Raw genomic sequence first — 112,613 nt, 5'->3', positions numbered from 1 at the left:
GCGGTGCACCAGCTCGTCGAGTTGTTCATCGTCATCGCTGCTGGCGAGGCTGGCGGCCAGTTCGGGCAGGGTGTCGGTCAGGTAGCCGTCGTCGTTGAGCGATTCGATCAAAAAGCGCAGTGCCGCCCGGTCGATCTCGGACAGGCGCAGGGACAAAGCCTGTCGGTGCAAAAAATCGGTGAGCGAGCCCATGCTGCGGGCCAGCTCGACGGCGTCGGCAGTGTCTTCTTCGTTGTTCTGGCGTGCGCCAGCTTCACCGCCCCATTCGCTGTCATCGGGGCGCATCTCCACGCTGCCGTCGCCGTCCCAGCTCTCGGCCACGCCGGTGACGGCTTCGTCTCGGGTTTCGCTGGCCCCATCGTCGTTGCCCGCTGATTCGCTGGCGCTTTCGCTGACCCGGTCGCCCAGGCTCACATGCGTGTCGCTTTGTGCCAAACCAAAGGCTTCCTGGGGCGCTTCTTCTTCGGTGCGTTCCAGGAAAGGGTTGTCGTCGAGCATCTGGTCGACTTCTTGCGACAGCTCCAGCGTGGACAGTTGCAGGAGTCGGATCGATTGTTGCAACTGGGGCGTGAGCGCCAAGTGCTGGGACATGCGCAGCGACAAACTGGGCTTCATGCCGGGGCTTTCATGTCAGAACACATCAGGGGGTGCATCACATCCGGAAGTGTTCGCCCAGGTACACCCGGCGCACATCGGCGTTGGCCACGATCTCGTCTGGGGTGCCTTCGGCCAGCACCCGGCCTTCGCTGATGATGTAGGCGTGGTCACAAATGCCCAGCGTCTCGCGCACGTTGTGGTCGGTGATCAGCACGCCAATGCCGCGCTGCTTGAGGAAGGCGATGATGCGCTGGATCTCGATCACGGCAATCGGGTCAATGCCGGCAAAGGGTTCGTCCAGCAGGATGAAGCGCGGGTCAGTGGCCAGCGCCCGGGCAATTTCGACCCGGCGGCGCTCACCGCCGGACAAAGCCACCGCAGCTGAGTCGCGCAAATGGTCCACCCGCAAATCGGCCAGCAGTTCGCTCAGGCGCTTTTCCACGGCGGCACTGGGCAGGGGGCGGTCCTGGGCGTCGGTTTGCAACTCGAGGATGGCGCGAACGTTGTCGGCCACGGACAGCTTGCGAAAAATCGAGGCTTCTTGGGGCAGATAAGACAGTCCCATGCGCGCGCGCTTGTGGATGGGCAGGTGCGTCACGTCCTTCCCGTCGATCAGGATCTGGCCGCCATCGGCGCGCACCAGCCCCACGATCATGTAAAACGACGTGGTCTTGCCCGCCCCGTTGGGGCCGAGCAAGCCAACCACTTCACCTTTGGCCACTTGCAGCGACACGTCATGGACCACCTTGCGGCTGCCATAGGCTTTTTTCAGGTGGCGAGCTTCCAGGCGGCTGGTGGAAACGGTGTCGCTCATGGTTTTTTGCTTTCGCCAATGTTCGGGCTGGTGCGCAGTGTGGGGGCGGCAGGCGCGACAGGCGAGGCCTGAGGGGCGACGGCATTCTGACGCGGGGTCAGCACCGCGCGTACACGCTGATTACGCTCAGGGGCGCTGCCGTTGGCTGGGCGGCCCTGAATCTGGCCGTCCACGGTCATCACCTCGGTGGTGTTGTTGAAGACGATTTTCTGGCCGGTGATCTGGTCGGCCATCTGGGTGCCGCGCAAAATCCGCACTTCGGCGCGCTGGATCAGGGTCACGACATCGGCCTGGTTGTCATAAATGGCCATTTCGGCCTCACCTTCGGTGAACTCGTCCAGGCCTTCGCGTTTTTGCCGGAAAAACACCCGCTCATTGGGGGCGGCCCAGAGTTTCGCCACTTGTTTGCCCTGGGCGTCTTGCTGCACTTCCATGCGGGCTGCGCGCAGCACCAAGGTGCCCTTGACGCCCACCACGCCGCCATTGAACTGGGTCAGCTGCTTGGCTTCGTCGTGGCGCATGGTGTCCGCCTCGATCTGCATGGGCTTGTCCCGGTCGGCTTTTTCGGCCCAGGCGGGCAAGCTCAGCAGGCCAAAGGCTGAGAGCGCAAGGCCAAGACGGTGGAGGAGGGGCATGGAGGGCATGAATCTTGCTGCTGACAATTTTTTGATTGTAGGCGCAAGGGTCTGAATATCCGGCCATCCGTAAAACTGAAGTCGAAAAAAAGCCCGCCAGATGGCGGGCGGTGCGTGCGGGTGGCGCCAGGCGGCGCGCTCTGCACCCGACTTCAGCGCCCCTGGCGGGTCTGCGCGATCAGCGATTCAGCCACTTTGACCGCGCGCTCCATGCTGCCAGCGAGGGTGCCGTCCACATAGTAGCGACCGGCCACACCCAGCGAGGGTACGCCTTCGATCTTGAAATCGTTTTGCAGCTGCACGGCCCGTTTGAGCTTGCTGGCCACGCCAAAGGATTTGTAAATTTCGCTGAACTTGGCTTTGTCAACGCCTTGCTTTTCGGCCCATGCCAGGACGCTGGCGTCCGTATTCAAGGCTTGCTTTTCGACGTGCACGGCTGCAAACACTTTGGCGTGCAGGCTATCGAGCAGGTTCATGGCTTCGAGGGTGAAGAACAGCCGCTGCTGGGGCGCAAAGTCATCGCGGAAGGCCACGGGGATGCGGCGCACCACCACGTCCTTGGGGGCGTTTTTGACCCATTGGGCAAAGCTGGGCTCAAACGCGTTGCAGTGAGGGCAGCTGTACCAGAAGAACTCGATCACTTCGATCTTGCCATTGCCCACCTCTGTGGGCAGGGGGCGCTCCAGGACCATGTAATCCTTGCCAGCTTTGAACAAGGCGGCTTGCGCCCACGCGGTGGAGGTGCTGAACCAGGCGCTGGCCGTGGCCAGGGCAGAAGAAAAGAGACGGCGTTTCATGGAGACTCCAAAAAATGAAGGGGACGGCGTGGGAGGTTCAGCGTTGCACGCGCACGAGAGTGTTTTCGATGTCACTGCTCTCGAGCTGCTTGCGCACACGCTCGGCGGCGGCTTTGTCGGTGTAGGCGCCCAGGCGAACACGGTAAACGGTGCGCCCGGCCTGGTCACGCTCGGAGACTTTGGCGTCCAGCCCCATCAAAGCCAGTTTGGCCTTTTGGGCATCGGCGTCTGCGCTGGTGCGGTAGGCGCCCACTTGCACGAAATAGTCAAAAGGCTCGCCAGCAGGTGCGTTGCCGGTAGCAGGCGTGGCCATGCCCTTTGACTTGGCCAGGTCACCAATCGGGTCGGCGGTGACCGCCGGGCGGGGCTCGCCTTTGGCCGTGTCGCTGTGGGCTTTGTCGGTGGCTTTGTCTGCCGCTTTCTCAGAGGTTTTGTCAGCAGGTTTGTCGCTGGCCTTGTCTTCGGCGCGCGGGGCCACGGTGCCCGGGGCGGCAGGCACTTCAGCCGGGGCCTTGGGTTGCAGCACGCTGTTGGGGTTCCAGTCCTTGTTTTTCTGGGTTTCGGCGTTGTCTTGCTCGGTGGTCCGAGGCTGGTTCTTGCTGGAAAACGGTGTGGGCACCTTGGTGACATAAACGGCCACGGCCAGGGCCACGCCCAGACCCAGCACCAAACCCAGAATGAAACCTAAAAAAGTACCGCCGCGTTGAGAGTGAGTTGTCATGGTGAATTACATCTTGGAGGGCGCAGACACGCCCAAAACTTTCAGACCATTGTGCAGCACTTGCGCAGTGGCCGCGACCAGCGCCAAGCGGGCTTTCTTGACCGCCTCGTCGTCCACCAGAATGCGCTCGGCATCGTAGTAGCTGTGGTAGAGCGAGGCCAGATCGCGCAGGTAAAAAGTCACGTCGTGCGGGGCGAAGTCGTTGGCGGCTGACGTCAACATCTCGGGGTACTTGGCCAGGGCCAGCATCAGAGCCTGAGCCTGCGGGCTTTGCAGGGCGCTCAAGTCGGCATGCGTCAGGCTCGCCTTGTCGCCCCCCCAGGCCGCCAGCACCGAGCAGATGCGTGCGTGGGCGTACTGAACGTAGTACACCGGGTTGTCGTTGTTTTGCGCCAGCGCCAGGTCGATGTCGAAGATGTATTCGGTGTCGGGTTTGCGGCTGAGCAAGAAGAAACGCACCGCGTCCTTGCTGGTCCACTCGATCAGGTCGCGCAGCGTGACGTAGCTGCCCGCTCGCTTGGAGATTTTGACCTCTTCACCGCCCCGCATCACGCGCACCATGGTGTGCAGCACGTAGTCGGGGTAGCCTTCTGGGATGCCCACATTCGCCGCTTGCAGGCCCGCACGCACGCGGGCAATCGTGCCGTGGTGGTCGGTGCCCTGAATGTTCACCACACGGGTGAAGCCGCGCTCCCACTTGGTGATGTGGTAGGCCACATCGGGCACAAAGTAGGTGTAGGTGCCGTCGCCCTTGCGCATGACGCGGTCCTTGTCGTCACCGTAGTCGGTGGACTTGAGCCACAGTGCGCCGTCTTGCTCGTAGGTCTTGCCTGCGTCCTTGAGCTTTTGCACGGCGGCGTCGACCTTGCCGCTGGTGTACAGGCTCGACTCCAGGTAGTAGTTGTCGAATTTGACGTCAAAAGCCTTCAGGTCCAGGTCTTGTTCGTGGCGCAAATAGGCCACGGCAAACTGGCGCATGCCGTCGAGGTCATTCACATCGCCGCTGGCGGTGAACTCGCGGTCATCGGACTTGACGGTTTTCTTGGCCAAAAAGTCGTTGGCGATGTCCTGGATATAGTCGCCGTTGTAAAAAGCCTTGCTTTCGGGGTTCTCGGGGTCGGTTGGCCAGCTCTCGTCGCCGGGCTTGACGCCCATGGCCCGCATGTGTGTGCTCTTGGCCAGGGTGCCGATCTGCACACCCGCGTCGTTGTAATAGAACTCGCGGTAGACCTGCTGCCCTTGTGTGGCCAGCAGGTTGCAAATCGCATCACCCAGGGCGGCCTGGCGGCCGTGGCCCACATGCAGCGGGCCGGTGGGGTTGGCCGAGACGAACTCGACCAGCACCTTGTTGGCTTTGGCCGCTTGCGTGCCAAAGTCATCGCCCGCCAGCAGCACTTCGTGCACCACGGCTTGTTTGGCCGTGTCCTTGAGGCGGATGTTGATGAAGCCCGGACCCGCCAGCTCGATGGCGTCGACCCAGCGCTCGAAGGCGGGGGTGGTCAGCAAGGCGACACGCAGGGATTCACCCAGTTGCCTGGGATTTTGTTTGAGGGCTTTGGCCAACTGCATCGCCGCAGTGCAGGCCAGGTCGCCATGGGCAGCTACCTTCGGCGATTCAAAGGCGGCACGCGAACCGGCGCCGGGCTGGAGTTTTTCAAGTTCAGCCGACAAGGCGGCAAGCAGATGTTGTTTGGCAGAAAGCATAGACGGCCATTTTACGGGGCACGGAAAAGCCCCAACTCAGCCTTGCTTCAAGCCTCAGCGCAGCTACCTATTGATCCGGCCCTGTGAAGTTTGAAGTCAACGGCTTTTCTTGGGCACAGCGATCAGTGTGGGAGCCCCGCCCTCGGGGCGATGGGTGGTGGTCTGCGAGGCTCAATCGCGGCGAGGGCGCCGCTCCCGCAAAAAAGCGTTCTTGCAAACTTCATCGGGCCGGATCAATACCTGCGGGCGGTATTCGTATGTCGGTGGTCGAAGACCCCGACGTTGGCAGCGGCGTTCTGGGGTTATGCTTCGCGGCGTTCAATGGGGGTTTGTTTCCGGTGTGGAAACGGGCGCCTTTCGTGCTTTTGTCAATTCTGGAGAAATGTGGCATGTCCCGTCTGGCCCGTACCCAAGATTCGCTGACGCTGTCCTGCGTCATGCCCGCCTACAACGAGGCCCGCAACCTGCCCCAGGTGGTGCCTGCCGTGCTGCAGGTGCTCAAGACCCTGGCCGCGCGGGTCGAAATCATCCTCATCAACGACGGCAGCCGAGACAACACCGCCCAAGTGGCGCGTGAGCTGTGCGCCCAGTGGCCCGAGGTGGTCTTGCTCGATTTGTCGCGCAATTTTGGCAAGGAAGCCGCCCTGACCGCCGGGCTGGAAGCGGCGCGGGGCGATGTGGTGGTGCTGATGGACGCCGACGGCCAGCACCCGGTGGAGCTGGTGCCCCAGATGCTGCAAAAGTGGCGTGAAGGCCTGGATGTGGTCTATGCCGTGCGCCGCACCCGCTCGGACCAGTCGGCTTTGCATGGCTGGTTGACCGGCTGGTTTTACCGCCTGATCAACTGGGGCAACCGGGTCGAGATTCCGGCCAATGCGGGCGATTTTCGGCTCATGGACCAGCGGGTGGTGCAGGCGCTCAATGCCTTGCCCGAGCGCAACCGCTTCATGAAAGGGCTGTACGCCTGGGTGGGTTTCCCGAGTGTGGCGGTCGATTACGAGCCGCTGCCGCGCCAGGCGGGGCAAAGCAGCTTTGGCCTGCGCGGGGCGTTTTCGCTGGCGCTCACGGGCATGCTGGCGTTTTCCACCGTGCCCTTGCGCTTGTTGACCATGATGGGTTTGTTTTTGGCACTCACAGCCATGGGCTATGGCGCCTGGGTGGTGGCCGAGTACTTTTTCTGGGGCATCCAGGTGCCAGGCTACGCCACGATTGTGGTCAGCGTCATGTTCTTCAGCGGTATCCAGCTGTTTTCGCTGGGCCTGATGGCCGAGTACGTGGGGCGCATTTATGACGAGGTCAAGCGCCGCCCGACCTATTTGCTCAAGGACCGCACGGGCGCTGGCTTGCAGGCCACCCCCGTACAGGACGCGGCGTGAAGCGCGTCTGGCTGCACTCCGGCGTCTGGTTTGGCCTGGTGGGGGCCAGCGCCGCGCTGACCCACATGGGCGTGTTTGCACTCTTGCGCCATCACTGGTGGCCCGAGCTGGCCAATGTGGCGGGCTTTGTGGTGGCGTTTGGCCTGAGCTTTGTCGGCCACCGCTGGCTCAGCTTTGCTGACAGCGCCACTGCCCTGGGGCAAAGCTTTCGCCGCTTTGCGGTCACGGCCCTGGCGGGCTTTGCCTGCAATGAAGCCGCCTTCGTGCTGTTTTACCGCCTGCTGAACTGGCCCTCACTGCTGGCGCTGTTTCTGGCCATGGTGATCGCGGCAGGACAGACCTTTGTTTTCAGCCGCTTTTGGGCTTTTCGACGCTGAAGGTTCGGTCGTTTGTTGCCAGAGGCTCCAGGCGCGGCCTTGGTAAACCTTTTGCCAGCGGCTCAGATCGCCCAGCTGGCTGGCGTCGTTCGGGGTGACGAGCCATCGCGCATCGGCACCTGGCAGCAGCAGGGCTTCTGGGCCTTGCAGGACTTGGGCGGCCTGGGCATCAAAGTCTGCGCCTTCAAACAGTTCGCGCTGCCAGTTGTCGCCCGCGTTTTGCCGGGCTGCGGTCCAGTCGTCGACCACCACCACCGGGGTTTTCAGGTTGGCTTCAAACGGCAGGTCGTAGGGGTAGCCGCCCGCCACGGTCACGCGGTCGCGGGTGTCCATGCGGCAGGCCAACTCGTGCGCCACATCGCGGCTGCTGTGGCGCAGGCTGTATTGCCCTGCGTAATGGGTGAAGGCCGCACCCAGTGCCAGGTTGAGGGCGCACAGCAGGCCAAACACTTTGGCGCCATGGGTTTTGGGGGCGAAGTAGTGTTCCCAGGCCAGCGCGGCCAGCAGGCTGAGCGGCGGCATGACGGGCAGGATGTAACCCACCAGCTTGGACTTGGGCAGGCTGAAAAACAGTGTGATGGCGACCAACCAGACCCACAGCAAGGCGGTCCAGGCCGATGCCGGTTTCAGCACCGTCAGCTTGTGGCGCAGCAGGCCAGATGCGCCTTGCCAGACCACCAAAAAAGCCCATGGAAAGAGCAGGGCCAGCAAGATCACCGGGTAGAACCACAGGGGCCATTGGTTGTTGAAGGTGCTGCCGGTGTAGCGGCCAAAGTGCTGCCCGATGATCAGGTAATCGAACAGGCCCGGGAATTTTTGCTGACCCAGCACAAACCAGGGCAGCGCGATGAGGGAGAACACCAACGCACCACTCAGCCAGGGCATGCGCAGCGCACGGGGCCACTGGCGTGTGAGTGTGACCCACACCACCATCACCAAACCTGGCAGGGCCAGGCCAATCAGGCCTTTGCTCAGCACGCCCAGGGCACAAGCTGCAAAGCCCGCCAGTGCCCAGGCCTTGTGTGGGCGTTCGCCCGGGTGTTGCATGGCAGCGGCCAGGCACCAGATGGCGATGCTGATCCAGGCGCCCACCAGCATGTCGTGGTTGATGTATTGACCGCCGATCAGAAAAGCCACGCTGGAGCCGAGCATCCACACGCTGCGCCGCGCGGTACGTTCACCGGCGATGTGGCGTGCGCCCAGGTAGAGCGCCAGCAGCATCAAGCCAGCGTGCAGCGCAGGCACCAGGCGCGAACTCCAGGCGTGCACGCCTGCCGCCCACAGGCTGATGGCCTGCAGCCAATGCAGCAAGGGCGGTTTGTGAAAAAACGGGATGCCGTCCAGCCGAGGGGCCAGCCAGTCGCCCGAAACCAGCATCCAGCGGCCGACATCGCCGTAGCGGCCTTCGTCGGGCAGCGCCAGGGGGCGCCATGACGCCAGCACCAGCAGGGTCAGCCACAGGCCCAGAAGGCTCAGCCAGGATTTTCGGGTCTCGGTCATGCGTGCGTGTCTCTTGGGTTCAGGGGGCTGATGGGGTGTCGATGGGGTGTGCTGGCCAGGCCTGACGCCCGCGCACCAGTTGCAGGTCGTGGCGCTGCATCAGCGTGGGCAAGAGGGGGCTTTCAAGCTCTTGCAGCTCTTGCGTGCGGGCGTGGGCAATCGGGTCGTCGGCGTCATCACTGCTCAGCCCCGGGTGGCACATCATCACCATGCCCGGATGGGCGGCGGCGTCTTGCAGCCAATCCGCCAGGCGCAGGCCATAGGCGCTGGCATCGCCATCAAAGCTGTAAATGCCGCTCAGCCACTGCGAATGCGGTAAACCGGCGTGGCGTGCCAGGCGCTGCAAGGCTTGCGCGCCCATGGCGCCGATCACCCAGGCCTTGATGTCGTAGCGCGGCACCAGCGGCCGCGAAATCCTGATCCAGGGTCGAGGCCCGGTGGGGTAGCGCCGGGTCAGCACTTCCACCAGCGCCTCGCGGATGACCGGAAATTGCTGCACATGCTGGTGCCCATCCACATGGTCGGGCGGGGCTTGCCAATGCGACTCAAACAGGTCGAGCTGGCGTTCCATCACGTCGCGGGCTTGCTGGCGGTCCAGTAGCCGCAGCTGGGTTTGCAGCATCAGGCGCCCCAGTGGGCGGCCGTGGCCTGCGGCCATGGCAAAGGGGCTGGTCCAGTCCAGGTGCAGGCCCACATCCAATTGCTGGCGCAGGGGGCGCAGCAAAGCGACATCGGTGGGCCAGCCGGGGGCCAGCGTCATGGCGCTGGTGGCGCTCAGGCGCGCTTGCGCGGCCAGTTGCGCGATGCCTTGCGACACCGCCGGGTTCATGCCGAAATCGTCGGCGCAGATCACAAGTTGAGCGCTCATCAGGGGGCTGATTCTAAAGGGGGCAAGGTGCTTGTTGAGGGGGCCGCCGTGGCGGGCCAAAAGCTGGGTAAACCGTAATGGTGCTTGAGAAAGTCGATCCACAGCCGCACCCGCAGGGGCAAGTGTTTGCGCTGGGGAAAGACCACATAAATGCCATTGGGCGGGGCGGCAAACTGCTCCAGCACGGCTACCAGCCGTCCTGCCTGGATTTCGGACTCCACCTCCCAAGTGCTGCGCCAGGCGATGCCATAGCCCGCCAGGCACCAGTCGTGCAGCACCTGCCCGTCCGAGCAGTCGAGCGGCCCGCCCGGGCGCAGGTGAATCACCTCGTGGCCTTGTTCACTGGGCACCTGAAAGGCCCAGCCCCTGGTTTGCGAGGCGTCACTCGACAAGGTCAAGCAGTCGTGGTGCAGCAAATCGGCCGGTTGCAGGGGCGTGCCGCGTTGCGCCAGGTAGTCGGGGGTGGCCACGCACAAGCGCCGGTTGTCCGCCATGCGCACGCTCACCAGCGATGAGTCGGGCAGGTCGCCCACGCGCACAGCGCAGTCAAAGCCCTCCGCGGCCAGGTCCACCACCCGGTCGCTCAGGTTGAGTGAAATCGTCACATCGGGGTGTAGTTGGCGAAAGCGCGGCACCAGCGGCGCCACATGGCGGCGCCCAAACCCGGCCGGGGCGGTGATGCGCAAATGGCCGCTGGCCTTGACGCCCCCCGCCGACACGCTGGCCTCGGCATTGGCGACGTCCGACAGCAGGCGCTGGCAGTCTTCCAGAAAGGCGCTGCCCTCGTGCGTGAGGGTGATGCGCCGTGTGGTGCGCACCAGCAACTTGACGCCCAGGTGTTCTTCGAGCGCATCGAGCCTGCGCCCGATGATGGCCGGTGCCACACCTTCACCCCGGGCGGCGGCGGTCAGGCTGCCTTTGGTGGCGACCGAAACAAAGGTGTCAAAGGCTTTGAGCTTGTCCATGCCCGGTGATTATGAGGGCGCCGCAGGGCCTGCCTACCCCACAGGTCGGCAGCTTCAGCGCCGACAAAGCTGTCGCTGGCACATGCCCCTTCAGCTGCGCCAGCCTTTGGGCAGACCGGCTTCGGGCGTCATGCCGTACAGGGTTTCGCCGGGCAGGCCTGCTTTCAGGGGCTCGCGTGCGGCCATGAGCCGAGGCAGGTCGATGCCGGTGGTCACGCCCATGGCTTCGAACATGAAGACCAGGTCTTCGGTGACCACATTGCCTGAAGCACCCGGTGCGTAAGGACAGCCGCCCAGCCCGCCCAGCGAGCTGTCAAAGGTGCGCACTCCCGCCTCGTAGGCGGCCAGGCAATTGGCCAGGCCCAGGCCCCGGGTGTTGTGCATGTGGGCGGCGCCAGTGCGTGCGCCGATTTCTTGGAAAAGTCGTTTGAACAGCCGCGTGGTCTGGGCCGGGTTGCCCATGCCGGTGGTGTCGGACAGGCCCACATCGCTGGCCCCGGCTTCGGCGCAGGCCACGGCCAGGCGCAACACTACGTCTTCGGGCACCAGGCCTTGCAAGGTGCAGCCAAAGGCGGTGGAGATGGCCGCTTCCACCGGCACGCCGGGCGCGATGGCATCGCGCAGTGCCACCACCGCACGCAACTCGGCCACCATGTCTTCGCGGGTTTTGCGCACATTGGCCACGCTGTGAGCCTCGCTGGCCGAGATGGGCAGCGTGAGTTTGCGAGCGCCCGCGCGCAAAGCGGTTTCTGCCCCGCGCAGATTGGGCACCAGCGCCATGACGGTGATGTGCGTGTGCCGCAAGGCGTGCTGCACCACCTGGGCGGCATCGGCCATCTGGGGCAAGAGTTTGGGCGGCACAAACGAGGCGACTTCGATCTCGCGCAGCCCCGCAGCGGCCAAGGCATCGATCCACAGGCATTTTGCGGCGGTGGGCATGGTGCCGCTCACCGATTGCAGGCCGTCTCGGGGGCCAACTTCGCTGATGAGGACGTCAGGGGCGTGAATGCTGGTCATGGCAGGATTAGACAACAGCGGTTTTGGAGGGCGTGATTCGTGCGTAAAAGTCATGGGTTTATGGCTTTTTCGCGTGTTTATCCGCATCAAAACTTAGAATAAAGTCTTTTCCAAGCTGTCCGCACGCACGCGTGCCGCGAGGGGCGGGCACTCAGTACCCGTTCAAGCACCTGTTTTTCAACATCCGACCGAGGCTCTCTCATGACCGAACGCACCGCGATCCACAACCTGCAAGTGGCCAACCCCCTGCTGAGTTTCATCAACGACCAGATGCTGCCCGCCACCGGCGTGGACAAAGACGTGTTCTGGAAAGGCTTCAACGACATCGTGGCCGACCTGGCCCCGAAAAACATCGCCTTGCTGGCCGAGCGTGACCGCATCCAGACCGCCATGGACGAGTGGCACACGGCCAACCCCGGCCCGGTCGGTGAAGGTAAGGCCATGAAGGCCTACCGCAAATACCTGAGCCAAATCGGCTACCTGGTGCCCGAGCCCCGCAACGCCCAAGCCACCACCGCCAACGTGGACGCTGAACTGGCCAAGCTGGCGGGTCCTCAGTTGGTGGTGCCGATCTTGAACGCCCGCTACGCCCTGAACGCGGCCAACGCCCGTTGGGGCAGTTTGTATGACGCGCTCTACGGCACCGATGCGATCAGTGAAGCCGACGGCTGCGAAAAAGGCACAGGCTACAACCCCAAGCGCGGCGCCAAAGTCATCGATTACTGCCGCAACGTGCTCGACCGCACAGCCCCCCTGAAAACCGGGTCGCACGTCGGCAGCAAGGGCTACATCGTCAAAGCCGGCAAGCTGGTCGTGACTCTGGCCAACGGCAAAAACTCCACCTTGGCCGATGCCAAGCAATTCGTGGGCTACACCGGCGATGCCAAAGCGCCGGCATCCGTGCTGTTTGTGCACAACGGCATCCACCTCGATTTGCAAATCAACAAGTCCACCCCCATCGGCAAGACCGACCCGGCTGGCGTGTCCGATCTGATCGCTGAAAGCGCGTTGTCCACCATCCTCGACCTGGAAGATTCCGTGGCCGCTGTGGACGCCGACGACAAAGTGCTGGCCTATGCCAACTGGCTGGGCATCTTGCAAGGCACTCTGAGCGAAGAAGTGCAAAAGGGCGGCAAAACCTTCACCCGCACCATGAACGGTGACCGCGAGTACACCAAGCCCGCAGGTAAAGGGACCGTGAAATTGCATGGCCGCTCGCTCATGTTTGTGCGCAACGTCGGCCACCTGATGACCAACCCCGCCATCCTCTACAAAGCCGCTGACGGCAGCACCAAAGAGATTCCTGAAGGCATTCTGGACGCCATGGTCACCGTGACCTGCGCCCTGGTGGATTTGCAGAAAAAGTCTTCGCACCCCCTGCGCAACAGCCGCACCGGCAGCGTCTACATCGTCAAGCCCAAGATGCACGGCCCCGCCGAAGTGGCCTTTGCCGACGAGCTGTTTGGCCGCGTGGAAAAAGTCATCGGCATGAAACCTTCCACCGTCAAGCTGGGCATCATGGACGAAGAGCGCCGCACCAGCGCCAACTTGAAAGCCTGTATCGCCGCCGCCAAAAGCCGCGTGGCCTTCATCAACACTGGCTTCCTGGACCGCACGGGCGACGAAATGCACACCTGCATGTTGGCCGGCCCTGTCATGCGCAAGGGCGACATCAAGAACAGCACCTGGTTGGGTGCGTATGAGAAGAACAACGTCAACGTGGGCCTGGCCTGCGGCCTGCGCGGCCGTGCCCAGATTGGCAAAGGCATGTGGGCCATGCCCGACCTGATGGCCGACATGCTGAAAGCCAAGATCGGTCACCCCCTGGCCGGTGCCAACACCGCCTGGGTGCCCAGCCCGACTGCCGCTACGCTGCACGCCATGCACTACCACCAAGTGGACGTGCCTGCGCTGCAAAAGCAAATGGAAAAAGCCGTGGCCAAGCAAGACCCGAAACAACTGCGCGAAGACACCCTCAACGCCTTGCTGCAGTTCCCCGTGGTGGCCAAGGACGCCGCCAACTGGTCTGCCGAAGACAAGCAAAAGGAACTCGACAACAACGCCCAAGGCATTTTGGGTTACGTGGTGCGCTGGGTGGACCAGGGCGTGGGTTGCTCCAAGGTGCCCGACATCAACGGCGTGGGCCTGATGGAAGACCGCGCCACGCTGCGCATCAGCAGCCAGCATATGGCCAACTGGTTGCACCACGGTGTCGTGACCGAGGCGCAAATCAAGGAAACCATGGAGCGCATGGCCGCTGTGGTGGACGGCCAGAACGCGGGTGACCCTGAGTACAAAAAAATGTCCGGTAACTTCGCCAAGTCGGCCGCCTACCAAGCCGCCTGCGATCTGGTCTTTAAAGGCAAAGAGCAACCCAGCGGTTACACCGAGCCGCTGCTGCACGCTTGGCGTCTGAAGGTCAAAGCGGCCTGAAACGTGTGATGCCGGACTGTGACCGGCACCTGTGAAAACGGCTCCTGCGGGAGCCGTTTTGCATAGTGCTGGTCAAATGATCAGGACGGCACATGTTTGTCGGGGTCTTCGACCACCGACCTAAACGGAGCCCGCTGCCAATGTTTTTGAGTATTGGCGCGAGAGCGGGTCATTTGCCGACACCTTCGACCATTAACCAGGGTCTTCGTAGGTCGGCGCTCGAAGAGTCCGACGTTTTCGTTAGGCACGGGGGCTCCTTGGGCTGGCATTTCCCCTAGACTGGCAGCTTGGGAAGACAAGCGCTCAAGCGCAAGAAGGAGACGACCCATGACCTGGCAGACCCACGAGATCACGAACCAGTTCGACGAACTGCAAAACTACAACCTGCTGGCCACCGACACGCCTTTGCGTGAAGCGCTGGCCCGGGCCGGGGCTGATGGTTTTGTGCCGCAACTCGGCAGCTATGGCGCCACCTTGGGCCAGGCCGAGACCTACGCGTTGGCCGATCAGGCCAACCGCTATACGCCCGAGCTCAAAAATTTCGACGCCCGGGGCCGCCGGATGGACCAAGTGCAGTTTCATCCCAGCTGGCACCAGCTGATGGCCCTCTACCGGGGGCAAGGCCTGATCGCCATGCCGTTTGCCGATGAGCGCCCGGGGCGTTGGTCGGCCTGGGCTGCAGGCTTTTACCTGCATGGGCAGGTGGAGGCGGGCACGCTGTGCCCCGCCACCATGACGCAGGCGGCCATTCCGCTGATTCAACGTGAGCCCGACCTGTGGGCGGCCATGAAGGACCAGCTGCTCAGCCCCGATTACGACGAGCGCGATGTGCCGCTGGCCGACAAAAAGTCCATGTGGGTCGGCATGGGCATGACCGAAAAACAAGGCGGCTCGGATGTGCGTGCCAACACCACGACGGCCACACCCACAGGGCAGGGCGAACGCGAGTTCACATTGCGCGGGCACAAGTGGTTTTTCTCAGCCCCCATGTGCGACGCCCATTTGGTGGTTGCGCGCACGGCTGACGGTGGCCCCAGCTGCTTTTTTGTGCCGCGCTGGCGCCCCGATGGCAGCAAGAACCCGATTGAAATCCAGCGGCTCAAAGCCAAAGTGGGCAACCGCAGCAATTCCAGCAGCGAAGTCGAGTTCAAGGACGCCCACGGCATTCTGATGGGCGAGCCCGGGCGTGGCATCCCCACCATCATCGAGATGGCCACCTACACCCGCCTGAACTGCGTGGTGGGCAGCGCGGCCATGGTGCGCCAGGGGCTGGTGCAAGGCCTGGCCTATGCCCGTCAGCGCAAGGCCTTTGGCCGCTTGCTCATCGACCAGCCGCTGATGCGCGCCGTGCTGACCGACCTGGCGCTGGAAAACGAAGCCAATATGGTCTTGATGATGCGGCTGGCGCAGGCTTACGAGCGCGATGACAGCCCCGTCGAAAAAGCCTGGAAGCGCGTGATGACGCCTGCTGCCAAGTTCTGGATCTGCAAGCGTGCGGTCGAACTGACCGGCGAGACCATGGAGATTTTTGGCGGCAACGGCTATGTGGACGAGGGCGTCATGGGTCGCCTGTTCCGCGAGGCCCCCGTCAACTCGATCTGGGAAGGCTCGGGCAACGTGATGTGCCTGGACGTGATGCGGGCCATCGGCAAGGAGCCCGATCTGGCCCACGCCCTGCTGCAAGACCTGGGGCAGGGCTTGGGCGATGACGTGCGCTTGCGTGAGGCGCAGCAAAGCCTGCAGGCCATGCTGCGCGAGCCCCCCGACCAGCTCGAAGCCCTGGGGCGCCGTTTTGCCGAGCGCTTGGTGCTGCTGGCCCAGGCCAGCTTGTTGCTCCGACATGCGCCCACTGCGGTGGCCGACGCCTTCATCCAGACGCGTCTCGATCCGCAATGGGGCCGCGTGGTGGGCAGCATCGACACCCGTTTGCTGCCGGTGGATGCCATCTTGCAACGCGCTTACCCGGGCTGAGGCAACACACATGCCCATCACCTCCACCGAAGTTCAGGTCACCCGGCAAGGACCGGTTACTGTCGTCACGATTCACCGTGCCCAGGCGCGCAATGCGGTTGACCGCGTGACGGCGCAGCAACTGGCCGATGCCTTTCGCGACTTTGAGGCCGACCCGGATGCCGCCGTGGCCGTCTTGCAGGGCGAGCACGGCACATTTTGCGCCGGGGCCGACCTCAAAGCGTTGCACGACGAGGCCCGGCGCAACCGTCTGGAGCCTTTAGGCGACGGGCCGATGGGCCCGTCGCGCATGCTGCTGTCCAAGCCGGTGATCGCGGCCATCAGCGGCCACGCGGTGGCTGGTGGGCTGGAGTTGGCGCTGTGGTGCGATCTGCGCGTGGTCGAGCGCTCGGCTGTGCTGGGCGTGTTTTGCCGTCGCTTTGGCGTGCCCCTGATCGATGGCGGCACAGTGCGTCTGCCACGGCTGATCGGCTTGTCGCGTGCACTGGACCTGATCCTCACTGGTCGCGCCGTGGGGGCCGATGAAGCACTGGCCATGGGCCTGGCCAACCGCGTGGTGGATGACGGTCAGGCCTTGCGGGCGGCTGTGGAACTGGCTCAGCAACTGGCGGCATTGCCCCAGACCTGCCTGCGCAACGACCGCCGGTCGGCATATGAGCAATTCGGTAGGGGCCAGGATGAAGCGCTCGCCAAAGAATTTGCGTTGGGCCTGCAAACCCTGGCCAGCGGCGAGGCGTCTCGCGGTGCCCGGCTGTTCGAGTCGGGTGTCGGGCGAAGCGGTCAGCGGCTGGACGGGGCAGGCCCTGAATCGTAAAGCGTGGCCATGGTCAGACCCATGTCGGGGTCTTCGACCACCGACCTACGATGGCGCTGCGTTTTGTAGGTCGGCACTCGAAGAGCCCGATATGTGCCCGTTGACCTGCAACGGCAAAACCAAGCGACACAAGTCCATCAACCCGATGTCCAAGCGACACAGGTCCATCAACCCGATGTCGGGGTCTTCGACCACCGACCTACGATGGCGCTGCGTTTTGTAGGTCGGCACTCGAAGAGCCCGACAGGTGCCCGTTGACCTGCAACGGCAAAACCAAGCGACACAGATCAATCAACCCGATGTCCAAGCGACACAGGTCCATCAACCCGATGTCGGGGTCTTCGACCACCGACCTACGACGGCGCTGCGTTTTGTAGGTCGGTACTCGAAGAGCCCGACAGGTGCCCGTTGACCTGCAACGGCAAAACCAAGCGCCACAGGTCCATCAACCCGATGTCGGGGTCTTCGACCACCGACCTACAATGGCGCTGCGTTTTGTAGGTCGGTACTCGAAGAGTCCGACATGTGCCCGTTGACCTGCAACGGCAAAACCAAGCGCCACAGGTCCATCAACCCGATGTTGGGGTCTTCGACCACCGACCTGCGACGGCGCTGCGTTTTGTAGGTCGGTACTCGAAGAGTCCGACATGTGCCCGTTGACCTGCAACGGCAAAACCAAGCGCCACAGGTCCATCAACCCGATGTCGGGGTCTTCGACCACCGACCTGCGACGGCGCTGCGTTTTGTAGGTCGGCACTCGCAGAGTCCGATGTTTGACTGCTGAGGCTCTAAACTCGGGGCTTGACCGACTTTGTTTTGCCATGAACGCCTCCACCCCTGTTGACCCTTGCCTGTGCCCTCTGTGCGGACAAGTCAACGCCTGCGCCATGGCGGCTTCACCCGCGCAAGTTTCAGAGCCTTGCTGGTGCACGCGTGTGCACTTCAGCACTGAATTGCTGAACAAGTTGCCCGATGCTGCACGGGGCAAGGCCTGCATTTGCCAGGCTTGCGCACAACAAGCCGCACAACGTACATGACCGCTGCCCACGACCCCCACAGCCTGCAAGGCTTGCGTGCGCGCTATGGGGTGCGTCACCGCTGGTTTTTGCTGTACACGCTGATGCTCGGCTCCATGGCCGCCGTGATGTCGTCCACCATCATGAACGTGGCCATTCCCGACATGAGCCACCACTTCACACTGGGCCAAAGCCGGGTGCAGTGGGTCACCTCGGGTTTCATGGTGGCCATGACGGTGTCGATGTTGACCACGCCCTGGTTGCTGGCCCGCTTTGGCTACCGCAGGGTGTATGAGGTCTGCATGTGGCTGCTGCTGGGCGGTGGCGTGGTGGGCGGTTTTGCTGGCGATTTCACGCTGGTCATGGCGGCGCGGGTGGCCGAGGGCCTGGCGGCCGGTGTGGTGCAGCCGATCCCGGCCATCATCATCTTGCGGGCGTTTGACTCGAATGAGCAGGGCCGCGCCAGTGGCCTGTTTGGCATGGGCGTGGTGCTTGCACCGGCCATTGGCCCGAGCATTGGCGGTGTGCTGGTCGATGTGTTTGGCTGGAGGTCCATCTTTTTCATGGTGGTGCCCCTGGCCTTGGTGGCTTTGTGGCTGTCGCGCCGGTTTGTGCCGACCACGGCCCCGGGCGGCGTGGCGGCCAATGCCGAGGGCGATGGCTTGGACTGGATTGGCCTGGCACTGGCCAGTGCCTCGACCCTGATGCTGCTCAACGGGCTGGTGCAGTTGCGCGGTGACGACGACACGGTGGCAGTGATTTTGCTGGCGCTGGCGGCCAGCGGCATGGGCCTGTTTGTGGCGTGGCAGCGGCATTTGCTCAAAGCCCGGCGGCATGGCAAACGCAGGCCCCTCATGAACCTGCAGGTCTTCTCGCACCGCAGCTTTGCCATGGGCGCTTTGGTGGCGTTCACCTACGGCATTGCGCTGTTTGGCTCTACCTATTTGCTGCCGGTGTACATGCAGATGGGCCTGGGCCTGTCACCGTCTTACATCGGTGCGGCCTTGCTGCCCTCGGGCATTTTGCTGGCGGTCACCATTGCGGTGGTGGGCCGTCTGTCTGACCGTTACCGGCCCGCTGTGCTGGTCAGCCTGGGCCTGGCGCTTTTGGCCTCGTCGTTTGCGCTCATGCCCACGGTGCACCCGGCGTCGGGCCTGGCCTTGCTTTGGGCCTGGGTGATTTTGGGGCGCATCGGGCTGGGCTTTATCCTGCCGTCGCTCAATCTGGGCTCCATGCGTGGCATGCCCAAGGCGCTCATTCCGCAAGCGTCAAGCGTGATCGGCTTTGTGCGCATGCTGGGCGGTGCGGCCGGGGTGAGCGTGTGCGCCATTGTGCTGGAGTGGCGCCTGAGCGCTGCGGGCGTGTCTTTGCTGGGGGCGGGGCATCCTGCGGCCAGCTTGCGCGCTTTCAATGAAACCTTTTTGGGGCTGGCGGCCATCACGGCTCTGGCCCTGTTGGCGGCCTGGCGCATGGCCGGAACGCCTGCCGTGCATACGAAAGACTGACGCTATGTGCCAACTGCTCGGCATGAATGCCAACACCCCCACCGATGTGACTTTCAGCTTCAGCGGTTTCGCGCAGCGGGGTGGGGCCACGGACCACCACGCCGATGGCTGGGGCATCGCTTTTTTTGAGGGCAAGGGCGTGCGCCACATGGTGGACCACCAAAGCGCCAGCACCTCACCGGTGGCCGAGCTGGTGCGCCGTTACCCCATCAAGAGTCAAAACGTCATCGCCCACATCCGCAAGGCCACGCAAGGCGTGGTGAGCCTGGAAAACTGCCACCCTTTTGTGCGCGAGTTGTGGGGCCGCTATTGGGTGTTTGCACACAACGGCAACTTGGTGGACTTTGCGCCCAAGCTGCATGGCAACTTCAGGCCGGTGGGGCAGACCGACAGCGAACGGGCGTTTTGCTGGCTCATGCAAGAGCTGGCCAAATCGCATGCCGGGGTGCCCAGCGTGCAGGAGTTGACCCGCACCCTGCGTGAACTGGTGCCCCAGATTGCCCGGCACGGGACCTTCAATTTTTTGCTGTCTAACGGCGAAGCCTTGTGGGCGCATGCCAGTACCCACTTGCATTACGTGCTGCGCCAGCACCCATTCAACCAAGCCACGCTGAGCGACGAAGACCTGAGCGTGAATTTTGCCGAGCACACCCGGGAAACTGATCGCGTGGCGGTGGTGGTGACCGCACCGCTCACGCTGGACGAGAACTGGGTGCCCTTGGCGTCCGGCGAGCTGGCCGTGTTTGTGGACGGTACGCGTCTGGCCGTTTGAGCGAAGCTGCTCAAAACTCGGCGTGCAGGCGCAGGGCGTAGACGTTCACCGGGCCGCGCAGGGCGTTGTAGGCCGGGTTCTGGATGCGCTGGTAGTCGGCTGTGAGCCACAGCTGTTTGCTGATGCCCAGGTTGTAGAACAGCTCAACGCCGCGTTCCGGGCGGTAGCGGAAGTTGCCCGCACCATCGCCAATGAAGTAAGAGATGCCCCCCGCTTCCAGGAGGGCGCGGCGTTCAGGCGACAAGCGGTTGTCCATGAATGCCAGGCCCACCGTGTCAGCGGCGCGTCCCCACAGACGGCCTTTGATCAAGGTGCCTGCTGACAGCGATGCATCGACCTCGGTGAAGGCGTAGGTTTCGGTGCGGCCGTCGGCCTTCATGGTGCGCAGGAACACGCCGACATCGTCACTCAGCGCTTGCTCCAGGTTCAAGCCCAGGCCGTATTTGATCTTTTCGCCGTTGCGCACCTGAAAAAAGGTTTGCGGGTCGGCGCCGGGGTGGCTGCGCAGGTATTGCGTGGCCTCATTGAAGCTGGCCGTGACGGCGCGGTTGCGCCAGGCCAGCACGCGTACTTTGCCGGGCTGGTCATTAAGGCGGTGGGCGTGTTCGACTTCGAACTGGTCCCCGTAGTGGTGCAGCAGGTCCCAGTCCACCGGCAGTTCGTTGGGGCGTTTGGGCCCGCTCATGCGGCCGAGTCGGTAGACCCAGTCACCCCGGTACCACTCGGCGGCCACGCCCCAGCCAAAGCCACGGGCATCGGCCGCGTAGTCGAAGCTGCTGTAAGTCCAATGGCTCCAGTTCATGAACTGGGTGCGCGGGTCCTTGGCGTAGGCGTTGTCGTCAAACACGTCCAGCGTCGAGAAATTGCCTGCAGTCAGCACAAAGCGGTTCTTGTCCACCCAGCGCGCCATCTGGTTGAAGTCGGAGGCCAGCCATTCTTTTTCACCGCCCTGGTCCCAGGTCTGGCGCCAGAACAGGCGCTGCAGATACGGCTTGGGCGTGGTGCCGCCCGCACGCGTGATTTCGCCGTTGGTGAAGCTGCCCAAGCCCACCAGGTTGCGGGCAAAGGGGTCACCCGAGGCCAGTTCGGCATTCATGTACACCTCGGCACCCGATTCGAGTCGTTTGCCCCAGTGACCGGTCAGCGAGAAGGTGAACATTTTGTCGGCGGCTGGCCCCATGCTGTTGAGCGCGGAACCTGCTGCGGCAAAGGCCGGGTGTTGTTGGGTGTTGTAGGTGCTCTGGTAGCGGGCCTGGCTGAACTCTTCTGCCTTGTTCGCGCCAGCGTCCTGCGCCCAGGCCGCAGTCACACCCAGCCACAGCAGGCAGGAAAATGCGGAAGAAAAGGCGGGATTCAGGCTGTGGACTTGGGACATGAGGGGCTCTGTATCGGCAAGAGCCGCCGATCTTATGTCACGCCGGTGAAGAAACCGTGACACACCAAGACGGTGTGCGGGCGTTTACCGCGCTGCGCAAGCCGTTTCCAGCGCGTCGATGAACAGCGCCGCCACATCGCAGCCCATCTGGTCGGTGATTTCCTGAAAGCAGGTGGGGCTGGTCACGTTGATCTCGGTCAAGCTGTCGCCAATGATGTCCAGGCCCACCAGCATCAGGCCGCGTGCAAACAGGATTGGCCCCAAGGCTTCAGCAATTTCGCGGTCACGCGCCGAAATCGGTTGCGCCACGCCCTTGCCACCGGCGGCCAAGTTGCCGCGCACCTCACCGCCTTGGGGAATGCGGGCCAGGCAAAAAGGCACCGGCTTGCCGCCAATCAGCAGCACACGTTTGTCGCCCTGGGCGATGCCGGGCAGGTACTTTTGCACCATCACGGTCTGGGCGCCGTCCTGGTTGAGCGTTTCGATGATGGCGCCCAGGTTCAGGCCGTCAGCGCCCACTTTGAAAATGCCCATGCCGCCCATGCCGTCCAGGGGCTTCAAGATAATGTCGCCGTGCTTGGCGTGGAACTCGCGGATGTCCGCTTCGCTGCGGGTCACCAGCGTGGGTGCGATGAACTGGGGAAACTCCATGATGGCGAGTTTTTCGGGGTGGTCGCGCAGTGCAGCGGGGCTGTTGAACACCTTGGCGCCTTCGCGCTCGGCCTGGCCCAGCAAGTGGGTGGCGTAGAAATACTCGCTGTCAAAGGGCGGGTCTTTGCGCATGACCACAGCGTCAAAGTCTCTCAGGGCTGCGCGGTGGCTGGCGGTTTCGGTGAACCAGTCGGTGGCGTGCCCCGTCAGATGGATCTCGCGTACCCGGGCCGTCACGGCTTCGCCCTGCTGCCAGCGCACATCGGTCATCTCGCAGGCCACGACCTGATGGCCGCGTTTTTGCGCCTCGCGCATCATGGCGAAGGTGGTGTCTTTGTAAATCTTGAAAGATTCCAGCGGATCGGCAACGAAGAGAAATTTCATAACCGTGGATTGTAGGTCGCAGGTCGAAGACCTCGACGTTGTTGGGTCAAGGCAAAACGCTTGCGCCTGCCGTGCTGTTGAAACGTGCAAATGTCGGACTCTGCGAGTGCCGACCTACAAACTCGGGCCTGTGGTTTCCCGCAGGTCGGCACAGGCAGAGTCCGACATGTGCGTTTGCAAGCTGCTCACCTGTGAGTCAGGCTTACTGAAAAGCCACCTCGGCAAAGCTGCGCAGCTTGCGGCTGTGCAACTGGGCCGGGCCGGCGGCGCGCAGCAATTCGAGCGCACGGATACCGATCTGCAGGTGCTGGTTGACCCGCTCGCGATAGAAGTGGTTGGCCATGCCTGGCAGCTTGATCTCGCCGTGCAGCGGCTTGTCGCTCACGCACAGCAGCGTGCCGTAGGGCACCCGAAAGCGAAAACCGTTGGCCGCAATCGTGGCGCTTTCCATGTCGAGCGCCACGGCGCGGCTCTGGCTGAAGCGGCGTTGGGGCGTGTTGTCGGGCAGCAGTTCCCAGTTGCGGTTGTCGGTGCTGGCCACCGTGCCGGTGCGCATGAGGCGCTTGAGTTCTGCGCCATGGCAACCAGTGACTTCGGACACGGCCCGTTCGAGCGCCACCTGAATCTCGGCCAGGGCAGGGATCGGCACCCACAGCGGCAGATCTTCGTCGAGCACGTGGTCTTCGCGCACATAGGCATGGGCCAGCACGTAGTCGCCCAGCTGCTGGGTGGTGCGCAATCCGGCGCAATGGCCCAGCATCAGCCAGGTGTGTGGTCGCAACACCGCAATGTGGTCGGTGATGGTCTTGGCATTGGCCGGACCCACGCCGATGTTGACCATGGTGATGCCGCTGTGGTCTTCGCGCACCAGGTGGTAGCCGGGCATTTGTGGCAAACGCGGTGGCGTTTGACCCAGCGCGTCGTCGATTTCAGCGGGCAGACCCATGCGGCGCGTGATCACGTTGCCGGGTTCCACAAATGCGGTGTAAGGGCTGTCCGGTTTGGTCATTTCTGCGCGGCCAAGCGCAATGAATTCGTCGATGTAGAACTGGTAGTTGGTGAACAACACGTAATTCTGAAAATGTGTTGGACTGGTGCCGCAATAGTGGCGCAGCCGGTGCAACGAATAGTCGATGCGTGCAGCGGTGAACAGCGACAGGGGTTCGGGTTGGCCGGGCGCGGGGCGGTAGGTGCCGTTGGCGATACCGTCGTCCATGGCCGTGAGGTCCGGCAGGTCAAACAGGTCGCGCATGCGTGCACGGCGTTCGGTGCTCATCTCGCCTTCCATGTGTTCGTTTTCTGCAAACGAAAAATGAATCGGGATCGGCTGCGTGCTGGTGCCTACTTCCAGACTGACGCCGTGGTTGAGCAGCAGCAGATGAAACTGCTGGCGCAGGTAATAGGCAAACAGATCAGGCCGAGTGAGCGAAGTTTCGTAGCGTCCCGCCGCGGCCACGAAACCGTAGCTCAGCCATTCGGTCTCTGTGCTGGCGGGGGGCGTCCAGTCTGTGGGGGTCTGAATGCGCACATAGGGGTAACAGGCCCGAATTTTGTCCTGCATGGGATCACCGGCAATGTAGCGTTGCATGGCTTGCCGCAGGTGGTTCACGCTCTGCGTGTAAATGGCCTGCACCCGTATCAGTGCCGCATCGGCGTTGTCAAAAACTTCTGGGGCAATGAATGTGGGCGTGCGCATGGTGTGAGTCGTTTAATTTGAATATTTAAGAGCTCATTTTTGACGGCGATAATCCGTCTTCATCGTTTATAACTTGCTTGTGAGGAGATTTCATGTCAGAGAACAAATCGTATCCATTGAGTTTTACCGGGCGAGGCAGCGAATATTTCAAAATCTGGATTGTCAACATCTTGTTGAGTATTTTGACTTTGGGGATTTATTCGGCCTGGGCCAAGGTCCGCACTCAGCGTTGGTTTTATGGGCACACCGTGCTGGATGGTCAGTCTTTCACTTACCTGGCCACGCCACAGCAGTTGCTCAAGGGGCGATTGATCGCTTTGGCGGTGATGGTGGTTTATGCCTTGTCCAGCCATTTTTTGCCCATCTTGGCGGTGGTGCTGATGGTGGCTTTGTTTGTGGCTTCACCTTGGTTGGTGGTGGCTGGCCTGCGTTTTCATGCCCGCATGAGTGCCTACCGAGGCATCCGTTTTGACTTCACGGGCAGCGTGAAAGAAGCGGCCGTGGTTTATGTGTGGCTGCCTTTGCTGATGCCCTTCACTTTGGGGCTGATCTTGCCGTATTTGAGCTATCGGCAAGTGCGCTTTGTGGTGGATCACACCCATTATGGTGACACGCAGGGGCGTTTCCAGGGCGGCGTCAAGCAGTTCTGGAAGGTGTACCTGATCGCATTCTCCTTGTTGCTGATCCCTGTGGTTTTGGGCGTTCTGGGGTTTTTCGTTGCGCGGTCAAGTCCCTTGCTGGCCGCCTCGATGATGGGTGGCGCCGTGTTTCTGTTTTATGCCGCCATGCTGGCGGTCGGTGGCTACGTCATGGCGCGTTTGGGAAATCTTTATTTCAACCACAGCAGCTTTGGCGAGGTGGGGTTTGAGAGCCGTTTGCGTGCCCGCAGCCTGGTTTGGATCTTCTTGTCCAACGTGGTGTTGATGGCTCTGACTTTGGGCTTGTTTTACCCTTGGGCGCGTGTTCGTCTCGCACGTTACCGTGCGCAGCAGTTGAGCATCCAGTCTTCGCAGCCTCTGGATATTTTTACGGGCGAACGTGTGCAGGCCCCCGGTGCTGCGGGGTCCGAGCTGGCCGATGCCTTTGATGTCAGCGCAGGCTTGCTGTGAACAGTTTTGAGGCCGATTATTTTGATGGCCTCAGCGCACGCGGTCATTCGGTGCAGTTGTCCATTCGCGAAGGCGTGCTCAACTGGGTGTCGGATACGGTGTCGGGCTCGGCGCCGCTGACGCAGTTGCGTTGGGACCCGGCTGTCGGGCAGACCCACGCGATCATTCACCTGAACGATGGCGGCATGTTCCTTGTGCATGACCGTGCATTGGGCGCTCATTGGCCCCATGCCGCGGGCGTTGGGCTGGAGCGTTGGGCGCAGGTGCTGGAGGGGCGGATGCTGTACGCCTTGGGCGCTTTGCTGATGGCCGGTGCACTGGTCTTTTCAGGTCTGCGCTGGGGCGTGCCTGCCGCTGCCCAGGTGGTGGCCGGGATGTTGCCCGAACAGATGGCGCAGATCGTTGGGGACCAAACCTTGAAGGTGCTGGAGGGCATGTGGCTGGCGCCCTCACAGCTTCCTGAGACGCGGCAGCACGCGCTGGCCCAGCAGCTGGATGCGTTGTGCAAACGTGCAAGCTGCCCCCCCTATCAGCTCCTGTTTCGACAAGGCCAGCGCATCGGTGCCAATGCCATGGCGCTGCCCGGAGGGGCGGTGGTGGTGACCGATGAGCTGGTATTGCTGGCCCGCCACGACGAAGAAATTGTGGCCGTGTTGTCGCATGAGCTGGGGCATGTGCATGCAAGGCATGGCTTGCGCATGGCCTTGCAGTCGCTGGGCGCGGGCGTGATCCTGGTGGCCATCACCGGTGATCTGGGCAACGTGTCCGATGTTGCTGCCGGATTGCCCGCGCTGTTGCTGCAAACGGGTTATTCCAGAGGCATGGAGCGCGAGGCCGATGACTTCGCATTGCATTGGCTGCGAACAGCTTGCGTGTCACCACAGCGCTTTGCCGACATCTTGCAACGCTTGGACAAGCGCCCCACAGAGACAGGCTTGTTCGACAGCCACCCCGGCACAGCCGAGCGCATCCGCCAATTCAGTCAAGCATCGAGCTGTTGAAGGCAAATGTCGGACTTTGCGAGTGCCGAACTGCAAGGCTGTTTTGTAGGTCGGTGGTCGAAGACCCCGACGTTGTGCTGATCAGAATGTGTTGTTGGATGCGCTCACCCCCAAACAAACACGGGGCCCGAAGGCCCCGTGTTTGTTTGCAAAGTGCGCTTACATGTTGCGGCGGTACTGCCCACCCACCTCAAACAGCGCATTGGTGATTTGACCCAGCGAGCAGACGCGCACCGCATCCATCAGCACTTCGAACACGTTGCCGTTGTCGATCACGGCTTGTTGCAGGCGCTTGAGCATGGCGGGGGACTCTTTCGCGTGCAGCGCGTGGAAGTCGTTCAGGCGCTTGAGCTGGCTCTGCTTTTCTTCTTCGGTCGAGCGGGCCAGTTCCAGCGTTTCCATGACTTCGTCGCCCTTGGGGTTGCGGAAGGTGTTGACGCCGATGATGGGCAGCTCGCCGGTGTGCTTGAGCATCTCGTAGTGCATCGACTCGTCTTGGATCTTGCCGCGCTGGTAGCCGGTTTCCATGGCGCCCAGCACGCCGCCGCGTTCGGCGATCTTCTCGAACTCGGCCAGCACCATTTCTTCGACCAGCTCGGTCAGCTCGTCGATGATGAAGGCGCCCTGGTTCGGGTTCTCGTTCTTGGCCAGGCCCCACTCGCGGTTGATGATGAGCTGGATCGCCATGGCGCGGCGCACCGAGTCTTCGGTGGGCGTGGTGATGGCTTCGTCAAACGCGTTGGTGTGCAGGCTGTTGCAGTTGTCATAGATCGCGATCAACGCCTGCAGCGTGGTGCGGATGTCGTTGAACTGGATCTCTTGGGCGTGCAGCGAACGGCCCGAGGTCTGGATGTGGTACTTCAGTTTTTGGCTGCGCTCGTTCGCGCCGTACTTCTCTTTCATGGCCACAGCCCAGATGCGGCGTGCCACGCGGCCGAGCACCGTGTATTCTGGGTCCATGCCGTTGCTGAAGAAGAAGCTCAGGTTGGGCGCGAAGTCGTCAATGTGCATGCCGCGCGCCAGGTAGGCTTCCACAAAAGTGAAGCCGTTGGACAGCGTGAAGGCCAGCTGGCTGATCGGGTTGGCCCCGGCTTCAGCGATGTGGTAGCCGCTGATGGACACCGAGTAGAAGTTGCGCACGTCGTGGTGCACAAAGTACTGCGCGATGTCGCCCATCACCTTGAGGCTGAACTCAGTCGAGAAGATGCAGGTGTTTTGGCCCTGGTCTTCTTTCAGGATGTCGGCCTGCACCGTGCCGCGCACATTGGCCAGCACCCATTCCTTGATCTTGGCGGTTTCTGTCTCGGTGGGCTCGCGGCCGTTGTCGGCCTTGAACTTGTCGATGTTCTGGTCGATGGCCGTGTTCATGAACATGGCCAAGATGGATGGCGCGGGGCCGTTGATCGTCATCGACACCGAGGTGGTGGGGTTGCACAGGTCAAAACCCGAATACAACACCTTCATGTCGTCCAGCGTGGCCACGTTCACACCCGAGTTGCCGATCTTGCCGTAGATGTCCGGACGCAGGTCGGGGTCGTTGCCGTACAGCGTGACCGAGTCGAACGCGGTGGACAGGCGCTTGGCAGGCAGACCCTCTGACACCAGCTTGAAGCGGCGGTTGGTGCGGAAGGGGTCGCCTTCACCGGCGAACATGCGGGTCGGGTCTTCGCCCTCGCGCTTGAAGGCGAAGGTGCCTGCGGTGTAGGGGTAGCTGCCGGGCACGTTGTCCAGCATCAGCCACTTGAGCACTTCGCCGTCGTCTTCGTATTGGGGCAGCGCCACCTTGCGGATGGTGGTGCCTGACAGCGATTTGGTGGTCAACGCGGTGCGAATCTCTTTGTCGCGGATCTTCACCACGTACTCGTCGCCCGCATAGGCTTTTTGCATGTCGGGCCACTGGGCCAGCAGTTTCTTGGCCGTGGGGTCTTGGATTTCTTCCCGGGCCACGGCCAAGTCGATGGCGGCTTCTGCCGCTTTGGCGCGGCCGGGCTTGCCTTCTTCGAGCATGCGGGCCGCAGCGCGCAGTTGCTGGATTTCGCGGGCCAGACGGGCCTGCGCGATGGCGCGCTTTTTGTAGCCGCGCACGGTGTCGCTGATCTCGGCCAGGTAGCGGGTGCGTGCAGAGGGCACCACTGGGTTCTGGTGGGTGCTGTGGCGCACGTTGACCACGGGCAAACGGCCCTCGGTGGTCTTCATGCCCAGCTCGCCCAAACGCACCTTGAGCGCTTGGTACAACGCGGTCACGCCGTCGTCATTGAAGCGGGCGGCCATGGTGCCAAACACCGGCATCTGCTCGGTCGGCACGGTCCAGGCTTCCTTGTTGCGCTGCACCTGCTTGGCCACATCGCGCAGGGCGTCGCTCGCGCCCTTGCGGTCAAATTTGTTGATGGCCACAAATTCGGCAAAGTCCAGCATGTCGATTTTTTCGAGCTGGCTGGCCGCGCCGAACTCGGGCGTCATCACATACATGGGCACATCCACATGCGGCACGATGGCGGCATCGCCTTGGCCAATGCCTGAGGTTTCGACCACGATCACATCAAAGCCCGCCACCTTGCAGGCCGCCACCACGTCGGGCAGGGCAGCGCTGATTTCACTGCCGAAGTCACGCGTGGCCAGTGAGCGCATGAACACGCGCGGGCCTTGCGACCAAGGGCTGATGGCGTTCATGCGGATGCGGTCGCCCAGCAAGGCACCACCGCTCTTGCGGCGCGAAGGGTCGATGGAAATGACGGCCACACGCAGCGCGTCGTCCTGGTCCAGGCGCAGGCGGCGGATCAGTTCGTCGGTCAGACTCGACTTGCCCGCACCGCCGGTGCCGGTGATGCCCAGCACGGGCACTTTCTTTTGCGTCGCTTGTTCGCGCACTGCTTTGACAACGCCCGCATCGGCCTTGTCGTTTTCCAGCGCCGTGATCAGCTGGGCCAGAGCGCGCCAGTTCATCTCGCCGTGGCCCTGAATCGCGGCCACATCTTTGGGGGCCAGGGGGCTCACGTCTTTATCGCAGCGCATGACCATCTCGCCGATCATCCCGGCCAGGCCCATTTTTTGACCATCTTCGGGGCTGAAAATCCGCACGCCGTGCTCGGCCAGGGTGCGGATTTCGGATGGCACGATCACGCCACCGCCGCCGCCGAACACCTGGATGTGCTCGCCACCCCGGGCTTTGAGCAGTTCCACCATGTAGCTGAAGTATTCGTTGTGCCCGCCCTGATACGAGCTGATGGCGATGCCCTGCGCATCTTCTTGCAAGGCTGCGGTGACCACCTCGTCCACCGAGCGGTTGTGGCCCAGGTGGATGACTTCGGCGCCCATGCTTTGCAAGATGCGGCGCATGATGTTGATGGCCGCGTCGTGGCCGTCAAACAAAGAGGCGGCGGTGACAAAACGCACTTTGTTGGTAGGGCGGTATTCGGCCAGGGCCTTGAATTCAGCGGACAGGTCGGTCATGGGGTGTCTCCGGGGGCGTGAGCAAGGGCGGAATGATTGACGTTAACGTAAACGTCAACTAAAACCCGCATCTTATCCGCTGATGGCTTGCCTGTCACTGACGTTCAGGGTTTATGCGGGCAAAGTCCAGTGGTGATTGGCGGTTTGGGATGAGATTGCCCCGTCAACGGCAGGCTGGGCATTTTGAAGGCGCTTTGCCCTGCAAGCGATCGCCCGCAGACCACCAGCCCCTGCGAATCGCCAGTTGGGCGCAAAAAGTTATGATTGCCTGAACATCTACATACTGCCACCCGTAATGCTTGGTGGCGCCGGAGATTGCCATGAGCCGAATCGTTGACCCTGAGAAGAAAAAAGCCTTGTGCGCCCGACTGGCTCGCATTGAGGGTCAGCTGCGCGGTTTGCAGCGCCTGATCGAGTCGGATGCCGACTGCGAAAAAGTGGCCCAGCAAATGGCCGCCTCGCGCAAGGCGCTGGACAAGTCCTTTTTTGCCATGGTGGGCTGCATGATCGAGCAGGGCGACCAGTCGCCCCAGCATGTGGCCGAGATGTTGACCAAGTTCGCTTGAAAGTGGTGATGCCATGAACCCCATCCAGCTGTTTGACCCCGCCTCCTGCACCTACACCTATGTGTTGTTCGACGAGGCGTCCCGTGAGGCCTTGATCATTGACCCGGTCGATGAGCAGTTGGCGCGTGACTTGGCCGTGCTGCGTGAGCAGGGGCTGACGCTGCGTTGGGCGGTCGAGACCCATGCGCATGCGGACCACGTCACCAGCGCCGGTCGACTGGCGGAATTGACCGGCGCCCAAACGGCGGCGCCAGCAGGTTGTCACATCGGTACAGCGACGGTGCAGCTTGAAGACGGGCAGGTGCTCACGTTTGGTGCGCAAAGCCTCAAGGCCCTGCTGACGCCCGGGCACACGGCGGGCAGCATGAGCTTTTATGGGGTATCAGGGCAGACCTCGCAGGTGTTCACGGGTGACACCTTGCTGATCAATGGCTGCGGCCGCACCGATTTCCAGTCGGGCAGCCCCGAGGCGATGTACAACAGTTTGACGAATATCTTGTTCAAGCTGCCTGCACAGACAGTGGTTTGGCCGGGCCACGACTACCAGGGCCGCACCCATTCCAGCATCGGGCATGAGATGCTGCACAACGCCCGGGTGGCGGGCAAAACATTGACGCAATTTGTCGAGACCATGAACAACTTGAATTTACCCAGACCGAAGCGCATGGACGAAGCCGTGCCTGCCAATCTGACTTCGGGCCTGCGCCATGATGCAGGCGGCGACGCCCTGATGTCGGTGCGCCCTGTGCAGGGTTATGCCGGTGATGTGAGTCCGCAACTGGCCTGGGCCTGGGTGCAATCGGGCGAAGCGGCGCTGGTCGATGTGCGCACCGATGCCGAACGCGCCTGGGTCGGCTTTGTGCCCGAAGCCCAGGCCCTGGCCTGGAAGCAGTGGCCGGGCATGGCGATGAACCCGGAGTTCGATGCGAGCATTCAGACCCTGGGCGCGGGGGGCAAAAAATTGGTGCTGCTTTGCCGCAGTGGGGTGCGATCGATAGCAGCGGCCCAGCGCGCCAGTGAGCTGGGCCTGCAGGCCTACAACATCCTCGAGGGCTTTGAGGGCGACCCGGACAGCCATGCCCATCGCGGCACAACCGGCGGCTGGCGCTTTCACGGCCTGCCCTGGCGCCAGGCCTGAACCGGTTGATCCGGCGCGCCGAAATCTGAATTGGTTGCGCCAGGTCCCCCGTAGGTCGGTGGCTTCAGCCCCGACATGGGCCTGAGCCGAAGCGGACAAATGTCGGAGCTGAAGTTACCGACCTACGGGGGCAAGTATTTGTAGGTCGGCGGCTTTAGCCCCGACATTGCTGGCTCCATTACAGTCTGCGGGTCGGCACTGTTGCAGCTGACCTACAACAGCCTTGAGCATTGAAAACTTCACAGGACCTGATCAATTGCGGCCATGTCGGCTCGGCCAAGTCAGATGGCCAAAACCTGAGCCCTGTGTGACTGATGCAGGCAGGCGGCGGGCGATAAACTGCCCTGATGCACTCCGCCGTTGAACACCTCCTTGCCCGCATCGACGCCAAGCGCGACGAAGTCACTGCCCTCACTCAGGACCTGGTGCGCATTCCCACCGTCAACCCACCGGGCGATGCGTACGAGGCCTGCGCCCATTTCATCGGTGAACGGTTGGCCAAAAAGGGCTTTGCGGTGGAGTATGTGCGCGCCATCGGCGCGCCGGGTGACAGCGACAGCCACCCGCGCACCAATGTGGTGGCCCGCTGGCAGGGCGTGGCCCCTGGCGAGTGCGTGCACTTCAACAGCCACATCGACGTGGTCGAAGCGGGGTCGGGCTGGACCTACGAGCCCTTTGGCGGGCAGGTTGCCAACGGCCGTGTGTATGGCCGGGGCACCTGCGACATGAAGGGGGGGCTGGCGTCCAGCATCATCGCCTGCGAAGCCCTGATCGAATCGGGCCTGCCGATCCCGGGCGCTTTGGAAATCAGCGGCACGGTGGACGAAGAATCAGGCGGCTTTGCCGGGGTGGGCTACCTGGCCGAGCGCGGTTACTTCAGCAAGCCGCGTGTGCACCATGTGATCATTCCCGAGCCTTTGGGGGTGGACCGCATCTGTTTGGGGCACCGGGGCGTGTGGTGGGGCGAGGTCGAGACGCATGGCCGCATCGCGCATGGCTCCATGCCGTTTTTGGGCGACAGCGCCATCAACCACATGAGCGCCTTCATCCATTTGCTGGAAACGCAACTGCAGCCACGCCTGCAAGGCCGCCGCACCGCCGAGCCGGTGGAGCCGCCGGGCGCACGCGTGAGCACGCTCAACATCAACAGCATCCACGGCGGCCAGGTCGAGCAGCATTACGCCAACGACGAGCGCGGCTGGCCCACGGCGCAAACGCCCGCGCCGGTGGTGGCGCACAGCTGCCGCACCGTGCTGGACCGGCGTTTCATTGCCGAAGAAAACCTCGAAGCCGTCAAGCAGGAAATCATCGACATGCTCGACGAACTCAAGCGCACCCGGCCGGGCTTTGACTACGGCATCCGCGACATCATGAGTTTTGTGCCCACCGCCACGCCCAGGGACGCGCCGGTGGTGGACGCTACAGCCCGCGCCATTGCCCGCGTGCTGGGTCGCGAGCCCAGCTACATCGCCAGCCCCGGCACCTACGATCAAAAGCACATCGTGCGCACAGGCAAGCTGCAAGACTGCATCGCCTATGGCCCGGGCATCCTCGATTTGGCGCACCAACCCGATGAATATGTGGGCATTCCGGAGTTGGTCGATTCGGCCAAGATCATGGCCGTGGCCTCGCTGGACCTGACCGGCTGGTCACGCAGCATGGTCTGAGGGGCTGCGCCTCAATGCGCGGTTCAGCGCAGGCAGTATTGGCTTTGGCGCAGGCGCCATGTCGGGGCTGAAGCCACCGACCTGCAAATACCGCCCTCGCAGGTCGGTACCTTCAGGTCCGACGTTGGTGGTTTTGGCGCAGGCGCCATGTCGGGGCTGAAGCCGCCGACCTACAAATACCGCCCTCGCAGGTCGGTACCTTCAGGTCCGACGTTGGTGGGTTTGGCACAGGCGCCATGTCGGGGCTGAAGCCGCCGACCTACAAATACCGCCCTCGCAGGTCGGAATCTTCATTTCCGACGTTGGTGGTTTTGGCGCAGGCGCCATGTCGGGGCTGAAGCCGCCGACCTACAAATACCGCCTTCGTAGGTCGGCACCTTCAGGTCCGACATTGGTGGTTTTGGCGCAGGCGCCATGTCGGGGCTGAAGCCGCCGACCTACAAATACCGCCCTCGCAGGTCGGTACCTTCAGGTCCGACGTTGGTGGGTTTGGCACAGGCGCCATGTCGGGGCTGAAGCCGCTGACCTACAAAATGCCGGGAGGCTTTTGGGCGATCATGGTCTGGTTGCCCATTTCGTAGGCGTGGGACAGTTTCAGCAAGTCCAGATCGCCTTGCGGTTTGCCAATCAGTGACAGGCCCATGGGCAGGCCACCGGGGCCAAATCCGGCGGGCACGCTGATCGCGGGCAGGCCCGCAAAGGTGGCGTAAATCACGACTTCCATCCAGCGGTGGTAGGTGTCCATGGTCCGGCCTGCGACGCTTTGCGGCCAGCGCAGGTTCACATCAAACGGCCAGGTTTGCGCCACCGGGATGGCCAGCACATCAAAACGCTCAAACAACTGCAACATGCACTGAAAAAAGCGTGTGCGTGTGGCGCTGGCCGACATCAGCTGAGCGCCAGTGAGGGTGAGCGATTGGTCGTGTTCCCACAGGGCTTCGGGTTTGATTTTTTCGCGGTTGGCAGCGTTCACCAAAAACGGCGCCACACGCGGCCCGACCAGGGCTTGCCGCCAGACCAGCCAGGCTTGCCAGACCTGCTCGGGCGGCATGCCCAGCACGGCCTCATCCACCTGACAGCCCATGTCCGACAGACTGCCCAGCGCCGACTGGCAAACGTCCAGAATGCCGTCTTCCATGGGCAAATAGCCTTGGAGGTTGCCGAGCCAACCGATGCGCGTGCCTGTGGGATCGCTGTCCAGGCTGCCCGCAAACACGGCAGCGTCCTGGCTCAGGCTCAAGGGGCTGGCGGCATGCGGACCGGCTTGCACCGACAGCAGCATGGCCAGGTCGCGCACATGCCGGGCCATGGGGCCTTCGGTGCCCAGTTGCGCAATGAACACGTCTTGCGCGGGCCACATGGGCACGCGCCCTTGAGAGGGGCGCATGCCAAACACATGGTTCCAGCCGGCGGGGTTGCGCAAGCTGCCCATAAAGTCTGAGCCATCGGCGACGCAGAGCATGCGCTGGGCCAAGGCCACGGCCGCCCCACCGCTGCTGCCGCCCGCGGATTTGCTGGGGTCCCAGGCATTGCGCGTGGCACCAAACACCTCGTTGAAGGTGTGTGAGCCCAGGCCGAATTCGGGGGTGTTGGTTTTGCCAACGACGATGGCGCCTGCGGCTTTCATGCGAGAGGCCATCAAGCCGTCTTCGCTGGCCACAAAGTCTTTCATCAAGGGGCATCCCAGACTGGTGCGCAGGCCTTTCACATTGGCCAGATCCTTGATGGCCTGGGGCAGGCCATGCATCCAACCCAGGGAGTGGCCCCGAGCCAGTTGCGCATCACGTTCGTCGGCCTGCGCCAGCAGGGCGTCGCTGTCCACGCGGCTGACGATGGCATTGCTGAGTGGGTTGAGGCGGTCAATTTGCGCCAGTGTCGCCTGCATGACTTCGCGGCATGACACTTGCTTGGTGTGTATCGCACGAGACAAATCGAGTGCACTGGATTGGGTAATGTCCGGATAAGCGTTCTGCATGTTTGGATTTATAGTGTTCTGAGCAAGTTTGTCTTGTCCCCCTATTGACTGGAGTGATTCATGAAGCGTCGTTCTCTTTTCGCTGTTGCGGCTTTGGCGGCTGCGCTGTGTGCACCATTGGCCGTGCAGGCCCAGGGCAAAACCCTCAAGGTGGTGCCGCATTCCAACATCACCATCCTCGACCCGATCTGGAGCACGGCGTTTGTCACGCGCAACCACGGCTACATGATTTACGACACCCTGTTCGGCACCGACCTGGCTGGCAAGGTCAAGCCCCAGATGGTGGACAAGTGGAACGTCAGCAAGGACAACCTGACCTGGACCTTCACCCTGCGTGACGGCCTGGAGTTTCACGACGGCAAAGCCGTGACCAGCGAAGACGTGGTCGCCTCCATCAAGCGCTGGACCAGTCGCGACAGCTTTGGCGGCGTGCTGGCCAAGAGTGTGGACAGTTATGCCACGCCTGACGCCAAGACCTTTGTGATCAAGCTCAACAAGCCCTTTGGTGTGATGCTCGAAGCGCTGGGCAAACCTTCGTCCAACGTGCTGTTCATCATGCCGGCTCGCATTGCCGCCACGCCCGGCAGCGAGCAGATCAAGGAAAACATCGGCTCCGGTCCCTACAAGTTTGTGCCTGCTGAATACAAGCCCGGCGAGCGTTTGGTGTATGCCAAAAACGAAAAATACAAACCACGCAGCGAAGCGCCTGACGGCACGACTGGCGGCAAGAACGTGTACCTGGACCGGGTGGAGTGGGTCATCATCCGCGACCCGCAGACGCAGTTCAATGCACTGGTGGCTGGTGAGGTCGACATCGTCGAGCAACCCACCTTTGAGCAATACGCTTCGCTCAAGGCGCAAAAAGACATCCAGCTGGTGGACGCCCAGCCTGCAGGCTTGCAGTTCATCCTGCGCTTTAACCACCTGCATGCACCGTTCAACAACGTGAAGATCCGCCAGGCCGCCATGGTGGCGCTGGGCCAAGAGGCGCACCTCAAAACACAGGTCGGCGCACCCGGCATGTTCACCTTCTGCAAGAGCATGTACCCCTGCGGCACACCCTTGGCCAGCGACAAGACCGGCATCTACACCGGCATGGCCGACCCCAAGAAAGCCGCTGAAATGCTCAAGGAAGCTGGCTACGACGGCACGCCCGTTTTGCTGATGCGTCCGACCGACCTGGCCGCGATTGCCAAGCTGCCCCTGGTGGCCAAGCAGCAGCTGGAAGCTGCAGGCTTCAAGGTCGACATGCAGCAAATGGACTGGGCCACTTTGGTGGCACGCCGCGCCAAGAAAGACGCACCGGCACAGGGCGGCTGGAACGCCTTCATGACCGCCTGGACGGCGGGCGACATCTTGAACCCCTTGACCATGGCCATGATGAACGCCGCGGGTGACAAAGGCTGGTTCGGCTGGCAAGACGACAAGCAGATCGAAGACCTGAAGGTCAAGTTTGCCCAGGCCACCACCGACGCCCAGAAAAAGCAGATCGCCGAGCAGATCCAGCTGCGCGCCATGGAGACCGCCACGCACGTGCCACTGGGCCAGTACTTCAACCCCGCAGCGCTGCGCAAAAACATCTCGGGCCTGGTGCCCGGTGGTGCGCAGGTCTACTGGAACATCAAGAAGAACTGATCTGACGCTCGGGCGCTTGGCGTCTGGCAGGGCTGGGACGGTTTCGTCCAGAGCCTTGCCCGGCTTGCGCTTCCTGCGCTGCAGGCCCCTTTCCTTCGACCTTCGGAACCCTTCATGCTGCGTTTTTTGATGCAGCGCCTGCTGGCGCTGATCCCTGTGCTGTTCACGGTGGCGGTCATCGTGTTCCTGATCCTTCGGCTCACGCCGGGGGACCCGGCTGCCGTGATCGCGGGCAACAACGCCACCAACGAAGACATTGACCGCATCCGCGAACAACTGGGCTTGACCAAGCCCTTGTTCACGCAGTTCGGCATCTGGTTGTCCGGCGTGGTGCAAGGCGATCTGGGTTATTCGTTTTACCTGAACAAACCGGTCACTGAGCTGATTGCCCAACGCATTGAGCCCACGCTGTCGCTGGCGGCGGGCACCATGCTGATTGCGGTGTGTCTGGCCGTGCCCCTGGGCACGCTGGCCGCCTGGCGTATGGGCGGTTGGTTGGATCGGTTGTTGTCGGGTTTTGCGGTGGCCGGGTTTTCGGTGCCGGTGTTTGTGATCGGCTATGTGTTGATTTACGTGTTTGCAGTGGAACTGCAATGGTTGCCGGTGCAGGGCTATCGGCGCTTGTTTGGCCTGTCTGCGCAGGGTGTCGGCGCCTGGGCCTACCAATTGGTCTTGCCCTGGGTGAGTCTGGCCACCATTTATGTGGCATTGATCGCCCGCGTGACCCGCGCCAGCGTGTCCGAGGCATTGACCGAAGACTACATCCGCACGGCCCGGGCCAAGGGCGTGACCGAGCAGGCCGTGTTGTTGCGCCATGCGCTGGCCAATGCGGCGGTGCCCATCGTCACGGTGATCGGCATCGGCATTGCGCTCTTGATTGGTGGCGTGGTGGTGACCGAGACGGTGTACGCCATTCCGGGCCTGGGCTCGCTCACGGTGGACGCGGTGCTCAACCGCGACTTTCCAGTCATTCAAGGGGTGGTGCTGTTTTTCAGCGTGCTCTATGTGTTGATCAATTTGCTGGTCGATTTGAGCTACCTGTGGCTCGATCCCCGCATCCGTTACTGAGTCGCTTAAACGCATGACTGCACTTTTTCGCAAATTGATGGCCAACACCTCGATCCGTCTCGGCGCTGGCGTGTTGGTGCTTTTGATTCTGATCGCGGCCATCGCGCCCTGGCTGGGCACGGTGGACCCGGCCGCCATGGATTCGGCCAACATCAACACCCTCTCGGGAACGCTGGGGCAGTTTGCCTTGCTGGATGGCTCCAGCGTGGCCCACACCTTCTGGATGGGCGCGGACAACTTTGGCCGCGACATCTACAGCCGCGTCTTGTTTGGCACCCGGGTGTCTTTGCTGGTGGGCCTGTTTACCGCCACGGTGGCCCTGGCCATTGGCGGTGTGCTGGGCATGCTGGCCGGCTACTTTCGACTCATGGATGCGGTGCTCATGCGCTTCATGGATGGTCTCATGGCCATCCCTGCGATCTTGCTGGCCATTGCGCTGGTGGCAGCCTTGGGCGCGCAGTTGTGGACGGTGGTGGTGGCCATCGCAATTCCTGAAATTCCCCGTGTCACGCGGCTGGTGCGATCGCTGGTGCTGACACTGCGCGAGGAGCCCTTTGTTGAAGCCGCACGCGCTTTGGCCACGCCCACGCCGGTCATCTTGCTCCGCCACATCCTGCCCAACGCGATGGCCCCGCTGATCGTGCAGGGCACCTTCATCGCGGCCAGTGCGGTGCTGACCGAAGCGATTCTGAGCTTTTTGGGGCTGGGCTTGCCCGCCGACATTCCGACCTGGGGCAACATCATGGCCGAGGGCCGCGTGCAGTTCACCCAGTACCCGGGCAACGTGCTGTTTCCTGCGCTCTTTCTGGTGCCCACGGTGCTGGCCATCAACCTCTTGGGTGACGGCCTGCGTGATGTGCTGGACCCCAAATTCGCGAAGCGGGGCGGCGCATGACACAGACCGCTTCTCAAGCCGTTCTTTCCATTCGCGGCCTCTCGGTCGCCTTGCCCTCGGGCGGTGACCGGGCGCACGCCATCACCGAAGTGTCGCTCGACATCCTGCCGGGCCAGACCTTGTGCGTGGTGGGCGAGTCCGGCTCGGGCAAGTCCGTCATGGCCACCACCGTGATGGGCCTGCTGCCCAAAGAGCTGCAGCCCGTGGCGGGCGATGTTGTTCTGCAAGGCGAGTCCTTGCTGAATGCCTCTGCGCTGCGGCTGCGCCAATTGCGCGGCAAGGCCATGGGCATGGTGTTCCAAGAGCCCATGACGGCCCTGAACCCGGTCATGAGTTGCGGTGACCAGGTGGACGAACTGCTGTCCACCCACACCGACTGGCCTGCCGACCAGCGCCGTGCCGAAATTTTGCGTGTGTTCGAGCGGGTCAAGCTGCCCGACCCGGCGCGCATGCTGCGCAGCTTTCCGCACCAACTCAGCGGTGGGCAGCGTCAGCGCATCGTGATCGCGATGGCCGTGATCTTGAAGCCCGCATTGCTGATTTGCGACGAGCCGACCACCGCGCTCGACGTGACCACGCAAAAAGAAATTTTGCGATTGATCGCCGACCTGCAGCGCGAGCAGGGCAGCGCGGTGCTGTTCATCACCCACGACATGGGTGTGGTGGCCGAGATCGCCGACCAGGTGCTGGTCATGAACCAGGGCCAGGCGGTGGAAAGCGGCGACTGCGAGCAGGTGCTGCGCCGCCCTCGCGCCGAGTACACGCGCCAGCTTTTGGCCGCCGTGCCCGGCATGACGCCGCCGCCCGCCAAGCCAGAGCCTGCGGGGCCCGCCCTGCTGTCGGGCCAAGGCGTGTGCAAGACCTACATCAGCCACGACTGGCTGGGCCGCAGCCGACCCACGGCCGCCCTCATGGACGCGGCTGTGGCCGTGTGCGCAGGCGAAACGGTGGGCATCGTGGGCGAGTCGGGTTCGGGCAAGTCCACCTTTGCGCGTTGCCTGATCCGTCTGATCGACCCGACCGAAGGCCAGATTTTTTGGGGCACCGACGATGTGGCCCGCATGCCCGAGGGCCAATTGCGGCCGCTGCGCCACCGCGTGCAGGTGGTGTTTCAAGACCCCAACCGCTCGCTCAACCCCCGCCGCACCGTGGGCCAGTCGATGGTCGAAGGCGCGATGAACTTTGGCCAGACGCGTGAGCAAGCTGAAGCGCTGGCGGTGGAACTGATGGCGCAGGTGCGTTTGCCGGTGGAGGCCTTGAAGCGCTACCCCAGCCAGTTCAGCGGAGGCCAACGCCAACGCTTGGCGATTGCCCGCGCGCTGGCTTGCCGCCCGCAGGTGCTGGTGGCCGACGAGGCCGTGAGCGCGCTCGACGTGAGTGTGCAGGCCCAGATTCTGAATTTGTTGCGTGAGGCGCAGTCCCGCCTGGGGCTGGGGCTGCTGTTCATCACGCACGATTTGCGCGTGGCCGCCCAGCTGTGCGACCGCGTGATCGTGATGCACCAGGGTCGCATCGTGGAGCAGGGCCGCACGACCGACCTGTATGCCAACCCGCAACAGGACTACACCCGGCGCTTGTTTGACGCCGCACCGGCCGCATTGCCACCCCTGGACTGAACACAAGAGACGCTGCATGACCCGCATCCTGATCGCTGGTTACCAGCACGAAACCAACACCTTTGCGCCGAGCCTGGCCGATTGGGCCGCCTTCAACACGGGCGAGAATTTTCCGGCCTTTGTGCGCGGGCAAGCCATGCAGACGCAACTCACAGGCATCAACATCCCGGTGGGCGGCTTCATCGACGCGGCCAAGCGCGAAGGCTGGCAGCTCGTGCCCTCGGCCTGGGCCGGGGCCACGCCTTCTTCGTATGTGACCCGTGACGCTTTTGAGCGCATCAGTGCAGCCATCCTCGAAGACGTGCGCTCTGCCATGGTGCAAGGGCTCGATGGTGTGTACCTCGATTTGCACGGCGCGGCCGTGGCCGAGCAGGCTGACGACAGCGAGGGCGAGTTGATTGCCCGCATCCGTGCGGTGGTCGGCCCGAAACTGCCCATCGTGGCCAGCCTGGACCTGCACGCCAACGTGACCGAACGCATGCTGCGCCTGGCCGATGGCCTGGTGTCGTACCGCACTTACCCGCACATCGACATGGCCGACACCGGCGAGCGTGCCGCGGTGCTGATGCGCGAGCACCTGCGCGCAGGCACCAAGCGCCCCGTGCAGGCCAAGCGCTTGCCCTTCTTGATCCCGCTCAACGCGCAAAGCACCTGGATGCAACCGGCGCAGGCGCTCTACGACACACTGAGCAGCATCGAAGCCGAGACGGGCTGCATGCTGAGTTTTTGCATGGGTTTTCCGGCCTCGGATTTTGCCGAGTGTGGTCCGGTGGTTTGGGGCCATGGCGGCTCCGTCGACTCGGCCGTGCAGCGCCTCTATGAACAGGTGAGCGAGCCTGGCCAGTGGCGACCTGATGTGCTGCCCGCACGCGAAGCCGTGGCCCAAGCCCTGTCGGTGGCCGAAACCGCCAGCGCCCCGGTCGTGCTGGCCGACACGCAGGACAACCCCGGCGCAGGCGGCGACAGCAACACCACGGGCATGCTGCATGCCCTCTTGCAGCAAGGCGCGGGCAAGCGCTGGCCCGGTCAGGTGGCTTTGGGTTTGCTCTATGACCCGGCGGTGGCCCGCAAGGCCCACGAAGTGGGTGTGGGTGCCAGCCTTGACTTGGCTCTGGGCAAGGCTGTGCCCACCTTCACCGGCCAAGACAGCGACCCGCCCGTGCAAGGCCGATTTGTGGTGCGCGCGCTGGGGATGGAAGACTGCGAACTCAAGGGCCCGATGATGACGGGCGTGAAGGTCCGCATTGGCCCTTGCGCTTGCCTTGAAATTGATGGCGTGCTGGTGGCGGTGGCCAGCGGCAAGATGCAGATGCTTGACCGCGAACTCTTCCGTGCCGTGGGCATTCAACCTGAGCAGATGAAGTTGCTGGTGGTGAAAAGCTCCAACCATTTCCGTGCCGACTTCACGCCCATCGCCAGCCGTGTGCTGGTGGCCAAGGCCGCTGGCCCCATGGCCGCCGACCCGGGGGACTTGCCCTGGAAAAAACTCAGCCCCCAAACCCGCACAAGACCTTGACACTTGTCCGTGACGCTCGGCCTTGACGGGCCTGGCGTGAACTCAACACCCCTTGGAGACCCGCATGAGCACCACCGACCTGACCCAATGCACCGCGCACGAACTTGTTCAGCTGTACCGCACCGGGCAGGCCAGCCCGGTGGAGGCCACGCAGGCGGTGCTCTCGCGCATCGATCGCATCAACCCGCAGATCAACGCGTTTTGTCTGGTGGACGCCGACCGTGCCCTGGCCAGTGCCCGCGCCAGCGAAGCCCGTTGGCAAGCGCACCGCAGCACCGGTGCTCCCGTGGGTGCGCTCGATGGCGTGCCCACCAGCATCAAAGACCTGATCCTCACGCAGGGCTGGCCCACGCTGCGCGGCAGCCGCACCGTGGACCCGAATCAGCCTTGGGAGGTGGATGCCCCCGCCACGGCACGCTTGCGCGAAGCGGGTGCGGTGCTGCTGGGCAAGACCACCACGCCCGAGTTTGGCTGCAAGGGTGAAACCAATTCACCCGCCACGGGGATCACCCGCAACCCCTGGAATGTGAACCACACGCCCGGCGGCTCGTCGGGTGGTGCGGCAGCGGCTGTGGCCGCAGGCCTGGGCCCGCTGGCCGTGGGCACCGACGGTGCAGGCAGTGTGCGCATTCCGGCCGCGTTTTGCGGCAACGTGGGCCTCAAGCCCAGCTTTGGCCGCGTGCCCGCATACCCGCTGTCGCCGTTCGGCTCGGTGGCGCACCTGGGCCCGCACACCCTGAGCGTGCGCGACGCCGCCATGATGATGAACGTGCTCAAAAAGCCCGATGCCCGGGATTGGACATCTTTGCCGCCTGAGGCGAGCGACTACACCGTGGGCCTGGAAGACGGCATCCGTGGCCTGCGCATCGCGTATTCGCCCACGCTGGGTTACGCCCACAACGTCCACCCCGAAATCGCAGCGGCGGTCGATCAGGCGGTGCAGAAACTCAAGGACCTGGGCGCCCATGTGGAGCACGTGGATCCGGGCTTTGAAGACCCGCTCGACATCACCACGGGCCTGTGGTTCCTCGGCGCCCACACCGTTTGGTCTGGCCTGACGGCCGAGCAGCAGGCACTGGCCGACCCCGATTTCCGGGCAGAGGCAGCCTTGGGGGCGCAATTGACGGCTCTGGATGTGCAGCAGCTCAACCAGCGCCGTGGCGTGCTGGGCTCGCACATGCGCCAGTTCATGCAGCGCTACGACCTGTTGGTCACGCCCTCGGTGTCGATTCCGGCTTTTGAGGCACGCCCTGCGGGCACGGTGCCGATGGACCCGGCCAGCATGCTGGGCTGGACGCCGTTCAGCTACCCCTTCAACCTGACGCAGCAACCGGCCATCACCGTGCCCTGCGGCTTGACGAAGGCGGGCTTGCCCATGGGCCTGCAGATTGTGGGTCCCATGTTTGGCGATGCGCTGGTCTTGCGGGCGGCCCGGGCTTATGAATCTGTTGCGCCGATCCAACGCCCCGGTATTTGATGGCGGGTCATAGGTGTGGGTCATATGTGTGGGTCAAAAGTGTCATTCACCATCCACACGCAAAGACTGGGTTGAAGAGATTTTTTCTCCGGTAATTACCCAATTGGGGAATGTGCATTTGGTGCTTTTGATGTATCTTTCTGTCAAAATTGACTAATGCCTGAATTTTTGCCATTGGTCAGGGTTTACAGCGCTTGCGGGTCAGTTCATTTCTCCGTTAACCTATAAAGTTCGCTCTCCGCAAATTGCTTGATGACAAATAGCGCATTTCAAGCGAGTTTTTTTGACCTGTTTTGTCGAAAAAATTGCGGTTTCTTTCTTCAGTGCATCAAAAGTGTCTGAAGTGATTATTTTTTGATTGTCTTGTTGCGGGGTGTCTTGTCGACCTCAGTGATCAAGCCATAGGAGTTCAAATGCAGTTGATCTGGGTGTCCGCACCTACCGCCAAAGTGGTGACACTGTCCATCACGGCTCGAACCGTCATGGTGGGGGTGTTGGTTGTGTCCAGCCTCTTGGTGGCATTGGGTGTGCTTTTCCATTTTGTGGGCTTGCGTGTGGCGGTGGAGTACGCACCTGAATTGGCCACGCGCATGGGGGGTGTGACCAGCCAGGGAGAACAGGACAAGGTGGAGGCTGCTTACCGCGCCAAACTGGAAGAAATCAACCAGCAATGGGGTGTGGTGACAGAGCGTTTGCAGCAACTTGAATCTTCCAAAAGCGATTTGTTGGTGCGTTTGGGCATCGAGAGATTGTTGACCGCTCCTGCTGATCGGAAAGCTCAGTCGCACGATGGTCGCGGTGGACCTCTCAAACTCCTGCCCCTTTGGGGCGGCGCACAAGCCAAGCCCCTGAGTGAGCAGATGACCTTGGTGTCACAGCAATTGCAGCAAATTGAACAAACAGTGTCGCAAACCCATGCGCAGTGGCAAAAAGACATGGACAAGCTTGACAAGTTGCCCACGGCGTTGCCTTTGGCCAACGATTTTTTGCTGACCAGCTCGTTTGGTGTCCGTTCAGACCCTCTGACCCACTTGCCCAGCATGCATGAGGGCATTGATTTTGTGGCGCCCGTGGGCACGCCCATTCAGGCTACAGCGGCCGGTCTGGTCCTGCGCTCAGAGCGAGCAGGGGCTTACGGCAACATGATTGAGGTTTCCCATGCCGATGGTTTTGTGACCCGCTATGCCCACTTGAAAACCGCCATGGTCCAGGAAGGTGCCGTGGTTCAGCGTGGCGACACGGTCGGTTTGCTGGGCAATACGGGTCGCTCCACCGGCCCCCATTTGCATTACGAAGTTATCTACAAAGGCCAAGCCATGCACCCTGCCAAAGCACTGGCCGCATGGGCAAAGCATTGATTGAAGCCGATCTGAAAAACAAGGAGACAGCATGTTTGGCAATAAAAAATCCAACACCACCCCGTTGGTGATGAGTCAGGAAAAATTCAACACACTGATCGGAAAAAACTCCGAGATTCATGGCTGCCTGCTTTTGAAAGAAAGCGTGCGGATCGACGGCAAAGTGATCGGCAACATAGAGGCACCCAGAGACCAGGACATTTCAGTGGTGATTGGCCCAACCGGTGAAATCCTGGGCGATGTGATCGCTGGCCGGATCATTGTGGCGGGCAAAGTCTCGGGGAACATCCACTCTTATGAGCGTGTCGAGTTGTTGTCCAGCGCGCTGGTTCAGGGCGACACCAAATATGCGTCAATTGCCGTGGAGCACGGCGCACGCTTGCTGGGCTTGCTGCTTCAGGTGGACGGTACGGAAGTGCCTGTTCAAACAGACCGCGATGCGCAGGACGCCATCCGCAAAGCACAAACAACGGGTGTTGAAGAGTAATCGGTCTGTGTGACGTTTGAATTCATTAAAATCGGGGCATGACATTTTTAGCCCTTGATGTTGGCAATACCCGTTTGAAATGGGCGTTGTACGACCGACCCAGCCCACAGGCTCACCTGTTGGCGCATGGTGCGGAATTTCTTGAAAACATCGACCGCTTGTCGGAAGGACCCTGGGCAGACTTGCCTGTGCCCGAACGCATGCTGGGCTGCGTGGTGGCGGGGGACGCCATCAAGCGCCGGGTACAAGAACAAATGGATTTGTGGGACTTCACACCTCAGTGGGTGGTGCCCAGCACTCAAGAGGCGGGGGTCATCAATGGCTACGATCACCCCTCTCGTTTGGGCTCAGACCGCTGGGTGGCAATGATCGGTGCGCGTCAGCGCATGCTGGCCCAAGGCGAGTCCAAGCCTTTGGTGGTGGTGATGGTCGGTACTGCCGTGACGGTCGAGGCCATTGACAGCGAAGGGTGTTTTTTGGGGGGCTTGATCTTGCCCGGACACGGCATCATGCTCAGAGCGCTGGAGTCAGGCACTGCGGGCTTGCATGTGCCCACGGGCGAGGTGCGGCCTTTCCCCACCAACACCAGCGATGCCCTCACCAGTGGCGGCACTTACGCCATTGCCGGTGCTTGCGAACGCATGGTGCAGCACTTGCGTGAACACACGGGGCAAGAGCCCAAGTGCGTCATGACGGGGGGGGCAGGCTGGAAAATGGCGCCCAGCATGTCCTTGCAATTCGAGCTGGTCGATAACCTGATCTTTGATGGCTTGCTGGCAATGGCGCAGCAGCGGTTTTCTTGAGCGTTGTTCTCATGCCTGGGTCGCTTCACCGGGCAGGTGCGCTGCTGTAGGCCGCCGTCAAGGCTTGCAGGTGGGCTTGCAATTCGCTGCTGGCCATATAGGGGGTCAGCAAACCCAACACATGTCTGGCACCCCGTGTTAACGCCAGGCCGGCACTGGCGGGCTCCATGGCCTGGCGTGGATTGCGCACATATTCATAGCTGAGCCAATACGTCACCATCACCGACAGGCTGGCCGACAGGGTTTCAATGCTGTCCGGGTCGATGCGCATGAGACCTGCTGCTGCCAATGATTCCAGCATCAGCCGAAACGCATGGGTTTTGCGCTCCAGCACGGCGTGGAAGTGGGTTTCCAGATGGCGGTTGCCTGACAGCAGATTGTTCAGATCGCGGTACAGAAAACGGTAATTCCAGATTTGCTCGAAAAGCGAGTGCAGGAAAAACCAGGCATCCTCCACATCCTGCACATCGGGCGCAGCATCCAGCAGGCCCAGTATGGCGACCTCGTATTGGTCGAACAACTGGTTGACCAGCGCATCCTTCGAGGGGTAGTGGTAATACAGGTTGCCGGGGCTGATGCTCAGCTCGGCAGAAATCAGCGTGGTCGAGACGTTGGGCTCACCGAAGCGGTTGAACAGCTCCAGTGTGACCTCGGCAATGCGTAAGGCCGTGCGGCGGGGGGCTTTCTTGGCCATGTCGAGCGCAGGAAAATGGAGCGCCGATTATTTTTTGGGCTGGCGTGTGGCGGCAGGCGAAGCGCGCTTTGCAGCAGCTTGGCGAGTGGGGGCTTTCTTGGTAGCAGGTTTGGCCGCCGTGGGGGCCGGGGAACCATTTCTTTGCAGCGCTTCGAGCTGCTCAATGCGCGCCGTCAGCATCTGCATGTCCAGCAATGTGGGCATACCCAAGCGGTGCAGCGCTTTGGCCACTCGGTCTTCAAACAGGTGTTCGAGCTTGTCGACGCGCCCCGACGCGTGTTGGCCAAAGTCGGCGGCCATGTGGGTCAGGCGTTCGGTGGCTTCTTGCAGGCGTTGCTGGGCTTCGGCCTGACTTTTGCGTTGCAGGGCCAGGCCATCATTGACCAGGGCCTCAATGGCTTTGCTGCCTTGCTCCTGGGCTTTGGCCATGGCGCCCAAACCGGCAAGCCAGATGTTGTGGGCCGATTGCCCGCTCATGTCGGGGGCATTGGCTGACTGAGCAGTTGAGGTGTCGGGTGTTTTGCCTTGCGACTTGGCCATGGTGAACTTCCTCCAGAAGGCCTCACTTTAACCGGTCGGCTTCCGCAAAGCTTTTAAAATCATGAAAAAAACGAGGGCAGCATCCCGCTGCGCCGACAACCTGAAACACCCCATGACCCTTCTCGTCACCGGCGCAGCCGGATTCATCGGCGCCAATTTTGTGCTGGACTGGCTGACGCTCAGCCAGGAAACCGTCATCAACCTCGACAAACTCACCTACGCGGGCAATCTGGAAACTTTGTCCAGCCTGCAAGGCGATGCGCGTCATATCTTTGTTCAGGGTGACATTGGCGACGCCGCCCTGGTCAGCCGCTTGCTGGCCGAGCACCAGCCCCGCGCTGTGGTCAACTTTGCCGCCGAAAGCCATGTGGACCGCTCCATCCATGGCCCGGGTGACTTCATCGAGACCAACATCGTGGGCACCTTCAGGCTGCTGGAATCGGTGCGTGGGTATTGGTCGTCTTTGCCCGAGGCGCAGAAGTCAGCTTTCCGCTTTTTGCACGTCTCCACCGACGAGGTCTATGGCTCGCTGAGCAAAGACGATCCGGCCTTTGCCGAGACCCACCGTTACGAACCCAACAGCCCCTACAGCGCGAGCAAGGCCGCGTCGGACCACCTGGTGCGCGCCTGGTACCACACCTATGGACTGCCGGTGCTGACCACCAATTGCTCCAACAACTACGGCCCCTACCACTTCCCGGAAAAACTCATCCCGCTCATGATCGTCAACGCCCTGGCAGGCAAGCCGCTGCCGGTGTACGGCGACGGCATGCAGATCCGTGACTGGCTCTACGTCAAGGACCACTGCAGCGCGATTCGCCGCGTGCTCGAGGCCGGTCGTCTGGGCGAGACCTACAACGTGGGTGGCTGGAACGAAAAGCCCAACATCGACATCGTCAACACCGTGTGCAAGCTGCTGGACGAGCTGCGCCCCAAGGCGGATGGCACAAGTTACGCCGGCCAGATCACCTACGTGACCGACCGTCCGGGTCACGACCGCCGCTACGCGATCGATGCGCGCAAGCTCGAAGCCGAATTGGGCTGGAAACCTGACGAAACCTTCGAGACCGGCATCCGCAAAACGGTCGAGTGGTACCTGGCCAATCCACAGTGGGTCAGCAATGTGCAAAGTGGCGCGTACCGCGACTGGGTCCAAAAACAGTACCAAGCCTCATGAAAATCCTGTTGCTTGGAAAAAATGGCCAAGTCGGCTGGGAGTTGCAGCGCAGCCTGGCCCCCTTGGGTGAAGTGCTGGCGCTGGACCGCCACAGCACCGAGTTTTATGGTGACCTGAGCCACCCCGAGCGCCTGGCGCAAACCGTGCGCAACTGGCGACCCGACGTGATCGTCAATGCCGCCGCCCACACAGCGGTCGACAAAGCCGAGTCCGAGCCCGAGCTGGCCCGCTGCCTCAACGCCACCGCCCCCGCAGCGCTGGCGCAGGCCGCAGCCGAAATCGGTGCCTGGTTGGTGCATTACTCAACCGACTACGTGTTCAACGGCCAGGGCGATAAAGCCTGGCAAGAGACAGACGCCACAGCGCCCCTGAGCGTGTATGGCCAGACCAAGCTCGAAGGCGAACAGGCCATTGCCGCCAGCGGCTGCAAGCACTTGATTTTTCGCACCAGCTGGGTCTATGCCGCTCGCGGTGGGAATTTTGCCAAAACCATGTTGCGACTGGCAGCCGAGCGTGAGCGCCTGACCGTCATCGAAGACCAGCATGGCGCGCCCACCGGGGCCGACATGATTGCCGATGTGACCGCGCATGCCGTGCGTCAGGCGATGCAGACTCAGGACGCAACGCTCAGCGGTATCTACCACCTCGTGGCTTCAGGCGAGACCAGCTGGCACGGCTATGCCAGCCATGTGGTCGGGCAGGCCCGAAAGCTCAAACCAGACCATCCCCTGAAAGTGACCGAGATTGCGCCCGTGCCCACGACTGCATTCCCAACTCCGGCGCAGCGTCCGTTGAACTCGCGTCTGAACACGCAAAAACTGCAGCACACCTTTGGTTTGGTGCTGACGCCCTGGCAGCAAGGGGTGGACCGCATGCTGGCTGAAATCCTCTGAAGCCCGCAAAGCTTGCTGCACAATCACTTGCAAATTCCTCTCCTTTTGAAACCACGTTTCGCACCATGACCGACACCATTGCTGCTGCCACCGTCTCACCTCACGACCAAGCCCAGATCCTGGCGCAGGCCATGCCCTACATCCGCAAGTTCCACGGCAAGACGTTGGTCATCAAATACGGCGGCAACGCCATGACCGACCCGGCCCTGCAGCAAGCCTTTGCCGAAGACGTGGTGCTGCTCAAACTCGTGGGCATGAACCCGGTGGTGGTGCACGGCGGCGGCCCGCAAATTGAAAACGCTCTGAGCCGTTTGGGCAAAAAAGGCGAGTTTGTGCAAGGCATGCGCGTGACCGACGCCGAGACCATGGAAGTGGTCGAGTGGGTGCTGGGCGGCGAAGTGCAGCAAGACATCGTGGGCATGATCAACCGCGCAGGTGGCAAAGCCGTGGGCCTCACGGGCCGCGACGGCGCCATGATCCGCGCCCAGAAGCTGCGCTTGATCGACGCACAAGACCCGAGCAAAGAGCTGGACGTGGGCCAGGTGGGTGACATCGTGAGCATCGACCCGTCCATCCTCAAGGCCCTGCAAGACGACGCTTTCATCCCGGTGGTGAGCCCCATCGGCTTTGGCGAAAACAACGAGAGCTACAACATTAACGCCGATGTGGTGGCCGCCAAGCTGGCCACTGTGCTGCAGGCCGAGAAGCTGTTGATGTTGACCAACATCCGTGGCGTGCTCGACAAAGAGGGCAACTTGCTCACCGAGCTGACGCCCAACCGCATCGACGAGCTGTGCGCCGACGGCACCATCAGCGGCGGCATGATCCCCAAAATCGCAGGCGCTCTCGATGCGGCCAAGAGCGGCGTCAATGCCGTGCACATCATCGACGGCCGCGTGCCCCACGCCATGCTGCTGGAGGTTTTGTCCGAGCAAGCCTTTGGCACCATGATCAAGAGCCGCTGAGTCGTTAAAAAAGTAAAAAAATGGGGGAGCACATGTCCGATTTAGAAGAAACCAGCGACGCCGCAGAGGCACCAGCCCGCAAACGCCCACGCCCCGGTGAGCGGCGTTTGCAGATTCTGCAAACCTTGGCCGCCATGCTGGAGCAGCCCGGCGCCGAGCGCGTGACCACCGCTTCATTGGCTGCCAAGATCGGTGTGAGCGAAGCGGCCCTGTACCGGCACTTTGCCAGCAAGGCCCAGATGTTTGAAGGCCTGATCGACTTTATCGACCAGTCGGTGGTCGGCCTGATCCGACAGGTCACCGACCGCGAAGCCGCGGGCCCCAACCAGGCCGCACGCATCGTGGCGCTGCTGCTGCAGTTTGCCGAAAAGAACCCCGGCATGTGCCGCGTCATGACCGGCGACGCGCTGGTGCTGGAGCACGAACGCCTGCAAGAGCGCATCAACTTGCTGTTTGACAAGATTGAGGCGCAGCTGCGTCAGTCGCTGCGCGAAGCCAATGCAGCATCAGCCACACCCACGGTGGACAGCCAGGTGCAGGCCTCAGTGCTGGTGGCCTTCATGCAAGGTCGCTTGCAGCGCTTTGTGCGCTCGGGCTTCAAACGCCTGCCGTCAGAGCATTTGCAGGCGGCGATGGGGCGGGTGCTTTAACGGGCGTGGCCCTTGCATCGCCATACTTGTGCTGCGGTCCACTTTGGACAAATAGACACGCCTGGCGTTCATGTTGCTTATGTTGCGGGTAACAAAGAATGCGTCTGACTGATGCAGGTTGAACAAGCGTGCAAAGTCCAGATAGCACCGATCCACGATGTGGTAAGCCCCAAGCGCAAGTCCCAGCATCAGGATGTCCAGAACATTGACCTCGTGCATCTTGCCATCACTGATATGGATGAACGCAGGAATAGCGCCGCGCAAATCCAGCAAGGTGTGCCACTTGACCGCAGCCTTGGTTTTGCGAAAAGCAGCCCAATCGAACAGGCTCAAGCAAAGATAGAAGGATGGTGGCATCCAGTGCGTCAACCGTGTTCTTCAGATTGAGTCCCAAGTCCTCGTCCAGTCATAACTTTCGGGCACGCCGACTCAAAACGGCGGGCAAATCGGCCCTAATGCGCCAGACGTGCGACTCGGTAGTATTGGCGAGAGCAGATCGGTGCGCGCTGAGCCGAAACCCCATGACGCACAGCTTGCGCAAGTGCCTGACTCGACCTGCAATGGGCGATGCTGTTCTTATGTCGATCGGTACTCCCAGAGCAAGCCGGTGTCCGAACAAATACCACCGTCGATGCCTCTGAGCACGAGAAGCCATAGGCACTGCAACGCATGGTGCCCCAGCTGGGCACAAAGGAGGGGCGAGTGCTTTATGGCCTGCGCAAGCAAAAAGTCGAGATCTTGTTTGGCATCATCAAGCCTGTGATGGGCTGGCGCCAAATGAGCATGCGCGTACTGGACAATGCCCAAGGTGAATGGAGCGGGGTGACCATGGAGAGGTACATCAAGCGTATTCACCTGCTGATATCGGTATCAGGGGGTAGGCGTTGGCCAAACAAGCTTGAATCGGGCCGACAATTGCTCAGAGAGGGCGTCTATTGACTCGAAAGCCATCGACCCAGCAAAAATGAAAGCGCAAGCGATTAAAAAATGGATCTGTCGCAAATTCAGGCTTCTTCTGGGTTCAAGTCCCATGGACTGCTAGCAGGCTGCCGAAATACTCATCGCTTCAGACGATGAATCTTGCCCCAGAGTCGCATTTGCCCTACTTTGTATTCGCATTTTGAAAAATCGGGTCATTTGGTTCTTCCACATCCTGTTTCGCGGGGCACTACGGTTGTGACCAAGTACTCGCCCTGCGTACATATGTTTGAGTAGAAGGGCTCGATATACCGGGCCCTTCTGATTTGCAAAATTGAGAAAATTTGCAGGAGATTCTGAGAACCTGCAGCATCAAATATCAATATTCCCCGCCCGCAGCGCGTTGGCCTCGATGAAGTTGCGGCGTGGCTCGACCTCGTCGCCCATGAGCATGGTGAAGACGCGGTCGGCTTCGATGGCGTCGTCGATTTGCACGCGCAGCAGTCGGCGCACGGTGGGGTCCATGGTGGTTTCCCACAGTTGGGCGGGGTTCATCTCGCCCAGACCCTTGTAGCGCTGGCGGCTGGTGGTGCGCTCGGCTTCGCTGATGAGCCAATGCATGGCCTGGCGGAAGTCGCCCACTTTTTCTTCTTTTTGACGCTCGCCTTCGCCTCGGGTGGCTTTGGCGCCTTCGCTGAGCAACCCGCGGAAGGTGTCGGCGGCTTCAGCCAGTGCGGCGTAGTCGGCGCCGCGCACAAAGTCTTGGGTGATGATGCTGCTCTTGATGTTGCCGTGATGGCGGCGGCTGATGCGCAGGATGGGTTTGTCGGTGCGCACGTCAAACTCGGCGGCCACTTCAGCCGGGATGCCGGTGGTGTTGAGTTCACGTAATTTGGCTTGCAATGCAGGCGCGCAGGCGGCCGCCGTTTCGAGGGTGTCGAGGTTGATCGACACGCCATCGGCCATCGCGCGCAGGGCTTCGGCGTCCATGAAGTTGGAGAGGCGTCCAATGACGGCTTCGGCGACCTGGTGTTTTTGCGCCAAGGCTTGCAAGGTGTCGCCCTGCAACACTTGGGCGTTGTCACCCCCCGTGCTGATGCTGGCGTCTTTCAAGGCGATGCGCAGCAGGAAACCGTCGAGGGCCGGGCCGTCTTTGAGGTACAGCTCTTCTTTGCCAGCCTTGACTTTGTAGAGCGGTGGCTGGGCAATGTAGATGTGACCGCGTTCGACCAGCTCGGGCATCTGACGGTAAAAGAACGTGAGCAGCAAAGTGCGGATGTGCGCGCCGTCCACGTCGGCGTCGGTCATGATGATGATGCGGTGGTAACGCAGCTTGTCGGGGTTGAAGTCGTCGGTGCCGCTCTTGCCGGAGTCGGCGGCCACTTTGCCAATGCCAGTACCCAGGGCGGTGATGAGCGTGATGATTTCGTTGCTGGTCAGCAGCTTTTCGTAGCGGGCTTTTTCGACGTTCAGGATTTTGCCGCGCAGGGGCAGGATGGCCTGGAATTTGCGGTCGCGGCCTTGCTTGGCCGAGCCACCGGCGGAGTCGCCCTCGACGATGTAGATTTCGCACAGGGCCGGGTCTTTTTCCTGGCAGTCGGCCAATTTGCCGGGCAGGCCCATGCCGTCGAGCACGCCTTTGCGGCGGGTCATTTCGCGGGCTTTCCGGGCGGCTTCGCGGGCGCGGGCGGCTTCCACAATCTTGCCGCAGATGATCTTGGCGTCGTTGGGGCGCTCTTCCAGGTAGTCGGTCAGGGCTTTGGCCACGATGTCTTCGACCGGGGCACGCACTTCGCTGGACACCAGTTTGTCTTTGGTCTGGCTGCTGAACTTGGGCTCGGGCACCTTAACGCTCAGCACGCAGCACAGGCCTTCGCGCATGTCGTCGCCACTGACTTCGACTTTTTGCTTTTTGGCGATCTCGTTTTTCTCGATGTACTTGGCGATCACGCGGGTCATCGCTGCGCGCAGGCCCGTGAGGTGGGTGCCGCCGTCACGCTGGGGGATGTTGTTGGTGAAGCAGAGCACCGATTCGTTGTAGCCGTCGTTCCACTGCATGGCCACTTCAACGCCGATGCTGGTGCCGGGGATGCCGCCGTAGCTGTCAGCCGGGCGCTCGCCATTGGCATGGAAGGCCGTGGGGTGCAGCACTTTTTTGTTGGCGTTGATGAAGTCCACAAAACCCTTGACGCCACCGGCGCCCGAGAAGTCGTCTTCCTTGCCGCTGCGCTCGTCTTTGAGGCGAATGCGCACGCCGTTGTTGAGGAAGGACAGTTCACGCAGGCGCTTGGCCAGGATCTCGTAGTGGAAGTCGTTGTTCTGCGTGAAGATGTCGGTGTCGGGCAGGAAGTGGACTTCGGTGCCGCGCTTGTCGGTGGCACCCGTGACGCGCATGGGCGAGACTTCAACGCCATTGACCGTTTCGAGCAGGCGGTTTTGCACAAAGCCGCGTGCAAATTCGATTTCATGCACTTTGCCTTCGCGACGCACCGTCAGGCGTAAAAATTTGCTCAAGGCGTTGACGCAAGACACGCCCACGCCGTGCAGGCCGCCCGAGACCTTGTAGCTGTTTTGGTTGAACTTGCCGCCTGCGTGCAGCTCGGTCAACGCGATTTCTGAGGCACTGCGCTTGGGCTCGTGCTTGTCGTCCATCTTCACGCCCGTGGGGATGCCGCGGCCGTTGTCGGTGACGCTGATCGAGTTGTCCGAGTGAATGGTGACGACGATGTCGTCGCAATGACCGGCCAGTGCTTCGTCAATCGAGTTGTCCACCACCTCAAAGACCAGGTGGTGCAGACCGGTGCCGTCGGATGTGTCGCCGATGTACATGCCCGGGCGTTTGCGCACGGCTTCCAGGCCTTCCAGGATTTGGATAGCGCCTTCGCCATAGCCTTCGGATGCACCCGCCTGATGGGCGTCGATCTTGGGCTGCGCGGTGGTGAATGCGTCTTCGCTGGGGTTGATGTCGTCGGTCATGGTCTGTTTTCTCTGTCGCTTGAATGGCCGAAACCCGCGAGAGGTCGCGGGTTTCGATAAGGTCTATCGCCTGGGGGCGCGGGCCTCAAATGCGCATCGGCATCACCACATATTTGAAGTTGTCGTTCTCGGGGATCGTGATCAGCGCCGAGCTGTTGGCATCGGCCAGATCAATGCGCACCATATCCTGGCTCATGTTGCCCAGCACGTCGATGATGTAGGTCACGTTGAAACCGATCTCGATACTGTCTCCGCTGTAGTCGATGTCGAGTTCGTCCACAGCTTCTTCTTGTTCGGCGTTGGTCGACGCCACACGCAGGCTGCCGGGGTCGAGGTTCAGTCGCACGCCTTTGAACTTGTCGCTGGTCAGAATGGCCGTGCGCTGCAAGCAAGACAGCAGGGCTTGGCGGCCCAGGGTCATGTTGTTGCTATGGCCCTTGGGGATGACGCGGTTGTAGTCGGGGAACTTGCCCTCAACCAGCTTGGTCACGAACTCCATGCCGTCAAAGCTGAACTTGGCCTGGTTGTTGGCAAATTGCATCTCGATGGCGCCATCGGCGTCTGACAACAAACGCTGCAGCTCGAGCACGGTCTTGCGGGGCAGGATGACTTCTTGTTTGGTGGGCACTTCGACGTCGAGCGTGGCGGCGGTGAAAGCCAGGCGGTGACCGTCTGTAGCGACCAGGCTCAGGCGGTTGCCTTCGGCCACAAACAGAATGCCGTTCAAGTAATAACGGATGTCGTGCACGGCCATGGCAAACGAAACCTGACCGAGCAGTTGCTTGAGGGTTTTTTGCGGCACGCTGAACACGGGTCCAAAACTGGCGGCCTCTTGCACCAGAGGGAAGTCTTCGGCGGGCAAAGTCTGCAAGGTGAACTTGGACTTGCCGCCCTTCAAGATCAGCTTGGCTTGCGATGATTCGAGGCTCACCGTCTGGTCGGCAGGCATGGTGCGCAGGATGTCGATGAGCTTGCGGGCGCCCACCGTGGTGGTGAAGTCGCCGGGGTCACCGTCCATCTCGGTCGTGGTGCGGATCTGGATTTCGAGGTCGCTGGTGGTCAGCTGCACGGCGTGGCCGGTTTTGCGAATCAGCACGTTGGCCAACACGGGCAAGGTGTGACGACGCTCCACAATGCCGGACACGGATTGCAGGACCGACAGCAATTTGTCTTGGGTGGCCTTCAGAACGATCATTTGTCTACCTTTGATGGTTTTTCAAGCACTTCGCCCACAAGGGCTAGGTGAGATGGGCAACAGCATACATTTTCGCTGTTTTTTGCCCCTAAAACGGCCTGTATGCAGGCCAAATGTCTGAAATCCGGGCATGGACGCCGACTCATTGCCGATTAACCCTTCAAGGTCTGCTCCAGCACGTGCAATTGCTGGTTCAGCTCTGTCATTTGCTGGCGCTCGGCGCTGATCTTGCGGACCGCGTGCAAAACGGTGGTGTGGTCACGGCCGCCAAACAATTCGCCAATTTCGGGCAAGCTCTTTTGCGTCATTTCCTTGGCCAGGTACATGGCAATCTGGCGCGGACGGGCAATGCTGGCCGGGCGCTTTTTGCTGTACATGTCCGCGACCTTGATCTTGTAGTAGTCGGCCACGGTCTTCTGGATGTTTTCGACGCTGATCTGACGGTTTTGGATGGACAACAAGTCGCGCAAGGCGTCGCGGGCCAACTGGATGGAGATTTCTTTCTGGTTAAAACGCGAATAGGCCAGGATTTTGCGCAGCGCGCCTTCGAGCTCGCGCACGTTGGAGCGCACGTTTTTGGCCACGAAAAACGCCACCTCTTCGGGCATTTCACTGCCTTCGCTGATCGCTTTGTTGATCAAAATGGCCACGCGCATTTCCAGCTCGGGCGGCTCCATGGCCACCGTCAGGCCCGAATCGAAGCGCGAAACCAGACGCTCATGGATGTCGGCCAGACCCTTGGGATAGGTGTCGCTGGTCATCACGATGTGGGACTTTTTGGCCAACAAGGCTTCGAACGCGTTGAAGAATTCTTCTTGCGTGCGGTCCTTGTTGGCAAAGAATTGCACATCGTCGATCAAGAGCAAATCGAGCGAGTGGTAGTGGTGCTTGAACTCGTCAAAAGTCTTGCGCTGGTAGGCTTTAACCACATCCGACACAAACTGTTCTGCGTGGATGTAGAGAACCTTGGATTCAGGGCGGTCGGCCAGCAGTTTGTTGCCGATGGCGTGCATCAGGTGGGTCTTGCCCAAGCCAACGCCGCCGTAGATGAAAAGTGGGTTGTACAGGTGCCCCGGTGAGCCCGCCACATGCATGGCCGCAGCACGCGCCATCCGGTTGGCTGTACCCTCAACCAGGGTGTCGAATGTCAGGGCAGTGTTCAATCGACTACGGAAGGTGTTGGCCACCGGCTCGTCAGGCACTTCGATGACTTCAGGTGCACTCTCCATCGATGATGGAGTGGACAAGCGCGCAATCTTGGCGGGGCCTTCGCGCGGAGTAATCGCTAACTCAACTTGAACCGGATGTCCTTGCAGGCGCTCCAGCATGGCGGACAGGCGTCCCGCATATTGAGCCCGAATCCAGTCCAGTTTGAAGCGGTTGGCAACGTACACCGTCAATCGCAATTGGTCTTCGGAAACCTGCGCACTCAGGGGTTTGATCCAGGTGTTGAACTGCTGCTCCGGCAGCTCTCGGGACAGCTCGTCCATGCAAGCCTGCCACAAAGATTGGCCAGCATCCATCTGTAATTGTGGGGAAAGTCCCTCGGGCATGTTGTATTTGTTTTATTGTGGACAGTGATAGGCTGGAACGGCGGGAAAAACTGATTTATCAAGAGCTTATCCACATGCCGAATCGGTACGGGAGGGCGATCATAAACCACATCCGGATATTTTTGGGGAACACTTCCGGAAAGCCTTTAACGCCATGAATTTGCCGTCAGTCAGAAAATTTGCGATAATCTTGGGTTTCGCCCAACGCAGCTTATGGCATTGGGCTCTAAGGAAGAGTTATGAAACGCACCTACCAACCATCCAAGACACGTCGCGCCCGTACCCACGGCTTTCTGGTTCGCATGAAAACCCGTGGTGGCCGTGCCGTGATCAACGCACGCCGCGCCAAGGGCCGCAAGCGTCTGGCTGTCTAATGTCCGCGCAACCGTCTGGCAGTGACCTGATGTCGCTGTGGGCGGTTGATGCTGGGGCCAGGCCACCGTGCAGCGTCTAAAAACACGCCCACAATTTCAGGCCACCCTGGCTGGCGGCACAGTCTCGCGTACGGCGCACTTTGCGCTGCATCGCCTGAACCTGGCTGCAACGACAGACATCCCTTTGGCACAAGCCGATCAAGTCGGGCCTGCACCCTCACCGGAGCAGGCCCTTTTTGACTTGCCTGATGTCTGGCTGGGCGCCATGGTGCCCAAACGCTGGGCGCGCAGAGCCGTTACACGCAATGCCATCAAGCGCCAGATCTACACCGTGAGCCATCGTTTTGGTGAGCAGTTGCCATTGGCCGCGCATGTGGTGCGCTTGCGCTCGGGCTTTGACCGCAAACAATTCATCAGCGCCACATCCGAGCCGTTGAAGCTGGCTGTGCGTCTGGAGCTTGAGCAGCTGTTTGAGCGTGCCATTCACCCCAAAGGCCAGGCATGATCCAGCGCCTCTTGATGTCCATTGTGCGTGGCTACCGGTTGTTCCTGAGTCCATGGCTGGGTTCTGCCTGCCGGTTTGAGCCCACCTGTTCGGTGTATGCCTTGCAGGCACTGGAGCGTCATGGCGCTGCGGCAGGCAGTTACTTGACGCTGCACCGACTCATGCGCTGCAACCCCTGGTGCACAGGTGGTCACGACCCCATTCCAGAACAGGCACCGCGCCTGTTCACGGCTTTGTTTTCCCCTACTTCGTCAAAGAAGACCTCATGAACGATATCCGTCGCACCATCCTTTGGGTGATTTTTGGCTTCTCCATGGTCCTGCTGTGGGACCAATGGCAGGTCTACAACGGCCACAAAGCCACCTTCTTCCCCAAGCCAGGCGCCACGACCACTGCGCCCGCCCCCACAGCAGCCGCCAGCGACGTGCCTGCTGCATCCCAGGCAGCTGTGGCTACACCGGGTCAAGTGCCTGGTGGCGCCAACACTGCACCTGCGGTGGCCAGTGAAAAAATCGAAGTGAGCACCGATGTGCTCAAACTCAGCTTCGACACCGAAGGCGGCACACTCACCCGCAGCGAGTTCACCAAGCACAACGATCTGGAGGATGCCAGCAAGCCGTTTGTCTTGCTCGACCAAAGCCCTGCACGCGTTTACACCGCTCAAACCGGCCTGATCGGCGGCAACTTCCCCACCCACAAGAGCGTCATGCGTTTTTCGGGTGAGAAAAGCCTGAAAGACGGTCAAAACGAATTGACCCTGCGCTTCGAGTCCGATGTGCAAAACGGCGTTAAGCTGGTCAAGACCTACACCTTGCAGCGCAGCAGCTACGCCATTGGCGTGAAACACGAAGTCATCAATACCGGCACCGCCGCTGTGTCGCCTCAGCTGTACCTGCAACTGGTGCGTGACGGCAACAAGCCTGCGGGCGAATCGTCTTTCTACTCGACTTTTACCGGCCCGGCCATTTACACCGAAGCCAAGAAGTACCACAAGGTTGAATTCAGCGACATTGAAAAAAACAAGGCCGAAATCGACAAAACTTCGACCAATGGTTATGTGGCCATGGTGCAGCACTACTTTGCTTCGGCTTGGTTGCTGGGTGATGGCATCAGCCGCGAAAACTTCGTGCGCAAGGTGGACGCCAATTTGTATGCCGTGGGCATGATCACCCCCGTGGCCGATGTGGCTCCCGGCCAGTCCAAAACTGTGAGCTCGCAATTGTTTGTGGGCCCCCAAGAAGAAAAAGTCCTCGAATCATTGGCCCCCGGCCTGGACTTGCTGAAAGACTACGGCTGGTTGGCCATGTTGGCCAAGCCTTTGTACTGGTTGCTCGACAAGCTGTTTGGCTTCATCCACAACTGGGGCTGGTCGATTGTGGCGCTGGTGTTGTTGCTCAAGATCGCTTTCTACTGGCTCAATGCCAAGGCTTACTCGAGCATGGCCAAGATGAAAGCGATCAACCCCAAGATCATGGAAATGCGCGAACGCCTCAAAGGCGATCCGCAAAAAATGCAGCAGGAGATGATGAAGATCTACCGTGAGGAAAAGGTCAACCCCATGGGCGGCTGCTTCCCGATCATGATCCAGATTCCCGTGTTCATCGCGCTGTACTGGGTGTTGCTGTCCACCGTCGAGATGCGCAACGCGCCTTGGGTGGGCTGGATCCACGACTTGTCGGCACCTGACCCGTTCTTCATTTTGCCCGTCGTGATGACGCTGACCACCTTGCTGCAGACGGCACTCAACCCCGCGCCGCCAGACCCGATGCAAGCCAAGATGATGTGGATCATGCCGCTGGTGTTCAGCGTGATGTTCTTCTTCTTTCCTTCGGGCCTGGTGCTGTACTGGATCACCAACAACATCTTGTCGATTGCGCAGCAGTGGATCATCAACACCCGCATGGGCGTGCCACCACAGTTCAATCTGCCTAAGTTCAAGTAAGCACAATCGTTGCTGATGGGGCCGCGCAAGCGGCCCTTTTTGTTTGAGGACACGCCCCATGCTCGCCCGCCATCAGGAACCCATCGTTGCCATTGCCACCGCCCCTGGCAGAGGGGCTGTGGGCATCGTGCGCGTGTCGGGTCGCAACCTGTCCTTACTGATTCAGGCGCTGTGCGGGCGCAGCCTCAAACCACGCGAAGCGACTTACCTGCCTTTTGCGGATGCCGACGGCAGTCCAATCGACCATGGCCTGGCGCTGCACTTTGTCGCGCCGCATTCCTTCACCGGTGAAGACGTGCTGGAGCTGCAGGCCCATGGCGGCCCGGTGGTATTGCAACTGTTGGTGGCGCGCTGCCTGCAGGCGGCGGCCGAAATCGACCCCGCCACCGGCCAGCCGTGCCTGGGAGGTTTGCGCGTGGCGCAGCCGGGTGAATTTTCCGAGCGGGCCTTTTTGAATGACAAGATCGATCTGGCTCAGGCCGAAGCCATTGCCGACCTGATCGACGCGAGCACCGAAGCCGCGGCCCGCAGTGCCAGCCGCTCGTTGGCAGGCGACTTTTCCAAAAAAATTCACCAGTTGCGTGACGCCCTGATCCACCTGCGCATGCTGGTAGAGGCCACGCTGGATTTCCCAGAAGAAGAAATCGACATCCTGCAAAAAGCCGATGCACAAGGGCAATTGACACGTCTGCAATCGGCCTTGGCGACCGTGCTGGGCAAGGCCAAGCAAGGCGCGCTGCTGCGCGAAGGCATCAAGGTGGTGATTGCAGGCCAGCCCAATGCCGGCAAAAGCTCACTGCTCAATGCGCTGGCCGGAGCCGAGCTGGCCATCGTCACGCCCATTGCGGGCACCACCCGAGACGTGGTGCAGCAGACCATCCAGATCGAAGGCGTGCCGCTGCATGTGATCGACACCGCCGGTCTGCGTGAAGGCGAGGGCGTGGACGAGGTCGAACAAATCGGCATTGCCCGCGCTTGGGGGCAAATTGAAAACGCCGATGCTGTGCTGTTTCTGCATGACCTGACTCGTGTCGGCCAGGCCGATTACGACCAAGCCGATGCCGCCATCGCCACCGCGTTGCAAAGCCGTCTGCCCGCCAGTGTGGCGGTGATCGACGTGTGGAACAAAGCCGATGCTGCCAAAACATCGGAAGAGCGGACCGGCTTGACCCTGTCGGCCCGCACCGGAGAAGGCTTGCAAGACCTGCGCCAGCAGCTGTTGCAACAGGCGGGTTGGCAACAAGCCAACGAAGGCCTGTTCATCGCGCGCGAACGCCATGTGCAGGCGCTGCACCGTGTGCGTGAACATTTGGAGATGGCCGATGCCCACCTGGCCGCACAAGCCCAAAACCTGGATCTGCTGGCCGAAGAACTGCGCCAGGGGCAAAACGCCCTGAACGAGATCACTGGCGAGTTCAGCGCCGACGATTTGCTGGGGGTGATTTTTTCGAGTTTCTGCATCGGCAAATGAGCAGGTGCATCGATTCGCCCCATCTTCCATGTCGGAGCTGAAGCTGCCGACCTGCAAATCAAAGCGTTGGTCGTCCCGTAGGTCGGCGGTCGAAGTCGCCGACGTGCAGCCTGCACAAGGCACCCTCAAAAGGTCGCGTCAGAGACTGATGGGAGCGCGCATCCGGCACAAGATGGCGTTTTAGCCGCACGTGACCGCCATGACCGCCGACCCCCAACCCTCCCTCAGCCCCGAGCAGGATGCCTATTTGCGCGGCCGATCCGACTGGATGGGGGCATATCTGGTGCTGCATGCCTGGGGCGTGATCGCGCTGGCCATGGCGTTGTTCATCGCTTGGCCCCATCCTTTGAGCTTTGTCATCGCCGTGGTCATCATTGGCGGCAGGCAATTGGGGCTGGCCATTTTGATGCACGATGCGGCACACCGTGCCCTGTTCAAGAACACGCGGCTCAACGACACCCTGGGGACCTTTTTGTGCGGCTGGCCGGTGGGGGCCAGCTTGTCGCTGTATCGACCTTACCACCTGAGCCACCACCGCCATACGCAGCAAAAAGATGACCCGGACCTGATCTTGTCTGCGCCGTTTCCAATCAGCAAAGGCAGCTTCTGGCGCAAGATGCGGCGTGACATTTTTGGGGTCACAGGTTACCAAAGGCGCATGGAGTTTTTCCGCATGGAGATGGGGGATGACCCCAGCCGCCTGCAGCGTTGGAAGAACCTGTTTCAGGCCGAAAAATATTTCGTCTTGAGCAACCTGCTCATCTTCGGCATCACCGCTGCTGCCGGTGTGTGGTGGGCTTACTTTGCCTTGTGGCTGCTGCCCTTGCTGACCTGGTACCAGGTGATCAGCCGCATCCGCAACATCGCCGAGCATGCAGTGGTGGGCAACAACGACGACCGATTGCGCAACACCCGCACCACACTGACGAATTGGGGCATGCGCATGGTCTTGGCGCCGTATTGGGTCAACTATCACCTGGAACACCACCTGTTTGTCTTCACGCCTTGTTGGAAGCTGCCTGTGGCGCATCGCCTGTTGATCGAACAAGGTTTTGGCCTGCGCATGGAGCTTGCGCCGGGTTATCTGGCCGTGCTGCGCAAAGCGGTGTCCAACCCGCACGACGATACCCATCATGGCACCCCTGACGATCAACGCAAGCGTGCACAACTGATCTGATTTCCCCACATTCAAAGGATTGAACATGGCACATCGACTTAACCAGCAAGTGGCCATCGTCACCGGCGCCAGCCGTGGCATCGGCCGAGCGATTGCCGAGGCCTACGCCGCCGAAGGAGCCACCCTGTGCCTGATCGCCACCGACACGGCGCGTCTGCAGGAGGTCAAGGATGGCTTGGGCTTGCCTGCCGAGCGCATCATGACCTTGGACCTGAACGTGACCGAGCGTGATGCCTGCTTTGCTGCGGTGGCCCAGGTCGAAGAGCGCTTTGGACGCGTTGATGTGCTGGTCAACAACGCCGGGGTGTACAGGGCAAAAGCTTTCCTCGACTATGCGCCGCAGGACTTTCAGGACATGCTCGATGTGAACCTGTTTGGCGTGCTGCACTTCATGCAGGCTTGCCTGCCCGGCATGCAGGCGCGCCGACACGGGCGGATTGTCAACATGGCCTCCACCGCAGGCAAATGGGGATCACGCAACCAAAGTGCCTACAACGTGAGCAAACATGCGGTCGTGGGTCTGACACGCTGCGTGGCACTGGAAGCCAGCCCGCACAACGTGACGGTCAATGCAATTTGCCCCGGTTTTATCCAGACAGACATGGTCGAGGAACTCAAGGCTCAGGTGTCACACAGTTCAGGCTTGACCGGCGAAGACATGGTCAAGGCCGCTCTGACTCGGGTGCCGCTCGGCAGAATTCTCAATCCCTCGGAGATCGCGGGCTTGGCGGTGTACTTGGGATCGGCCGAATCCAGTGGCATGACTGGCCAGAGCATCCATGTGGACGGCGGCATGGTGATGAGCTGAACACCACATTTTTCTCACACTGAATGTGAATTTTTTTCGACACAGACGCTTGAGAGACAAGTCCCCGGGATAACCACTACAGCAGACGCCTTGAGCAGAACCCAGAATAGCCACCTGCATTGCAACATTCATGCATGCATGGTCCATCACGGGAACCCTGTTCACACGTCATGTCAAAAGATTTCATTCTCGAAACCCGCGAGCTCGTCAAAGAGTTCAAGGGGTTTGTCGCCGTCAATGGCGTCAACCTGGGCGTTCAACGCGGGCAAATCCATGCCTTGATCGGACCCAACGGCGCAGGCAAAACCACCGTGTTCAACTTGCTGACCAAGTTCCTGATCCCCACACGTGGGCAGATCCTGTTCAACGGTCAGGACATCACCGCTGAAAAGCCTGCTCAAGTGGCACGCCGCGGCTTGGTGCGCTCGTTCCAGATTTCGGCCACTTTCCCCAACCTCACGGTGATGGAGAACGTGCGCATCGCCTTGCAACGCAACACCGGCATGTCCATGCATTTCTGGCGCTCCGAGCGCGTGCTTGACCAGCTCAACGACAAAGCCATGGCTTTGCTCGACGAGGTGGACCTGGGCGGTATGGCCGACCTGACGGCGGTGGAGCTGCCCTATGGCCGCAAGCGCGCCCTGGAGATCGCCACCACGCTGGCCATGAACCCCGAGCTGATGCTGCTGGACGAGCCCACGCAGGGCATGGGCCACGAAGACGTGGACCGCGTGACGCAGCTGATCAAGAAAGTCGGTGCCAACCGCACCATCCTGATGGTGGAGCACAACATGAACGTGGTCTCGAGCATTGCCGACACCATCAGCGTGTTGCAACGCGGTCAAGTCATCGCAGAAGGACCTTACGAAGTGGTGTCTCAAAACCCCCAAGTGTTGGAAGCCTACATGGGCACAGTTGCGACCGAGTTGGAGGGGGCCCATGGCTGATTCCGACGAATTCCTGCGCATCAGCAATCTTCACGCCTGGTACGGCGAGTCGCACATCCTGCACGGCGTGGACCTCACGGTCCACAAAGGCGAAGTGGTCACGCTGCTGGGCCGCAACGGCGCGGGCCGCACCACCACCGTCAAGTCCATTGTGGGCCTGGTGGGCAAGCGCACAGGCTCCATCACCATCAATGGCCGCGAGTCGATCGACATGGCGCCGCACAACATCGCCAAGCTCGGCATCGGTTACTGCCCGGAAGAGCGCGGTATCTTTGCCTCGCTCAGCTGCGAAGAAAACCTGCTGCTGCCTCCGGTGATTGCGGGCGGCGGCATGCCCATCGATGAAATTTACGAGATGTTCCCGAACTTGCTCGAACGCAAGAACAGCCCGGGCACCCGCCTGTCAGGTGGCGAGCAGCAGATGCTGGCCGTTGGCCGCATCCTGCGCACAGGCGCCAAGCTCTTGCTGCTCGACGAAATCTCCGAAGGACTGGCCCCTGTGATCGTGCAGGCACTGGCCCGCATGATCCTCTCGCTCAAGGCCAAAGGCTTCACCATCATCATGGTCGAGCAGAACTTCCGTTTTGCCGCACCGCTGGCTGACCGCTTCTACGTCATGGAACACGGGCGCATCATCGAAGGCTTTGCCGCCAGCGAGCTGCAGGCCAAGATGTCCATGCTGCACGAATACCTCGGCGTCTGATTCATTTTCTTTTTTCCACTGACTTTCACAGGAGACATCACCATGAAACGCAAACTTCTTGCAACAGCCGCACTGGCGGCATGCGCATTGGCAGCCACGGCGCAAGCCCAGGTCTCTGACAACCTCGTCAAGATCGGTGTGCTCAGCGACATGTCCGGCCCCTACGCCGACATCGGCGGCCCCGGCTCCGTGGTCGCGGCCAAGATGGCGGTTGAGGACTACATCAAGGCCACCAAGAGCACACTCAAAGTGGAAGTCGTCAGCGCCGACCACCAGAACAAACCGGACATCGGCTCCAACATCGCCCGCCAGTGGTACGACACCGACAAGGTCGACATGATCACCGACGTGCCCACATCATCGGTGGGTCTGGCCATTGCCCAGATCACCAAAGACAAGAACAAAGCCCACGTGAACACTGGCTCGGCCACAGCTGACCTGACGGGCAAAGCCTGCAACGCCAACGTGGTGCACTACCTTTACGACACCTGGATGCTGGCCAACGGCACCGGCAAAGCCATTGTGAAAAACGGTGGAACCAGCTGGTACTTCTTGACCGCCGACTACGCTTTCGGTCACGCCCTGGAGCGTGACACCGAAGCTGTGGTGACCAAGAACGGCGGCAAAGTGGTGGGCAAGGTCCGCACGCCTTTCCCAACGCAAGACTTCTCTTCTTTCCTGCTGCAAGCGCAAGCTTCCAAGGCCAAGATCATCGGCCTGGCCAACGCCGGTGCAGACACCATCAACTCGATCAAGCAAGCGTCGGAGTTTGGCATTGTCAAGGGTGGCCAGAACCTCGCGGGTATGCTGGTGTTCCTGCCCGACGTGCACGCGCTGGGCCTGGACAAAGCTCAAGGCCTGCTGTTGACCGAAACCTTCTACTGGGACCTGAACGACAACACCCGTGCCTGGTCCAAGCGTTTCGCAGCCCTGCATGGCGGCAAAATGCCATCTTCTGACCATGCAGGCGTTTACGCTGGCGTGATCCATTACCTGAAGGCCGTGGATGCTGCCAAGACCGATGATGGCGGCAAAGTGGTGGCCAAAATGAAGGAACTGCCGACCGACGACGTGTTGTTCGGCAAAGGCTCCATCCGCGCTGACGGTCGCAAGATCCACCCTGCTTACCTGTTTGAAGTCAAGAAGCCTTCGGAATCCAAAGGTCCTTACGACTACTACAAGGTCGCCGCCACCATCCCTGCCAACGAAGCCTTCCGCCCTCTGAACGAAGGCGATTGCCCTCTGGTCAAGAAGTAATCCACCCCCTGTTCACGCAAGCCTGAAATCACCATGGAAATCTTTGGCATTCCCTCTCAAGCGCTCTTCGGGCAGCTGCTGATCGGACTCATCAACGGGTCCTTTTATGCACTGCTTTCATTGGGCCTGGCCGTGATTTTCGGCTTGCTGAACATCATCAACTTCTCACACGGCGCCCAGTACATGCTGGGTGCATTTGTGGCCTATCTGGGCCTCAACAAACTGGGCGTCAACTACTGGGTGGCGCTGGTGCTGACACCTTTCATCGTGGGCGCCAGCGGTGTGCTGATCGAGCGCACCATGCTCAAACAACTCTACAAGCTCGACCACCTCTATGGTCTGCTGCTCACTTTCGGTCTGGCGCTGATCATTCAGGGCTTGTTCCGCAACGAATTCGGATCTTCTGGCATGCCTTATCCGGTGCCTGAAGTCTTCCAGGGCGCGTTCAACACCGGCTTCATGTTCCTGCCCAAATACAGGGCCTGGGTCATCGTCGCGTCTTTGGTGGTGTGCCTGTCCACCTGGTACGTGATTGAGCGCACCAAACTCGGCGGTTACCTGCGCGCCGCCACCGAAAACCCGAGCCTTGTCCAGGCGTTTGGCATCAACGTGCCGCGCATGATCACGCTGACCTACGGCTTTGGCGTGGGCCTGGCCGCACTTGCTGGCGTGATGGCCGCGCCCATTTACCAAGTGAACCCCACCATGGGCGCCGACCTGATCATCGTGGTGTTTGCCGTGGTGGTGGTGGGTGGCATGGGCTCCATCATGGGCGCCATCCTGACGGGCTTTGGCCTGGGCCTGATCGAAGGCCTGACCAAGGTGTTCTACCCCGAAGCGTCCAACGTGGTCATTTTCGTGATCATGACCATCGTCCTGCTCATCAAGCCCGCCGGTCTGTTCGGCACTCAGAAGTAACACCATGTCCAACGCGATTTCTGCCTCTGTATCGGCCAAATCCTCCAAGCACCTGTGGGTGGCGTTTGCCATCATGACCGCCATCTTGGCCATCGCCCCGATTTGGGTGTACCCCGTGTTCTTGATGAAGGTGATGTGTTTCGCCTTGTTTGCGAGCGCCTTCAACCTGCTGCTGGGCTTTGGTGGCTTGCTGTCTTTTGGCCACGCCATGTTCATGGGTTCGGCCGGTTATGTCGCCGCCTACTCGGCCAAGTCCTGGGGGCTCAACCCCGAGCTGTGCGTGCTGCTGGGCACCGTGTCCTCGGCCACCTTGGCGTTGGTGGTGGGCCTGTTGGCCATCCGCCGCCAGGGCATCTACTTTGCGATGATCACACTGGCGCTGGCCCAGATGGTGTTCTTCTTCTGCTTGCAAGTCCCGTTCACCGGTGGCGAGGACGGCATCCAGGCCGTGCCACGTGGCAAGTTGTTCGGCTTGGTGGACCTCGAAAACAACGTCAACATGTACATCTTCGTGTTGACGATTTTTCTCTTGGGCTTCTTGCTGATTTGGCGTGTGATCCACTCGCCCTTTGGCCAGATCCTCAAGGCGATCCGCGAGCATCCCGACCGCGCCACGTCCTTGGGTTATGACACCGACACCTTCAAGCTGCTGGCCTTTGTGATTTCGGGTGCTCTGGCCGGTACGGCAGGCGGCACCAAGGCGCTGGTGTTCCAGCTGGCGTCGCTCACCGATGTGCACTGGTCCATGTCGGGTGAGGTGGTGCTGATGACGCTCGTGGGTGGCATGGGCACTTTGTTTGGTCCGTTGATCGGCGCTGCCGTGATCATCAGCATGGAAAACTACCTGGCCCATCTGGGCGCATGGGTCACCATCATTCAGGGTGTGATTTTCGTGATCTGCGTGCTGGCCTTCCGTCGCGGCATCATTGGGGAGATCGCCAACTGGATCAAGAAGCCGCTGTGAGGCCAGCACTCTGATCAGTGTTTCAACACCAACAAAAAACCGCTCTTTTGAGCGGTTTTTTGTTGGCAGGGGAGCCCTTCAACGCATGAATTGCTTCACGTAATCCGCCCCCAAACCCACCGCCTCAAAGTGGGCGCGATATTTCTCGATGCGGGTGAACACATCGTCATAGCCGGTGGCGTTGCCTTGCGTGTCTACGTACATCAGCGCGCCATGCACCGTGAACATCGTCACCATGTCCTGGCAATCGTCGGGCACCACCAAGGTGTGGGTCTCGCCCGGGGGTTCAAACACATAACTGCCTTCTTCAGCCACCCAATCGTGCTCCAGGTACAACCATTTGCCGCGCAGCACATGGGCATGCACCATGCCGGAATGGCGGTGGCGTTGCAGCAGGCCCGAGCGCTTGACTTTGAGCAGGTGCACGTAAAAGCCACTCGTCACGTTCAGGTGCAAGGGTCGCGACCAGATGCCGGGCGCGACTGGAGCCCATAAGCGCTCGTCTTCGGTCTGCACGTCGTGCACCACCATGTCGGGGGCCATGCCCCAAGGTTGGGGTTTGGCGTAGGGCACGCGGTCGTCCTTGAGCGCGGGGTGAGTTGTCATGGGTGTCATGAGGACTTTCAGTCAATCAGAGCGACACAGCATAAAAGCGGCTGCTCTGACTGTCTGCATTGTCGGTGACAGTGCGTCGATGGTTGCAGTCACAACGCAAGCCTGCGCACAAGTCACCATGTCGGACCTGTAGATGCCCACCCAGACATCCATGCCTTGGTTTTTACGTTGGTCGGTGGCTTCAGCCCCGCAACAGCTTTTCTTCAGCCACGGCCAAGGTCTTCAGTTTTCCGGACAGCACCAATGTGTCACCCGTCTGCAGTTCCGTCTCCTCGCTCACGCGCAGAGTTTGGCCATTGGCGCGGCGCAGGCTGACCACACGCACCCCCATGGCATGCAGAGCAAGGTCTTGCACCTGCTTGCCCAGCCAGGGTGATGCCAAAGGCAGACTCACAGGAGTCAGTCGTTCGTGGTCAATTTCATCGAGCGTGTCGTCATCAGCTCCATGAAAATATCCTTTGAGCAGGTTGTAGCGTGCGTCGCGCTGGTCTTGCACCAGGCGGATCACGCGGCGCATGGGCACCCCCACCAGCGCCAACGCATGGCTGGCGAGCATGAGCGATCCTTCCAGCGCCTCGGGGACCACCTCGGTCGCACCAGCCTTTTGCAATTTCTCCAGATCCTGGTCGTCCTGCGTGCGCACAATCACCGGCACCTGGGGCGCATGACTGTGCGCGTGGTCCAACACCTTCATGGCCGCGGCCACGTCCAGATAGGTGATGACCACGGCGCTGGCACGGGCCAGGCCCGCAGCCATGAGCGATTGCAAGCGCCCCGCATCACCAAACACCACGGAATCTCCGGCCGCAGCGGCCTGCCGCACACGATCAGGGTCCAGATCGAGTGCCATGTAGGGGATGTTTTCCTTTTCCAGCATGCGCGCCAGGTTCTGGCCGCAGCGTCCGTAACCGCAAATGATCACATGTTTGCTGGTGTTGATCGACTTGCGGGCGATGGTGGTCATTTGCAGCGATTGCTGCAGCCATTCGCTGGCCACGACTTTCATGACGATGGTGTTGGCATGCATGATGATGAAGGGCGTGGCCAGCATCGACAGCACCATGCTGGCCATCACCGGGTTGAGCAAAGTCGGGGGAATCACGCCGTTTTGCGAGCCCAGGGTGAGCAAGACAAAACCAAACTCACCGGCTTGTGCCAGATACAGGCCCGTGCGCAAGGCTACGCCATGCGCCGCCCCTGTGAGCTTGGCCAGCGATGCGACCAGCACCAGTTTGAACAACACCGGCAAGGTGGTCAGCACCAGCATCAGGGGCCAACGCTCAAACACAATGTGCCAGTCCAGCATCATGCCGATGGTGATGAAAAACAGGCCCAGCAAGATGTCGTGAAATGGCCGGATATCCAGCTCCACCTGGTGCTTGTATTCGGTCTCTGAAATCAGCATGCCCGCCATGAAAGCGCCCAGCGCCAGACTCAAACCGGCCAGCTCGGTGATCCAGGCCAGTCCCAGGGTGACCAGCAACAGGTTAAGTACAAACAACTCTTCACTCTTGCGGCGTGCCACCAAGGTGAGCCACCAACGCATGACGCGCTGCCCACCGGTCAACAGCACGGTGATCAAGACGACTGCTTTGGCACCCGCCAGCAAGAGGGCTCTGAATAACTCTTCTGGCGGCGAACCCAGGGCGGGAATCAAGACCAGCAAGGGCACCACGGCCAAATCCTGAAACAGCAAGACCCCGACAACGCGCTTGCCGTGCTCGCTTTCGAGCTCCAGCCGGTCGGCCATCATCTTGATCACAATGGCCGTGCTGCTCATGGCCATCGCCCCGGACAATGCCAGTGCAGTGTGCCACTCCATCTTCCACAGACTGGGCGCGAGCGTGGCCAAAAACAAGGACGCCATGGTCACGATCAAGAGCGTGAGCACTACCTGCAACAAGCCCAGGCCAAACACATGTTTTCTCATGGAACGCAGCTTGGGCAAGTTGAATTCCAGTCCGATCACGAACATCAGGAACACCACGCCAAACTCGGCCAGGTGCTTCACGCCTTCAGAGTTCTGGGCCAGCGCCAGTGCATTGGGGCCGATCACCACACCCACGGCCAGATAACCCAGCATGGGCGGCAGTTTGAGCATCCGGCAGCCCACCACGCCCAGCACGGCGGCCATCAGGTACATCAGGGTCAGTTCCAAAGCGCTCATGGTTTGATGGTAACAAGCCCATATGACAGACACCTGAGTTCTTACCCAGCGGACACGGTTTTTTCTAGGACTGAAAACGAATCATGTCGCCCTGTGACACGCCCGATAAAATGACTCGATGCATGCACACTCTGCCCAAACCTTGCAACTTGCTCGCGACACCCTCGACATCGAGGCTGCAGCACTGCTTCAACTCAAAGCCCGGCTGGATGAGCGCTTTGTCAAAGCCGTCGACATGATGCTCAAGGTTCAGGGCCGCGTGGTGGTCACTGGCATGGGCAAAAGCGGCCACATCGGCCGCAAGATCGCGGCCACGCTGGCCTCCACCGGCACACCGGCCATGTTTGTGCACCCAGGGGAAGCCAGCCATGGCGATTTGGGCATGATCAAGATCGTGGATGTGGTGCTTGGTATCTCCAACAGTGGTGAAAGCGACGAGCTGGTCGCCATCCTGCCTGTGCTTAAGCGGCAAGGCGTGCCCTTGATTGCCATGACCGGCGGCCTCTCGTCCTCACTGGCCAGGCACGCCGATGTGGTCCTGGACACCTCGGTCGAAAAAGAAGCTTGCCCCCTGAACCTGGCCCCCACGGCCAGCACCACCGCGCAGTTGGCCATGGGCGATGCCCTTGCGGTGGCCTTGCTGGACGCGCGCGGCTTCAAGCCCGAAGACTTTGCCCGCTCGCACCCCGGAGGTTCGTTGGGCCGCAAGCTGCTCACCCATGTGAGTGATGTGATGCGCCAGGGCGATGAAGTGCCCCGTGTGGGACCTGATGCCAGCTTCACCGATCTGATGCGTGAGATGAGCAGTAAGGGCCTGGGTGCGTCGTCCGTGGTCGACACCGATGGCCGAGTGCTGGGCGTGTTCACCGACGGTGATTTGCGCCGCCTGATTGAAAATGGCGACGACCTGCGCGCACTGAAAGCCCGTGATGTGATGCACCCTCAACCACGCACGATCCGCGCCGAAGCCCTGGCTGTGGAAGCGGCTGAAATGATGGAGCTGCACCGCATCACCAGCATTTTGGTGATTGACGACGCAGGTCTACTGTGCGGCGCCATCAATTCCAACGACCTGATGCGTGCGAAGGTCATCTGACATGCGACCACTCATTCCTGCCCTGAACTACCCCCCCGAATTGCTGCTTCAAGCGCATGGCATTCGTGTGGCTTTTTTCGATGTGGACGGCGTACTCACCGACGCCGGTCTGTACTTTTCCGAAAGTGGCGAAAGCATCAAGCGCTTCAACACCCTCGATGGGCAAGGCATCAAGCTCTTGCAGCAAGCAGGCATCACGCCCGTGGTCATCACCGGCCGGGACTCAGCCCCCCTGCGACTGCGGCTCAAAGCCCTGGGCATCACGCATGTGCGTTTTGGCACCGAAGACAAACGTCCTGCTGCCGAAGAGTTTCTGCAGACCCTGGGATTCTCGTGGCAGCACGCTGCCGCCATGGGCGATGACTGGCCAGACCTGCCTGTCATGCAGCGCGTGGCCTTTGCCTGCGCCCCGGCCAACGCACACGCTCAGGCCAAGGCCATTGCCCATTACGTGACAGATGAGCGGGGAGGTGAAGGCGCAGCGCGTGCCTTTTGCGACCTCCTGCTCGTGGCCAGTGGTCAATATGCCAAATTGCTCGGCCAGGTGGGCGTCAGCGCCCACAAGGGCCCTTCCGCATGAATCGCCACGGCATTTCTCGGGTCGTCATTGACAAGCTGACCTTGTCATTGCCGCTGATGGCCTTGGGTTTGTTGGCTCTGGGCAGCTGGTGGCTGGTGCAAAGCATGCCCGACCGGCTGCGTCCAGCCGCCGTGCAACCGGTGCGCCAGGACCCCGATTACAGGCTGGAAAATTTTTCGTTCAAGTCGTTCGATGCCACAGGACGCATGACCCATGAACTGCGTGGCGAGCAAGGCCGTCATTTTCCAGCCACCGACGAGCTGGACATCCAGAATGTTCGCATCGTCTCGCTCAGCGACACTGGTTCCCGCATTGATGCACAAGCCTTGCAAGGCATCGCTACCGGTGACGGCAAGCAAGTCACCTTGCTGGGTAAGGCACAAGCCATTCGGCCAGCCTTTGGCACCTCAACGCGCATCGAGCTTCACGGTGATCGCCTGCTGGCCTTGGTCAAAGAGCACCGCCTGCTGTCTTCGGACCCGGTCAAAATCATTCGGGATCAGGATGTGTTCACCGCACAAACCATGAACTTCAACAGCGACAGCGGCGAATACATCTTGCAAGGCCGTGTGCGCGGAGTTCTTGCTCCTCAGCCATGAACCTGGTCTTCATCACCGGTGCATCCAGTGGCATTGGCCAGGCCTTGGCGCTCGCCTATCTGCAAAAGGGCTGGCGTGTGGCTGTGGTGGCCCGGCGTGCAGACACCTTGAATGCTTGGGTGCAAGCACTGCAAAAAACGATGGTGCTGGATTCTGAACAAGTGGGTGTTTTCCATGCTGACGTGCAAAACACCGACAGCCTCATTGCCGCAGCCGATGACTGCATCGCCCAAATGGGCGTCCCGGATGTGGTGATTGCCAACGCGGGCATCAGTCTGGGCATCGATACGGCAGAGCGCGAAGACCTGGCTGTGATGAAACAAGTCATGGAGACCAATGTGTTGGGGATGGCGACAACATTTCACCCATTCATCCGTGCCATGCAAACCCGTGGGGCAGGCACGCTGGTGGGCATCGCCAGTGTGGCGGGCATTCGCGGATTGCCAGGTCACGCCGCCTACTGTGCCAGCAAAGCGGCCGTGATCAGTTATTGCGAGAGTTTGCGGGGTGAATTGCGGTCTTCCGGCATACGGGTCATCACCATTGCGCCGGGCTATGTCGCCACCCCGCTGACCGAGCGCAATCGTTACCCCATGCCTTTTCTGATGACGCCTGACGCTTTTGCCCATCAGGCTATCCAGACCATATCTCGCGGCACCAGCTACAGGGTCATTCCCTGGCCAATGGGCCTCATCGCCAAGCTTCTTGCTGGGTTGCCCAATGCACTCTTCGACCGCCTGCTCACAGGGCGCCCTCGAAAACACAGACACAGCGACCGCTGAGCGACAGACGCCGAAAGCACGGAGCATTGCTGGCTTGGCTTTCGAATCAGCACGCACAGCCTCCTGACTGCGACACTGATTTTGTAGGTCGGCACTCGAAGTGTCAGACATGAGCGGGTGTCGCAAAGGCTCATGTCATCTACAAGCACATACGGAAATTCAAGATGTCGTGCTCGAAAACCCAGACAAGGGCTCTTTCAGGCTATTGAACATTGCGCTTTTCAGAAACAACAAAGCCCTGCATTGCAGGGCCTTGTGAGAGATTCAGAGACTGATGCTCAGATCAGCCGAAGTGGTGAATCAGTAACCGCCGCCGTAGCCGCCACCACCGCCTTCGCGACGACCGCCACCGCTGCCGCCACGTGGGCCGGCACCGTAAGGGCTGCGGAAACCACCGCCGCCACCTTCGCGACCACCGCCACCAAAGCCGCCGCCACCGCCGCCTTCGCGACCGCCGCCGTAGCCGCCGCCACCGCCTTCACGACGACCACCGCCGTAGCCGCCACCGCCACCACCACCGAAGCCGCCACCGCCAGTACGGGGAGGACGTGCTTCCATGGGACGTGCTTCGTTCACGACCACATTGCGGCCACCCAAAGGTTGACCATTCATGCCGTTGATGGCGGCTTGAGCTTCGTCATCGCTGCCCATTTCCACAAAGCCGAAGCCTTTGGAGCGGCCAGTGTCACGCTCCATCATGACTTTGGCGCTGGTCACAGCACCGAATTCACCGAAAGCTTGTTCCAGATCGCCGTCGCGAACCGAGTAAGGCAGGTTGCCGACGTAAAGTTTGTTGCCCATGAAAGGGACTCCTCAAAACACAGAGATAAAAGCGATGGAGCTCCGAAAGCGCATTCAACAAACCTGAAAACATCGGAAGGGAAGCGAAACTGACCTGGTCACCGCGAACAATGCACTGCCATTTTTCTACAACAGTGCTCGGACATTATGCGCCATAAATTTAAAAAAAGTGCAAGGCGTATCCCTGCAAGGCGCACTGTGGTTGGGAAGACCACACAAATGTGTGTTTTTACCAACTCACCTCACGGTCAGGTGTTGCACTGATTTTGTGCACGGTCAAATCGGCGCCGTCGTATTCTTCTTCAGGACTGAGTTTCAGGCCCAATGTTTTCTTCAGCACCCCGTACACAACAAAGCCGCCCAGCAAAGCCCAAAGTACGCCCATCAAGGTGCCAATCACTTGCGCGGTCAGATTCACGCCACCCAGGCCGCCCATGGCTTGAACACCAAAGATGCCTGCAGCGATACCGCCCCAGGCGCCGCACAGACCGTGCAATGGCCAGACGCCCAGGACGTCATCAATCTTCCATTTATTTTGTGTCCAAGTGAACATCAACACAAACAGGGCGCCCGCGACGGCGCCCACCACCAATGCACCAAATGGGTGCATCAGATCAGAGCCTGCGCACACAGCCACCAACCCGGCCAATGGGCCGTTGTGCACGAAGCCGGGGTCGTTTTTACCCAACAACAGGGCGGTCAACGTGCCGCCGACCATGGCCATGAGCGAATTGACAGCCACCAATCCGGAAATTTTGTCCAGCGTCTGGGCGCTCATCACGTTGAAGCCAAACCAGCCCACGATCAAAATCCATGCACCCAGGGCCAGAAATGGAATGCTGGAAGGCGGATGCGCTGACACCTGACCATCCTTGCGGTAGCGGTTGTAGCGTGCGCCCAGCAAAATCACGGCAGGCAAGGCAATCCAGCCACCCATGGCATGCACCACAACGGAGCCTGCGAAGTCATGGAACTCGTCACCGGTGAACGCTTTGATCCACGCTTGGACGCCAAAGTGCTGGTTCCAGGCGATGCCCTCGAAGAAGGGATAGACAAAACCCACGATCACCGCCGTCGCAATCAACTGGGGCCAGAACTTGGCCCGCTCGGCAATGCCCCCGGAAATGATGGCCGGTATGGCTGCGGCAAAGGTCAGCAAAAAGAAGAACTTGACCAGTTCATAGCCATTCTTGGCGGCCAATTGCTCAGCGCCCACAAAAAAGCCTGTGCCGTAAGCCACGCTGTAACCCACCACAAAATACATCACCGTGGACACGGAAAAGTCCACCAGAATTTTCACCAGCGCATTGACCTGGTTCTTTTTGCGGACAGTGCCCAGCTCCAGGAATGCAAAACCAGCGTGCATGGCCAACACCATGATGCCGCCCAACAAAATAAAGAGCGCATCCGCGCCCTGTTTCAGTGCTTCCATGTCTATACCTTGAGGATTTTTGATTTGATTTGGTGCATGCAAGGTAAAACCCCCCTGCGCGCACCAAACACAAGCAAGAAATACGCCCAAATTGATGCACAAGCATCCTAGTCTGAAAATATCGTCACTTAAGATCAAGCGCTCAACAAAATGCGTGGTTTGCGCCGCGTGATGACATGGAAGCCTTCCTGATCTCAACCGGCATCGTTGCCCTGGCCGAAATGGGGGACAAAACCCAATTGCTGTCGCTCGTGTTGGCGGCACGTTTTCGCAAGCCCTGGCCCATCGTGCTGGGCATCCTGGTGGCCACACTGGCCAACCATGGCTTGGCAGGGGCAGTGGGCAGCTGGGTCACGACCGTGCTGGGCCCCAACATCTTGCGCTGGGTATTGGGTGTGTCATTCATCGCCATGGCGGTATGGATGCTGATCCCCGACAAACTGGACGACGAAGAGGGTGAAGATGCACCCCGCATGGGCGTGTTTTTGACCACCGTTGTGGCCTTCTTTTTGGCCGAGATGGGGGACAAGACCCAAATTGCCACGGTCATGCTCGCCGCCCAATACCCGTCCTGGTTCATGGTGGTCGCGGGCACCACCCTGGGCATGATGCTGGCCAATGCCCCGGTGGTGTGGCTTGGAGATGCCATCACGCAGCGCGTGCCTTTGCGCTGGGTGCATCTGAGCTCCGCCGTGATCTTTGCCGTGCTGGGCGTGGTTGCACTGCTCAGCTGATGGCCTGCGATGGTGCTGAACGCCCGAACTTCAAACTGCTTGGGCCAAAGCCACGAACTCAGCGACAGGCACCTCTTCGGCGCGGCGCTGCAAATCGAATTCGCCGCCGAAGCCTTTTTCATCGAGCCATTTGCCCAGCGTGTTGCGCAAAATCTTGCGTCGCTGGCTGAAGGCCACCTGAACCAATGTTTCCAGTGTTTTGACATTCACCACCGGTGGCTGTGCCCAGGGCAGCATGCGCACCACGGCACTGTCGACCCGAGGGGGTGGGTCAAAGCTTTCGGGGGGGACAAACAGCACATTGGCCATGTCGTAACGCCACTGCAACATGACCGACAAGCGGCTGTAATCTGAGGTCGCAGGCTTGGCCACCATGCGGTCAATGACTTCTTTTTGCAGCATGAAGTGTTGGTCTTCAATCACATCCACATGCGCCAGCAAATGAAACAAGATGGGCGTGGAGATGTTGTAAGGCAGATTGCCCACCACCCGAATTTTGGGCAGCGACGCCGCAGCGCCTTGCAGCATTTGTGAAGCCAGGGCCGTGAAATCGACCTTGAGGACATCGGACTCCACCACTGTGAGGAGGGGGTGTTCGCGCAGACGCACCGCCAAGTCACGATCGAGCTCGACCACCGTCAGATGTCCCAGGCGCTCCACCAGAGGCTGGGTCAAAGCTGCCAAGCCAGGACCAATTTCGACCATGGCTTGTCCGGCTTGTGGGGCAATGGCGTCAACGATGGCATCGATGATGCCGCCGTCCGTCAGGAAATGTTGACCGAATCGTTTGCGCGCGATGTGTTTCATTGGGGAGGCTCGCGCATCTCGACGTAGGCACGGCCGCGCACATCCTCCACCCAGGCCACGTAAGCCTCTTCCAGCTTTTTCTCACGCAAGGCATTGCGCGCCATGGTGCGCTGATCTTGATCGCTCATGGGTGCATTGCGGCGGTCGGTGACCTCGATCAGATGCACACCGAACCGCGAAACCAAAGGCTCACCGATTTGCCCGGGGCGCAAACGGTTCATGACCTGCTCAAACTCCGGCACAAACATGCCCGGGTTGGCCCAGCCCAAATCGCCGCCTTGCTGGGCGCTGCCGTCTTGCGACATTTGCTTAGCAAGCACCGCAAAATCAGCTTTGCCGGCCAAGATGCTCTGGCGCACTTCATTCAGGCGCGCCACAGCCTGCGCCTGCGACATCTGAGCCGTTGGGCGCAGCAAGATGTGCCGCGCACGGGTCTGGGTCGTCATCAAAGTGGCCGTGCCCTGACGGCGCTCAATCACCTTGAGGATGTGAAAGCCCGCACCGGAACGCACGACATCCGAAGTCATGCCCACCTTCAGATTGCGCGTTGCACTCAGAAACAACTCTGGATAGCGCTCTGCAGGGCGCAAACCCATTTCGCCGCCGTTGGCACCGCGATCGCTGGCTTGCGAAAAAGCTTTGGCCAGCTCGGCAAAGCTGTCGCCACTGCGCGCACGGCGCGCCACCACATTCGCTTTCTCGGCCAGGACATTGATCTGAGCCTCGGTGCTGTTCTCAGGCACGGCCATCAAGATCATGGCCAAATTCAGCTCCACCGGACCTTGGGCACCCTGTGCCTGCAGTTGCTCGCGCAGGTACTGTTCCACCTCCAGGTCGCTCACTCGGATGCGGCCCTCGACTTCACGTTCACGCACACGGGCAATCATCAACTGATGGCGCAATTGCTCACGGTAGCTGGCCACGCTCATGCCGTCTTGCACCAGGCGCTTGCGAAATTCATCACGCGTGAGCTGGTTGCTGCTGGCCACATTCATTTCGGCTTGATCGATCGCGTCTTCCTCAATCTTGATGCCGCTGTCACGGGCCTGTTGAAGCTGGGCTTTTTCGTTGATCAATTGCTCCAGCGCCTGGCGCGACAACTCCTCCACAGTGGGTTTCTGGCCCTGGGCAGCCGCCTCTTTGGTCATGCGCTGACGCAGCACCTGCACATCCTGGTTGGTGATGGGCTCTGAATTGACCACTGCTACGATGAAATCGGCTTGGCGAATCGCCGTGCTGGCGCCTTGCGCCCACGCCCCCGACAAGCCGAGCAAGCTGCCCAGACCCAAGGTGGCGGCCAGCCAGGCTGAACGGGCAGAGAAATAAAGATCATTCATAGTGCTGAAACCGACTGGGTTGAACTGTGTTGTCACGCAAAAATTGGTAACGAGGGATGTTGGTTTTAAGACTTTGCAAAGGACTGGCGCCAACGCTGGCCAAACCCACAAACTCGATCTGGAAAAGCAAACGGCTGCTGGCCGTGGTCACGGTGCTTTGCAAGCGTTCAAAGGCAATTCGGCCCAACCAGCAGCCGGCATCGTATTCCAGACCCAACAGCGAGTCCACGACCCGGTTCTCTTTCAAGCTGAAATTGAGCCGACCGACAGAGTACCAGCGATCGGGCCCCAGACCTTGACCGGGTGCTCGCGTCCAGGCCGACTCTGCCTGGCGGTCAGAGCGCCCCAGCAGATCACTCAGGGGCCACTGCCAGCCCACATCCACCAACTCCGTCGTTGGTGTGAGCTGGTTGTTCAGGCGATAGGCGACATTGAACACCCGATAGGGGGTGGGGCTGTAACGCGCCTGCACGGTCGAGCGGCTGACCTGGTCGGTCTGGCTGTTGATTTGAACCGTCGAATCGAGCGCCCACCGGTCATCCCAGCGGATGCCCGCCCCCAGCAACAAATCACTCACGCCACTGCTTGCGGCCGGTTGGCCGGGCAAAACCACCTGTTGATCGGTAAAGCGGATGCGCTGCGCCACGCCCACGCGCAGCATCTCGGCGCCAGTGGTGGCATCAAAAAACCGGCTGTTCACGCCCAAGGTGACGGCGTTGTTGTCTACCAGCCGGTCCTGACCCACATAGGGGTTTTCGCTGTAGATGGTGGACAGGTTGAAGTCCGCCGGGCCGCTGTCGTACACCGGCAGCAGATGCTGGTCACGGTAGGGCGTGCGGGCATAAAAAGCCCGGGGCTCCAGGGTTTGCACCACATCACGGTCAAACCACTGGGTTTCACGTTCAAAAACCAGCCCCGAATCCACACTGAAAGTGGGCAGCACCCGATTCACCGAGGTGGAACCATCTTCAAGTGCACGGTCCATCTGGTAGCGCGTGGCATGCAGCTGCACTTTGGGGGTGACAAACCCCCAAGGCCTGATCCAGGGGCGGCTGAGCTGGGCCTGCACATAACTGCGCTCACCATTGCGGGGCAAACTGGTGCTGTTGGGCATGCGTGAGTAATCGGCCTCAAACCGGGTGGTGTCGCCCACCACGGACCAATCCAGGCCCTCCGGATTCCATTGGCCGTAGCGCATCGTGATCTGTGGCGCCCGGTCATAGGGCGGCGTGATGACCGAATCAATGCTTTGCAGGGTTTGCCAGCGTTGCACCAGCGCCGTCATGCTGAAATCGCCCCGCCCCCAGGACAACACGCCGGTGGAAGGCAGCAAACGCTGCGTGAGGGCCAGCCCGGCGCGAGGAAAATCGCGCCAATAGTTGTCGTCACTGACCCTGTTGAGGGTCAAACCCAAGCCCACGCGCCCCACACCATCAATGCCGGTTTCAATGCTGCCGCTGTGCTGACTGGTCAGCCCCCAGCGATTTTCATGGCGCAAGCTGTCTGAAGGCATCATGTTCAGCCGCACTTGGCCCTTGTAATCGGGCTCCAGATAGCGGAACTCTGAATCAGCGGCTACACCCCGTTTGCTCATGATTTCAGTTGTGACCGTGAGATCGCGGTTGGGGGCCAAATCAATGTAGTACGGCTGGGAAATCAGCACCCCACTGGTGGTGTCCACACCCACCAAGGGCGGCAGCAGACCCGATTGGCGGCCTGAAGTCAAAGGAAAACTCACCACGGGCGACGCCAAAATCGGCACATCAAAGAAGCGCAGCTGCACATTTTCGGCGCGCGCGCGCGACTCTTCTTCGTCAATGGTCATCTGCGTGGCCTTGAGCACCCATTCGGGCAACCACTCAGGGCCAGGCGTGCGGCGGCAAGTGGTGTAACTGGCCTGGCGGACGATGGCCTGCTTGTCGTCCACAAACTCCACCTCGGAAGCCGAGCCATAACCACCGGTGCCATACAGCTCAAACTGCGGCTTTTCAAAAGTCCCCTTGAAACTGTCCATTTGCAGCGTCAAGCGCGGCCCCACAAACAAACTGCTGTCGCGACTCACGCGCACCTGCCCTGTGGCATTCACCACATCCTGGGTCTGGTCGTAATCCAGCCGGTCACCCCGCAGACTCAAACCCGGACGGCGGATCGTCGCCTGGCCCTGGATTTGCAAGTCCATGTCCGGACGGGCGATGACCTGATCCCCCTCCACAAAGACAGCCCCTTCGCTTTGCTGGCGATTGGAGATCCGCTCCTCGAGCATCGGGCTGCTGCGCAGCGACAAGCCCTGGGCTTGCGCCTGAACCTGCCCGCCATGAAGCGCCAACAGCACCGCCACCGCCACGGCACGCAAGGCGCAGGGGGTGTCCGATGCAGACGACAAAGAGGGCAGGGCGAAACGGTGGATCACAAATGGGGAGATGGAACGCAAGAAAGCGCCTGAGGGGTCACAAGAGGGGGCAAACAGGCTTTGTAGAATGGGATTATCCATGAGCCCACACACTCCCCCCTCATCCCTCGCCACTTCCCTGACTTCTGAAGTCATCTGGGCCGACCCGGCCCGTCAAGCCTTGTTTGAACGCTGGATCTCCAGCATCGCCTCGGCGCAAGGCCTTTTACCCGCCACCCTGCGCATCGCCTCGGCCGATGCCAGCTTTCGGCGCTATCTGCGCCTGGACACGGTGCAAGGCGACAGCCGCATCGTCATGGACGCGCCGCCGGACAAGGAAAATTCGCAACCGTTTGTAAAAATTGCCGCCTTGATGCAGGGTGCGGGCTTGCACTCGCCCGAGGTGCTCGACTGGCAGGCCGACCATGGTTTCATGCTGCTGAGCGACCTGGGCCACACCACCATGATGCAGGCCGTCGACGCCGAACACCCCCAAGCCAACCATGGCCTGTACATGCAGGCGGTCGACACCTTGATCCAGTGGCAACTGGCCTCGCGCCCCGGCGTGCTGCCGCCTTATGACCAGGCTTTGCTCCAGCGCGAATTGAGCCTGTTCCCCGACTGGTACCTGGCCCAGCACAAAGGCGTGCAACTGCAGGGTAAAGACAAAGAGACCCTGGACAAAGCCTTTGCCCTGATCGTGCAGCGCAACCTGGCCGCCCCCAGCGTCTATGTGCACCGCGACTTCATGCCGCGCAACCTGATGATGCCCTTGGGTTCAGGTCCTCAGCGTGAACAACTGGGCGTGCTGGACTTCCAGGACGCCGTCTATGGCCCCGTCACCTACGACATCGCCAGTCTGATGCGCGACGCCTTCCTCACCTGGGACGAAGACTTCGTGCTCGACATCACCATCCGCTATTGGGAAAAAGCCCGCAAAGCCGGGCTGATGGACTTTGAAGACTGGCACAGCGACTTTGGCGCGTTTTACCGCGCTGTCGAGTGGATGGGCCTGCAGCGCCACCTCAAAGTGGCAGGCATCTTTGCGCGCCTCACATTGCGCGACGGCAAGCCCAAATACCTGGCCGATGCACCGCGCTTCATCCACTACATCCGCAAGGCCTGCGACCGCTACCGCGAACTCGGGCCCCTGCTCAAGGTGATCGACGAGATCGAGGGCACCACGCCCCAGGTGGGCTTTGCCTACGGCCGGATGTGAACATGCCGCGTTTTTACTGCCCAGCCCCTTTGTCCGCCGGCACGTCGCTGAGCCTGCCGCCCGGCGCCGCCCGCCATGTGCAGGTGCTGCGCATGCAGCCGGGCGATGTCATCACCGTCTTCAATGGCGAAGGCGGCGAATTTGACGCCACCGTGACCCGCATGGGCCGCAGTGACGTGGAGGTGGACATCGGCACGCACCACCTGCTGGAGCGCGAGGCACCGTGTGCCGTGCACCTGCTGGCAGGCATCACCGCCAACGAACGCATGGACTGGCTGGTCGAAAAGGCCACCGAACTGGGTGTGGCCAGCATCACGCCACTGGCGGCCGAACGCAGCGTGCTCAAACTCAAGGGCGAGCGGGCTGACAAGAAAATCGCCCACTGGCAGGGTGTCGCCATCGCAGCGGCCGAACAATGCGGCCGCAACCGCGTCCCCACCCTCCAAACCGCCTGCAGCCTGGCCCAATGGGTGGCCGCACACCCTGTACCGCCTGCACCCGTTGGCGCCTTGCGTCTGGTGTTGTCGCTGTCTGAAGGCACCCGGCCCCTGCGCGACGTCATGACAGATCAAGTGGCCGTGACCTTGCTCAGCGGCCCCGAAGGCGGCCTCACGCCCGCCGAAGAAAGCCAGGCCCTGGCCGCAGGCTTTGTCCCCGTCACCTTGGGCCCACGCGTCCTGCGGGCCGAAACCGCGCCTTTGGCCGTCTTGTCTGCCTTGACCCTGCGTTGATCATCAAGCAAACGCCGGGTGTTTCGAGGTCGGTGCCTGCAGGTCGGCGATTGAAAACCCCGACATGCGTGTGCTGAGGCCATGACGCCCGATGCTTGCGGTGGTGGTTGTTTGGGCAACTGTCGGACTCTTCGAGTGCCGACCTACAAGATTGCCATCGACCTCGTAGGTCGTTGGTCGAAGACCCCGACATGCGTGTGTTGAGGCCATGACGCCCGATGCTTGCGGTGGTGGTTGTTTGGGCAGGTGTCGGACTCTTCGAGTGCCGACCTACAAGATTGCCATCGACCTCGTAGGTCGTTGGTCGAAGACCCCGACATGCGTGTGCTGAGACGATGACGCACGACGCTTGCGGTGGTGCTTGTTTGGGCAACTGTCGGACTTTTCGAGTGCCGACCTGCAAGATCACCATCGCCCTCGTAGGTCGGTGGTCGCAGACCCCGACAAGTGTGTTCTGAGGCCATGGCGCCTGACGCTTGCGGTGGTGGTTATTAGGGCAGGTGTCGGACTCTTCGAGTGCCGACCTGCAAGATTGCCATCGACCTGGTAGGTCGGCGGTCGAAGACCCCGACATGTGTGTGCTGAGGCGATGACGCACGACGCTTGCGGTGGTGCTTGTTTGGGCAACTGTCGGACTCTTCGAGTGCCGACCTGCAAGATTGCCATCGACCTCGTAGGTCGGCGGTCGAAGACCCCGACATGTGTGTGCTGAGGCGATGGCGCCTGATGCTTGCGGTGGTGCTTGTTTGGGCAAATGTCGGACTTTTCGAGTGCCGAACTCGAGTGCGCCACGCCCGGACGTTGTCTCGTTGACTGGCCATGCTGGTTGTTTTGTGTGCATGGGGTTTGTTCGCGTTGCCGCAGGCACCTGCGCCACTTAGCATCTGTCTCTTGTCACCCCTTTGAGACGCCCGATGAAATCCACTGTTCTGGCCCGATACCTGGCCCTTGTTGCCCTGACCGTTTGCACCACCGCCTGGGCCCAAAAACGCGATGACGCCTTGTTTGCAGCCGCCCAAGGCGCCCAGGCTGCCGTCATCGACACCTTGCAACAACTGGTCATGATCGAATCCGGATCGGGCAATCTGCCAGGCCTGTCGCGTGTGGCCGATCTGGCGCAAGCACGCCTGCAAGCCCTGGGCGCGCAGACCGAGCGCATCCGCACCAGCAACAGCGAACGCGTCATGGTCAAAGGCAGCTTCACCGGCACAGGCCGCCTCAAAGCGATGCTGATTGCCCACATGGACACCGTCTACCCGGACGGCATTTTGGCCAGCCAACCCTACAAACTCGACGGCAACCGCCTCTACGGCCCGGGCATTGCCGACGACAAGGGCGGCATTGCCGTCATCTTGCACTCGTTGGCCCTCTTGAAGGCGCAAGGCTGGACCGACTTCGCCCGCATCACCGTGCTGTTCAATCCCGACGAAGAAATTGGCTCGGGCGGCTCCGGTGCTCTCATCGAGTCCTTGGCTGCGCAGCACGACGTGGTGCTGTCGTACGAGCCCACCGCCGCCAAATCCATGGCCAAGGTTGAAGGCGTGCTGCTGTCGGCCGCCGGTACGGCCACCGCCACCCTGGAAGTCAAAGGCCGCGCCGCGCATGCCGGTGCCGCGCCCGAAGAAGGTCGCAATGCCCTGATCGAGCTGTCGCACCAGATGCTGGCCACGCAAGACATCGCCAAGGGCATTCCCGGCGCCCAGCTGAACTGGACCTATGCGCAAGGCGGTCTGGTGCGCAACCAAATTCCTGAAAAAGCCGTGGCCACCGCCGATGTGCGCTTGCTCAAACCCGATGCGGCCGAAAAACTCAAAGCGGCCCTGCTGGCCAAAACCAGCGAAAGCCACCGCGTGCCCGACACCCATGTGCATGTGCAGCTGGAAGTGGGGCGCCCGCCTTATGTGGCCGGTGAGCGCGGCACCGCCTTGGCCCAGCGTGCGCGGGCCATTTATGCCGAACTCGATGGCCGCCCCCTGTTCTTCCACCCGGTCACCGGGGGTGGCACCGACGCCGGTTTTGCCAGCGGCTCGGGCAAGGCCGCCGTGCTGGAGAGCCTGGGCCTGGCGGGCTGGGGTTTTCATGCACGCGATGAATACATTGAAATCGACTCCATCGTGCCCCGGCTCTACCTGACCAGCCGCTTGCTGCAAGACCTGGGCAAGGCGCCATAAGCCACCCACTGTGACACATGTCGGGGCTGCGCCCGGTGTCCCGAACCGGTCTGTGCGTCAACAGACGGTTCCCTACAAATCGATACACTGGCGGGTATGAACGCCAACCTCCTCCTCCTCACGCTCTGCCAGGGCCTGTTTTTCACCAACAACGTCACCTTCATCGCCATCAATGGGCTGGTGGGCCTGTCCATGGCGCCCATGGGCTGGATGGCGACCTTGCCAGTGATGGGCTATGTGGTGGGCGGGGCGCTGTCCACGGCCTTGGTGGCCAAGACTCAATCGCGCTGGGGGCGCAAGGTGTCGTTTCAGCTGGGGCTGGTGGTCGCGCTGTTTTCGGCGCTGCTGGCGGCGTATGCCGCCTGGAGCCACAACTTCTGGCTGCTGGTGCTGGCCACTTTGGTGGCCGGTTACTACAGCGCCAACGGGCAGCTCTACCGTTTTGCGGCGGCTGAACTGGCGATTGAAGGCTTTCGCGAAAAAGCGGTCTCACTGGTCTTGGCCGGTGGCCTGATCGGCGCCATCGTGGGGCCCAACCTGGCTTCACGCACCAAAAGCCTGTACGCCACCCCGTTTTTGGGGGCCTACCTCGCTTTGTGCGTGGTGGCGTTGCTGGCCATGCTGTGCATGAGCTTCATCCGTTTTCCAGAAGTGCCCGCCAAAAAGGCCGGCGACAGCCAGGGCAGACCCCTGAGCCAGATCATGCGCCAGCCGGTGTTCATCGTGGCCGCCGCCTCTGCGGCCCTGGGCTATGGCGTGATGAACCTGTTGATGGCGGCCACGCCTCTGGCCATGCAGGTGTGCGGCTACAGTTTTGACGATGCCGCCCTGGTCCTCGAATGGCATGTGATCGGCATGTTTGCCCCGGGCTTTTTCACCGGCCACCTGATCAAGCGCTTTGGCACGCTGACCATCATGGGCGTGGGGGTGGCCATCAATTTCGTGTGCATCGCCATCGCCTTGAGCGGCATCGGTCTGCATCAGTTCCTGATCGCGCTGTTCTTGCTGGGCCTGGGCTGGAACTTCCTTTTCACCGGCAGCACCACCCTGGCCATGAAAGCCTGGACCCCTGCTGAAAAAGACCGGGGTCAGGCGGCCATCAATTTCTGCGTGTTCGCCACCATGGCGGTGACCTCATTCGCCTCGGGCGCTCTGGTCACCACCCAAGGCTGGACCTGGCTGAACATCGGCTCCTTCTTGCCGGTGACCCTTGCCGCTTTGGCTCTGATCTGGCTGGGCCTCAAACAGAAAAACGTGCAAGCAACCACGGCTTGAGCAGGCTGTAGACCTGCTCGCGCTCAGGGTCGTGAAAGATCTCGTGGTACATGGCCTCAAAGCAATGCGCCTGCACCACCTCTGCGGGCGCTGAGCGGGCAAAGGCCGCACTGGCGCCCGCTTGCACCAAGTGGTCATCGCCCGCATACAGCAGCAAGGTGGGCACTGACCAGCGCGCAGCCTCTTCGACGGTGCGCGTGCCTTGCGACAAAATCCACGCGGCCAGCCCGGTCGAAATGCGCCGATGCACCAACGGGTCGGCCTTGTAGGCCTGCACCTCGGCCGCATCCCGCGCCACAAAATTGGCGTCCAGCCCGTTGTCCACGCACAGGTGCGGCAACAGTTTGGGCAAAGTGGCCAGCAACACCTTTTGCACGATGTTGGGCGAGGCCCCGAGCGCAGGCGACGACAGCACCGCCGCATCCACATGTCTCAGTTGCTCGGCCAAAGCGCGGGCCACCACCAGGCCGCCCATGCTGTGGCCCAGCAGCACCAGCGGCAAGTCGGCGCTTGGGGGGCGCTGGCGCGTGGCGTCGATCACATGGCCCAGATCGGCTTGCAGACTGCCGGGGCGCAGCATGTCGCCGCGTGCGCCTGCAGACTGGCCGTGGCCTTGCTGGTCGTAAGCGCGCACGATGAAGCCCCAACTGCGCAAATGGGTGGCCACCTCTTGGTAACGCCCGGCGTGTTCACCCAGTCCGTGCACCAGCACCACGGTGCCCAGCGCCGCAACTTCAGGCGCAGGCCAGTCGTAAACGGCCAAAGCGCCTGCTTCACCTTGCAGTTCGGAGCGGGTGGGCTGCACAGGCACGGCGCTCATGGCATGCGCGCCATGACCTCGGCCACGGCGGCCGTGAGCTTCTTGGCATAAGGCACATGCAAAAACTCGTTGGGCCCGTGCGCGTTGCTCTTGGGGCCTAGCACGCCACAGACCATCATCTGTGCCTTGGGAAAGCCTGCACTCAGCATGTTCATGAGCGGTATCGTGCCGCCTTGGCCGATGTAACCCACACCCGCACCAAAGTGCGCCTGGCTGGAGCTGTTCAGCGCTTGCTCGAACCAGGGCAAGGTGTCGGGGGCGTTCCAGCCTGTGGCGCCGCCGTTCGATTCAAAAGTCACTTGCGCTTGGTAAGGCGCGTTGTCTTCGAGCAGGGCCTTCATCTCGGCCACGGCTTGCGCGGCGTCCACCAGCGGGGGCAGTCGTAGGCTGAGCTTGAAGGCGGTGTAGGGCCGCAGCACATTGCCCGCGTCTTTGAGTGAGGGAAAGCCTTCGGCGCCGGTCACGCTGAGTGTGGGTGTCCAGGTGCGGTTGAGCAAGGCTTGCGTCGGGTCGGTGGTGGTGGGCAGCGCAAAGCTGGTCGAGCCGCCGCAGTCGTAATGCGCCCAGGGGAAACGCTTGTACACCTCGTCGCCCAAAATGGCCGCCGTGGCTTGGGCCTGGGCCAGCCGCTCGGCAGGCACTTCGCAATGGAAGCTGGCGGGCAGCAGGCGACCCGTGGCGCTGTCTTCGAGGCGGTCAAGCACCTGGCGCATGATGCGAAAACTCGACGGCACCAGACCCGAGGCGTCGCCCGAGTGGATGCCTTCGGTCAGGATCTGCACCTTGAGCGTGCCGCTGGCCATGCCGCGCAGACTGGTGGTGAGCCACAGCTGGTCGTAGTTGCCCGCGCCGCTGTCCAGACAGATCACCAGACCCACATCGCCCAGACGCGTGCGCAAGGCGTCCACATAAGGCAGCAGGTCATACGAACCAGACTCTTCGCAAGTTTCGATCAGGCCAACGATGCGCGGATGCGGTGTCTTCTGGGCCTTCAAGGCTTGCACGGCCGCGATGCTGGCATAGACCGCGTAACCGTCGTCCGCGCCGCCACGGCCATACAACTTGCCGTCTTCGAGCACCGGGGTCCAGGGGCCGAGGTCGTTGCGCCAGCCATTGAACTCAGGCTGCTTGTCCAGGTGGCCGTACATCAAGATGGTCTGGCCGGAGCCCTCATTCGCAGGGCGCGTGGCGGGGACGTCAAAGAACATCACCGGGGTGCGACCGGGCAATTGGATGATCTCGAGTTTCAGGCCCTCGACCTTTTGCGCCAGCACCCAGTCGGCCGCGCTGCGCAGTACCGTCTCGATGTGGCCGTGGGCAGCCCAGTCCGCGTCAAACGCTGGCGACTTGGCCGGGATCTCGATGTATTTCTTCAGCTCGGGCAGGATGGTGCTGTCCCAGGCTTGGGTGACGTCATTCAGCGCCTGGGCGCTGTCCAAGTGGCCAGCGGGCATTTCGCGGTGCAAAGGGGCGTTCATTCACAAACTCCGAAAAAACAATCAAAAGCCAAACAAGAAAAAATGACTGTAGCGGTTTTTGCGCCGATCTGAGCATGCCGGCCCGCTTGGCCCGCATCGACCCAGGAACAAGGGGGACTGAAAAGGCCCACCACGCCAATAAGGCTTCGGTGGCAGAATGGCCCCGCCTTGAATTCGGTTTGAGCCCTTTGCGCGGTGTAGGCAGCAGGTGCGGCCCCAAGCCCTTCCGAGGCGCGCCCGTCATGAATGCATCCCACGAGGTGCACCGGGGCTTCACTTGGCGATGTGTCCAGGAGACAAAAACGATGGATTCCAAAACCGCTCCCAATTCGAGCTTGTACCTGTTTGAGAAGTTCGAGGCGGGTGTCATCCATCTGGATGCCCAGCGCAATGTGGTGGCCATGAACGACTTTGCGCGTCGGGTCTTGCCCGTGGATGAAAAGCAGCCGTTTGACAAACTGGTCACGTCTTTTCACCCCGAACGCTCCAAGCCCAAAGTCAAATTCTTGCTGGACGAAGCCTCAGGCTGCCCCATGGCCAATGCCGTGCCCATGACCATGATCATCAACATCCCCGAACAGGTGCTGCTGATCAAGGTCAGTCGACTGGGCGATGCAAAAGGTGACACCACCGGTTTTGCCTTGGTCTTCTACGATGTCACCCAGGTGGTAAGCCATGAACTGCCACCCGCAGAACCCCCAGCGCGAAATATGCGCTTGTCGCGCATCCCGATGGTGGCCAACCAGAAGGTCGCTTTTGTGGACACTGCCGACGTCCTCAGCCTGGAATCGCAAGCCCATTACACCCGTGTGCTGACCCGCGAGGGTTACCACTTTTGCAACCTGAGCATTGGTGATTTGCAATTGCGCCTGGACCCGGCGCAGTTCATGCGGGTGCACCGCTGCTTCATCATCAATTTGCAAGCGGTGCAAGCGTTGGGGCGCGAAGGCAGCAAAACCCATGTGGTGCTCAAAGGCAAAAACACCCAGCCCGTGCCCGTTTCCCGTGCAGAAGTCGGGCGTTTGCGCGAAGCGCTGGGCTTGGGCTGAACCCCGCCTTTTGTGGGTGGCTCCCACAAAATGCAGGTAGCCACCTGTGCGGGGCTCCCACAAATTGCGGGCATGGCCCTGTAGGAGCGACGCCCTCGTCGCGAAAAGCCTCGCAGACCACCAAGAATCGCCCCGGGGGCGGGGCTCCCACAAAATGCAGTCGCGATGAACCCTCGCAAACCGCAACCTATCCCCTACACCCCCAGGTATTCAGCAGCCAAATCGAGGGTATTCACTGGGCTTTGGGGTACCTAGGACATTCCCTGATTGCGAGCAGGGCAAAGTCTGATCAATGCGTTTCGTGCTCGATAAAGTGCATTTCGTGCAATAAACCGACCAATGAATGACGCATTTGGACAAAACCCGACTGTCAAGTAGGAAAAGGACTCTACCCAATACTGACCTCCTGTTTTTGAACAAAACCACAGGAGACCTTGATGATTCCACCGCGTTTTGAATACCACGCGCCCAAAACCGTCGGCGAGGCAGTCGCCTTACTGGGCCAGTTGGGCTCCGATGCCAAGCTGCTGGCGGGCGGCCACAGCCTGCTGCCGATGATGAAGCTGCGCTTTGCCCAGCCCGAACACTTGATCGACATCAACCGCATACCCGAACTCAAGGGCATCCGCGAAGACGGCGCCACCGTGGTGATCGGCGCGATGACGGTCGAAAACGACCTGATCACCTCGCCCATCCTGCAAGCCAAAGTGCCTTTGCTGTGCGAAGCGGCCAAGCTGATCGCTGACCCGCAGGTGCGCAACCGCGGCACGATCGGCGGCGACATCGCCCACGGCGACCCCGGCAACGACCACCCTGCGCTGTCCATCGTGATCGACGCCTCGTTTGTGCTCGAAGGCCCGAACGGTCGCCGCACCGTGGCGGCTGATGGCTTTTTCCTCGGCACCTACATGACGCTGCTCGAAGAAAACGAAGTCATGTGCGAAATCCGCGTGCCCGCTTTCGTTGCTGGCACCGGCTCGTCTTACGAAAAACTCAAGCGCAAAACCGGCGACTGGGCGACAGCCGGTTGCGCCGTGGTGATCCGCAAAAGCGGCGACCAAGTCAGCCATGTGCGCATTGCGCTCACCAACGTGGCCCCCACCGCCTTGCGTGCCGAAGCCGCCGAAGCCGCGCTGCTGAACAAGCCCTTCAACGCCGCCAACGTGCAAGCCGCTGTGGATGCTGCGATTGCCATTTGCGACCCCGCAGAAGACCTGCGCGGTGACATCGAATACAAGACCGCCATGGCCGGAGAGATGGTCAAGCGGGCTCTGAACAAAGCCTGGTCGCGCTGCGCTTAAAGCATAAGGAAAACAACATGTCCAAAAAACTCGTCACCGTTTCCGTCAATGGCAAGAAAGAAGAAAAAGCCGTTGAGCCACGCACCCTGCTGATCCACTTTCTGCGCGAAGAACTCAACCTGACCGGCGCACACATCGGCTGCGAAACCAGCCACTGCGGTGCCTGCACCGTGGACATCGACGGCCAATCGGTCAAGTCCTGCACCCACCTGGCGGTGCAGTGCGACGGCTCCGAAGTGCTGACAGTCGAAGGCTTGGCCAACAAGGGCGTGCTGCACGCGGTGCAAGAAGGCTTTTACAAAGAGCACGGCCTGCAATGCGGTTTTTGCACCCCCGGCATGCTGATGCGCGCCTACCGCTTCTTGCAAGAAAACCCCAACCCGAGCGAAGACGAAATCCGCCACGGCATGGCGGGCAACCTGTGCCGCTGCACCGGTTACCAAAACATCGTCAAAGCCGTCCAGTACGCCGCCAAAAAACTGCAAGAGCCCGTTGCGGCTTGATGCGACAAACCATTTGATCGGAGACACACATGAACGCACCGGTACTTTCCGCTGAAGCCCGCGAACTCGCGCTGGCAGGCATGGGCGCATCGCGCCTGCGCAAAGAAGACGCCCGTTTCATCCAGGGCAAGGGCAACTATGTCGATGACATCAAGATGCCCGGCATGCTGCACATGGACATCGTCCGCAGCCCCATCGCCCATGGCCGCATCGTCAAGATCAACAAGGAAGCTGCGCTCGCCATCCCTGGCGTGCACGCCGTGTTGACCGCCGACGACTTGAAGCCCCTGAAACTGCACTGGATGCCCACCCTGGCGGGTGACGTGGCTGCTGTGCTGGCCGACGAGAAGGTCCACTTCCAAATGCAGGAAGTGGCCATCGTCATCGCCGACGACCGCTACATCGCCGCCGACGCGGTCGAAGCCGTCGAGATCGAATACGAAGAGCTGCCCGTGGTGCTCGACCCCTATGCTGCGCTGCAACCCGGTGCCCCCGTGATCCGCGAAGACCTGGCTGGCAAAACCGAAGGCGCACACGGTAAGCGTGACCACCACAACCACATCTTCACCTGGGATGCCGGTGACAAGTCGGCCGCCGACGCGGCTTTTGACAAGGCCGAAGTGACCGTGTCGCAGCACATGTACTACCCCCGCGTGCACCCGTGCCCCTTGGAGACCTGCGGCTGTGTGGCTTCCTTCGACCCCATCAAGGGCGACCTGACCACCTTTATCACCAGCCAAGCACCCCACGTGGTGCGCACCGTGGTGTCCATGCTGTCGGGCATTCCCGAATCCAAAGTGCGCATCGTCAGCCCCGACATCGGTGGTGGCTTTGGCAACAAGGTCGGCATCTACCCCGGCTATGTCTGCGCCATCGTGGCTTCCATCGTCTTGGGCCGCCCCGTCAAGTGGGTCGAAGACCGCATTGAAAACATCTCGTCCACCGCCTTCGCCCGTGACTACCACATGGACGGCGAACTGGCCGCCACAGCCGACGGCAAGATCACCGGCCTGCGCGTGAACGTGGTGGCCGACCACGGCGCGTTCGACGCTTGTGCCGACCCAACCAAGTTCCCGGCTGGCATGTTCCACATCGTCTCAGGCTCGTATGACATCCCCGCTGCACACGCCAGCGTCAAAGGCGTCTACACCAACAAGGCCCCCGGTGGCGTGGCCTATCGTTGCTCCTTCCGTGTGACCGAAGCGGTGTACCTGATCGAGCGCATGGTCGACGTGCTGGCGCAAAAGCTGGGCATGGACAAGGCCGAAATCCGCGCCAAGAACTTCGTCAAGAAAGAGCAGTTCCCCTACACCAGTGCTTTCGGTTTTGAATACGACTCGGGCGACTACCAAACGGCACTTGACAAAGTGCTCGAAGCCGTGGACTACAAAGGCCTGCGCGCCGAGCAAGCGGCCAAACGCGCCGACCCCAATAGCCCCACGCTGATGGGCATTGGCCTGGTCACCTTCACCGAAGTGGTCGGTGCTGGCCCGTCCAAGATGTGCGACATCCTGGGTGTGGGCATGTTCGACTCCTGCGAAATCCGCATCCACCCCACCGGCAGCGCCATCGCCCGCATGGGCACGATCACGCAAGGCCAAGGTCACCAGACAACCTATGCGCAGATCATCGCCACCGAGCTGGGGATTCCGTCTGAAGTAATTCAGGTGGAAGAAGGCGACACATCGACTGCGCCTTACGGCCTGGGCACCTACGGTTCACGCTCAACGCCTGTGGCTGGTGCGGCCATCGCTTTGGCCGCTCGCAAGATTCACGCGAAGGCCCGCAAGATCGCCGCCCACATGCTAGAAGTCAACGAAAACGACCTCGACTGGGAAGTGGACCGCTTCAAGGTCAAGGGCGACGACAGCAAGTTCAAAACCATGGCCGATGTGGCGTGGCAGGCTTACCACCAGCCACCAGACGGTCTGGAGCCAGGCTTGGAAGCCGTGCACTACTACGACCCACCAAACTTCACGTTCCCCTTCGGCATCTACCTGTGCGTGGTGGACATCGACCGTGCGACCGGTGAGACCAAGATCCGCCGCTTCTATGCGCTGGACGACTGCGGCACCCGCATCAACCCGATGATCATCGACGGCCAGATCCATGGCGGTCTGACCGAAGGTTTTGCCGTGGCCATGGGCCAGCAAATGCCATTCGATGCCCAAGGCAACTTGCTGGGCAATACGCTGATGGACTACTTCTTGCCCACCTTCGTGGAAACCCCGCACTGGGAAACCGACCACACCGTGACGCCTTCGCCGCACCACCCGCTGGGTGCCAAGGGCGTGGCCGAATCGCCCCACGTCGGCTCGATCCCCACCTTCACCTCGGCCGTGGTCGATGCCTTCTCTCACCTGGGTGTCACGCACCTGGACATGCCGCACAACGCTTTCCGCACTTGGAAAGCGCTGCGCGAGCATGGCGCAGCTTTGTAAATCAAGGAACCGTCATGGAAGTCAAACTCGACAAACAATACCCGCTGGATGTGGACGCGGCACGGGCCTGGGCCCTGCTGACCGACCTGAAGGCGACTGCCAACTGCATGCCCGGTGCCGAAATCACCGAGCAGCTGTCCGAGACCTCGTTCAAGGGCGGCGTCAAGGTCAAGGTCGGCCCGGCTGTGGCCCAGTTTGGCGGCACCGTGGACGTGATCGAAGCCGTGGCCGCCGAGCGCAAGATGGTCTTGCGCGGCAAGGGTGCCGACAAGGGCGGCTCGTCCGCCTCGATGGACCTGACCGCGATCATCACCGCCGACCCGGCCAATCCGGCGCATTGCATATTGAACGGCCAAGCGGCGGTGATCGTGAACGGCAAGTTCGCGCAATTTGGCGGCCGCATGATGGTGCAAGTGTCCGACATGCTGCTGGCGCAGTTTGTTGAGAACTTCCGCCAGACCGCGCTGACCTTGCCTGCGGCTGAGGGCTCGCCCACTGCTGCTGCACAGGTTGCTGGATCTGCTGCTGCATCGGTTGGCGACGCTGCAGCACCTGCTGCGCCCAAGGCACCCGTGGTGGCCCGCGAGATCAACGGCCTGGCCATCTTCTGGGCGCTGGTCAAGAGCTGGTTTGGTGGCCTGCTGGGCAAGAAGGCCTGAGCATGACCACGCCAGACCAACCCGGACAACCCGCAGCTGAGGAGCGCTTGCTGCGCGAGCGGCTGCAGCGTGCGGGTTATCTGGCCGATGCAGACCTGGCCACCACCGTGTGGCTGGCGTCTGCCTTGCAGCGCCCGTTGTTGCTCGAAGGCGACGCGGGCGTGGGCAAAACCGCGCTGGCCACTGCGCTGGCGCAATCGCAAAATGCCACCCTGGTGCGTCTGCAATGCTTTGAAGGACTGGACCTGGCGCAAGCCGCTTACGAGTGGAACTACGGCCGCCAGTTGATGGCGATCCGCATGAGCGAATCGGACAAAGACGCGGCTGGCCGTGTGCGCGAGTCCGACGTGTTCAGCCGCGACTATTTGCTCGAGCGCCCCTTGCTGCGCGCCATCAGCCAGCAAGGCCCGTGCGTGCTGCTGATCGACGAGATCGACCGCGCCGACGAAGCCTTTGAAGCCTTTTTGCTCGAAGTGCTGGCCGAATACCAGATCACCGTGCCCGAGATCGGCACCATCCGCGCCTCGCACATTCCGCAGGTCATTTTGACCAGCAACGGCACGCGCGAGTTGTCAGACGCGCTGCGCCGCCGCTGCCTGTACCACTACCTCGATTACCCGACGCTGGCGCGAGAGATCGCCATCGTCAAAGCCGCCTTGCCCCAGGTCGACACCCGCCTGGTCGAAGACGCTGTGCAGTTCGTGCAGCGCCTGCGCCGCGAAGACCTGGCCAAGATCCCCGGCATCGCTGAAACCCTGGACTGGGTGAAAGCCCTCTTTCAGATGCGCCACACCCAGCTGCCCGAAGACATGTCGGCCGTGCTGGGCACTTTGGGTTGCCTGCTCAAGACCCGCGAAGACCGCTTTGTGATGGGCCCCGACCGCCTGCGCCAATTGGTCGAAGGTCGCCGCACGGTGGGTGTGGCCGAAAACGCCAACGAGCAGGCCAAGGCGACAACATGAGCCACCGGCCCCATCCCCCTGTAGGAGCCCACCCCGTGGGCGATTGGGCGTTGCACACGCCCACGAAACCATCGCCCAGCGTGTGGGTGCCTGCGGCAAAGAACGCGGCTGTATGACCCACGACCTGGCGGCACCGCCCCCTCCAGCGCAGGCCACCGCGCCCTCTGAGCGTCTGGCGGGTTTTGCCGCGCTGCTGCGCGAACACGGCCTGACGGTGGGCGTGGCCGAACAACAAGCCATGTTGCAAGCAGCCCAGTTGTTTGGCCCGCTGCACGAGCGCCCCTTGCAAGCGGCCTGGCGTGCGATTGCCTGCCACAGCCACCGCGAATGGCAGCTGTGGGCCGATGTGTACGAGCGCTTTTGGCACCCCGAAAAACTGCGTGGCGGCGTCAAGGTCAGCGGCCAGACCCGGCCCAGCCGCAACCTGCGCCAAAGCGTGCAGGCCCTGCACGACCAAATGGACGCTGCCCAACAGCCCGCCAGCCAACCCGGCCAGAATGCCGCACCCCAAACCGCAGGTGACTCGGCATCGAGCCAGTTGGATGAACAAGACAACGGCACGCCCCGCGCCCAAGGCGGTGCCAGCCGCACCGAAGCCCTGCACCAGCGCGATGGCCAGATGTGGATGCCGCAAGAGCTGAGCGCCCTGCAACAACTGGCCTGCCAGATCACCGCCAAATTGCAGCCGCACCCCACCCGCCGCTGGCGTGTGGCCCCACGCGGGCAGCGGCTGGATTTGCGCCAGACCCTGCGCCGCAGCGTGGCCTGGGGTGGCGAGCTGATGCAACCGGCCTGGAAAGTCAAACGCGAGGAGCCGCCGCGCCTGTTCATCCTGGCCGATGTGAGCCGCTCGATGGAATCACACGCCGCGCTGTTCTTGCGCGTGGCCCGCGCTTTTGCGCTCGAGGCCGATGCCCGGGTGTTTGTGTTTCACACCCGCCTGGCCGAAGTCACACCCTACATGCACCGCGACACGCCCGCTATTCAGGAAAAAGTGAACGCCGTGACGGCGGGCTTTGGCGGTGGCACCCGCATCGCCGCCAGCTTGCAAGAGTTTGCCCGCCAGCACGCCCGCGCCCAGCTCAACCGGGGCGCACGCGTGTGGGTGTTCTCGGATGGCTTTGACACCGACGGGCCGGACCTGCTCGATGCCGCCTTGCAGGAAGTGCGCGCACGCGGTGCCCGCATCACCTGGTTTCACCCCACGCGACAGGTGCCCGCAGCGGGTGCCTTGCAGCGCGCCCGCAGCCGCATTGAGCGTTTTGTGCCGCTGGCCAGCCTGGCTGATTTGGTCGCTGCCCGACACGTTTTGCATTGAATTTGAGCCTTGAAGGAGTCCCCCATGAACCGCAACGAATGGATCACCCAGGCTGCCCGCCTGCAAAGCGCGGACCTGCCCTTTGCCTTGGTCACGGTCTTGAGCGCCCAAGCCCCCACCTCGGGCAAGGCGGGCGACAAAGCGGTCGTCACGCCCGATGGCCAGATTCATGGCTGGATCGGCGGCGGTTGCGCCCAACCGGCGGTCATCAAGACCGTGCGCCGTGCTTTGCTGGACGGCCAGCCGCGCAAGATCCGCATTGCACCGTCCGACGAAAGCGCCGAGCGCGACCTGGGCGATGTGCTCGAATTCGGCATGGCCTGCCACTCGGGCGGCACGCTGGAGCTGTTCATCGACCCGGTCATGCCCAGCGCCACCTTGACGGTGGTGGGCGACTCGCCCGTGGCGCGTGCGCTGGTGGGTCTGGCCCCCCGTGTGGGCCTGCGCGTGGCGGTGGTGGCGCAGGGCGCGCAGGCGGCGGATTTTCCGGATGCCGACACCGTGCTGGACAGCGACGACGCGGCTGGCGTGAGCGCCCGCTTGGCATCGCCCTTTGTGGTCGTGGCCACCCAAGGCCGCCGCGATGTGCAGGGCCTCAAAGCGGCGCTGGCCTTGCAGCCGCAAGGCCTGTGGTTTGTGGCCAGTGCGCGCAAGGCAGGGGTGCTGCTGGAGAGCCTGGTCGCCAGTGGCGAAGACCCGGCGGCGGTGGCCCGCATCGTGGCCCCGGCCGGCGAGTTCATTGGCGCGCAGACGCCCGAAGAAATTGCTTTGTCGGTGCTGACCTCGGTGGTGGCGGCCCGGCGTGGGCGTGAGACTTTGGTGCCTCAGGTTCAGGCTGCTGTGACTGCGTCCATGGCTTCTTCCGCGTTGACATCAGATGTTGCAACTTCCCTTGCCGAATCGTCATCTTGCTGTTCGACAACTGGGGCCAGCGAGCCCAAGGAGGCCGCAAGCGCTAAACCCGTCGCGCCGGTGGCGGCCAGCTCTTGCTGCGGTGGGTCCAAAAAGGCCGCAGCGACAGCCGCAGCAACGGCGTCCGACGCTGTCGCCGTCCCGGCTTTGACTGCCGAGCCTGCGCTGGCCACTGCCACTGTGGCAGCATCGGCCAAATCATCTTGCTGTGGAGGCTGATCATGGGTTGCATTCTCAAAGGCGGTGGGGGCTTGTACAGCCGCGTCACCGTGGGCGCGGTGTTGTTGGCGGCGGGTTCGGGCTCGCGCATGGGGCACCGCCCCAAAAGCCTGCTGGAGTTGGGCGGCGTGCCGCTGATTCGTCGGCAACTGATCGCGCTGTCGGGCGCGGGGGTGGACGAAGTCGTGGTGGTGCTGGGCCATTACGCTGACCGCATTGAAGAAGCCGTGAAAGAATTCCCGGTCACGCTGGTGCGCAACCCCGATCCGGATGCCGGTCAAATTTCATCGTTGCGTTTGGGCTTGCAGGCCCTGTCGGCCAAGCTCGATGCGGTGCTGGTGGCGCTGGCCGACCAGCCGCTGATCAACTCACAAGACATCAACGACTTGATCGGGGCCTACAAAAAGCGGCCGGAGGGCGCGCAAGTGGTGCAGCCCACGGTCGATGGTCTGCCGGGCAATCCGGTCATGTTCAGCACCGAAGTGCGCGACCAGATTTTGGCGGGCGCAGCCAACGTGGGCTGCCGCCAATGGCAGTCTGCCAACCCTGAGCAAGTGCACGCCTGGGTGAGCACCAACAACCGCTACCGCACCGATGTGGACACGCTCGAAGACATCGAGGCGCTGGCCGCACGCACCGGGCACCGGCTCAAGTGGCCGGCGGATTTGATGGTCACTGCCTGATAAGGCGCAACACCACCATGCTCCAACCCGACCCGCTCCACCAGTTGTGGCACACGCCCATCGGCGTGCACCGCTTTGCGCAAGCCGATGCGGTCAACGAGGTGTTGGTGCGGGTGTTTCAGACGATGCGCGCCACCGACCCGGCCGTGTCGGGTGCGCCCAAAGCTTTCTACGCCAGCCGCGACGATTTGCTGCAACGCATTCGCCTGGCCGAGTGGGAACAGCTGGTGCGCTTCATCGTGGACAGCGTGCGCCAGACGGTGGTGCTGGCCAACCAGGGCGCTTGGCCCGAGGCCAAGCCGGGTTTTCAGATCGCGCTGCGCGGCATCTGGTTTCAGGTTTCCAGCCAAGGCAGCCACCACGACGTGCACACGCACGGCAACTGTTCGTGGTCGGGTGTGTACTGCCTGCAGGTTGATCCGCCCGAGCAGCGCCGCCAGCACCCGGTGCTGGGCGCGGCCAATGGCGTGACGCGTTTTTATGGCCCGCACTTCAACCGGCTGGGCGGCGCGGCCATGGACTTTGGCAACGCCTATTTGCAAAACGCGCACCTCGACATCGAACCGGTGCCGGGCCAGTTGGTGGTCTTCCCTTCGTGGTTGGCGCACCAGGCCATGCCCTACCACGGCACGGCCGACCGGGTGATCGTGTCTTTCAATGTCAGCGTGCACGCCGCAGGCGGCTCGGACCAGTTGCACGGGTATGCGCATGTCTGAAGCCACTGCCCGCCCTGGCCTCAACGGTGCATGGTTGGCGCATGCAGGCGAAGTCGCGCAATGGACGGTGTTGCTGCTGGGCTGGCTGTGGCTGGGTGAGCAAGGCATGCGCCTGGGCTGGTCGGTGGCCAGCGGCGTGTTGGCGGTGGCCGTGTGGTGGGCTGCGCGCATCGTCTGCCGGGGCAGTGGCTGGGCCTTTCAAAGTGCCTCGTCCGTGATGGGCGCGTGTGGCTTGTTGACTGCTTGCGGCGTGTGGCTGCCTGAGCTGTTGGCCCGCCCGGCTGCGGCCCATGCGGGCTTGCTGGTGCTGGCTGTGGTGTGGGGCCTGTGGAGTGCCTTGATCGAAACACGCACCCAGGTCAGCACCTTTCAAATGGGCCGCGTGGCTTGGCACCCCTTGGTGGCTGCCGGGCTGGTGAGCGGGGCCTGGCGCATGCCGGGCAGCGACACTGCTGCCCCTTGGGGCGTCAGTCTGCTGTTGGCACTGTGCGCCGCACTTGTGTATGTGCGAGACCGGCACCGCAACGGGCGGGCGTCTGCATGTCGCGGCCAGCGAGCCGGGCTTCAGACCTGGCTGGCCCCTTCGGCCATGGGCTTGATGATGGGCACCTTGTGGCTAGGGAATGTTTGGTGTGCAGGGCTGGGCTGGAGCACGGAGCAAATGGTGGCCGTGCATCTGGCCCTGATGGCTGGCTTGCCGACACTCATTGGGCTTGTGCTTCGCGGCGCAAGCCGGTTTTCAGAGTCTTCGGAGCCCTTGTCGTCAGACCAGTTGACCCATGCCAGCTTGGGCTTGCTGTGTCTGGGCGCGATCATGGGCCTGGGCAACAGCGCCGCGAGCAGTGTGCTGGCCATGCTGCTGCCTTCGCTGGGCTGGGCGGTGCATTGCAACCGCCACCGCTCACCCGTCGGCGGCGCCCTCATGCGGTCTTACGCCACTCGCGGCATGGCGTTGCTGATGGGGCCGGTGCTGCTGGTGGGTGTGGGTCTAGCCAGTCCTTTGCAAGGTCCGGTGGCGGTGCAGTTGGCTTTGGCTGTGCTGGGTGCGTTGGCAGCGTGGCAAGCGTCCGCCTTGTGGTGGCGTACCCATACGCGGTGGCGTCAGTCAGCCCTGCTGGCGATACAGCGTTGAGGCTGCGCAGCGACTCGCTGGCAGAACAAGCGCCCACCTTCACCAGCTTGCCGACCTGACCTCTGAGCTCACAAGTAGGGGCGCGCCCAATCCAAGCCCCGCGAAGTGCCCCCTGCCGTGGCGTCCGCCGGGTTGTACTCGCAGCCGATCCAGCCGTCCCAGCCGCATTCGGCGCTCACTTTGTCGATGGTCTGGAAGATGTTCGTCCAGTTCAACTCGCCTGTGCCCGGCTCGTTGCGACCCGGCACATCGGCAATCTGGAAGTGCCCCACGCGGCCCGTGGGCAGGTACTGGGCGATCTTGGTGCTCAAGTCACCTTCCACCACCTGGCAATGGAACAGGTCCATCTGCACTTTCACGTTGTCTGCACCCACCGCCTGCACGATGCGGTGCGCGTGGTCTTGCCGGTTCAGGTGAAAGCCCGGCACGCTGCGCGTGTTGATCGGCTCGATCAGCACATCGCGTCCGTCTTGTGCGGCCAGGGCTGCGGCCCATTTCAGGTTGTTGATCAGGGTGTTGTCGGCTGCCTCCACCGATGCGCCATCGGCACGCAAGCCCACCATGGCGTGAATGCGTGGGCAGTCCAGTGCTTGGGCATAGACCAATGCGGCTTCAAAGCCCGCACGGAACTCCGCCTCACGGCCCGGCACACTGGCCGTGCCCCGGCTGCCTTGCGTCCAGGCGGCGTTGAAGCTGTCGGTGTCGGTGCCCCCGGAGGGCGTGTTGAAGAGCACTTGTTGCAAGCCATTGGCCTTCAAACGGGCCGCCAACTCGGCGGCAGGAAAGGCATACGGAAACAAATACTCCACTGCCTTGAAGCCATCATTGGCCGCCGCATCGAGGCGCTCCAAAAACGGCAGGTCGGGGTACATCATGGACAGGTTGGCGGCAAAGCGGGGCATGGATTTCTTTCGATGTTCAATGGGTTCGATCGCGGCGAGGGCGCCACTCCTACAGGGTCACCAGCGCGCACCAAAGGTCTGGCGCAGCTCGTCCAGCTCAATGGTTTGCAGGGGCGGGGTCTCGGGTGCCAGCTGCATCAGGCGGGCGGTTTCTTCGAGTTCTTCGAGTGTGGCCATGGCCGCTGCGGGCGAGTCATGCCACACATTGGGGCCCAGGCGGGGCAGCATCACGGCGCGGATCGGCGTGCCTTGCGCGGCATGGCTGCGGATCAGATCGGCCACTTCCTCGGCCGCATCCGGGCTGCCCGGGCGGTGGTAATTCGCCAGCGGCACATGACCGACTTTCATCACAAAGTAGGGCGTGATCGGCGGCAGCAATTCAGGCCCGTGGGCATTGAGGCTGAGCGCCACGCAGTGCGTGCTGTGGGTGTGGATCACGCAGCGCGTGTTGGCATCGCTCTCGCAAGCGGCGGCGTAAATCTGGCGGTGCAAGGTGATGGTTTTGCTGCCCTTGTCACCGCTGACTTGCTGGCCTTGCAGGTCCAGCTTGGCCAGACGCACCGGGTCCAAAAAGCCCAGACACGCGTCGGTGGGTGTGATCAAAAAACCATCATGAAGTCGCACGCTGATGTTGCCCGCCGTGGCATGGACATAGCCGCGCTCAAACAGGCTGCGGCCGACACGGCAGATCTCTTCGCGGGCTTGGGATTCATTCATGCGAGGTCTCCAGAGGGCATGGATTCATTGTAGGAGCCCCGCCCTCGGGGTGAATGTCTGTGGGCTGCGGACGCACCTTCGCGGCGGGGGCGCCGCTCCTACAGGGGGCATGGGTCATGGCAAGGCGGCAAAAGCTTTGGTGAAAAAGTCTTCGGTGCCAAAGTTGCCGGACTTGAGCGTGATGTGCACCCCGCCGCTGCTTGAAGGCGCATGGCACCACGGCACGCCCGGGTCGATTTGTGGGCCGATTTGCAGCTGCGCAATGCCCAGCGCCTGCACACAAGCACCCGAAGTTTCGCCGCCTGCCACCACCAATTGCTGCACGCCCAGGTCCACCAGGCCACGGGCCACAGACGCGAGCGCGTGCTCGACCAAAGCGCCCGCTTCGGCCACGCCCAGCTGCGCTTGCACGGCTTTGACGGCCTCGGGCTCGGCGGTGGAATAGACCAGCACCGGGCCGCCCTTGAGCAGCGGCGCGGCCCAGGTCAGCACCTGGTGCACCACGGCATCGGTTTGCCCATGCATCAGGCTGGCGGGGTTGATCGCCAGTGCGGGCCGACCGGTGGCTTTGAAGTGCGCCACCTGTGCATTGGTGGCCAGCGAGCAGCTGCCCGAGACCACCGCTTGCAAGCCACGGGCCGCAGGCAAGTGACTGGCTTGCAGCGAGGGCTTGAGGCCAAAGTTGGCGGGCAGACCAATGGCCACGCCCGAGCCTGCGGTCACCAGCTTCATGTCTTTCAAAGCCGGGCCCAGCAGCAACAAGTCGTCGTTGCTGGTCGCGTCCACCACCGCCACGCCGACCCCTTCGGTGCGCAGAGCGGCGATGCGCTCGCGAATGACCGCTTCACCTTGCGCGACGGTCTTGTAATCGATCAAACCCACCTTCCGCGTGGTTTGTGCTTGCATCACACGCACCAGGTTCGCGTCGGTCATGGGCGTGAGCGGGTGGTTCTGCATGCCGCTTTCGTTCAGCAGCACGTTGCCCGCAAACAAATAGCCCTTGAACACGGTGCGGCCGTTGTCCGGAAAAGCCGGGGTCGCGATGGTGAAGTCGCATCCCAGCGCGTCCATCAGCGCCTCGGTCACCGGGCCGATGTTGCCCTCGGGCGTGCTGTCAAAAGTGGAGCAGTATTTGAAATAGATTTGCTCTGCACCTTGTGCCTGCAGCCACTTCAAGGCGTCCAGCGATTGCGCGATGGCTTCGGCAGCCGGGATGGTGCGCGACTTGAGCGCCACCACCACTGCATGAACGTCCGCTGCCAGCGGCGATGTCGGCACACCGATGGTCTGTACCACCCGCATGCCCGAGCGCACCAGGTTGTTGGCCAGGTCGGTGGCGCCGGTGAAGTCGTCGGCAATGCATCCGAGTTTCAGCTTGCTCATGCTTTGCCCTTCGGCAACTCAATGCCCGGGAAAATTTTGATCACCGCGCTGTCGTCTTCCTTGGCATAGCCTGCGGTGCTGGCCTGCATGAACATCTGGTGTGCGGTGCTCGACAGCGGCAGCGGGAACTTGCTGGCACGCGCCATGTCGAGCACGATGCCCAAATCCTTCACAAAAATATCCACAGCTGACAGCGGCGTGTAATCGGCCGCCAGCACATGGGCCATGCGGTTTTCAAACATCCAGCTGTTGCCTGCGCTGTTCGTGATCACCTCGTACAAAGCTGCGGCGTCCACGCCTTCGCGCAGGCCCAGCGCCATGGCTTCGGCGGCCGCTGCAATGTGCACGCCAGCCAGCAGCTGGTTGATGATCTTGACCTTGCTGCCCGCGCCTGCGCTGTCGCCCAACTTGTAGACCTTGGCGGCCATGGCGTTCAAAAACGGCTCGGCCAGCGCATAGGCCTCGGGTTGGCCCGCGGTCATCATGGTCATCTGGCCAGAGGCGGCCTTGGCGGCGCCCCCTGAGATGGGCGCATCCACATAGCGCAGGCCCATGGCTTGCAGGCGCGCTTCCAAAGCCACCGACCAGTTGGGGTCCACGGTGGAGCACATCACGAACACGCTGCCGGGCTTCATGTTGGCGGCACAACCGGGGGTGGTGCCATCGCCAAACAGCACGCTCTCGGTCTGCGCGGCATTGACCACCACCGACACGATCACATCACACGCCGCGCCCAGCGAGGCCAGGGTGTCGTGTGCCACGCCGCCATCTGCAGCAAACGCGGCCGCCACCTCGCGGCGCACATCGAATACATGCACTTCATGCCCCGCCCGGCGCAAAGACTGCGCCATGCCCGAGCCCATGGCCCCCAAACCGATCAAACCCACTGTTGTCATGATGCCTACCCGCTGAATTGATCAGGTCATCATACAAATTATTGGAGGCGGCGGGTTCAGGATAAACCCTTTTATGGCTGCTGATTCTGAGTGCTGATCCACCAGACGGCGCAGAGTGGGCTGACGATAAACTGCCCCTGTGTGCACCAATTTCACGCCAACCCAACGCGCCCCATGGGTCAAGGAAAAGCTCGCCGTAGACCTGCCTGCGGGCTACCCCGAAGAGTCTTACCCCGGCTTCGCCTCGCCCATCGTGGTCAAGAGCCACCAGACGGGGCGGGTTGCTTGCGGTCTGGCCCGCTTTGGCCTGATCCCGGCATGGGCCAAGGACGACAAGATCAGTCGGCACACCTATAACGCCCGCAGCGAGACCGCCGCCGAGAAACCCAGCTACCGCAGCGCATGGCGTCAACGCCAATATGGCCTGGTGCTGGTCGACAACTTTTATGAGCCCAGCTACGCGTCCGGCAAGGCCGTGCGCTGGAAGATCGCGCTGGCCAGCGGTGACCCGTTTGGCATCGCCTGCCTGTGGGACCGCTGGACCGACCCCGCATCGGGTGAACTGGTGGTGAGTTGTTCCATGCTCACGGTCAATGCCGACGAGCACCCGGTGATGAAGCAGTTTCACAAGCCCGGCGATGAAAAACGCACCCCCGTCGTCATCGCCCCCGAGCTGCACGATGACTGGCTCAGCGCGGATGTGGCCCAGGCCAGCGAATTGATGAGCTGGCAGCACATGCCTGAACTGGTGGCTTGCCCAGCGCCAAGGACCTGATACCAAAGCGCGCTTGCCGAGGGGGATATGGGCACTTGAAAGGCTGTTTATTTATACAGTATATTCAGGCCATGCCCACGCCTACCGAATCGTCACTTTCCCCTGTTTTTGTGCCAGACACCCCAGTCTGGCTGGATGTTTGCACCTGGAAGGTGGCGGCAGGTTTCCCATCGCCGGCAGCCGACCACACGCGCAAACGCATTGACCTGAACGAGCACCTGATTCGCAACAAGGAAGCCACCTTCGTCTTCCGGGTCAAGGGTGAATCGATGAGCGGGATTGGCATCTATGAGGGCGACGAGCTGCTGGTCGACCGTTCCATCGAAGCCAAACACGGCAACATCGTGTTGGCGGTGTTGAACAACGACTACACCGTCAAGCGCCTGTACCGCCGGGGTGGTGTGGTCAAGCTGATCGCAGAAAACCCGCTGTACCCGCCCATCGTGGTCAAGGATGGCGAGGAATTGGTGATCTGGGGTGTGGTGACGCGCAACCTGCACAAGCTGTACTGAAGCCATGGCCCCGCCGAAGGTGCAAGCGCTGGCGCTTGTGGATTGCAACAACTTCTACGTCAGTTGCGAGCGGATTTTCAGGCCCGACTTGACGCATGTGCCGATGGTGGTGTTGTCGAACAACGACGGTTGCGTGGTGTCCCGCTCCAACGAGGCCAAAGCCTTGGGCGTGAGGATGGGTGCCCCCTGGTTCGAGTGCAAGGCACTGGCCGAGCAGCACGGCATTCTGGCCATGAGCAGCAACTACGCCTTGTACGCCGACATGTCGAACCGGGTCATGAACATCCTGAGCGAGTTTTCTCCTCGGTGCGAGGTGTATTCGATCGACGAATGCTTTGTCGATTTGACAGGCACGCCCAAGCTGCGCGATGTCAGCTATGCCATGCGCGAACGCATTGGCATGTGGACGGGCATGCCGGTGTGCGTGGGCATTGGACCCACCAAGACGCTGGCCAAACTCGCCAACCATGTGGCCAAGAAGCACCCCCGCTCCAAAGGGGTCTTCAACTACAACGCCTTGAGCGGCGAGCAAAAAACACAGTTGCTTGAACACATTCCCGTTGAAGAAGTCTGGGGCGTCGGCCACCAACTCACACAGAAGCTGGCCATGCATGGTGTGCACACCGTGCAAGATCTGCGCGTGGCCCATGTGCCCACCCTGCGGGCCGCGTTTGGCGTGCTGATGGAAAAGACCCAGCGCGAGTTGCAGGAAGTGCCCTGCATTGAACTGCAAGAAATCCAACCCGTGCGACAGCAGATCATTTCCAGCCGATCGTTCGGCGGCATGGTCACCGAGTTGGCCGTGCTCAAGGACGCCCTTTCAACTTTCGTGGCCAACGCCTGCGCCAAGCTGCGTGCACAAAACAGTCACGCTGCGGTAATTCAGGTCTTCCTGCAAACCAACCGGTTTCGCAAAGACCTGCCGCAGTACATGCCCAGCCTTGCCGTGCCACTGCCGTATCCCACCAACGATAGCCTGGAGGTCAACCGCTGGGCCGACTACCTGTGCGAGCGGATGTTCAAAGAGGGCTACCAGTACAAAAAGGCAGGGATCATGCTCAGCGAGATCAGCCCTGTCACGCACAGGCAAGGTGACTTGCTGGAACCTGAGACCACCAGCAACATCAAACTGATGCAGGCGCTCGACAACCTGAACCAGCGCTATGGGCGCGGGACGGTGAAGGTGTCAACCCAAGGAGCGTTCAAAGAATGGCAAATGCTTCAGGAAAGCAAGTCACCGAACTACACCACTTGCTGGCATGAGATGCCAGTCGTTTGAGATTAACAAATTTGGAAACGCTCACCTGGCAAGCGAATCAAGGGGGGCTTTTAGTCAAGAAAAATGCTGATCTATTTGCCATCAGGCCGTCGTTGATCCAGTGGCGCAGGTCCAAGCGCAACACCTGTTCGCCAAACGAAATGCCCAAGGCAATGCCCAGCATCTGCCCACAGGCCGCCACCCACGGCGAGTTGGCCCACGCGAGCGCCACCATGGCTCAACCCAGCAGCACCAGGCTACCGCAGGCCTGCCGTTGGGCAAACAGCTGGAATGGCCGCACCATGTGATCCCCTGAGCGCTCAGGAATCATTCGCACCGCTTGTCGCGATCCCTGTGCGCCGATGAAGATGGCCAGGGGGCCATCGAGGTGCTGGCCCAGCGCGACGCGCGGCATGTGCGGGGCATCGCGCTGACGCCCACCCAAGGCGTCTTCGGCAACACCATCGACCGCGGGTCGACGCTGTATGGGGTGCAGGGCGTGGCACCCCCAGTGGCACCGCACGCCTGAACCAGTGGGTTCGGCAGCGAACAGACCGACGGTCGTCAGGGCGCTACCTTGACCCATCCTTCGCTTCCTGGAATGTGCATGCCGAACACGAACGCCGCCATCTACGACGACATCGTCCGGGAGCTGGCGCCTACCGTAAACGAGCCCGACGAGGCAACGATCACCATCGTCTGCAAGCTGCTCAACCGGCTGGACGGATCAGCCGCACGCGGCAGCATCTCCATGAGTCCTTTGGCAAGCACCCCCCCTGAAGAAGCGCGGGCCATCGCGAGCACGGGGCAGGCCAGGGACAAGAGGCTGAGTCACCTGCAGACATGGGGGGACGAAGCGGCATGAACAGCCCAGACGCCGTCCCCCATTCTTCGCCAGCACCGGCCCCTGCCAAGCTGGGTCTGGGTCTGCTGGTGGCGCTGGTGGTTGGCTCCATCATCGGCAGCGGCATCTTCGGCCTGCCACAGAACATGGCGGCGGGCGCCGGAGCGGGCGCCATTCTGATCGGCTGGACCGTCACTGGCATCGGCATGCTGCTGTTGGTGCGCGTGTACCAAATGTTGTCGCTGCGCAAGCCCGAACTTGACAACGGCGTCTACGCCTACGCCCGTGCGCTGTCGGGCGAGTACGTGGGCTTCAATTCGGCCTGGGGCTACTGGGTCAGTGCCTGGATTGGCAACGTCGGCTACCTGGTGGTGGCCTTCGGTGCGCTGGGCTACTTCTTCCCGGTGTTCGGTACCGGCAATTCGCCCGCGGCTATCGTCGGCGCTTCGGTGGTGCTGTGGGGCATCCATTTCATGGTGCTGCGCGGCATCCAGGGCGCTGCGGTGCTGAACGCGGTGGTCACCGCGGCCAAGATCGTGCCGCTGCTGCTGTTCATCGTGCTGGTGGCCATGGCCTTCCAGATCGACACCTTCCGCCTCGACTTCTGGGGTGATGCAAAGCTCGGCTCGGTGCTTGACCAAGTCAAGAGCACGATGCTGGTGACGGTGTGGGTGTTCATCGGCATCGAAGGCGCCAGCGTGTATTCAGCGCGGGCCAGGCAGCGCGAGGACGTGGGTCGCGCCACCGCCATCGGTTTCCTGATCTGCCTGCTGCTGCTGATGTCCGTGTCGCTGCTGTCGCTGGGCGTGTTCAATCAGCCCGCATTGGCCGGACTGAAGAACCCGTCGATGGCCGGTGTGCTGGAAAGTGCCGTCGGCACCTGGGGCGCGGTGCTGATCTACGTCGGCCTGATCGTCTCGGTGGGCGGTGGCTTCTTGGCCTGGATGCTGCTGGCTGCCGAGTCGCTGTTCACGCCGGCCAGCGGCGGTGTCATGCCCAAGTGGCTGGCGCAACCCAACAGCAAAGGCGTACCCGCCAATGCGTTGTGGCTGACCAATGGCATGGTGCAGCTCTTCCTGTTGCTGACGCTGTTCTCCAAGGCATCGTACTTGGCGCTGATCTCGCTGGCGACGGCGATGATCCTGCTGCCGTATCTGTTCAGCGCAGCCTATGGTCTTTCGCTGGCTTGGCGGGGTGAGGGCGCCCAGACGGCCCGCCGTCGCAGCGACACGCCCGTCGCTGCACTGGCCACGCTGTACTGTGTGTGGCTGCTGTACGCCGCAGGCTTCAAGTATTTGCTGCTGAGCGCTTTGCTCTACGCACCGGGCGCGCTGCTGTACGCCTGGGCCAAGCGACAGCGCCACGAGCGTGTGTTCACGGGCTGGGAGTGGTCGATCCTGGCCGCGCTGTTGGCGCTCGCGGGCGTGGCGGCCACGCTGCTGGCCACCGGAAAGTTGGGGCTGTGAGCGATCCCATCATTCAAGCCTGCCGATGGCCCATCCCATGACTTTGGGCCTGCATTCCGAAGTCGGCCGTTTGCGCCGCGTGCTGGTGTGTCGACCCGGTCTGGCACAGCGGCGCCTGACGCCTGCCAACTGCCATGAACTGCTGTTTGACGACGTCATGTGGGTGTCTCAGGCGCGCAACGACCATGACGCTTTCACCAATGCGATGGTCAACCGCGGTGTTGAGGTCCTTGAACTGCACGATCTGCTGGCCACTGTCGTGGCCGACCCGGTGGCCCGCACCTGGCTGCTCGACCGCAAACTCGACCCGGGCACTGTGGATAACGAACTGGCGTTGCAGCTGCGCCCCTGGCTGGAAAGCCTGCCGCCCATGCACCTTGCCGAGCACCTGATCGGTGGTCTGGCCCGCGCCGAACTGCCGTTTGAGCCCGAGGGTCTGCTGGCACGGTTTTCCACGGCCACCGATTTCCTGTTGCCGCCCCTGCCCAACACACTGTTCAGCCGCGACAGCAGTTGCTGGATCGGTGAAGGCGTGGTGCTGTGCCCGATGTACTGGCCCGCGCGTCGGCAAGAGACCTTACTGACGGCCGCCGTTTACCGCTTTCACCCGCTGTTCGCTGGCAAGGTCACCACCTGGTGGGGAGACCCCGACGAAGACCACGGCGGCGCGACACTGGAAGGCGGCGACGTGATGCCGCTCGGCCAAGGCGTGGTGCTGGTGGGCATGGGCGAGCGCACCTCGCCGCTGGCCGTGAGCCAGCTGGCGCGCGCGCTGTTTTTGCGTGGGGCCGCCACCCGCGTGCTGGCCGCACAGATACCCAAATCGCGCGGCGCCATGCACCTGGACACCGTGTTCACCTTCTGCGATGTGGACCTCGTGACGAGCTTCCCGGAAATGGTGGACGCCATCCGCGTGCACAGCCTGCGGCCCGGCGAGCGCGAGGGCAGTCTGGACGTGCGCACGGAGACAGGATCTTTTCTCGAGGTCGTAGCCTCTGCACTGAACCTGCCGAAGCTGCACGCGGTGGCCACTGGCGGCGACGCCTGGCAAGCCGAACGCGAACAATGGGACGACGGCAACAACCTGCTGGCGCTGGCGCCTGGGGTGGTGATCGGCTATGCGCGCAACACGCACACCAACACCTTGCTGCGCAAGGCCGGTGTCGAAGTGATCACCGTCTCGGGCTCCGAACTCGGCCGCGGCCGCGGCGGCAGCCGCTGCATGTCGTGCCCGATCGAGCGCGACGCGCTCTGATCTTCCATCCCCTGACGAAAGTGCCTCATGAGTTTCAACCTTCATAACCGCAGTCTGTTGGCGCTGAAGGACTTTGCGCCCGATGACATTCGCTTCCTGCTCGACCTGGCGGCTGAGCTCAAGCGCTCGAAGGAGGTGGGCAACGAACTGCCACGCTTGAAAGGCAAGAACATTGTGCTGATCTTCGAGAAGCCCTCGACACGCACGCGCTGCGCCTTCGAGGTGGCCGTGCACGATCAAGGTGGGCATGTGACCTACCTGGATGCCGCCGGTTCCCAGCTGGGCCACAAGGAATCGCTGAAGGACACGGCCCGCGTGCTCGGGCGTTACTACGACGGCATCGAATACCGGGGTTTCCACCAAAGTGTGGTCGAGGAGCTGGCGCGCTTTGCCAAGGTGCCCGTGTGGAACGGGCTGACGGACGAAGCACACCCGACGCAGATCCTGGCCGACCTGATGACGATGCAGGAGTTCGGCGAGAAACCGTTGCACGATCTGAGCTTTTGCTATCTGGGCGATGCCAGCTTCAACATGGGCAGCTCGCTGCTGGTCGGCGGCACACAGATGGGTATGGATGTTCGCATCTGCTCGCCCGCCGCGCTGCAGCCGCCGCCTGAGCTGGTGGCACAGATGCGCGAATTGGCCCGCAGCACTGGCGCACGCATCACGCTGGAGACCGATCCGCTCAAAGCCGTGGTCGGTGCAGATTTTCTCTACACCGACGTCTGGGTGTCGATGGGCGAAGACGAATCGGTGTGGCAGCAGCGCATCAAACAACTGCTCCCCTACCAGGTGACGAGCACCTTGATGCAGGCCACTGGCAAGCCGCGCACGCGGTTCATGCACTGCCTGCCAGCCTTTCACAGCCTGGACACCGAAGTCGGTCGCGAGGTGCATGCGAAGTATGGTTTGAGCGAAATCGAGGTCACCGATGAGGTGTTCGAGTCTGACGCCTCGATCGTCTTCACGCAGGCCGAAAACCGCATGCACACCATCAAGGCCCTGTTGGTGGCCACGCTCGGATGAGCGCGAGCGGAGCACGGTCATGAAAGTGGTCGTCGCCCTGGGCGGCAATGCGCTGTTGCGGCGCGACCAGCTGCCCACGGCCGACAACCAGTTGGAGAACATCCGCACAGCGGCCGCGCAGCTGGCCAGGGTTGCCCTACAGCACGACTTGGTGCTAACGCATGGCAACGGCCCGCAGGTGGGTCTGTTGGCGCTTCAGGCCGCCGCCTACGTGAAGGTCGAGGCCTATCCACTGGACGTGCTGGGTGCACAGACCGACGGCATGATCGGCTACT

Annotated in this window: 101 protein-coding genes and 3 pseudogenes (2 of these 104 only partly in view); 68 read left to right on the top strand and 36 right to left on the bottom strand. The window is 61.7% G+C overall.

Going from position 1 to position 112,613, the window contains the following annotated elements; translation table 11 throughout:
* The 6 genes from B9Z51_RS16410 to argS all read right to left on the bottom strand — a co-directional run.
* A protein-coding gene (locus B9Z51_RS16410) for an RNA polymerase factor sigma-54 (RefSeq protein WP_108376246.1) crosses the window boundary here: on the bottom strand, positions 1 to 615 show its 5' portion. Its footprint begins 933 nt before the window's first position; 615 of the gene's 1,548 nt are visible here — the first part of the coding sequence; the start codon lies at positions 613 to 615; the stop codon falls past the left edge of the window.
* Between the two features lie 37 nt (positions 616 to 652).
* Positions 653 to 1,411 (bottom strand): LPS export ABC transporter ATP-binding protein, encoded by a 759-nt coding sequence (gene lptB, locus B9Z51_RS16405; protein WP_108376245.1) that lies wholly within the window; start codon positions 1,409 to 1,411, stop codon positions 653 to 655.
* On the bottom strand, positions 1,408 to 2,046 hold the full coding sequence (gene lptA, locus B9Z51_RS16400; RefSeq protein WP_108376359.1) for a lipopolysaccharide transport periplasmic protein LptA: 639 nt from the start codon (positions 2,044 to 2,046) through the stop codon (positions 1,408 to 1,410). Before lptA ends, lptB begins: the two co-directional genes overlap by 4 nt.
* Before the next feature lie 152 nt (positions 2,047 to 2,198).
* Positions 2,199 to 2,843 carry a thiol:disulfide interchange protein DsbA/DsbL gene (locus B9Z51_RS16395; RefSeq protein WP_108376244.1) on the bottom strand — a complete coding sequence of 215 codons (645 nt, stop codon included), beginning with the start codon at positions 2,841 to 2,843 and terminating at the stop codon, positions 2,199 to 2,201.
* Between the two features lie 37 nt (positions 2,844 to 2,880).
* Positions 2,881 to 3,564, bottom strand: coding sequence for an SPOR domain-containing protein (locus tag B9Z51_RS16390; RefSeq protein WP_108376243.1), 684 nt, complete (start codon positions 3,562 to 3,564; stop codon positions 2,881 to 2,883).
* A gap of 6 nt (positions 3,565 to 3,570) precedes the next feature.
* A complete protein-coding gene (gene argS, locus B9Z51_RS16385) occupies positions 3,571 to 5,268 on the bottom strand; it encodes an arginine--tRNA ligase (protein WP_108376242.1) in 1,698 nt (565 codons plus the stop codon).
* A gap of 389 nt (positions 5,269 to 5,657) precedes the next feature.
* On the opposite strand from argS, the gene B9Z51_RS16380 reads away from it, so the two are divergent.
* Positions 5,658 to 6,644 carry a glycosyltransferase family 2 protein gene (locus B9Z51_RS16380; RefSeq protein ID WP_233255009.1) on the top strand — a complete coding sequence of 329 codons (987 nt, stop codon included), beginning with the start codon at positions 5,658 to 5,660 and terminating at the stop codon, positions 6,642 to 6,644.
* Positions 6,641 to 7,021: a GtrA family protein gene (locus B9Z51_RS16375; RefSeq protein ID WP_233255008.1), complete on the top strand. Its 381-nt coding sequence runs from the start codon at positions 6,641 to 6,643 to the stop codon at positions 7,019 to 7,021. The genes B9Z51_RS16380 and B9Z51_RS16375 overlap by 4 nt, the downstream gene beginning before the upstream one ends.
* Here the strand turns inward: B9Z51_RS16375 and B9Z51_RS16370 are convergent.
* From B9Z51_RS16370 to B9Z51_RS16355, 4 genes are all read right to left on the bottom strand, one after another.
* On the bottom strand, positions 6,938 to 8,521 hold the full coding sequence (locus tag B9Z51_RS16370) for a glycosyltransferase family 39 protein (protein ID WP_108376241.1): 1,584 nt from the start codon (positions 8,519 to 8,521) through the stop codon (positions 6,938 to 6,940). The two genes, B9Z51_RS16375 and B9Z51_RS16370, sit on opposite strands and share 84 nt — an antisense overlap.
* 19 nt (positions 8,522 to 8,540) lie before the next feature.
* The gene (locus B9Z51_RS16365) at positions 8,541 to 9,389 is read right to left on the bottom strand and encodes a ChbG/HpnK family deacetylase (protein ID WP_108376240.1); all 849 of its coding nucleotides are present in this window, start codon (positions 9,387 to 9,389) and stop codon (positions 8,541 to 8,543) included.
* Positions 9,389 to 10,354 (bottom strand): LysR family transcriptional regulator, encoded by a 966-nt coding sequence (locus tag B9Z51_RS16360; protein WP_108376239.1) that lies wholly within the window; start codon positions 10,352 to 10,354, stop codon positions 9,389 to 9,391. The genes B9Z51_RS16365 and B9Z51_RS16360 overlap by 1 nt, the downstream gene beginning before the upstream one ends.
* A gap of 90 nt (positions 10,355 to 10,444) precedes the next feature.
* A complete protein-coding gene (locus B9Z51_RS16355; RefSeq protein WP_108376238.1) occupies positions 10,445 to 11,371 on the bottom strand; it encodes a hydroxymethylglutaryl-CoA lyase in 927 nt (308 codons plus the stop codon).
* Between the two features lie 201 nt (positions 11,372 to 11,572).
* Here B9Z51_RS16355 and B9Z51_RS16350 point away from each other — a divergent pair, with 201 nt between their 5' ends.
* The 6 genes from B9Z51_RS16350 (at position 11,573) to B9Z51_RS16325 (ending at position 19,882) form a co-directional block, all read left to right on the top strand.
* Entirely contained in the window at positions 11,573 to 13,804 is a 2,232-nt protein-coding gene (locus tag B9Z51_RS16350) for a malate synthase G (protein WP_108376237.1), read from the top strand.
* A 327-nt stretch (positions 13,805 to 14,131) separates the two neighbouring features.
* Positions 14,132 to 15,775 carry an isovaleryl-CoA dehydrogenase gene (locus tag B9Z51_RS16345; RefSeq protein WP_108376236.1) on the top strand — a complete coding sequence of 548 codons (1,644 nt, stop codon included), beginning with the start codon at positions 14,132 to 14,134 and terminating at the stop codon, positions 15,773 to 15,775.
* Between the two features lie 10 nt (positions 15,776 to 15,785).
* Positions 15,786 to 16,589: a crotonase/enoyl-CoA hydratase family protein gene (locus B9Z51_RS16340; protein ID WP_108376235.1), complete on the top strand. Its 804-nt coding sequence runs from the start codon at positions 15,786 to 15,788 to the stop codon at positions 16,587 to 16,589.
* Positions 16,590 to 17,410: 821 nt separating this feature from the next.
* Positions 17,411 to 17,626, top strand: coding sequence for a cysteine-rich CWC family protein (locus B9Z51_RS16335; RefSeq protein ID WP_108376234.1), 216 nt, complete (start codon positions 17,411 to 17,413; stop codon positions 17,624 to 17,626).
* A complete protein-coding gene (locus tag B9Z51_RS16330) occupies positions 17,623 to 19,110 on the top strand; it encodes an MFS transporter (RefSeq protein ID WP_108376233.1) in 1,488 nt (495 codons plus the stop codon). The genes B9Z51_RS16335 and B9Z51_RS16330 overlap by 4 nt, the downstream gene beginning before the upstream one ends.
* A gap of 4 nt (positions 19,111 to 19,114) precedes the next feature.
* Positions 19,115 to 19,882 (top strand): class II glutamine amidotransferase, encoded by a 768-nt coding sequence (locus B9Z51_RS16325; RefSeq protein WP_108376232.1) that lies wholly within the window; start codon positions 19,115 to 19,117, stop codon positions 19,880 to 19,882.
* Between the two features lie 10 nt (positions 19,883 to 19,892).
* Here B9Z51_RS16325 and B9Z51_RS16320 read toward each other — a convergent pair whose 3' ends face one another.
* The 3 genes from B9Z51_RS16320 to B9Z51_RS16310 all read right to left on the bottom strand — a co-directional run bounded on the left by B9Z51_RS16320 (position 19,893) and on the right by B9Z51_RS16310 (position 23,988).
* A complete protein-coding gene (locus B9Z51_RS16320; protein ID WP_108376231.1) occupies positions 19,893 to 21,257 on the bottom strand; it encodes a carbohydrate porin in 1,365 nt (454 codons plus the stop codon).
* Positions 21,258 to 21,341: 84 nt separating this feature from the next.
* On the bottom strand, positions 21,342 to 22,292 hold the full coding sequence (gene gshB / locus B9Z51_RS16315) for a glutathione synthase (protein ID WP_108376230.1): 951 nt from the start codon (positions 22,290 to 22,292) through the stop codon (positions 21,342 to 21,344).
* Between the two features lie 202 nt (positions 22,293 to 22,494).
* Positions 22,495 to 23,988, bottom strand: coding sequence for an AMP nucleosidase (locus tag B9Z51_RS16310; RefSeq protein ID WP_108376229.1), 1,494 nt, complete (start codon positions 23,986 to 23,988; stop codon positions 22,495 to 22,497).
* 92 nt (positions 23,989 to 24,080) lie between these two features.
* Between B9Z51_RS16310 and B9Z51_RS16305 the strand changes: the two genes are divergently transcribed.
* Positions 24,081 to 25,097 (top strand): YjgN family protein, encoded by a 1,017-nt coding sequence (locus tag B9Z51_RS16305; protein ID WP_108376228.1) that lies wholly within the window; start codon positions 24,081 to 24,083, stop codon positions 25,095 to 25,097.
* Entirely contained in the window at positions 25,094 to 26,098 is a 1,005-nt protein-coding gene (locus tag B9Z51_RS16300) for a M48 family metallopeptidase (protein ID WP_108376227.1), read from the top strand. Before B9Z51_RS16305 ends, B9Z51_RS16300 begins: the two co-directional genes overlap by 4 nt.
* Before the next feature lie 159 nt (positions 26,099 to 26,257).
* Here the strand turns inward: B9Z51_RS16300 and icmF are convergent, their stop codons facing one another.
* Positions 26,258 to 29,548, bottom strand: coding sequence for a fused isobutyryl-CoA mutase/GTPase IcmF (gene icmF / locus B9Z51_RS16295; RefSeq protein ID WP_108376226.1), 3,291 nt, complete (start codon positions 29,546 to 29,548; stop codon positions 26,258 to 26,260).
* A 320-nt stretch (positions 29,549 to 29,868) separates the two neighbouring features.
* Here icmF and B9Z51_RS16290 point away from each other — a divergent pair, with 320 nt between their 5' ends.
* The 4 genes and pseudogenes from B9Z51_RS16290 (at position 29,869) to B9Z51_RS16280 (ending at position 32,919) form a co-directional block, all read left to right on the top strand.
* Positions 29,869 to 30,114 (top strand): metal-sensitive transcriptional regulator, encoded by a 246-nt coding sequence (locus B9Z51_RS16290; RefSeq protein ID WP_108376356.1) that lies wholly within the window; start codon positions 29,869 to 29,871, stop codon positions 30,112 to 30,114.
* Positions 30,115 to 30,127: 13 nt separating this feature from the next.
* A pseudogene (locus B9Z51_RS18930) lies at positions 30,128 to 30,640 on the top strand (MBL fold metallo-hydrolase); the annotation flags it as partial.
* A 204-nt stretch (positions 30,641 to 30,844) separates the two neighbouring features.
* Complete coding sequence (locus B9Z51_RS18925) at positions 30,845 to 31,252, top strand: rhodanese-like domain-containing protein (RefSeq protein WP_233255024.1); 408 nt, start codon at positions 30,845 to 30,847, stop codon at positions 31,250 to 31,252.
* 347 nt (positions 31,253 to 31,599) lie between these two features.
* The gene (locus B9Z51_RS16280) at positions 31,600 to 32,919 is read left to right on the top strand and encodes an acetylornithine deacetylase/succinyl-diaminopimelate desuccinylase family protein (RefSeq protein ID WP_108376224.1); all 1,320 of its coding nucleotides are present in this window, start codon (positions 31,600 to 31,602) and stop codon (positions 32,917 to 32,919) included.
* Positions 32,920 to 33,445: 526 nt separating this feature from the next.
* On the opposite strand, the gene B9Z51_RS16275 is transcribed toward B9Z51_RS16280, so the two are convergent.
* The gene (locus B9Z51_RS16275) at positions 33,446 to 34,894 is read right to left on the bottom strand and encodes an amidase (protein WP_108376223.1); all 1,449 of its coding nucleotides are present in this window, start codon (positions 34,892 to 34,894) and stop codon (positions 33,446 to 33,448) included.
* A gap of 60 nt (positions 34,895 to 34,954) precedes the next feature.
* Here B9Z51_RS16275 and B9Z51_RS16270 point away from each other — a divergent pair, with 60 nt between their 5' ends.
* The 9 genes from B9Z51_RS16270 to B9Z51_RS16230 all read left to right on the top strand — a co-directional run bounded on the left by B9Z51_RS16270 (position 34,955) and on the right by B9Z51_RS16230 (position 45,749).
* Entirely contained in the window at positions 34,955 to 36,529 is a 1,575-nt protein-coding gene (locus B9Z51_RS16270) for an ABC transporter substrate-binding protein (protein ID WP_108376222.1), read from the top strand.
* A gap of 114 nt (positions 36,530 to 36,643) precedes the next feature.
* Positions 36,644 to 37,597, top strand: coding sequence for an ABC transporter permease (locus tag B9Z51_RS16265; protein WP_108376221.1), 954 nt, complete (start codon positions 36,644 to 36,646; stop codon positions 37,595 to 37,597).
* 13 nt (positions 37,598 to 37,610) lie between these two features.
* Complete coding sequence (locus B9Z51_RS16260; RefSeq protein WP_108376220.1) at positions 37,611 to 38,492, top strand: ABC transporter permease; 882 nt, start codon at positions 37,611 to 37,613, stop codon at positions 38,490 to 38,492.
* Positions 38,489 to 40,108 (top strand): ABC transporter ATP-binding protein, encoded by a 1,620-nt coding sequence (locus tag B9Z51_RS16255; RefSeq protein WP_108376219.1) that lies wholly within the window; start codon positions 38,489 to 38,491, stop codon positions 40,106 to 40,108. The genes B9Z51_RS16260 and B9Z51_RS16255 overlap by 4 nt, the downstream gene beginning before the upstream one ends.
* A 16-nt stretch (positions 40,109 to 40,124) precedes the next feature.
* On the top strand, positions 40,125 to 41,624 hold the full coding sequence (locus B9Z51_RS16250) for a M81 family metallopeptidase (RefSeq protein WP_108376218.1): 1,500 nt from the start codon (positions 40,125 to 40,127) through the stop codon (positions 41,622 to 41,624).
* 64 nt (positions 41,625 to 41,688) lie between these two features.
* A complete protein-coding gene (locus tag B9Z51_RS16245; protein ID WP_108376355.1) occupies positions 41,689 to 43,101 on the top strand; it encodes an amidase in 1,413 nt (470 codons plus the stop codon).
* Positions 43,102 to 43,514: 413 nt separating this feature from the next.
* The gene (locus B9Z51_RS16240; protein WP_108376217.1) at positions 43,515 to 44,459 is read left to right on the top strand and encodes a M23 family metallopeptidase; all 945 of its coding nucleotides are present in this window, start codon (positions 43,515 to 43,517) and stop codon (positions 44,457 to 44,459) included.
* A 31-nt stretch (positions 44,460 to 44,490) separates the two neighbouring features.
* Positions 44,491 to 44,946 (top strand): polymer-forming cytoskeletal protein, encoded by a 456-nt coding sequence (locus B9Z51_RS16235; RefSeq protein WP_108376216.1) that lies wholly within the window; start codon positions 44,491 to 44,493, stop codon positions 44,944 to 44,946.
* Positions 44,947 to 44,984: 38 nt separating this feature from the next.
* Positions 44,985 to 45,749 (top strand): type III pantothenate kinase, encoded by a 765-nt coding sequence (locus tag B9Z51_RS16230; RefSeq protein ID WP_108376215.1) that lies wholly within the window; start codon positions 44,985 to 44,987, stop codon positions 45,747 to 45,749.
* 25 nt (positions 45,750 to 45,774) lie between these two features.
* On the opposite strand, the gene B9Z51_RS16225 is transcribed toward B9Z51_RS16230, so the two are convergent.
* Both B9Z51_RS16225 and B9Z51_RS16220 read right to left on the bottom strand, forming a co-directional pair.
* Positions 45,775 to 46,443, bottom strand: a complete 669-nt coding sequence (locus B9Z51_RS16225) for a TetR/AcrR family transcriptional regulator (RefSeq protein WP_108376214.1) — start codon at positions 46,441 to 46,443, stop codon at positions 45,775 to 45,777.
* A gap of 27 nt (positions 46,444 to 46,470) precedes the next feature.
* Positions 46,471 to 46,983 carry a phasin family protein gene (locus tag B9Z51_RS16220; protein WP_108376213.1) on the bottom strand — a complete coding sequence of 171 codons (513 nt, stop codon included), beginning with the start codon at positions 46,981 to 46,983 and terminating at the stop codon, positions 46,471 to 46,473.
* 112 nt (positions 46,984 to 47,095) lie between these two features.
* Between B9Z51_RS16220 and rfbB the strand changes: the two genes are divergently transcribed.
* The 4 genes from rfbB (at position 47,096) to slmA (ending at position 50,668) form a co-directional block, all read left to right on the top strand.
* Positions 47,096 to 48,160, top strand: a complete 1,065-nt coding sequence (gene rfbB, locus B9Z51_RS16215; protein ID WP_108376354.1) for a dTDP-glucose 4,6-dehydratase — start codon at positions 47,096 to 47,098, stop codon at positions 48,158 to 48,160.
* Entirely contained in the window at positions 48,157 to 49,053 is an 897-nt protein-coding gene (gene rfbD, locus B9Z51_RS16210; RefSeq protein ID WP_108376212.1) for a dTDP-4-dehydrorhamnose reductase, read from the top strand. The genes rfbB and rfbD overlap by 4 nt, the downstream gene beginning before the upstream one ends.
* Positions 49,054 to 49,118: 65 nt before the next feature.
* The gene (gene argB / locus B9Z51_RS16205; RefSeq protein WP_108376211.1) at positions 49,119 to 50,018 is read left to right on the top strand and encodes an acetylglutamate kinase; all 900 of its coding nucleotides are present in this window, start codon (positions 49,119 to 49,121) and stop codon (positions 50,016 to 50,018) included.
* A 32-nt stretch (positions 50,019 to 50,050) separates the two neighbouring features.
* The gene (slmA, locus tag B9Z51_RS16200) at positions 50,051 to 50,668 is read left to right on the top strand and encodes a nucleoid occlusion factor SlmA (RefSeq protein WP_233255007.1); all 618 of its coding nucleotides are present in this window, start codon (positions 50,051 to 50,053) and stop codon (positions 50,666 to 50,668) included.
* A gap of 9 nt (positions 50,669 to 50,677) precedes the next feature.
* On the opposite strand, the pseudogene B9Z51_RS19090 reads toward slmA, so the two are convergent.
* Positions 50,678 to 51,203 (bottom strand): annotated as a pseudogene (locus B9Z51_RS19090) (transposase); the annotation flags it as partial.
* A gap of 140 nt (positions 51,204 to 51,343) precedes the next feature.
* Here B9Z51_RS19090 and B9Z51_RS16190 point away from each other — a divergent pair.
* Positions 51,344 to 51,529: pseudogene (locus B9Z51_RS16190) on the top strand (IS5/IS1182 family transposase); the annotation flags it as partial.
* Positions 51,530 to 51,958: 429 nt separating this feature from the next.
* Here B9Z51_RS16190 and gyrB read toward each other — a convergent pair.
* From gyrB to dnaA, 3 genes are all read right to left on the bottom strand, one after another.
* A complete protein-coding gene (gyrB, locus tag B9Z51_RS16185; RefSeq protein ID WP_108376208.1) occupies positions 51,959 to 54,562 on the bottom strand; it encodes a DNA topoisomerase (ATP-hydrolyzing) subunit B in 2,604 nt (867 codons plus the stop codon).
* An 85-nt stretch (positions 54,563 to 54,647) separates the two neighbouring features.
* Positions 54,648 to 55,757 (bottom strand): DNA polymerase III subunit beta, encoded by a 1,110-nt coding sequence (dnaN, locus tag B9Z51_RS16180; protein WP_108376207.1) that lies wholly within the window; start codon positions 55,755 to 55,757, stop codon positions 54,648 to 54,650.
* A gap of 152 nt (positions 55,758 to 55,909) precedes the next feature.
* Positions 55,910 to 57,280 (bottom strand): chromosomal replication initiator protein DnaA, encoded by a 1,371-nt coding sequence (dnaA, locus tag B9Z51_RS16175; protein WP_108376206.1) that lies wholly within the window; start codon positions 57,278 to 57,280, stop codon positions 55,910 to 55,912.
* A 269-nt stretch (positions 57,281 to 57,549) separates the two neighbouring features.
* Between dnaA and rpmH the strand changes: the two genes are divergently transcribed.
* From rpmH to B9Z51_RS16115, 12 genes are all read left to right on the top strand, one after another.
* Complete coding sequence (gene rpmH / locus B9Z51_RS16170) at positions 57,550 to 57,684, top strand: 50S ribosomal protein L34 (protein ID WP_005798102.1); 135 nt, start codon at positions 57,550 to 57,552, stop codon at positions 57,682 to 57,684.
* 67 nt (positions 57,685 to 57,751) lie between these two features.
* A complete protein-coding gene (locus B9Z51_RS16165; protein ID WP_108376205.1) occupies positions 57,752 to 58,189 on the top strand; it encodes a ribonuclease P protein component in 438 nt (145 codons plus the stop codon).
* On the top strand, positions 58,186 to 58,458 hold the full coding sequence (yidD, locus tag B9Z51_RS16160; protein ID WP_108376204.1) for a membrane protein insertion efficiency factor YidD: 273 nt from the start codon (positions 58,186 to 58,188) through the stop codon (positions 58,456 to 58,458). The genes B9Z51_RS16165 and yidD overlap by 4 nt, the downstream gene beginning before the upstream one ends.
* Positions 58,455 to 60,131: a membrane protein insertase YidC gene (gene yidC / locus B9Z51_RS16155; protein ID WP_108376203.1), complete on the top strand. Its 1,677-nt coding sequence runs from the start codon at positions 58,455 to 58,457 to the stop codon at positions 60,129 to 60,131. Before yidD ends, yidC begins: the two co-directional genes overlap by 4 nt.
* A 58-nt stretch (positions 60,132 to 60,189) precedes the next feature.
* The gene (gene mnmE / locus B9Z51_RS16150) at positions 60,190 to 61,602 is read left to right on the top strand and encodes a tRNA uridine-5-carboxymethylaminomethyl(34) synthesis GTPase MnmE (protein WP_108376202.1); all 1,413 of its coding nucleotides are present in this window, start codon (positions 60,190 to 60,192) and stop codon (positions 61,600 to 61,602) included.
* Positions 61,603 to 61,801: 199 nt separating this feature from the next.
* Positions 61,802 to 62,779, top strand: a complete 978-nt coding sequence (locus tag B9Z51_RS16145) for a fatty acid desaturase family protein (protein WP_108376201.1) — start codon at positions 61,802 to 61,804, stop codon at positions 62,777 to 62,779.
* 25 nt (positions 62,780 to 62,804) lie between these two features.
* Positions 62,805 to 63,587: an SDR family NAD(P)-dependent oxidoreductase gene (locus tag B9Z51_RS16140; RefSeq protein WP_108376200.1), complete on the top strand. Its 783-nt coding sequence runs from the start codon at positions 62,805 to 62,807 to the stop codon at positions 63,585 to 63,587.
* A 170-nt stretch (positions 63,588 to 63,757) separates the two neighbouring features.
* Positions 63,758 to 64,534 carry an ABC transporter ATP-binding protein gene (locus B9Z51_RS16135; protein WP_108376199.1) on the top strand — a complete coding sequence of 259 codons (777 nt, stop codon included), beginning with the start codon at positions 63,758 to 63,760 and terminating at the stop codon, positions 64,532 to 64,534.
* A complete protein-coding gene (locus tag B9Z51_RS16130) occupies positions 64,527 to 65,237 on the top strand; it encodes an ABC transporter ATP-binding protein (protein ID WP_108376198.1) in 711 nt (236 codons plus the stop codon). The genes B9Z51_RS16135 and B9Z51_RS16130 overlap by 8 nt, the downstream gene beginning before the upstream one ends.
* Positions 65,238 to 65,279: 42 nt before the next feature.
* A complete protein-coding gene (locus tag B9Z51_RS16125; protein WP_108376197.1) occupies positions 65,280 to 66,494 on the top strand; it encodes an ABC transporter substrate-binding protein in 1,215 nt (404 codons plus the stop codon).
* A 33-nt stretch (positions 66,495 to 66,527) separates the two neighbouring features.
* Positions 66,528 to 67,412 (top strand): branched-chain amino acid ABC transporter permease, encoded by an 885-nt coding sequence (locus B9Z51_RS16120; protein WP_108285445.1) that lies wholly within the window; start codon positions 66,528 to 66,530, stop codon positions 67,410 to 67,412.
* Positions 67,413 to 67,416: 4 nt separating this feature from the next.
* Positions 67,417 to 68,376 carry a branched-chain amino acid ABC transporter permease gene (locus B9Z51_RS16115; RefSeq protein WP_108376196.1) on the top strand — a complete coding sequence of 320 codons (960 nt, stop codon included), beginning with the start codon at positions 67,417 to 67,419 and terminating at the stop codon, positions 68,374 to 68,376.
* A gap of 78 nt (positions 68,377 to 68,454) precedes the next feature.
* Here B9Z51_RS16115 and B9Z51_RS16110 read toward each other — a convergent pair whose 3' ends face one another.
* Positions 68,455 to 68,982, bottom strand: coding sequence for a 2,4'-dihydroxyacetophenone dioxygenase family protein (locus tag B9Z51_RS16110; protein WP_233255006.1), 528 nt, complete (start codon positions 68,980 to 68,982; stop codon positions 68,455 to 68,457).
* Positions 68,983 to 69,172: 190 nt separating this feature from the next.
* Positions 69,173 to 71,158 carry a monovalent cation:proton antiporter family protein gene (locus B9Z51_RS16105; RefSeq protein ID WP_108376194.1) on the bottom strand — a complete coding sequence of 662 codons (1,986 nt, stop codon included), beginning with the start codon at positions 71,156 to 71,158 and terminating at the stop codon, positions 69,173 to 69,175.
* Positions 71,159 to 71,276: 118 nt separating this feature from the next.
* Between B9Z51_RS16105 and B9Z51_RS16100 the strand changes: the two genes are divergently transcribed.
* Genes B9Z51_RS16100 through B9Z51_RS16085 form a run of 4 tightly spaced genes read left to right on the top strand, consistent with a single transcriptional unit; the run spans position 71,277 to position 74,215 of the window.
* Positions 71,277 to 72,254, top strand: a complete 978-nt coding sequence (locus B9Z51_RS16100; protein ID WP_108376193.1) for an SIS domain-containing protein — start codon at positions 71,277 to 71,279, stop codon at positions 72,252 to 72,254.
* A 1-nt stretch (position 72,255) separates the two neighbouring features.
* On the top strand, positions 72,256 to 72,834 hold the full coding sequence (locus B9Z51_RS16095; RefSeq protein ID WP_199227569.1) for an HAD family hydrolase: 579 nt from the start codon (positions 72,256 to 72,258) through the stop codon (positions 72,832 to 72,834).
* The gene (lptC, locus tag B9Z51_RS16090; protein WP_108376191.1) at positions 72,831 to 73,433 is read left to right on the top strand and encodes an LPS export ABC transporter periplasmic protein LptC; all 603 of its coding nucleotides are present in this window, start codon (positions 72,831 to 72,833) and stop codon (positions 73,431 to 73,433) included. Before B9Z51_RS16095 ends, lptC begins: the two co-directional genes overlap by 4 nt.
* A complete protein-coding gene (locus B9Z51_RS16085) occupies positions 73,430 to 74,215 on the top strand; it encodes an SDR family oxidoreductase (protein ID WP_108376190.1) in 786 nt (261 codons plus the stop codon). The genes lptC and B9Z51_RS16085 overlap by 4 nt, the downstream gene beginning before the upstream one ends.
* A 300-nt stretch (positions 74,216 to 74,515) precedes the next feature.
* Here B9Z51_RS16085 and B9Z51_RS16080 read toward each other — a convergent pair whose 3' ends face one another.
* Together B9Z51_RS16080 and B9Z51_RS16075 are read right to left on the bottom strand one after the other, a co-directional pair.
* The gene (locus tag B9Z51_RS16080) at positions 74,516 to 75,016 is read right to left on the bottom strand and encodes an RNA-binding protein (protein ID WP_108376189.1); all 501 of its coding nucleotides are present in this window, start codon (positions 75,014 to 75,016) and stop codon (positions 74,516 to 74,518) included.
* A 229-nt stretch (positions 75,017 to 75,245) separates the two neighbouring features.
* Positions 75,246 to 76,448 carry an ammonium transporter gene (locus B9Z51_RS16075; RefSeq protein ID WP_108376188.1) on the bottom strand — a complete coding sequence of 401 codons (1,203 nt, stop codon included), beginning with the start codon at positions 76,446 to 76,448 and terminating at the stop codon, positions 75,246 to 75,248.
* Positions 76,449 to 76,624: 176 nt separating this feature from the next.
* Between B9Z51_RS16075 and B9Z51_RS16070 the strand changes: the two genes are divergently transcribed.
* On the top strand, positions 76,625 to 77,182 hold the full coding sequence (locus tag B9Z51_RS16070; protein WP_108376187.1) for a TMEM165/GDT1 family protein: 558 nt from the start codon (positions 76,625 to 76,627) through the stop codon (positions 77,180 to 77,182).
* A gap of 30 nt (positions 77,183 to 77,212) precedes the next feature.
* On the opposite strand, the gene rsmA is transcribed toward B9Z51_RS16070, so the two are convergent.
* The 3 genes from rsmA to B9Z51_RS16055 are packed head-to-tail and all read right to left on the bottom strand — an operon-like array spanning position 77,213 to position 81,817.
* Entirely contained in the window at positions 77,213 to 77,989 is a 777-nt protein-coding gene (gene rsmA / locus B9Z51_RS16065) for a 16S rRNA (adenine(1518)-N(6)/adenine(1519)-N(6))-dimethyltransferase RsmA (RefSeq protein ID WP_108376186.1), read from the bottom strand.
* Positions 77,986 to 79,326 carry a peptidylprolyl isomerase gene (locus B9Z51_RS16060; protein ID WP_108376185.1) on the bottom strand — a complete coding sequence of 447 codons (1,341 nt, stop codon included), beginning with the start codon at positions 79,324 to 79,326 and terminating at the stop codon, positions 77,986 to 77,988. The genes rsmA and B9Z51_RS16060 overlap by 4 nt, the downstream gene beginning before the upstream one ends.
* Positions 79,319 to 81,817: an LPS-assembly protein LptD gene (locus B9Z51_RS16055; RefSeq protein WP_108376184.1), complete on the bottom strand. Its 2,499-nt coding sequence runs from the start codon at positions 81,815 to 81,817 to the stop codon at positions 79,319 to 79,321. Before B9Z51_RS16055 ends, B9Z51_RS16060 begins: the two co-directional genes overlap by 8 nt.
* Here B9Z51_RS16055 and B9Z51_RS16050 point away from each other — a divergent pair.
* The 4 genes from B9Z51_RS16050 to B9Z51_RS16035 all read left to right on the top strand — a co-directional run bounded on the left by B9Z51_RS16050 (position 81,816) and on the right by B9Z51_RS16035 (position 87,111).
* A complete protein-coding gene (locus tag B9Z51_RS16050; protein ID WP_108376183.1) occupies positions 81,816 to 82,934 on the top strand; it encodes an aminoglycoside phosphotransferase family protein in 1,119 nt (372 codons plus the stop codon). The two genes, B9Z51_RS16055 and B9Z51_RS16050, sit on opposite strands and share 2 nt — an antisense overlap.
* 2 nt (positions 82,935 to 82,936) lie before the next feature.
* Positions 82,937 to 83,665 (top strand): 16S rRNA (uracil(1498)-N(3))-methyltransferase, encoded by a 729-nt coding sequence (locus B9Z51_RS16045; protein ID WP_108376182.1) that lies wholly within the window; start codon positions 82,937 to 82,939, stop codon positions 83,663 to 83,665.
* A gap of 914 nt (positions 83,666 to 84,579) precedes the next feature.
* The gene (locus B9Z51_RS16040; protein ID WP_108376181.1) at positions 84,580 to 85,836 is read left to right on the top strand and encodes a glutamate carboxypeptidase; all 1,257 of its coding nucleotides are present in this window, start codon (positions 84,580 to 84,582) and stop codon (positions 85,834 to 85,836) included.
* Between the two features lie 96 nt (positions 85,837 to 85,932).
* A complete protein-coding gene (locus B9Z51_RS16035) occupies positions 85,933 to 87,111 on the top strand; it encodes an MFS transporter (protein WP_108376180.1) in 1,179 nt (392 codons plus the stop codon).
* On the opposite strand, the gene B9Z51_RS16030 is transcribed toward B9Z51_RS16035, so the two are convergent.
* Both B9Z51_RS16030 and B9Z51_RS16025 read right to left on the bottom strand, forming a co-directional pair.
* Positions 87,077 to 87,931, bottom strand: a complete 855-nt coding sequence (locus B9Z51_RS16030) for an alpha/beta hydrolase (RefSeq protein WP_108376179.1) — start codon at positions 87,929 to 87,931, stop codon at positions 87,077 to 87,079. The two genes, B9Z51_RS16035 and B9Z51_RS16030, sit on opposite strands and share 35 nt — an antisense overlap.
* The gene (locus tag B9Z51_RS16025; RefSeq protein ID WP_108376178.1) at positions 87,928 to 89,409 is read right to left on the bottom strand and encodes a M20 family metallopeptidase; all 1,482 of its coding nucleotides are present in this window, start codon (positions 89,407 to 89,409) and stop codon (positions 87,928 to 87,930) included. The genes B9Z51_RS16030 and B9Z51_RS16025 overlap by 4 nt, the downstream gene beginning before the upstream one ends.
* A 305-nt stretch (positions 89,410 to 89,714) precedes the next feature.
* On the opposite strand from B9Z51_RS16025, the gene B9Z51_RS16020 reads away from it, so the two are divergent.
* The 11 genes from B9Z51_RS16020 (at position 89,715) to B9Z51_RS15970 (ending at position 101,304) form a co-directional block, all read left to right on the top strand.
* Positions 89,715 to 90,458: a LytTR family transcriptional regulator gene (locus B9Z51_RS16020; protein ID WP_158272913.1), complete on the top strand. Its 744-nt coding sequence runs from the start codon at positions 89,715 to 89,717 to the stop codon at positions 90,456 to 90,458.
* A 437-nt stretch (positions 90,459 to 90,895) separates the two neighbouring features.
* Complete coding sequence (locus B9Z51_RS16015; RefSeq protein ID WP_108376176.1) at positions 90,896 to 91,759, top strand: xanthine dehydrogenase family protein subunit M; 864 nt, start codon at positions 90,896 to 90,898, stop codon at positions 91,757 to 91,759.
* A 17-nt stretch (positions 91,760 to 91,776) separates the two neighbouring features.
* Entirely contained in the window at positions 91,777 to 92,262 is a 486-nt protein-coding gene (locus B9Z51_RS16010; RefSeq protein WP_053169257.1) for a (2Fe-2S)-binding protein, read from the top strand.
* Between the two features lie 29 nt (positions 92,263 to 92,291).
* On the top strand, positions 92,292 to 94,703 hold the full coding sequence (locus tag B9Z51_RS16005; RefSeq protein ID WP_108376175.1) for an aerobic carbon-monoxide dehydrogenase large subunit: 2,412 nt from the start codon (positions 92,292 to 92,294) through the stop codon (positions 94,701 to 94,703).
* A gap of 14 nt (positions 94,704 to 94,717) precedes the next feature.
* Entirely contained in the window at positions 94,718 to 95,362 is a 645-nt protein-coding gene (locus B9Z51_RS16000) for a CoxG family protein (RefSeq protein WP_108376174.1), read from the top strand.
* Between the two features lie 2 nt (positions 95,363 to 95,364).
* Positions 95,365 to 96,324, top strand: coding sequence for a MoxR family ATPase (locus B9Z51_RS15995; RefSeq protein ID WP_199227568.1), 960 nt, complete (start codon positions 95,365 to 95,367; stop codon positions 96,322 to 96,324).
* A 112-nt stretch (positions 96,325 to 96,436) separates the two neighbouring features.
* Positions 96,437 to 97,642, top strand: a complete 1,206-nt coding sequence (locus B9Z51_RS15990; protein WP_146187791.1) for a VWA domain-containing protein — start codon at positions 96,437 to 96,439, stop codon at positions 97,640 to 97,642.
* 24 nt (positions 97,643 to 97,666) lie between these two features.
* Positions 97,667 to 98,773 (top strand): XdhC family protein, encoded by a 1,107-nt coding sequence (locus tag B9Z51_RS15985; RefSeq protein WP_108376171.1) that lies wholly within the window; start codon positions 97,667 to 97,669, stop codon positions 98,771 to 98,773.
* A 2-nt stretch (positions 98,774 to 98,775) separates the two neighbouring features.
* Positions 98,776 to 99,456, top strand: coding sequence for an NTP transferase domain-containing protein (locus tag B9Z51_RS15980; protein ID WP_108376170.1), 681 nt, complete (start codon positions 98,776 to 98,778; stop codon positions 99,454 to 99,456).
* A 17-nt stretch (positions 99,457 to 99,473) separates the two neighbouring features.
* Positions 99,474 to 100,172: a TIGR02466 family protein gene (locus tag B9Z51_RS15975; RefSeq protein ID WP_108376169.1), complete on the top strand. Its 699-nt coding sequence runs from the start codon at positions 99,474 to 99,476 to the stop codon at positions 100,170 to 100,172.
* Positions 100,165 to 101,304 (top strand): hypothetical protein, encoded by a 1,140-nt coding sequence (locus tag B9Z51_RS15970; RefSeq protein WP_146187790.1) that lies wholly within the window; start codon positions 100,165 to 100,167, stop codon positions 101,302 to 101,304. Before B9Z51_RS15975 ends, B9Z51_RS15970 begins: the two co-directional genes overlap by 8 nt.
* Before the next feature lie 68 nt (positions 101,305 to 101,372).
* Here B9Z51_RS15970 and otnI read toward each other — a convergent pair whose 3' ends face one another.
* The 4 genes from otnI to ltnD all read right to left on the bottom strand — a co-directional run bounded on the left by otnI (position 101,373) and on the right by ltnD (position 105,202).
* The gene (otnI, locus tag B9Z51_RS15965) at positions 101,373 to 102,206 is read right to left on the bottom strand and encodes a 2-oxo-tetronate isomerase (RefSeq protein ID WP_108376167.1); all 834 of its coding nucleotides are present in this window, start codon (positions 102,204 to 102,206) and stop codon (positions 101,373 to 101,375) included.
* Positions 102,207 to 102,263: 57 nt separating this feature from the next.
* Positions 102,264 to 102,923, bottom strand: a complete 660-nt coding sequence (locus tag B9Z51_RS15960) for an aldolase (protein WP_108376166.1) — start codon at positions 102,921 to 102,923, stop codon at positions 102,264 to 102,266.
* A 114-nt stretch (positions 102,924 to 103,037) separates the two neighbouring features.
* Entirely contained in the window at positions 103,038 to 104,306 is a 1,269-nt protein-coding gene (gene otnK, locus B9Z51_RS15955; RefSeq protein WP_108376165.1) for a 3-oxo-tetronate kinase, read from the bottom strand.
* Positions 104,303 to 105,202, bottom strand: a complete 900-nt coding sequence (ltnD, locus tag B9Z51_RS15950; protein ID WP_108376164.1) for an L-threonate dehydrogenase — start codon at positions 105,200 to 105,202, stop codon at positions 104,303 to 104,305. Before ltnD ends, otnK begins: the two co-directional genes overlap by 4 nt.
* Positions 105,203 to 105,341: 139 nt before the next feature.
* Between ltnD and B9Z51_RS15945 the strand changes: the two genes are divergently transcribed.
* The 3 genes from B9Z51_RS15945 to B9Z51_RS15935 all read left to right on the top strand — a co-directional run bounded on the left by B9Z51_RS15945 (position 105,342) and on the right by B9Z51_RS15935 (position 107,768).
* Positions 105,342 to 105,977, top strand: a complete 636-nt coding sequence (locus B9Z51_RS15945) for an SOS response-associated peptidase (protein WP_108376163.1) — start codon at positions 105,342 to 105,344, stop codon at positions 105,975 to 105,977.
* A gap of 71 nt (positions 105,978 to 106,048) precedes the next feature.
* Positions 106,049 to 106,489 carry a LexA family transcriptional regulator gene (locus tag B9Z51_RS15940; RefSeq protein ID WP_108376162.1) on the top strand — a complete coding sequence of 147 codons (441 nt, stop codon included), beginning with the start codon at positions 106,049 to 106,051 and terminating at the stop codon, positions 106,487 to 106,489.
* A 4-nt stretch (positions 106,490 to 106,493) separates the two neighbouring features.
* Positions 106,494 to 107,768 carry a Y-family DNA polymerase gene (locus B9Z51_RS15935; RefSeq protein ID WP_108376161.1) on the top strand — a complete coding sequence of 425 codons (1,275 nt, stop codon included), beginning with the start codon at positions 106,494 to 106,496 and terminating at the stop codon, positions 107,766 to 107,768.
* A 37-nt stretch (positions 107,769 to 107,805) separates the two neighbouring features.
* Here the strand turns inward: B9Z51_RS15935 and B9Z51_RS15930 are convergent, their stop codons facing one another.
* Positions 107,806 to 107,982: a Na+/H+ antiporter NhaA gene (locus tag B9Z51_RS15930; RefSeq protein WP_108376160.1), complete on the bottom strand. Its 177-nt coding sequence runs from the start codon at positions 107,980 to 107,982 to the stop codon at positions 107,806 to 107,808.
* A gap of 3 nt (positions 107,983 to 107,985) precedes the next feature.
* Positions 107,986 to 108,333 (bottom strand): hypothetical protein, encoded by a 348-nt coding sequence (locus B9Z51_RS18475; RefSeq protein ID WP_158272912.1) that lies wholly within the window; start codon positions 108,331 to 108,333, stop codon positions 107,986 to 107,988.
* A gap of 21 nt (positions 108,334 to 108,354) precedes the next feature.
* Here B9Z51_RS18475 and B9Z51_RS15920 point away from each other — a divergent pair, with 21 nt between their 5' ends.
* The 5 genes in view from B9Z51_RS15920 to arcC are tightly spaced (at most 37 nt apart) and all read left to right on the top strand, a layout consistent with a single transcriptional unit that may run on beyond the window.
* Positions 108,355 to 108,612 carry a hypothetical protein gene (locus tag B9Z51_RS15920; RefSeq protein WP_146187789.1) on the top strand — a complete coding sequence of 86 codons (258 nt, stop codon included), beginning with the start codon at positions 108,355 to 108,357 and terminating at the stop codon, positions 108,610 to 108,612.
* The gene (gene arcD, locus B9Z51_RS15915) at positions 108,609 to 110,057 is read left to right on the top strand and encodes an arginine-ornithine antiporter (RefSeq protein ID WP_233255005.1); all 1,449 of its coding nucleotides are present in this window, start codon (positions 108,609 to 108,611) and stop codon (positions 110,055 to 110,057) included. Before B9Z51_RS15920 ends, arcD begins: the two co-directional genes overlap by 4 nt.
* Positions 110,058 to 110,094: 37 nt before the next feature.
* Positions 110,095 to 111,312 carry an arginine deiminase gene (locus B9Z51_RS15910; protein ID WP_108376156.1) on the top strand — a complete coding sequence of 406 codons (1,218 nt, stop codon included), beginning with the start codon at positions 110,095 to 110,097 and terminating at the stop codon, positions 111,310 to 111,312.
* A gap of 27 nt (positions 111,313 to 111,339) precedes the next feature.
* Entirely contained in the window at positions 111,340 to 112,338 is a 999-nt protein-coding gene (argF, locus tag B9Z51_RS15905) for an ornithine carbamoyltransferase (protein ID WP_108376155.1), read from the top strand.
* Positions 112,339 to 112,357: 19 nt separating this feature from the next.
* A protein-coding gene (gene arcC / locus B9Z51_RS15900; protein WP_108376154.1) for a carbamate kinase crosses the window boundary here: on the top strand, positions 112,358 to 112,613 show its 5' portion. 686 nt of this gene lie beyond the right edge of the window; the window shows 256 of its 942 coding nt (coding positions 1-256); the start codon lies at positions 112,358 to 112,360; the stop codon falls past the right edge of the window.

Source organism: Limnohabitans sp. T6-5 (assembly GCF_003063315.1).
GTDB lineage: Bacteria > Pseudomonadota > Gammaproteobacteria > Burkholderiales > Burkholderiaceae_C > Limnohabitans_A.
The sequence above is the reverse complement of the archived record's forward strand: the minus strand, read 5'-3'. Positions and strand labels throughout refer to the sequence as shown.

Bases quoted from the DNA above. Each gene is read 5' to 3' on its own strand.
- lptB (WP_108376245.1), bottom strand. From the start codon at position 1,411: ATGAGCGACACCGTTTCCACCAGCCGCCTGGAAGCTCGCCACCTGAAA.
- lptA (WP_108376359.1), bottom strand. From the start codon at position 2,046: ATGCCCCTCCTCCACCGTCTTGGCCTTGCGCTCTCAGCCTTTGGCCTG.
- B9Z51_RS16395 (WP_108376244.1), bottom strand. From the start codon at position 2,843: ATGAAACGCCGTCTCTTTTCTTCTGCCCTGGCCACGGCCAGCGCCTGG.
- B9Z51_RS16390 (WP_108376243.1), bottom strand. From the start codon at position 3,564: ATGACAACTCACTCTCAACGCGGCGGTACTTTTTTAGGTTTCATTCTG.
- argS (WP_108376242.1), bottom strand. From the start codon at position 5,268: ATGCTTTCTGCCAAACAACATCTGCTTGCCGCCTTGTCGGCTGAACTT.
- B9Z51_RS16380 (WP_233255009.1), top strand. From the start codon at position 5,658: ATGTCCCGTCTGGCCCGTACCCAAGATTCGCTGACGCTGTCCTGCGTC.
- B9Z51_RS16370 (WP_108376241.1), bottom strand. From the start codon at position 8,521: ATGACCGAGACCCGAAAATCCTGGCTGAGCCTTCTGGGCCTGTGGCTG.
- B9Z51_RS16365 (WP_108376240.1), bottom strand. From the start codon at position 9,389: ATGAGCGCTCAACTTGTGATCTGCGCCGACGATTTCGGCATGAACCCG.
- B9Z51_RS16360 (WP_108376239.1), bottom strand. From the start codon at position 10,354: ATGGACAAGCTCAAAGCCTTTGACACCTTTGTTTCGGTCGCCACCAAA.
- B9Z51_RS16355 (WP_108376238.1), bottom strand. From the start codon at position 11,371: ATGACCAGCATTCACGCCCCTGACGTCCTCATCAGCGAAGTTGGCCCC.
- B9Z51_RS16350 (WP_108376237.1), top strand. From the start codon at position 11,573: ATGACCGAACGCACCGCGATCCACAACCTGCAAGTGGCCAACCCCCTG.
- B9Z51_RS16345 (WP_108376236.1), top strand. From the start codon at position 14,132: ATGACCTGGCAGACCCACGAGATCACGAACCAGTTCGACGAACTGCAA.
- B9Z51_RS16340 (WP_108376235.1), top strand. From the start codon at position 15,786: ATGCCCATCACCTCCACCGAAGTTCAGGTCACCCGGCAAGGACCGGTT.
- B9Z51_RS16335 (WP_108376234.1), top strand. From the start codon at position 17,411: ATGAACGCCTCCACCCCTGTTGACCCTTGCCTGTGCCCTCTGTGCGGA.
- B9Z51_RS16330 (WP_108376233.1), top strand. From the start codon at position 17,623: ATGACCGCTGCCCACGACCCCCACAGCCTGCAAGGCTTGCGTGCGCGC.
- B9Z51_RS16325 (WP_108376232.1), top strand. From the start codon at position 19,115: ATGTGCCAACTGCTCGGCATGAATGCCAACACCCCCACCGATGTGACT.
- B9Z51_RS16320 (WP_108376231.1), bottom strand. From the start codon at position 21,257: ATGTCCCAAGTCCACAGCCTGAATCCCGCCTTTTCTTCCGCATTTTCC.
- gshB (WP_108376230.1), bottom strand. From the start codon at position 22,292: ATGAAATTTCTCTTCGTTGCCGATCCGCTGGAATCTTTCAAGATTTAC.
- B9Z51_RS16310 (WP_108376229.1), bottom strand. From the start codon at position 23,988: ATGCGCACGCCCACATTCATTGCCCCAGAAGTTTTTGACAACGCCGAT.
- B9Z51_RS16305 (WP_108376228.1), top strand. From the start codon at position 24,081: ATGTCAGAGAACAAATCGTATCCATTGAGTTTTACCGGGCGAGGCAGC.
- icmF (WP_108376226.1), bottom strand. From the start codon at position 29,548: ATGACCGACCTGTCCGCTGAATTCAAGGCCCTGGCCGAATACCGCCCT.
- B9Z51_RS16290 (WP_108376356.1), top strand. From the start codon at position 29,869: ATGAGCCGAATCGTTGACCCTGAGAAGAAAAAAGCCTTGTGCGCCCGA.
- B9Z51_RS18925 (WP_233255024.1), top strand. From the start codon at position 30,845: ATGTCGGTGCGCCCTGTGCAGGGTTATGCCGGTGATGTGAGTCCGCAA.
- B9Z51_RS16280 (WP_108376224.1), top strand. From the start codon at position 31,600: ATGCACTCCGCCGTTGAACACCTCCTTGCCCGCATCGACGCCAAGCGC.
- B9Z51_RS16275 (WP_108376223.1), bottom strand. From the start codon at position 34,894: ATGCAGAACGCTTATCCGGACATTACCCAATCCAGTGCACTCGATTTG.
- B9Z51_RS16270 (WP_108376222.1), top strand. From the start codon at position 34,955: ATGAAGCGTCGTTCTCTTTTCGCTGTTGCGGCTTTGGCGGCTGCGCTG.
- B9Z51_RS16265 (WP_108376221.1), top strand. From the start codon at position 36,644: ATGCTGCGTTTTTTGATGCAGCGCCTGCTGGCGCTGATCCCTGTGCTG.
- B9Z51_RS16260 (WP_108376220.1), top strand. From the start codon at position 37,611: ATGACTGCACTTTTTCGCAAATTGATGGCCAACACCTCGATCCGTCTC.
- B9Z51_RS16255 (WP_108376219.1), top strand. From the start codon at position 38,489: ATGACACAGACCGCTTCTCAAGCCGTTCTTTCCATTCGCGGCCTCTCG.
- B9Z51_RS16250 (WP_108376218.1), top strand. From the start codon at position 40,125: ATGACCCGCATCCTGATCGCTGGTTACCAGCACGAAACCAACACCTTT.
- B9Z51_RS16245 (WP_108376355.1), top strand. From the start codon at position 41,689: ATGAGCACCACCGACCTGACCCAATGCACCGCGCACGAACTTGTTCAG.
- B9Z51_RS16240 (WP_108376217.1), top strand. From the start codon at position 43,515: ATGCAGTTGATCTGGGTGTCCGCACCTACCGCCAAAGTGGTGACACTG.
- B9Z51_RS16235 (WP_108376216.1), top strand. From the start codon at position 44,491: ATGTTTGGCAATAAAAAATCCAACACCACCCCGTTGGTGATGAGTCAG.
- B9Z51_RS16230 (WP_108376215.1), top strand. From the start codon at position 44,985: ATGACATTTTTAGCCCTTGATGTTGGCAATACCCGTTTGAAATGGGCG.
- B9Z51_RS16225 (WP_108376214.1), bottom strand. From the start codon at position 46,443: ATGGCCAAGAAAGCCCCCCGCCGCACGGCCTTACGCATTGCCGAGGTC.
- B9Z51_RS16220 (WP_108376213.1), bottom strand. From the start codon at position 46,983: ATGGCCAAGTCGCAAGGCAAAACACCCGACACCTCAACTGCTCAGTCA.
- rfbB (WP_108376354.1), top strand. From the start codon at position 47,096: ATGACCCTTCTCGTCACCGGCGCAGCCGGATTCATCGGCGCCAATTTT.
- rfbD (WP_108376212.1), top strand. From the start codon at position 48,157: ATGAAAATCCTGTTGCTTGGAAAAAATGGCCAAGTCGGCTGGGAGTTG.
- argB (WP_108376211.1), top strand. From the start codon at position 49,119: ATGACCGACACCATTGCTGCTGCCACCGTCTCACCTCACGACCAAGCC.
- slmA (WP_233255007.1), top strand. From the start codon at position 50,051: ATGTCCGATTTAGAAGAAACCAGCGACGCCGCAGAGGCACCAGCCCGC.
- gyrB (WP_108376208.1), bottom strand. From the start codon at position 54,562: ATGACCGACGACATCAACCCCAGCGAAGACGCATTCACCACCGCGCAG.
- dnaN (WP_108376207.1), bottom strand. From the start codon at position 55,757: ATGATCGTTCTGAAGGCCACCCAAGACAAATTGCTGTCGGTCCTGCAA.
- dnaA (WP_108376206.1), bottom strand. From the start codon at position 57,280: ATGGATGCTGGCCAATCTTTGTGGCAGGCTTGCATGGACGAGCTGTCC.
- rpmH (WP_005798102.1), top strand. From the start codon at position 57,550: ATGAAACGCACCTACCAACCATCCAAGACACGTCGCGCCCGTACCCAC.
- yidD (WP_108376204.1), top strand. From the start codon at position 58,186: ATGATCCAGCGCCTCTTGATGTCCATTGTGCGTGGCTACCGGTTGTTC.
- yidC (WP_108376203.1), top strand. From the start codon at position 58,455: ATGAACGATATCCGTCGCACCATCCTTTGGGTGATTTTTGGCTTCTCC.
- mnmE (WP_108376202.1), top strand. From the start codon at position 60,190: ATGCTCGCCCGCCATCAGGAACCCATCGTTGCCATTGCCACCGCCCCT.
- B9Z51_RS16145 (WP_108376201.1), top strand. From the start codon at position 61,802: ATGACCGCCGACCCCCAACCCTCCCTCAGCCCCGAGCAGGATGCCTAT.
- B9Z51_RS16140 (WP_108376200.1), top strand. From the start codon at position 62,805: ATGGCACATCGACTTAACCAGCAAGTGGCCATCGTCACCGGCGCCAGC.
- B9Z51_RS16135 (WP_108376199.1), top strand. From the start codon at position 63,758: ATGTCAAAAGATTTCATTCTCGAAACCCGCGAGCTCGTCAAAGAGTTC.
- B9Z51_RS16130 (WP_108376198.1), top strand. From the start codon at position 64,527: ATGGCTGATTCCGACGAATTCCTGCGCATCAGCAATCTTCACGCCTGG.
- B9Z51_RS16125 (WP_108376197.1), top strand. From the start codon at position 65,280: ATGAAACGCAAACTTCTTGCAACAGCCGCACTGGCGGCATGCGCATTG.
- B9Z51_RS16120 (WP_108285445.1), top strand. From the start codon at position 66,528: ATGGAAATCTTTGGCATTCCCTCTCAAGCGCTCTTCGGGCAGCTGCTG.
- B9Z51_RS16115 (WP_108376196.1), top strand. From the start codon at position 67,417: ATGTCCAACGCGATTTCTGCCTCTGTATCGGCCAAATCCTCCAAGCAC.
- B9Z51_RS16110 (WP_233255006.1), bottom strand. From the start codon at position 68,982: ATGACAACTCACCCCGCGCTCAAGGACGACCGCGTGCCCTACGCCAAA.
- B9Z51_RS16105 (WP_108376194.1), bottom strand. From the start codon at position 71,158: ATGAGCGCTTTGGAACTGACCCTGATGTACCTGATGGCCGCCGTGCTG.
- B9Z51_RS16100 (WP_108376193.1), top strand. From the start codon at position 71,277: ATGCATGCACACTCTGCCCAAACCTTGCAACTTGCTCGCGACACCCTC.
- B9Z51_RS16095 (WP_199227569.1), top strand. From the start codon at position 72,256: ATGCGACCACTCATTCCTGCCCTGAACTACCCCCCCGAATTGCTGCTT.
- lptC (WP_108376191.1), top strand. From the start codon at position 72,831: ATGAATCGCCACGGCATTTCTCGGGTCGTCATTGACAAGCTGACCTTG.
- B9Z51_RS16085 (WP_108376190.1), top strand. From the start codon at position 73,430: ATGAACCTGGTCTTCATCACCGGTGCATCCAGTGGCATTGGCCAGGCC.
- B9Z51_RS16080 (WP_108376189.1), bottom strand. From the start codon at position 75,016: ATGGGCAACAAACTTTACGTCGGCAACCTGCCTTACTCGGTTCGCGAC.
- B9Z51_RS16075 (WP_108376188.1), bottom strand. From the start codon at position 76,448: ATGGAAGCACTGAAACAGGGCGCGGATGCGCTCTTTATTTTGTTGGGC.
- B9Z51_RS16070 (WP_108376187.1), top strand. From the start codon at position 76,625: ATGGAAGCCTTCCTGATCTCAACCGGCATCGTTGCCCTGGCCGAAATG.
- rsmA (WP_108376186.1), bottom strand. From the start codon at position 77,989: ATGAAACACATCGCGCGCAAACGATTCGGTCAACATTTCCTGACGGAC.
- B9Z51_RS16060 (WP_108376185.1), bottom strand. From the start codon at position 79,326: ATGAATGATCTTTATTTCTCTGCCCGTTCAGCCTGGCTGGCCGCCACC.
- B9Z51_RS16050 (WP_108376183.1), top strand. From the start codon at position 81,816: ATGAGCCCACACACTCCCCCCTCATCCCTCGCCACTTCCCTGACTTCT.
- B9Z51_RS16055 (WP_108376184.1), bottom strand. From the start codon at position 81,817: ATGGATAATCCCATTCTACAAAGCCTGTTTGCCCCCTCTTGTGACCCC.
- B9Z51_RS16045 (WP_108376182.1), top strand. From the start codon at position 82,937: ATGCCGCGTTTTTACTGCCCAGCCCCTTTGTCCGCCGGCACGTCGCTG.
- B9Z51_RS16040 (WP_108376181.1), top strand. From the start codon at position 84,580: ATGAAATCCACTGTTCTGGCCCGATACCTGGCCCTTGTTGCCCTGACC.
- B9Z51_RS16035 (WP_108376180.1), top strand. From the start codon at position 85,933: ATGAACGCCAACCTCCTCCTCCTCACGCTCTGCCAGGGCCTGTTTTTC.
- B9Z51_RS16030 (WP_108376179.1), bottom strand. From the start codon at position 87,931: ATGAGCGCCGTGCCTGTGCAGCCCACCCGCTCCGAACTGCAAGGTGAA.
- B9Z51_RS16025 (WP_108376178.1), bottom strand. From the start codon at position 89,409: ATGAACGCCCCTTTGCACCGCGAAATGCCCGCTGGCCACTTGGACAGC.
- B9Z51_RS16020 (WP_158272913.1), top strand. From the start codon at position 89,715: ATGGATTCCAAAACCGCTCCCAATTCGAGCTTGTACCTGTTTGAGAAG.
- B9Z51_RS16015 (WP_108376176.1), top strand. From the start codon at position 90,896: ATGATTCCACCGCGTTTTGAATACCACGCGCCCAAAACCGTCGGCGAG.
- B9Z51_RS16010 (WP_053169257.1), top strand. From the start codon at position 91,777: ATGTCCAAAAAACTCGTCACCGTTTCCGTCAATGGCAAGAAAGAAGAA.
- B9Z51_RS16005 (WP_108376175.1), top strand. From the start codon at position 92,292: ATGAACGCACCGGTACTTTCCGCTGAAGCCCGCGAACTCGCGCTGGCA.
- B9Z51_RS16000 (WP_108376174.1), top strand. From the start codon at position 94,718: ATGGAAGTCAAACTCGACAAACAATACCCGCTGGATGTGGACGCGGCA.
- B9Z51_RS15995 (WP_199227568.1), top strand. From the start codon at position 95,365: ATGACCACGCCAGACCAACCCGGACAACCCGCAGCTGAGGAGCGCTTG.
- B9Z51_RS15990 (WP_146187791.1), top strand. From the start codon at position 96,437: ATGACCCACGACCTGGCGGCACCGCCCCCTCCAGCGCAGGCCACCGCG.
- B9Z51_RS15985 (WP_108376171.1), top strand. From the start codon at position 97,667: ATGAACCGCAACGAATGGATCACCCAGGCTGCCCGCCTGCAAAGCGCG.
- B9Z51_RS15980 (WP_108376170.1), top strand. From the start codon at position 98,776: ATGGGTTGCATTCTCAAAGGCGGTGGGGGCTTGTACAGCCGCGTCACC.
- B9Z51_RS15975 (WP_108376169.1), top strand. From the start codon at position 99,474: ATGCTCCAACCCGACCCGCTCCACCAGTTGTGGCACACGCCCATCGGC.
- B9Z51_RS15970 (WP_146187790.1), top strand. From the start codon at position 100,165: ATGTCTGAAGCCACTGCCCGCCCTGGCCTCAACGGTGCATGGTTGGCG.
- otnI (WP_108376167.1), bottom strand. From the start codon at position 102,206: ATGCCCCGCTTTGCCGCCAACCTGTCCATGATGTACCCCGACCTGCCG.
- B9Z51_RS15960 (WP_108376166.1), bottom strand. From the start codon at position 102,923: ATGAATGAATCCCAAGCCCGCGAAGAGATCTGCCGTGTCGGCCGCAGC.
- otnK (WP_108376165.1), bottom strand. From the start codon at position 104,306: ATGAGCAAGCTGAAACTCGGATGCATTGCCGACGACTTCACCGGCGCC.
- ltnD (WP_108376164.1), bottom strand. From the start codon at position 105,202: ATGACAACAGTGGGTTTGATCGGTTTGGGGGCCATGGGCTCGGGCATG.
- B9Z51_RS15940 (WP_108376162.1), top strand. From the start codon at position 106,049: ATGCCCACGCCTACCGAATCGTCACTTTCCCCTGTTTTTGTGCCAGAC.
- B9Z51_RS15935 (WP_108376161.1), top strand. From the start codon at position 106,494: ATGGCCCCGCCGAAGGTGCAAGCGCTGGCGCTTGTGGATTGCAACAAC.
- B9Z51_RS15930 (WP_108376160.1), bottom strand. From the start codon at position 107,982: ATGGTGGCGCTCGCGTGGGCCAACTCGCCGTGGGTGGCGGCCTGTGGG.
- B9Z51_RS18475 (WP_158272912.1), bottom strand. From the start codon at position 108,333: ATGGGTCAAGGTAGCGCCCTGACGACCGTCGGTCTGTTCGCTGCCGAA.
- B9Z51_RS15920 (WP_146187789.1), top strand. From the start codon at position 108,355: ATGCCGAACACGAACGCCGCCATCTACGACGACATCGTCCGGGAGCTG.
- arcD (WP_233255005.1), top strand. From the start codon at position 108,609: ATGAACAGCCCAGACGCCGTCCCCCATTCTTCGCCAGCACCGGCCCCT.
- B9Z51_RS15910 (WP_108376156.1), top strand. From the start codon at position 110,095: ATGACTTTGGGCCTGCATTCCGAAGTCGGCCGTTTGCGCCGCGTGCTG.
- argF (WP_108376155.1), top strand. From the start codon at position 111,340: ATGAGTTTCAACCTTCATAACCGCAGTCTGTTGGCGCTGAAGGACTTT.